Origin of the sequence: Rheinheimera fenheensis (assembly GCF_039871805.1) — a bacterium.
GTDB lineage: Bacteria > Pseudomonadota > Gammaproteobacteria > Enterobacterales > Alteromonadaceae > Alishewanella > Alishewanella fenheensis.
The window spans coordinates 1-115,343 of record NZ_JBDPJM010000004.1 but is presented as its reverse complement, the minus strand read 5'-3'; the positions used below and the strand labels follow the sequence as shown (position 1 = coordinate 115,343).

110 protein-coding genes, 1 tRNA gene and 1 other RNA gene (1 of these 112 running past the window's edge) are annotated in these 115,343 nt (G+C 49.4%); 91 read left to right on the top strand and 21 right to left on the bottom strand.

Annotated elements, in window-relative coordinates; translation table 11 throughout:
* The 18 genes from fliP to ABGI61_RS07760 form a co-directional block, all read left to right on the top strand.
* A protein-coding gene (gene fliP, locus ABGI61_RS07845) for a flagellar type III secretion system pore protein FliP (protein WP_347599430.1) crosses the window boundary here: on the top strand, positions 1-554 show its 3' portion. 193 nt of this gene lie to the left of the window's left edge; only the last 554 of its 747 coding nucleotides appear in the window; the start codon falls outside the window, past its left edge; its stop codon occupies positions 552-554.
* Positions 551-820: a flagellar biosynthesis protein FliQ gene (gene fliQ, locus ABGI61_RS07840; RefSeq protein ID WP_347599427.1), complete on the top strand. Its 270-nt coding sequence runs from the start codon at positions 551-553 to the stop codon at positions 818-820. The genes fliP and fliQ overlap by 4 nt, the downstream gene beginning before the upstream one ends.
* Before the next feature lie 5 nt (positions 821-825).
* Positions 826-1,599 carry a flagellar biosynthetic protein FliR gene (gene fliR / locus ABGI61_RS07835; RefSeq protein ID WP_347599424.1) on the top strand — a complete coding sequence of 258 codons (774 nt, stop codon included), beginning with the start codon at positions 826-828 and terminating at the stop codon, positions 1,597-1,599.
* 15 nt (positions 1,600-1,614) lie between these two features.
* Entirely contained in the window at positions 1,615-2,742 is a 1,128-nt protein-coding gene (gene flhB / locus ABGI61_RS07830) for a flagellar biosynthesis protein FlhB (RefSeq protein ID WP_347599421.1), read from the top strand.
* Positions 2,743-2,848: 106 nt separating this feature from the next.
* Positions 2,849-4,951 (top strand): flagellar biosynthesis protein FlhA, encoded by a 2,103-nt coding sequence (flhA, locus tag ABGI61_RS07825; RefSeq protein ID WP_347599418.1) that lies wholly within the window; start codon positions 2,849-2,851, stop codon positions 4,949-4,951.
* A 10-nt stretch (positions 4,952-4,961) separates the two neighbouring features.
* Positions 4,962-6,353, top strand: coding sequence for a flagellar biosynthesis GTPase FlhF (flhF, locus tag ABGI61_RS07820; protein ID WP_347599415.1), 1,392 nt, complete (start codon positions 4,962-4,964; stop codon positions 6,351-6,353).
* Positions 6,346-7,224: a MinD/ParA family protein gene (locus ABGI61_RS07815; RefSeq protein WP_440590605.1), complete on the top strand. Its 879-nt coding sequence runs from the start codon at positions 6,346-6,348 to the stop codon at positions 7,222-7,224. The genes flhF and ABGI61_RS07815 overlap by 8 nt, the downstream gene beginning before the upstream one ends.
* Entirely contained in the window at positions 7,221-7,940 is a 720-nt protein-coding gene (locus ABGI61_RS07810) for an RNA polymerase sigma factor FliA (protein WP_440590604.1), read from the top strand. Before ABGI61_RS07815 ends, ABGI61_RS07810 begins: the two co-directional genes overlap by 4 nt.
* Positions 7,941-7,992: 52 nt before the next feature.
* Positions 7,993-8,364, top strand: coding sequence for a chemotaxis response regulator CheY (gene cheY, locus ABGI61_RS07805; protein ID WP_206109480.1), 372 nt, complete (start codon positions 7,993-7,995; stop codon positions 8,362-8,364).
* A gap of 25 nt (positions 8,365-8,389) precedes the next feature.
* Positions 8,390-9,142: a protein phosphatase CheZ gene (locus tag ABGI61_RS07800; protein ID WP_347599411.1), complete on the top strand. Its 753-nt coding sequence runs from the start codon at positions 8,390-8,392 to the stop codon at positions 9,140-9,142.
* Positions 9,143-9,157: 15 nt separating this feature from the next.
* Positions 9,158-11,371, top strand: a complete 2,214-nt coding sequence (locus tag ABGI61_RS07795) for a chemotaxis protein CheA (RefSeq protein WP_347599408.1) — start codon at positions 9,158-9,160, stop codon at positions 11,369-11,371.
* A gap of 12 nt (positions 11,372-11,383) precedes the next feature.
* The gene (locus ABGI61_RS07790) at positions 11,384-12,544 is read left to right on the top strand and encodes a protein-glutamate methylesterase/protein-glutamine glutaminase (RefSeq protein ID WP_347599405.1); all 1,161 of its coding nucleotides are present in this window, start codon (positions 11,384-11,386) and stop codon (positions 12,542-12,544) included.
* A complete protein-coding gene (locus ABGI61_RS07785) occupies positions 12,537-13,280 on the top strand; it encodes a flagellar motor protein (protein ID WP_347599402.1) in 744 nt (247 codons plus the stop codon). The genes ABGI61_RS07790 and ABGI61_RS07785 overlap by 8 nt, the downstream gene beginning before the upstream one ends.
* Positions 13,281-13,283: 3 nt before the next feature.
* Positions 13,284-14,267, top strand: coding sequence for a flagellar motor protein MotB (locus ABGI61_RS07780; protein ID WP_347599398.1), 984 nt, complete (start codon positions 13,284-13,286; stop codon positions 14,265-14,267).
* A 1-nt stretch (position 14,268) separates the two neighbouring features.
* Positions 14,269-15,045 carry a ParA family protein gene (locus ABGI61_RS07775; protein ID WP_008220025.1) on the top strand — a complete coding sequence of 259 codons (777 nt, stop codon included), beginning with the start codon at positions 14,269-14,271 and terminating at the stop codon, positions 15,043-15,045.
* 2 nt (positions 15,046-15,047) lie between these two features.
* A complete protein-coding gene (locus tag ABGI61_RS07770; protein ID WP_347599393.1) occupies positions 15,048-15,854 on the top strand; it encodes a chemotaxis protein CheW in 807 nt (268 codons plus the stop codon).
* Positions 15,855-15,898: 44 nt separating this feature from the next.
* Positions 15,899-16,393, top strand: a complete 495-nt coding sequence (locus ABGI61_RS07765) for a chemotaxis protein CheW (RefSeq protein WP_347599390.1) — start codon at positions 15,899-15,901, stop codon at positions 16,391-16,393.
* A gap of 8 nt (positions 16,394-16,401) precedes the next feature.
* Positions 16,402-16,839 carry a DUF2802 domain-containing protein gene (locus ABGI61_RS07760; RefSeq protein ID WP_347599388.1) on the top strand — a complete coding sequence of 146 codons (438 nt, stop codon included), beginning with the start codon at positions 16,402-16,404 and terminating at the stop codon, positions 16,837-16,839.
* A gap of 27 nt (positions 16,840-16,866) precedes the next feature.
* On the opposite strand, the gene ABGI61_RS07755 is transcribed toward ABGI61_RS07760, so the two are convergent.
* Both ABGI61_RS07755 and ABGI61_RS07750 read right to left on the bottom strand, forming a co-directional pair.
* Positions 16,867-17,175, bottom strand: a complete 309-nt coding sequence (locus ABGI61_RS07755) for an EscU/YscU/HrcU family type III secretion system export apparatus switch protein (RefSeq protein WP_347599385.1) — start codon at positions 17,173-17,175, stop codon at positions 16,867-16,869.
* Between the two features lie 10 nt (positions 17,176-17,185).
* Positions 17,186-19,039, bottom strand: a complete 1,854-nt coding sequence (locus ABGI61_RS07750; protein WP_347599382.1) for a flagellar hook-length control protein FliK — start codon at positions 19,037-19,039, stop codon at positions 17,186-17,188.
* A 66-nt stretch (positions 19,040-19,105) separates the two neighbouring features.
* Between ABGI61_RS07750 and ccmA the strand changes: the two genes are divergently transcribed.
* From ccmA to ABGI61_RS07700, 10 genes are read left to right on the top strand one after another with little or no spacing between them, the layout of a single operon-like run.
* The gene (ccmA, locus tag ABGI61_RS07745; protein WP_347599379.1) at positions 19,106-19,804 is read left to right on the top strand and encodes a cytochrome c biogenesis heme-transporting ATPase CcmA; all 699 of its coding nucleotides are present in this window, start codon (positions 19,106-19,108) and stop codon (positions 19,802-19,804) included.
* The gene (gene ccmB, locus ABGI61_RS07740) at positions 19,798-20,463 is read left to right on the top strand and encodes a heme exporter protein CcmB (protein ID WP_347599377.1); all 666 of its coding nucleotides are present in this window, start codon (positions 19,798-19,800) and stop codon (positions 20,461-20,463) included. Before ccmA ends, ccmB begins: the two co-directional genes overlap by 7 nt.
* A gap of 1 nt (position 20,464) precedes the next feature.
* Positions 20,465-21,202 (top strand): heme ABC transporter permease, encoded by a 738-nt coding sequence (locus tag ABGI61_RS07735; RefSeq protein WP_347599374.1) that lies wholly within the window; start codon positions 20,465-20,467, stop codon positions 21,200-21,202.
* 2 nt (positions 21,203-21,204) lie between these two features.
* Positions 21,205-21,405 carry a heme exporter protein CcmD gene (gene ccmD / locus ABGI61_RS07730; protein ID WP_347599371.1) on the top strand — a complete coding sequence of 67 codons (201 nt, stop codon included), beginning with the start codon at positions 21,205-21,207 and terminating at the stop codon, positions 21,403-21,405.
* Complete coding sequence (ccmE, locus tag ABGI61_RS07725) at positions 21,405-21,923, top strand: cytochrome c maturation protein CcmE (protein ID WP_347599369.1); 519 nt, start codon at positions 21,405-21,407, stop codon at positions 21,921-21,923. Before ccmD ends, ccmE begins: the two co-directional genes overlap by 1 nt.
* Positions 21,923-23,881: a heme lyase CcmF/NrfE family subunit gene (locus ABGI61_RS07720; RefSeq protein ID WP_347599366.1), complete on the top strand. Its 1,959-nt coding sequence runs from the start codon at positions 21,923-21,925 to the stop codon at positions 23,879-23,881. The genes ccmE and ABGI61_RS07720 overlap by 1 nt, the downstream gene beginning before the upstream one ends.
* Entirely contained in the window at positions 23,874-24,446 is a 573-nt protein-coding gene (locus ABGI61_RS07715; RefSeq protein ID WP_347599363.1) for a DsbE family thiol:disulfide interchange protein, read from the top strand. The genes ABGI61_RS07720 and ABGI61_RS07715 overlap by 8 nt, the downstream gene beginning before the upstream one ends.
* Entirely contained in the window at positions 24,443-24,898 is a 456-nt protein-coding gene (locus ABGI61_RS07710) for a cytochrome c-type biogenesis protein (RefSeq protein WP_347599359.1), read from the top strand. The genes ABGI61_RS07715 and ABGI61_RS07710 overlap by 4 nt, the downstream gene beginning before the upstream one ends.
* On the top strand, positions 24,895-26,091 hold the full coding sequence (gene ccmI, locus ABGI61_RS07705) for a c-type cytochrome biogenesis protein CcmI (RefSeq protein WP_347599356.1): 1,197 nt from the start codon (positions 24,895-24,897) through the stop codon (positions 26,089-26,091). Before ABGI61_RS07710 ends, ccmI begins: the two co-directional genes overlap by 4 nt.
* Position 26,092: 1 nt before the next feature.
* Positions 26,093-26,893 (top strand): MlaA family lipoprotein, encoded by an 801-nt coding sequence (locus ABGI61_RS07700; RefSeq protein ID WP_347599353.1) that lies wholly within the window; start codon positions 26,093-26,095, stop codon positions 26,891-26,893.
* Positions 26,894-26,896: 3 nt separating this feature from the next.
* Here ABGI61_RS07700 and ABGI61_RS07695 read toward each other — a convergent pair whose 3' ends face one another.
* Entirely contained in the window at positions 26,897-28,435 is a 1,539-nt protein-coding gene (locus ABGI61_RS07695; RefSeq protein ID WP_347599350.1) for a methyl-accepting chemotaxis protein, read from the bottom strand.
* Between the two features lie 219 nt (positions 28,436-28,654).
* On the opposite strand from ABGI61_RS07695, the gene ABGI61_RS07690 reads away from it, so the two are divergent.
* The 6 genes from ABGI61_RS07690 (at position 28,655) to ABGI61_RS07665 (ending at position 36,110) form a co-directional block, all read left to right on the top strand.
* Positions 28,655-29,290 carry a TonB family protein gene (locus tag ABGI61_RS07690; protein WP_347599347.1) on the top strand — a complete coding sequence of 212 codons (636 nt, stop codon included), beginning with the start codon at positions 28,655-28,657 and terminating at the stop codon, positions 29,288-29,290.
* Positions 29,291-29,325: 35 nt separating this feature from the next.
* The gene (locus ABGI61_RS07685; RefSeq protein ID WP_347599344.1) at positions 29,326-29,898 is read left to right on the top strand and encodes an RNA polymerase sigma factor; all 573 of its coding nucleotides are present in this window, start codon (positions 29,326-29,328) and stop codon (positions 29,896-29,898) included.
* Positions 29,888-30,499 carry a hypothetical protein gene (locus ABGI61_RS07680; protein WP_347599341.1) on the top strand — a complete coding sequence of 204 codons (612 nt, stop codon included), beginning with the start codon at positions 29,888-29,890 and terminating at the stop codon, positions 30,497-30,499. Before ABGI61_RS07685 ends, ABGI61_RS07680 begins: the two co-directional genes overlap by 11 nt.
* A 96-nt stretch (positions 30,500-30,595) precedes the next feature.
* Positions 30,596-33,370, top strand: a complete 2,775-nt coding sequence (locus tag ABGI61_RS07675) for a S8 family serine peptidase (RefSeq protein ID WP_347599338.1) — start codon at positions 30,596-30,598, stop codon at positions 33,368-33,370.
* Between the two features lie 9 nt (positions 33,371-33,379).
* A complete protein-coding gene (locus ABGI61_RS07670; RefSeq protein WP_347599335.1) occupies positions 33,380-34,555 on the top strand; it encodes a serine hydrolase domain-containing protein in 1,176 nt (391 codons plus the stop codon).
* A 94-nt stretch (positions 34,556-34,649) separates the two neighbouring features.
* A complete protein-coding gene (locus tag ABGI61_RS07665) occupies positions 34,650-36,110 on the top strand; it encodes an alpha-amylase family glycosyl hydrolase (protein WP_347599332.1) in 1,461 nt (486 codons plus the stop codon).
* Between the two features lie 71 nt (positions 36,111-36,181).
* On the opposite strand, the gene rlmA is transcribed toward ABGI61_RS07665, so the two are convergent.
* On the bottom strand, positions 36,182-36,976 hold the full coding sequence (rlmA, locus tag ABGI61_RS07660; protein ID WP_347599329.1) for a 23S rRNA (guanine(745)-N(1))-methyltransferase: 795 nt from the start codon (positions 36,974-36,976) through the stop codon (positions 36,182-36,184).
* A 274-nt stretch (positions 36,977-37,250) separates the two neighbouring features.
* Between rlmA and ABGI61_RS07655 the strand changes: the two genes are divergently transcribed.
* Positions 37,251-37,574, top strand: a complete 324-nt coding sequence (locus ABGI61_RS07655; protein ID WP_008219979.1) for a DUF440 family protein — start codon at positions 37,251-37,253, stop codon at positions 37,572-37,574.
* A gap of 121 nt (positions 37,575-37,695) precedes the next feature.
* On the opposite strand, the gene ABGI61_RS07650 is transcribed toward ABGI61_RS07655, so the two are convergent.
* Together ABGI61_RS07650 and ABGI61_RS07645 are read right to left on the bottom strand one after the other, a co-directional pair.
* Positions 37,696-39,252 (bottom strand): peptide MFS transporter, encoded by a 1,557-nt coding sequence (locus ABGI61_RS07650; protein ID WP_347599325.1) that lies wholly within the window; start codon positions 39,250-39,252, stop codon positions 37,696-37,698.
* Positions 39,253-39,424: 172 nt separating this feature from the next.
* Entirely contained in the window at positions 39,425-39,724 is a 300-nt protein-coding gene (locus ABGI61_RS07645) for a DUF6170 family protein (protein WP_347599322.1), read from the bottom strand.
* A 100-nt stretch (positions 39,725-39,824) separates the two neighbouring features.
* Here ABGI61_RS07645 and wecB point away from each other — a divergent pair, with 100 nt between their 5' ends.
* The 31 genes from wecB to ABGI61_RS07490 all read left to right on the top strand — a co-directional run bounded on the left by wecB (position 39,825) and on the right by ABGI61_RS07490 (position 73,603).
* Entirely contained in the window at positions 39,825-40,949 is a 1,125-nt protein-coding gene (gene wecB, locus ABGI61_RS07640; RefSeq protein WP_347599319.1) for a non-hydrolyzing UDP-N-acetylglucosamine 2-epimerase, read from the top strand.
* Positions 40,950-41,004: 55 nt separating this feature from the next.
* Positions 41,005-42,009, top strand: a complete 1,005-nt coding sequence (locus ABGI61_RS07635) for an SDR family oxidoreductase (protein WP_347599316.1) — start codon at positions 41,005-41,007, stop codon at positions 42,007-42,009.
* A gap of 46 nt (positions 42,010-42,055) precedes the next feature.
* A complete protein-coding gene (tviB, locus tag ABGI61_RS07630) occupies positions 42,056-43,333 on the top strand; it encodes a Vi polysaccharide biosynthesis UDP-N-acetylglucosamine C-6 dehydrogenase TviB (RefSeq protein WP_347599313.1) in 1,278 nt (425 codons plus the stop codon).
* Between the two features lie 105 nt (positions 43,334-43,438).
* Positions 43,439-43,972, top strand: coding sequence for a dTDP-4-dehydrorhamnose 3,5-epimerase (gene rfbC / locus ABGI61_RS07625; RefSeq protein ID WP_347599310.1), 534 nt, complete (start codon positions 43,439-43,441; stop codon positions 43,970-43,972).
* 10 nt (positions 43,973-43,982) lie between these two features.
* Positions 43,983-44,852 (top strand): dTDP-4-dehydrorhamnose reductase, encoded by an 870-nt coding sequence (rfbD, locus tag ABGI61_RS07620; RefSeq protein WP_347599308.1) that lies wholly within the window; start codon positions 43,983-43,985, stop codon positions 44,850-44,852.
* Positions 44,853-44,942: 90 nt separating this feature from the next.
* The gene (gene rfaH, locus ABGI61_RS07615; RefSeq protein ID WP_347599305.1) at positions 44,943-45,473 is read left to right on the top strand and encodes a transcription/translation regulatory transformer protein RfaH; all 531 of its coding nucleotides are present in this window, start codon (positions 44,943-44,945) and stop codon (positions 45,471-45,473) included.
* 241 nt (positions 45,474-45,714) lie between these two features.
* Positions 45,715-48,444 (top strand): SLBB domain-containing protein, encoded by a 2,730-nt coding sequence (locus tag ABGI61_RS07610; protein WP_347599302.1) that lies wholly within the window; start codon positions 45,715-45,717, stop codon positions 48,442-48,444.
* Between the two features lie 252 nt (positions 48,445-48,696).
* A complete protein-coding gene (locus ABGI61_RS07605; RefSeq protein ID WP_347599298.1) occupies positions 48,697-49,617 on the top strand; it encodes a Wzz/FepE/Etk N-terminal domain-containing protein in 921 nt (306 codons plus the stop codon).
* A gap of 15 nt (positions 49,618-49,632) precedes the next feature.
* Positions 49,633-50,706 carry a dTDP-glucose 4,6-dehydratase gene (rfbB, locus tag ABGI61_RS07600; protein WP_347599295.1) on the top strand — a complete coding sequence of 358 codons (1,074 nt, stop codon included), beginning with the start codon at positions 49,633-49,635 and terminating at the stop codon, positions 50,704-50,706.
* 2 nt (positions 50,707-50,708) lie between these two features.
* Positions 50,709-51,584: a glucose-1-phosphate thymidylyltransferase RfbA gene (gene rfbA, locus ABGI61_RS07595; RefSeq protein ID WP_347599292.1), complete on the top strand. Its 876-nt coding sequence runs from the start codon at positions 50,709-50,711 to the stop codon at positions 51,582-51,584.
* On the top strand, positions 51,575-52,465 hold the full coding sequence (gene rfbD / locus ABGI61_RS07590; protein WP_347599289.1) for a dTDP-4-dehydrorhamnose reductase: 891 nt from the start codon (positions 51,575-51,577) through the stop codon (positions 52,463-52,465). Before rfbA ends, rfbD (ABGI61_RS07590) begins: the two co-directional genes overlap by 10 nt.
* 5 nt (positions 52,466-52,470) lie before the next feature.
* Positions 52,471-53,433, top strand: coding sequence for a dTDP-4-dehydrorhamnose 3,5-epimerase (gene rfbC, locus ABGI61_RS07585; RefSeq protein ID WP_347599286.1), 963 nt, complete (start codon positions 52,471-52,473; stop codon positions 53,431-53,433).
* Positions 53,430-53,891, top strand: a complete 462-nt coding sequence (locus ABGI61_RS07580) for an acyltransferase (RefSeq protein WP_347599282.1) — start codon at positions 53,430-53,432, stop codon at positions 53,889-53,891. The genes rfbC (ABGI61_RS07585) and ABGI61_RS07580 overlap by 4 nt, the downstream gene beginning before the upstream one ends.
* Positions 53,891-54,991, top strand: coding sequence for a DegT/DnrJ/EryC1/StrS family aminotransferase (locus tag ABGI61_RS07575; RefSeq protein ID WP_347599279.1), 1,101 nt, complete (start codon positions 53,891-53,893; stop codon positions 54,989-54,991). Before ABGI61_RS07580 ends, ABGI61_RS07575 begins: the two co-directional genes overlap by 1 nt.
* Positions 54,991-56,244 carry an O-antigen translocase gene (locus tag ABGI61_RS07570; protein ID WP_347599276.1) on the top strand — a complete coding sequence of 418 codons (1,254 nt, stop codon included), beginning with the start codon at positions 54,991-54,993 and terminating at the stop codon, positions 56,242-56,244. Before ABGI61_RS07575 ends, ABGI61_RS07570 begins: the two co-directional genes overlap by 1 nt.
* Before the next feature lie 3 nt (positions 56,245-56,247).
* Positions 56,248-57,192: a glycosyltransferase gene (locus ABGI61_RS07565; protein ID WP_347599273.1), complete on the top strand. Its 945-nt coding sequence runs from the start codon at positions 56,248-56,250 to the stop codon at positions 57,190-57,192.
* The gene (locus tag ABGI61_RS07560) at positions 57,189-58,355 is read left to right on the top strand and encodes a glycosyltransferase (RefSeq protein WP_347599270.1); all 1,167 of its coding nucleotides are present in this window, start codon (positions 57,189-57,191) and stop codon (positions 58,353-58,355) included. Before ABGI61_RS07565 ends, ABGI61_RS07560 begins: the two co-directional genes overlap by 4 nt.
* A gap of 1 nt (position 58,356) precedes the next feature.
* Positions 58,357-59,235, top strand: coding sequence for a glycosyltransferase family 2 protein (locus ABGI61_RS07555; protein WP_347599267.1), 879 nt, complete (start codon positions 58,357-58,359; stop codon positions 59,233-59,235).
* The gene (locus ABGI61_RS07550; RefSeq protein ID WP_347599265.1) at positions 59,232-60,371 is read left to right on the top strand and encodes an O-antigen polymerase; all 1,140 of its coding nucleotides are present in this window, start codon (positions 59,232-59,234) and stop codon (positions 60,369-60,371) included. The genes ABGI61_RS07555 and ABGI61_RS07550 overlap by 4 nt, the downstream gene beginning before the upstream one ends.
* 18 nt (positions 60,372-60,389) lie before the next feature.
* Complete coding sequence (locus tag ABGI61_RS07545) at positions 60,390-61,310, top strand: glycosyltransferase (RefSeq protein ID WP_347599262.1); 921 nt, start codon at positions 60,390-60,392, stop codon at positions 61,308-61,310.
* Positions 61,297-62,271: a UDP-glucose 4-epimerase family protein gene (locus ABGI61_RS07540; protein ID WP_347599259.1), complete on the top strand. Its 975-nt coding sequence runs from the start codon at positions 61,297-61,299 to the stop codon at positions 62,269-62,271. Before ABGI61_RS07545 ends, ABGI61_RS07540 begins: the two co-directional genes overlap by 14 nt.
* Before the next feature lie 83 nt (positions 62,272-62,354).
* Positions 62,355-62,906 (top strand): sugar transferase, encoded by a 552-nt coding sequence (locus tag ABGI61_RS07535; RefSeq protein WP_347599256.1) that lies wholly within the window; start codon positions 62,355-62,357, stop codon positions 62,904-62,906.
* Between the two features lie 138 nt (positions 62,907-63,044).
* Positions 63,045-63,413, top strand: coding sequence for an endonuclease domain-containing protein (locus ABGI61_RS07530; protein ID WP_347599253.1), 369 nt, complete (start codon positions 63,045-63,047; stop codon positions 63,411-63,413).
* Between the two features lie 233 nt (positions 63,414-63,646).
* Complete coding sequence (locus tag ABGI61_RS07525; protein ID WP_347599250.1) at positions 63,647-65,056, top strand: MBL fold metallo-hydrolase RNA specificity domain-containing protein; 1,410 nt, start codon at positions 63,647-63,649, stop codon at positions 65,054-65,056.
* A gap of 79 nt (positions 65,057-65,135) precedes the next feature.
* Complete coding sequence (locus tag ABGI61_RS07520; protein ID WP_347599247.1) at positions 65,136-66,488, top strand: UDP-glucose dehydrogenase family protein; 1,353 nt, start codon at positions 65,136-65,138, stop codon at positions 66,486-66,488.
* Positions 66,475-67,374, top strand: a complete 900-nt coding sequence (gene galU / locus ABGI61_RS07515) for a UTP--glucose-1-phosphate uridylyltransferase GalU (RefSeq protein ID WP_347599244.1) — start codon at positions 66,475-66,477, stop codon at positions 67,372-67,374. The genes ABGI61_RS07520 and galU overlap by 14 nt, the downstream gene beginning before the upstream one ends.
* A gap of 85 nt (positions 67,375-67,459) precedes the next feature.
* Positions 67,460-69,472, top strand: coding sequence for a polysaccharide biosynthesis protein (locus ABGI61_RS07510; RefSeq protein WP_347599241.1), 2,013 nt, complete (start codon positions 67,460-67,462; stop codon positions 69,470-69,472).
* A gap of 139 nt (positions 69,473-69,611) precedes the next feature.
* On the top strand, positions 69,612-69,935 hold the full coding sequence (locus ABGI61_RS07505) for a hypothetical protein (RefSeq protein WP_347599239.1): 324 nt from the start codon (positions 69,612-69,614) through the stop codon (positions 69,933-69,935).
* 122 nt (positions 69,936-70,057) lie between these two features.
* The gene (locus ABGI61_RS07500) at positions 70,058-70,777 is read left to right on the top strand and encodes a YjbF family lipoprotein (RefSeq protein WP_347599236.1); all 720 of its coding nucleotides are present in this window, start codon (positions 70,058-70,060) and stop codon (positions 70,775-70,777) included.
* Positions 70,770-71,501, top strand: a complete 732-nt coding sequence (locus tag ABGI61_RS07495; protein WP_347599233.1) for a capsule biosynthesis GfcC family protein — start codon at positions 70,770-70,772, stop codon at positions 71,499-71,501. The genes ABGI61_RS07500 and ABGI61_RS07495 overlap by 8 nt, the downstream gene beginning before the upstream one ends.
* Positions 71,498-73,603 (top strand): YjbH domain-containing protein, encoded by a 2,106-nt coding sequence (locus ABGI61_RS07490; protein WP_347599230.1) that lies wholly within the window; start codon positions 71,498-71,500, stop codon positions 73,601-73,603. Before ABGI61_RS07495 ends, ABGI61_RS07490 begins: the two co-directional genes overlap by 4 nt.
* A 45-nt stretch (positions 73,604-73,648) precedes the next feature.
* Here ABGI61_RS07490 and ABGI61_RS07485 read toward each other — a convergent pair whose 3' ends face one another.
* The 3 genes from ABGI61_RS07485 to ABGI61_RS07475 form a co-directional block, all read right to left on the bottom strand.
* Positions 73,649-75,175 (bottom strand): GGDEF domain-containing protein, encoded by a 1,527-nt coding sequence (locus tag ABGI61_RS07485; RefSeq protein WP_347599227.1) that lies wholly within the window; start codon positions 75,173-75,175, stop codon positions 73,649-73,651.
* A 67-nt stretch (positions 75,176-75,242) separates the two neighbouring features.
* Complete coding sequence (locus tag ABGI61_RS07480) at positions 75,243-76,259, bottom strand: MJ1255/VC2487 family glycosyltransferase (protein ID WP_347599224.1); 1,017 nt, start codon at positions 76,257-76,259, stop codon at positions 75,243-75,245.
* A 3-nt stretch (positions 76,260-76,262) separates the two neighbouring features.
* On the bottom strand, positions 76,263-76,856 hold the full coding sequence (locus ABGI61_RS07475) for a thymidine kinase (RefSeq protein WP_347599221.1): 594 nt from the start codon (positions 76,854-76,856) through the stop codon (positions 76,263-76,265).
* A gap of 139 nt (positions 76,857-76,995) precedes the next feature.
* On the opposite strand from ABGI61_RS07475, the gene ABGI61_RS07470 reads away from it, so the two are divergent.
* From ABGI61_RS07470 to ABGI61_RS07460, 3 genes are all read left to right on the top strand, one after another.
* Positions 76,996-77,415, top strand: coding sequence for an MAPEG family protein (locus tag ABGI61_RS07470; protein WP_347599218.1), 420 nt, complete (start codon positions 76,996-76,998; stop codon positions 77,413-77,415).
* A 49-nt stretch (positions 77,416-77,464) separates the two neighbouring features.
* Positions 77,465-77,890, top strand: a complete 426-nt coding sequence (locus ABGI61_RS07465; RefSeq protein ID WP_347599215.1) for a YqaA family protein — start codon at positions 77,465-77,467, stop codon at positions 77,888-77,890.
* 71 nt (positions 77,891-77,961) lie between these two features.
* Positions 77,962-78,354 (top strand): DUF2750 domain-containing protein, encoded by a 393-nt coding sequence (locus ABGI61_RS07460; RefSeq protein ID WP_347599212.1) that lies wholly within the window; start codon positions 77,962-77,964, stop codon positions 78,352-78,354.
* A 185-nt stretch (positions 78,355-78,539) separates the two neighbouring features.
* On the opposite strand, the gene serA is transcribed toward ABGI61_RS07460, so the two are convergent.
* The 4 genes from serA to ssrS all read right to left on the bottom strand — a co-directional run bounded on the left by serA (position 78,540) and on the right by ssrS (position 81,610).
* Positions 78,540-79,766 (bottom strand): phosphoglycerate dehydrogenase, encoded by a 1,227-nt coding sequence (gene serA, locus ABGI61_RS07455; RefSeq protein WP_347599209.1) that lies wholly within the window; start codon positions 79,764-79,766, stop codon positions 78,540-78,542.
* Positions 79,767-79,873: 107 nt separating this feature from the next.
* Positions 79,874-80,530 (bottom strand): ribose-5-phosphate isomerase RpiA, encoded by a 657-nt coding sequence (gene rpiA, locus ABGI61_RS07450; protein ID WP_347599206.1) that lies wholly within the window; start codon positions 80,528-80,530, stop codon positions 79,874-79,876.
* A 241-nt stretch (positions 80,531-80,771) separates the two neighbouring features.
* Complete coding sequence (locus ABGI61_RS07445; RefSeq protein ID WP_347599203.1) at positions 80,772-81,365, bottom strand: 5-formyltetrahydrofolate cyclo-ligase; 594 nt, start codon at positions 81,363-81,365, stop codon at positions 80,772-80,774.
* A 60-nt stretch (positions 81,366-81,425) separates the two neighbouring features.
* A non-coding RNA gene (gene ssrS, locus ABGI61_RS07440) (6S RNA) lies at positions 81,426-81,610 on the bottom strand.
* A gap of 195 nt (positions 81,611-81,805) precedes the next feature.
* On the opposite strand from ssrS, the gene ABGI61_RS07435 reads away from it, so the two are divergent.
* The 6 genes from ABGI61_RS07435 to gcvP all read left to right on the top strand — a co-directional run bounded on the left by ABGI61_RS07435 (position 81,806) and on the right by gcvP (position 89,516).
* Positions 81,806-82,387, top strand: coding sequence for a UPF0149 family protein (locus ABGI61_RS07435; protein ID WP_347599200.1), 582 nt, complete (start codon positions 81,806-81,808; stop codon positions 82,385-82,387).
* The gene (gene ubiH / locus ABGI61_RS07430) at positions 82,387-83,601 is read left to right on the top strand and encodes a 2-octaprenyl-6-methoxyphenyl hydroxylase (RefSeq protein ID WP_347599197.1); all 1,215 of its coding nucleotides are present in this window, start codon (positions 82,387-82,389) and stop codon (positions 83,599-83,601) included. The genes ABGI61_RS07435 and ubiH overlap by 1 nt, the downstream gene beginning before the upstream one ends.
* Positions 83,602-84,825 carry an FAD-dependent monooxygenase gene (locus tag ABGI61_RS07425; RefSeq protein WP_347599194.1) on the top strand — a complete coding sequence of 408 codons (1,224 nt, stop codon included), beginning with the start codon at positions 83,602-83,604 and terminating at the stop codon, positions 84,823-84,825.
* A 185-nt stretch (positions 84,826-85,010) separates the two neighbouring features.
* Positions 85,011-86,090, top strand: coding sequence for a glycine cleavage system aminomethyltransferase GcvT (gene gcvT, locus ABGI61_RS07420; RefSeq protein ID WP_347599191.1), 1,080 nt, complete (start codon positions 85,011-85,013; stop codon positions 86,088-86,090).
* Positions 86,091-86,147: 57 nt separating this feature from the next.
* On the top strand, positions 86,148-86,534 hold the full coding sequence (gcvH, locus tag ABGI61_RS07415) for a glycine cleavage system protein GcvH (RefSeq protein ID WP_347599188.1): 387 nt from the start codon (positions 86,148-86,150) through the stop codon (positions 86,532-86,534).
* Positions 86,535-86,624: 90 nt separating this feature from the next.
* A complete protein-coding gene (gcvP, locus tag ABGI61_RS07410) occupies positions 86,625-89,516 on the top strand; it encodes an aminomethyl-transferring glycine dehydrogenase (protein WP_347599185.1) in 2,892 nt (963 codons plus the stop codon).
* A gap of 91 nt (positions 89,517-89,607) precedes the next feature.
* Here gcvP and ABGI61_RS07405 read toward each other — a convergent pair whose 3' ends face one another.
* Both ABGI61_RS07405 and ABGI61_RS07400 read right to left on the bottom strand, forming a co-directional pair.
* Entirely contained in the window at positions 89,608-90,075 is a 468-nt protein-coding gene (locus ABGI61_RS07405; protein ID WP_347599182.1) for a CreA family protein, read from the bottom strand.
* Positions 90,076-90,099: 24 nt separating this feature from the next.
* Entirely contained in the window at positions 90,100-91,398 is a 1,299-nt protein-coding gene (locus ABGI61_RS07400) for an alkaline phosphatase (protein ID WP_347599179.1), read from the bottom strand.
* A gap of 348 nt (positions 91,399-91,746) precedes the next feature.
* Between ABGI61_RS07400 and ABGI61_RS07395 the strand changes: the two genes are divergently transcribed.
* The 6 genes from ABGI61_RS07395 (at position 91,747) to ABGI61_RS07370 (ending at position 100,216) form a co-directional block, all read left to right on the top strand.
* On the top strand, positions 91,747-92,505 hold the full coding sequence (locus ABGI61_RS07395) for a class I SAM-dependent methyltransferase (protein ID WP_347599176.1): 759 nt from the start codon (positions 91,747-91,749) through the stop codon (positions 92,503-92,505).
* A gap of 152 nt (positions 92,506-92,657) precedes the next feature.
* The gene (gene fadD / locus ABGI61_RS07390; RefSeq protein ID WP_347599173.1) at positions 92,658-94,313 is read left to right on the top strand and encodes a long-chain-fatty-acid--CoA ligase FadD; all 1,656 of its coding nucleotides are present in this window, start codon (positions 92,658-92,660) and stop codon (positions 94,311-94,313) included.
* A gap of 69 nt (positions 94,314-94,382) precedes the next feature.
* Positions 94,383-95,516 carry a ribonuclease D gene (gene rnd / locus ABGI61_RS07385; protein ID WP_347599170.1) on the top strand — a complete coding sequence of 378 codons (1,134 nt, stop codon included), beginning with the start codon at positions 94,383-94,385 and terminating at the stop codon, positions 95,514-95,516.
* 145 nt (positions 95,517-95,661) lie between these two features.
* Positions 95,662-97,053: a DUF4397 domain-containing protein gene (locus ABGI61_RS07380; protein ID WP_347599167.1), complete on the top strand. Its 1,392-nt coding sequence runs from the start codon at positions 95,662-95,664 to the stop codon at positions 97,051-97,053.
* Positions 97,054-97,193: 140 nt separating this feature from the next.
* On the top strand, positions 97,194-99,128 hold the full coding sequence (locus ABGI61_RS07375; protein ID WP_347599165.1) for an alpha/beta hydrolase family protein: 1,935 nt from the start codon (positions 97,194-97,196) through the stop codon (positions 99,126-99,128).
* A 584-nt stretch (positions 99,129-99,712) separates the two neighbouring features.
* Positions 99,713-100,216: a hypothetical protein gene (locus tag ABGI61_RS07370; protein WP_347599163.1), complete on the top strand. Its 504-nt coding sequence runs from the start codon at positions 99,713-99,715 to the stop codon at positions 100,214-100,216.
* Positions 100,217-100,295: 79 nt separating this feature from the next.
* On the opposite strand, the gene ABGI61_RS07365 is transcribed toward ABGI61_RS07370, so the two are convergent.
* Genes ABGI61_RS07365 through minC form a run of 4 tightly spaced genes read right to left on the bottom strand, consistent with a single transcriptional unit; the run spans position 100,296 to position 102,566 of the window.
* Complete coding sequence (locus tag ABGI61_RS07365) at positions 100,296-100,727, bottom strand: hypothetical protein (RefSeq protein ID WP_347599160.1); 432 nt, start codon at positions 100,725-100,727, stop codon at positions 100,296-100,298.
* Between the two features lie 38 nt (positions 100,728-100,765).
* Positions 100,766-101,026: a cell division topological specificity factor MinE gene (minE, locus tag ABGI61_RS07360; RefSeq protein ID WP_008218081.1), complete on the bottom strand. Its 261-nt coding sequence runs from the start codon at positions 101,024-101,026 to the stop codon at positions 100,766-100,768.
* A gap of 3 nt (positions 101,027-101,029) precedes the next feature.
* Positions 101,030-101,839, bottom strand: a complete 810-nt coding sequence (minD, locus tag ABGI61_RS07355; protein ID WP_347599156.1) for a septum site-determining protein MinD — start codon at positions 101,837-101,839, stop codon at positions 101,030-101,032.
* A gap of 10 nt (positions 101,840-101,849) precedes the next feature.
* Complete coding sequence (gene minC, locus ABGI61_RS07350) at positions 101,850-102,566, bottom strand: septum site-determining protein MinC (protein WP_347599153.1); 717 nt, start codon at positions 102,564-102,566, stop codon at positions 101,850-101,852.
* 175 nt (positions 102,567-102,741) lie between these two features.
* Here minC and ABGI61_RS07345 point away from each other — a divergent pair, with 175 nt between their 5' ends.
* The 10 genes from ABGI61_RS07345 to ABGI61_RS07300 all read left to right on the top strand — a co-directional run bounded on the left by ABGI61_RS07345 (position 102,742) and on the right by ABGI61_RS07300 (position 113,231).
* The gene (locus ABGI61_RS07345; protein ID WP_347599150.1) at positions 102,742-103,011 is read left to right on the top strand and encodes a YcgL domain-containing protein; all 270 of its coding nucleotides are present in this window, start codon (positions 102,742-102,744) and stop codon (positions 103,009-103,011) included.
* 22 nt (positions 103,012-103,033) lie between these two features.
* Complete coding sequence (locus ABGI61_RS07340) at positions 103,034-104,077, top strand: lytic murein transglycosylase (RefSeq protein ID WP_347599147.1); 1,044 nt, start codon at positions 103,034-103,036, stop codon at positions 104,075-104,077.
* The gene (locus ABGI61_RS07335; protein ID WP_347599144.1) at positions 104,074-104,739 is read left to right on the top strand and encodes a fumarylacetoacetate hydrolase family protein; all 666 of its coding nucleotides are present in this window, start codon (positions 104,074-104,076) and stop codon (positions 104,737-104,739) included. The genes ABGI61_RS07340 and ABGI61_RS07335 overlap by 4 nt, the downstream gene beginning before the upstream one ends.
* Positions 104,740-104,741: 2 nt before the next feature.
* Positions 104,742-105,236, top strand: a complete 495-nt coding sequence (locus tag ABGI61_RS07330) for a YcgN family cysteine cluster protein (protein ID WP_347599141.1) — start codon at positions 104,742-104,744, stop codon at positions 105,234-105,236.
* Between the two features lie 17 nt (positions 105,237-105,253).
* On the top strand, positions 105,254-105,871 hold the full coding sequence (locus ABGI61_RS07325) for a mechanosensitive ion channel domain-containing protein (RefSeq protein WP_347599138.1): 618 nt from the start codon (positions 105,254-105,256) through the stop codon (positions 105,869-105,871).
* A 77-nt stretch (positions 105,872-105,948) separates the two neighbouring features.
* Entirely contained in the window at positions 105,949-109,362 is a 3,414-nt protein-coding gene (gene smc, locus ABGI61_RS07320; protein ID WP_347599135.1) for a chromosome segregation protein SMC, read from the top strand.
* 14 nt (positions 109,363-109,376) lie between these two features.
* Positions 109,377-110,297, top strand: coding sequence for a cell division protein ZipA (gene zipA, locus ABGI61_RS07315; protein WP_347599132.1), 921 nt, complete (start codon positions 109,377-109,379; stop codon positions 110,295-110,297).
* Positions 110,298-110,391: 94 nt separating this feature from the next.
* Positions 110,392-112,425, top strand: coding sequence for an NAD-dependent DNA ligase LigA (ligA, locus tag ABGI61_RS07310; protein WP_347599129.1), 2,034 nt, complete (start codon positions 110,392-110,394; stop codon positions 112,423-112,425).
* Positions 112,426-112,761 carry a DUF3392 family protein gene (locus tag ABGI61_RS07305; protein ID WP_347599126.1) on the top strand — a complete coding sequence of 112 codons (336 nt, stop codon included), beginning with the start codon at positions 112,426-112,428 and terminating at the stop codon, positions 112,759-112,761.
* Complete coding sequence (locus ABGI61_RS07300) at positions 112,758-113,231, top strand: DUF2919 family protein (RefSeq protein WP_347599123.1); 474 nt, start codon at positions 112,758-112,760, stop codon at positions 113,229-113,231. Before ABGI61_RS07305 ends, ABGI61_RS07300 begins: the two co-directional genes overlap by 4 nt.
* On the opposite strand, the gene ABGI61_RS07295 is transcribed toward ABGI61_RS07300, so the two are convergent.
* Both ABGI61_RS07295 and ABGI61_RS07290 read right to left on the bottom strand, forming a co-directional pair.
* Positions 113,228-114,850 (bottom strand): response regulator, encoded by a 1,623-nt coding sequence (locus ABGI61_RS07295; protein WP_347599118.1) that lies wholly within the window; start codon positions 114,848-114,850, stop codon positions 113,228-113,230. The genes ABGI61_RS07300 and ABGI61_RS07295 overlap by 4 nt on opposite strands.
* Positions 114,851-115,093: 243 nt before the next feature.
* A tRNA-Val gene (locus ABGI61_RS07290) sits at positions 115,094-115,169 on the bottom strand.
* Positions 115,170-115,343: the final 174 nt, after the last annotated feature.

Genomic DNA, 115,343 nt, shown 5'->3' with positions numbered 1-115,343 from the left:
TTACCCGGATTATTGTGGTGCTTGCCATCTTGCGTCAGGCCATAGGTTTGCAGCAATCACCGTCTAACCAGGTACTGATTGGTATTACCTTGTTTTTAACCTTTTTTATCATGGCGCCGGTGTTTAAGAACATTAATGACACCGCCATTCAGCCTTATCTGGCCGAAGACATTTCACCGGTGCAGGCGCTCGATGCCGCCATAGTGCCGATTAAAGCCTTTATGCTGCACCAAACGCGCACCAAAGATTTAGACACCTTTGCCCAGATTGCCGGCTTAGAGGTCGCTGCACAGCCGCAGGATTATCCAATAACCGTAGTCATACCGGCCTTTATTACCAGCGAGCTGAAAACCGCCTTTCAGATTGGCTTTATGCTATTTATCCCATTTTTGATTATCGATTTAGTCGTGGCCAGCGTATTGATGGCGATGGGGATGATGATGTTATCGCCAATGATTATCTCGCTGCCATTTAAACTGATGATGTTTGTGCTGGTTGACGGCTGGATTTTAGTGATGGGCACGCTGGCTACCAGTTATGGAGTTGGCACATGAGTCCTGAGGTCTTTGTTGATGTACTGCGTGATGCGCTGTTTCTGGTGATATTACTGGTCAGTGCCATTATTTTGCCGTCGTTGTTTGTCGGCCTTATCGTGGCAGTGTTTCAGGCGGCGACCTCTATTAACGAGCAAACCTTGAGCTTTCTGCCGCGTTTAATTGTCACCTTGCTGGCACTTATTTTTGGTGGCCATTGGTTTACCCGGGTCATTATGGAATATACCAACGAGCTGTTTTTAAGCATTCCAACGGTGGTGGGGTAGTACAGGTGGAATTTCCACTGAGTATACTGATGCAGGCGCTGGCCGATTATCTGCTGCCGCTGTGCCGTGTTACCGGTATGTTTTTAATTATGGCCGGTATAGGGGTGCGCAATATTCCGATGCGCATTAAAACCGGCCTGGTAATATTTATTTCGCTGATCATTATGCCCACCTTGCCACCGGTAACGAATCCGAACCTGATGTCCGGCCAGATGTTTCTGGAAGTGTTATTGCAGCTGCTGATTGGTTTTGCGCTGGGTTTTATATCGCTGATGTTTATTACCACCTTTGTGCTGGCTGGCCAGTTACTGGCTACCCAAACTGGCCTTGGTTTTGCGTCTATGGTCGACCCGGCCAGTGGTGTAAACGTGGCCGCTATCGGTCAGTTTTATCTTATTTTGGCCACTTTGCTGTTTTGGGTGTTTGATGGCCACCTAATTATGATCCAGATGTTGGTGTTCAGCTTTGACACCCTGCCGATTAACGGCCAATGGTGGGAAGTAACCAGTTACTGGACCGTCATTGAGTTTGGTGGCTGGATGTTCGCAACCGCGCTGGCCATTGCGCTGGCGCCTATTGTTTCTATGCTGGTGGTCAATTTGTCGTTTGGCATTATGACGCGCGCCGCGCCACAGCTAAATATTTTCTCGATTGGTTTTCCAATTACTATGCTCGCCGGCTTGCTGATTTTATGGCTAACGCTGGATACCTTTTTATTTCATTACGACAAACAGTGGCAGCACGCGATTGATTACAGCTGCCGGCTGATTGGTTGCTAGGCGGAGGGCACTGCAATGGCAGATGAAAGCGCCGAAAAGACCGAACAGCCCACGCCCAAGAAGCTGCAAGACGCAGCCAAAAAGGGCCAGATAGCCCGCTCTAAAGATATGGGGACAGCGTTTGTGCTGATTGGCAGCGCCGCAGCCATCCTGGTATTTGGTAAAATGCTAGCGGTGGCCATGCTGGATATCACCCAGCGCATGCTACGGCTGACACCCAAAGACATCTTTGAACCCAATTCGATGTTTACCGCCTGGGGAGCTGCCGGTGAGCGTTTAGCTGCGCCGCTGGCCGGTATTTTCCTTATTATTCTTATCGCTGCCTTTGTTGGTAACTGCTTACTGGGGGGCTTTAATTTCAGCTGGGAGGCCGCTGGCCCTAAGCTGAGCAAAATGAGCCCCCTGCAGGGCTTTAAGCGCATGTTTGGCTTGCAGGCGCTGGTAGAACTTTTAAAAAGTATCCTTAAAGTTATCGTGGTAGTGGGTATTGCCTATCTGCTGTTAAAGCTGTTTTTCTTCGACATTATGGCGCTGTCGCTAATGAGTGAGCCGAACAATATCGAGTCGGCCATGTACTTTCTGGCCTGGTTGTTTTTGGGCCTGTGCGCCAGTGTTTCGGTAATCGCCATTGTCGATGCGCCCTATCAGAAGTGGCATCACATCGAGCAACTGAAAATGTCGCTTCAGGAGATTAAAGACGAGTACAAAAACTCCGAGGGTGACCCGCAAATAAAAGCCCGTATTCGCCGCACCCAAATGCAAATGTCGATGAAACGTATGATGCAGGAAGTGCCTAAAGCCGATGTTATCGTAACCAACCCGACGCACTATGCTGTGGCGCTTAAATATGATCAGGGTAAATTCCGCGCGCCGGTTGTGGTGGCTAAGGGTGTAGATGAAGTGGCACTGCATATCCGTAAAATTGCCAAAGAACATAAGGTACCGGTTATTGAGTCTCCAGCGCTGGCACGTTCAATTTTCCACACCACTGAGCTGGACCACCCGATCCCGGAGCAGCTGTTTGCCGCCGTAGCGCAAGTACTGGCTTATGTGTATCAGCTGAATATGTACAAAAAAGGCAAAGGCAGCCGGCCGAAAACCCTGGCCAAAGAGCTGCCAATCCCAGAGGGCTACCGCCACTAAGTACCGTTGGCTACCGTCAATATCAACGCCACTACCAGCACTATGCTGGTATTGGAACACTTCTTGCTGAACAGCTGCATAGCGCCAATTTACTGTCAGGGTTGTCATGCAGTTAGCCAGTTACTTTACTAAGTTCGATCGCTCAAAGTTCGCCTTTGCTAAGGGCCTGGGCACGCCGTTGTTTATTCTGGCGGCGCTGGCCATGGTGGTGCTGCCACTGCCACCCATGCTGCTCGATATCCTGTTCTCGTTTAATATCGCTCTGGCACTGGTGGTGTTGCTGGTGACCATTTACACCCTGCGGCCACTGGATTTTGCGATTTTCCCGGCGATTTTGCTGGTCGCCACCATTATGCGGCTGGCACTGAACGTCGCCAGTACCCGGGTGGTGTTACTGGAAGGTCATAACGGCCCCGATGCTGCCGGTAAAGTAATCGAGGCCTTCGGCTCAGTGGTCATCGGCGGTAACTACGCCGTCGGTATCGTTGTGTTCTTAATTCTGATCATTATTAACTTTGTGGTAGTAACCAAAGGTGCCGGCCGTATTGCCGAGGTAACTGCCCGTTTTACCTTAGATGCGATGCCGGGCAAGCAAATGGCAATAGATGCCGATTTAAACTCGGGCTTAATTACCCAGGAAGATGCACGTAAACGGCGTGAAGAAGTGACCAGTGAAGCCGACTTTTACGGCTCGATGGACGGTGCCAGTAAATTTGTTAAAGGCGATGCTATCGCCGGTATCGTTATTCTGGTGATTAACCTGGTCGGTGGTTTGTTTATCGGCATGATGCAACACGACCTGTCGTTTGGCGAGGCGATGGAAATTTATACCCTGCTGACCATCGGGGACGGCCTGGTGGCACAAATCCCCGGTCTGCTGTTGTCGATTGGCACTGCCATTATTGTTACCCGGCAGAACAAGTCGGAAAACATGGGTGAACAGATGAGTGCCCAGTTGGGCAATGTGCAGGTGTTGTATGTCGCTACCGGTGTGTTAACCCTGATGGGGATAGTGCCTGGTATGCCGCACTTTGCCTTTCTATCATTGGCCGCGGTGGTGGGCGCCAGTGCCTATTTTATTCATAAACGGCAAAAAGAAGTGAGCGCCGAGCTAGTTAGCCGCAATGCAAACCCGGTCGCGCCGGTAGAATCTAATGTGGTTAAAGAGATTGGTTGGGACGATGTACAGGGCGTTGACACCATAGGGCTGGAAGTCGGGTACCGTTTAATTCCGCTGGTGGATAAATCCCAGGGGGGCGAGCTGTTAAGCCGCATTAAAGGCGTGCGTAAAAAGCTGTCACAAGAGCTGGGCTTTCTGATCCCCGCCGTGCATATCCGCGACAACCTGGATTTAGAGCCTAACAGCTATCGCATGACGTTAATGGGAGTGACCAGTGGCGAGGGCGAGCTGCGCCATGACAACGAGCTGGCGATTAACCCGGGCCAGGTGTTTGGTACGGTAAAAGGCATAGCGACCAAAGATCCGGCCTTTGGCCTGGATGCGGTGTGGATAGCCAAAGATCAGCGCGAACATGCACAAACCCTGGGCTACACCGTGGTAGACGCGGCAACGGTAGTAGCAACCCATTTAAGCCAGATTTTAACCAATCATGCTGCCAGTTTACTCGGCCATGAAGAGGTACAGAACCTGTTGGATATGCTGGCTAAGCACTCGCCCAAATTGGTTGAAGGGCTGGTGCCAGATACGCTGCCGCTCACTGCAGTGGTAAAAGTGCTGCAAAACCTGCTCAATGAAGGTGTGCCCATTCGTGATATGCGCACCATAGTGCAAACGCTGGTGGAATACGGTGCCAAGAGCCAGGACGTTGAAGTATTAACTGCCGCTTGTCGTATCGCGCTGCGCCGTCTAATCGTGCAGGAAGTGGGGGGCAGCCGCAAAGAAATTCCGGTGATTACCTTTGCGCCAGAATTAGAGCAGATGCTGCACCAGTCGATGCAGGCTGCCGGTAACGATGGCGCCGGCATAGAGCCTGGCCTTGCCGACCGTATTCAGCAATCGCTGCAACAGGCACATCAGGAGCAGGAGTTAAATGGCGACAGCGCTGTGTTACTGACGTCAGGAATTTTACGCTCGGTAATGGCACGATTCGTGAAGTACACCATTCCAGGGCTTAGGGTATTGTCCTATCAGGAAATACCGGACGATAAACAAATTCGTATTGTCAGCGTTATTGGCCAGGCAAGCTAGGAGTTAACCGATGAAAATTAAACGCTTTGTAGCAAAAGATATGCGCACTGCTTTGCAGGAAGTAAAAGACTTCCTCGGGCCAGATGCCATTATTCTGTCCAATAAGAAAGTCGCTGAAGGTGTTGAAATTGTTGCGGCGATTGACCAGGAAGCACAAACCAGTGCCAAGGCTCCGATTGCGGCTGTCAAGCCTGCGCAACCACGTTTTGTGGCGACTGTCGCTGATAATGATACCGATATGGCTGAGCCGGCCGCTGCGCCTGCCGACTCGTTAAAGGCCCTGCTGGCACGGCAAATGATTAAACAACAGGTTAGCCAAGGGGCTGCGGTCAAACCCGCAGCGGCGCAGCCGGCCCGAGCGGCTACCTTTGAGCGTCAAACTTCTGGCACTACGTCAGTGCAGGCCATTAACCCGCTGCAATTGACCGAGCTGAGCAAGCTGCAGGAGCAGCAAGCGAAGCTGGTGCAACAGCAAATGGACGCGATGCGCAATGAAATGCTGTCCATGCGCCAACTGTTGCAACATCAGGTATCCGGTTTAATGTGGCAGGATTTGGCACGGCGTGAGCCGGTGCGTGCGCTGGTGATTGAAAACTTGCAGCAACTCGGGTTGTCCGAGCAGGTAGCTGATCAGCTGGCGTGCTTTATGCCTGAAGACTTAAACACTGCCGATGCCTGGCAGGCAGCGCTGGAGCTGTTAAGCGGCCAGTTAAGCACCACTAACGATGATATTTTGCGACGGGGTGGCGTAGTAGCGCTGGTCGGCCCTACAGGGGTAGGTAAAACCACTACTGTAGCGAAACTGGCCGCTGAATTTGCCAAGCGGCATGGCGCTGATCAGGTTGCGCTTATTACCACCGACAGCTATCGGATAGGCGCTTTTGAACAGCTGGCTACCTTTGGCCGCATTATCGGCTGTCCGGTAAAACAGGCTAAAGACAGCGATGAGCTATCCTTGTTAATTAATCAGTTACAACAGCGCAAACTTATTCTTATTGACACCGCGGGAATGAGTCAGCGCGATGTGCGGTTGGCGGAAAAACTTGCCACGCTGGTGCATAATAGTCGTGTCAAAATAAAAAGTTATCTGGTATTGTCTGCCACAGCACAATCAAGGGTAATGCAGGAAAGCGTCGCGCATTTTAAACGCATTCCCCTGTCTGGTTGTATTTTCACCAAACTTGATGAATGCTTAAGTTTGGGTGAAGTGATCAATGTCGCTATAGCTAATGCACTGCCGGTCAGTTACTTGACCAACGGGCAACGTGTGCCGGAAGATATAGCGGTTGCCGATGCCCACACCTTGGTGCAGCAGGCAGAGAAATTACGAATCGCACAGAGTAGTACGGCACATCAGTGGTACAACGACGGGATGAGCCGCGCGGACGGAACCTATGCATAGTCATGTAAATATTGATGATCAAGCCAGTGGCCTGAGAAAAATGAATAAGCAGATGGTAAAAGTAATATCAGTAACAGGCGGTAAAGGCGGCGTGGGTAAAACCAACGTCACGCTAAACCTTGCCATGTCGCTGGCCCAACTGGGTAAGCGGGTACTGGTGCTGGATGCTGATCTGGGCCTGGCCAATTGTGATGTCATGCTGGGCCTGAGAGTTGAAAAAAACCTGTCACACGTGTTGGCTGGTGAAGTCGAGCTGGATGACATCATTATCGACGGCCCCTTTGGTATTAAAATTATCCCTGCCACTTCTGGCTCACAAAATATGACCGAATTGGCGCCAGCTGAACATGCTGGCCTGATCCGAGCCTTCAGTGAACTGAAAACCCCCGTTGATGTGCTGCTGGTAGATACGGCCGCCGGTATTTCCGACATGGTGCTGAGCTTTTCCCGCGCCTCGCAGGATGTGATGGTGGTGGTATGTGATGAACCATCATCGATAACCGATGCTTATGCGCTGATGAAAATTTTAAGCCGGGATCATGGCGTAGAAAAGTTTAAAATTGTTGCCAATATGGTACGCAGTTTAAAAGAAGGCCAGGAGCTGTTTGCCAAGTTAACCCGGGTCACAGACCGTTTTTTAGACGTCAATCTGGAGCTGGTTGCGACTATTCCCTATGATGAAAATGTGCGTAAAGCCGCACGTAAGCAAAAAGCCTTTGTTGATGCTTTTCCAAAAACGGCTGCCAGTATGGCGATCAAAAGCCTGGCACTGAAAGCTGCCAAATGGCCGTTGCCGGCGACTGCCTCCGGCCATCTGGAATTCTTTCTTGAGCAACTGGTTCAACCACAGGCAGACAGGGGGCTGGCGTGAACAGCAAAATTGCAGCCTATGGCGGAGTCGACCATATGCAGCAACTGGTCGAGCGCCACGCACCTTTAGTAAAACGTATTGCCTATCATTTGATGGCACGTTTACCGGCCAGCGTACTGGTAGATGATTTAATTCAGTCTGGCATGATTGGCCTGATTGAAGCGGCAAAAAATTTCGACGGCAGTAAAGGCGCCAGTTTTGAAACCTTCGCCGGCATCCGTATCCGGGGCGCTATGCTGGATGAAATGCGCCGTGGCGACTGGACACCACGCTCCGTACATCGTAATGCCCGCCTGATAGCAGAGACCATCGCAGAACTTGAAGCTATACACGGCCGTGATGTTAAAGACATTGAAGTTGCTGAAAAACTTGATATATCTTTAGATGAATACCATCATATGTTAAGTGATATCAGCAGTGGCCGCATTATCGGTATTGAAGATCTGGGCGTGTCAGAAGATGTGTTGGTTACCTCAGGTGATTCAGATTGCGACCACTTATATGAAACACAGGCAAATGATAGCTTCCACCAGGATTTAGCAAAAACAATCAGTAGTTTACCTGAGCGTGAAGCATTAGTGCTTTCGCTGTATTATAATGACGAGCTAAACTTGAAAGAGATTGGGGCTGTGCTGAATGTCAGTGAGTCCCGGATCAGTCAAATACATAGTCAGGCATTGGTCAGATTAAAAGCCAGAATGCAGGATTGGTTGTAACCTATTCTGAGATAACAGTAATATCTCGCCGGAGGGGATTTTGGATAAAAATATGAAAATTCTGGTGGTAGACGATTTCTCTACCATGAGACGCATAATAAAAAACCTATTGCGTGACCTTGGCTTTACCAATGTATCTGAAGCAGATGATGGCAGCACAGCCTTGCCCATGCTACAAAACGGCGACTTCGATTTTGTCGTAACTGACTGGAACATGCCAGGCATGCAAGGCATCGACTTGCTGCGCGCCATCCGGGCGGACGCCAAGTTAAAACATATTCCGGTGCTGATGGTAACGGCAGAGGCGAAGAAAGAGCAGATCATTGCTGCGGCGCAGGCCGGGGTAAATGGCTATATTGTAAAACCCTTTACCGCAGCCACGCTGCAAGAGAAGTTAGCTAAAGTGTTTGAACGGATAGGCTAACCGTAACTGACAAAGGAGCGTTGCCATGTCCGTAAGTACGGCGCCTATAATTTCACTAGAGCAAGCCAGAGAGCTGGTACAGCTGCTGGAAATGGGAGAGCACGACAGCGCTAATCAGCTGGTACAGCAGCTTGCTGTACCAGGTTCGTCAGAACTCTTTGCAGAAGTCGGTAAGTTAACCCGTCAGCTGCATGACTCATTGAAAAACTTCCAGATAGATCCCTCGCTGAACAACCTGTTGGAAGAAGATATTCCTGATGCAAAAAAGCGGCTTAATCATGTTATTGACATGACCGAGCAGGCCGCTAATCGCACTATGGATGCGGTGGAGTCCTGTCTGCCTATTGCTGATCAAATTTCACAACAGCTGGCAAAAATTCAACCGCAGTGGCAAAAGCTTATGCGGCGACAGTTGCAGCTGGGTGAATTTAAGGCACTTGTGCATCAGCTGGATGATTTCTTTCAGCAAGCCAACGGTGATTCCAATACCCTCAATTCGCTGTTAACCGATGTACTGATGGCGCAGGATTATCAGGATTTAACCGGCCAGATTCTGCGCCGGGTAATAGAGTTAGTGCGTGAAGTTGAAGAAAGCCTGATTGGTTTGTTAACGGCTTTTGGCCAGTCCAACATGATGATGCAGGCTGAAGCTAAGCCCGCCAGAGCCAAACCCAAAGCCCACGAAGCGGAAGGCCCGATTATCGATGCGGCTGAGCGTGATGATGTGGTAAGCGGTCAGGATGATGTTGACGATTTATTGTCCAGTTTAGGTTTTTAACAGAGGTGTCTTTGCATGAGCTTTGATATGGATGAAGATATACTGCAGGACTTCCTGGTTGAAGCCGGCGAAATCCTCGAGTTATTGCAGGAGCAGCTGGTAGAACTGGAAAATAATCCCGACGATGCCAACCTGCTTAATGCCATTTTCCGTGGTTTCCACACGGTAAAAGGCGGTGCCGGCTTTTTGTCACTGACCGAACTGGTTGACGCCTGCCACGGCGCCGAAAACGTATTCGACATATTGCGCACCGGTAAACGACGCGTAACACCTGAGCTGATGGACGTGATTTTGCAATCACTAGACAGCATCAATGCGATGTTTGTTGAAGTGCAAAACCGTCAACCGTTGACGCCGGCTTCGCAGGCCATTCTTGATGCACTGCATTATTATAGTGAGCCCGAGTCCAGCACTGCTGCTCCGGCACCTAGCGTCACTCAGGCACCAGTGGCGCCCTCACCGGCACCCGCACCAGCGGCCGAGGTTAAACCGGCAGCAGAGCAAGCGGCATCAGGGGATATCGATGAGATCACCGAAGAAGAATTTGACCGTTTGATGGATGAGCTTCACGGCAAAAAAGCAGCACCCAGTGCTTCATCAGCTGCAGTCACCCCCCCTGTTAGTGAAGTCAGTGCTGGCGGTGACGATATTACCGATGATGAGTTTGAGGCCATCCTCGATCAACTGCATGGTAAAGGCTCTTTCATACCAGACTCTGTTGCTAAGGCTGAGGGCAAAGCTGCGCCGGCAGAAAAAGCAACACCGACAAAAAATGCAAACAGCCAGGCCAGCAGTGGCAAAGCCGATGATGAAATTGACGATGCCGAGTTTGAGGCCTTACTTGACCAATTACATGGCAAAGGTAAAGCTCCCGCAGCAGTTACCCCCTCTGCCGCTGTGACGCCTGCTAAAGCAGAACCTGCAGCCGCGCCGAAAGCGGCCGCACCGGCACCTGCACCTAGTGCTGCCCCTGCAGCGCCGGTTGCTGCAGATAAAGCCGCCGCTGCTCAGCAAGCGGCACAGGCTGAGACCACAGTGCGGGTTGACACCAAGCGGCTGGACCAAATTATGAATATGGTCGGCGAGCTGGTGTTGGTGCGTAACCGTTTGGTGAGCTTGTCCGGTACCGTACAAAACGAAGAGATGAGCAAAGCCATCTCTAATCTGGATGTGGTGACTGCTGATATTCAGGGCGCGGTGATGAAAACCCGCATGCAGCCGATTAAAAAGGTATTTGGCCGCTTCCCCCGTGTGGTACGTGATTTAGCCCGTTCACTGCAAAAAGACATTGAACTGGTACTGGAAGGCGAAGAAACCGATTTAGACAAAAACCTGGTCGAGGCCTTAGCCGATCCTTTGGTGCACTTAGTGCGCAACTCTGTCGACCACGGTATTGAAATGCCGGAAGTGCGGCAAAAAGCCGGTAAAAAGCGCACGGGTACGGTTAAGCTCGCTGCGGCGCAGGCCGGTGACCATATATTGCTGACCATCCACGATGATGGTGCGGGTATGGACCCGGAAAAGCTAAAAGGCATCGCTATTAAGCGGGGCATTCTGGATACTGATGCTGCTGCACGGATGTCGGATACGGAAGCCTTTAACCTCATTTTTGCGCCAGGCTTTTCCACCAAGGAGCAAATCTCCGATATATCCGGCCGCGGTGTCGGCATGGATGTGGTGAAAACCAAAATTACCCAGCTTAACGGTACTGTGCATATTCACTCGAAAATGGGTGAGGGCACTTTACTGGAGATTAAGGTGCCGCTGACGCTGGCAATACTGCCAACCTTAATGGTGGTAGTCGGCAAACAAACCTTTGCCCTGCCGCTGGCGGGTGTCAGTGAAATATTCCATCTGGACCTAAATAAAACCAACGTGGTGGATGGTCAGTTAACAGTGGTGGTGCGCAACAAAGCCATACCGCTGTTTTTCCTCGAGCACTGGCTGGTCAAAGGCTCAGATAAAAAACGCCGTCGTGAGCAGGGCCATGTGGTAATTGTGCAGATTGGCACCCAGCAAGTTGGCTTTGTCGTTGACTCGCTGATTGGCCAGGAAGAGGTGGTAATTAAACCGTTGGACGCCCTGCTGCAAGGCACGCCGGGTATGGCGGGCGCCACTATTACCTCTGACGGTGGTATAGCGCTGATACTGGATGTACCTAACCTGCTGAAGCATTATGCGAAGAAATCAAAAATTAAGTTTGATCGCTTCAATAAAATGCACGCCTAAAGAGAGAGCATTATGGCGATTAGGGTGTTAGTGGTTGATGATTCGAGTTTTTTTCGCCGCCGGTTAACGGAAATATTGGCGAAGGATGGCGATATCAGCATTATCGACACGGCGATAAACGGTCGTGAGGCGGTAGATAAAGCCCTGGCATTAAAACCCGATGTCATCACCATGGATGTGGAGATGCCGGTGTTAGATGGCATCTCTGCAGTGCGCGAAATCATGGCGCAGCAACGTGTTCCTATTCTGATGTTTTCCTCGTTAACGCATGAAGGTGCCAAGGCAACGCTGGACGCGCTGGAAGCGGGCGCGGTCGATTTTTTACCGAAAAAATTTGAAGACATTGCCCGTGATAAAGACGAAGCCGGCACCCTACTGCGCGAGCGGGTGCGGGCGGTCGCACGTAAACGGCAGCTGGGCCGGCCTACTTTTAGCAGCACCTTTAGCAACAACACCTTACCCCATACTGATAGCAGCCTCAGTAGCAAATCTGCCGAGCGCCCGGCGCTGAGCCGCAGTAGCCTGGAGCGGCCACGTTTGACTGAACGCGTGGCACCGGCTGCCAGTGCTGGGCGTTACAGTGCCAGCGGCAAAAGTTACAAACTGGTGGCTATTGGCACCTCCACCGGCGGACCAGTCGCGCTGCAGCGTATTATTACCAGCTTACCGGCTGATTTTCCGCTGCCAATAGTGCTTATTCAGCATATGCCGGCAGCCTTCACCGGTGCTTTTGCCCAGCGGCTAAATACGCTGGCCAAGATTGAAGTACGCGAAGCGCAAGATAACGATGTGCTGCGACCCGGAGTGGCTTACCTGGCACCGGGTGGTAAACAAATGTTGATCGAAGGCAATGAGCGCGATGCCCGTTTGCGGATCAAAGAAGATGACTCGCCACGCATCACCTTTAAACCCAGTGTAGACATTACCTTTGCCACTGCTGCCAAAGCCTTTACTGACAAAGTGCTGGCGATAGTACTCACCGGTATGGGTTCGGATGGCCGCGAGGGGGCACGGTTATTAAAACAAGCTGGCTCAAGAATTTGGGCGCAGGATGAAGCCAGTTGTGTGGTGTATGGCATGCCACAGGCCATAGCAGCCGCCGGCTTGATGGATATGGAAGTGGCGCTGAATGATGTCGCAAGCCGGCTGATAACGGAAGTGACCAATGGATAAATTGGCGATAAGTGGCTTTGTGTTAGCGCTGCTGGCGGTAGCGGGTGGCTTTGTCATTGAAGGTGGCAGTTTAAGCACCTTAATCCACTTTCCCGCTTTTTTAATAGTGTTTGGTGGTACCTTGGGCGCGGTAATGCTGCAAACGCCGCTAAATCAGTTTGTGCTGGGGCTGAAAATGTTACCCTGGGTGTTTCGTCCATCAACCTTACCGTTACACCACACTGCCGAGCGTATTGTGCACTGGGGCAGTGCCGCCCGCGGCAGCGGATTTCTGGCGCTGGAAAATGATGCATTGGCTGAGCAGGACCCGTTTTTACACCGAGGGCTTAATTTACTGGTTGATGGTGTTGAGCCACAGGTGCTACAAGACACTCTGGATGCAGAGCTGACGCTGGAACGCGAGCGTTTACTGCGTGGGGCGCGTATTTTTGATGCCATGGGTGGCTACAGCCCCACCATCGGTATAGTAGGTGCCGTGCTTGGGTTAATTCAAGCCATGGCCAATATTTCGGAACCGCAACTCTTGGGTATGGGCATTGCTACGGCCTTTGTTGCTACTATTTACGGCGTCGGTTTTGCCAACCTTATCTACATCCCTGTGGGCAACAAGTTAAAAAGTCTGGTGCAACAACGCACCTTGTATCATGAGCTGATTGTCGAAGGTCTGGTGTCCATTGCTCATGGTGAAAACCCGCGCAACATAGAGCGTAAGCTGGCCGCTTACCACCCGGGTTAAGCTATGTACCGGCACAAGCAGCAGCATCAACAGATAGAGCAAGAGCAGCTGGATCGCTGGCTGGTGTCTTACGCTGATTATATGACCCTGATGTTTGCACTTTTTGTCGTGTTGTATGCCATGTCAATTATCAAGGAAGAAGAATATAGCGTACTGGCCGACAGCCTGACCAAGTTGTTTGAAAAGCCCGCTCAATCCGGAACCGGCCTGCCGGGCAACTCCGTGCTGACGGTGCCTGCCCCACAAAGCGAATTAGACTTACACGGCAGTTCGTTAGACAGTGCTAAAGGCCCAACCTTAGTTGCTGATGCGACCCGCTTGTCAGAGGTGTCAGAGCGGCAACTGGGTAGCCCGTTACAATCAGTTGAACAACAGCTTAGAAAAGCGCTGGCTAATCTATTGGAACAGGGGTTAGCCAAGGTACAGCAAGATGATAACTGGCTCAGTATTGAGCTTAGCAGCGGTTTGTTGTTCGCCAGTGGCAGCGCCACTACCACTTCGTCAGCGCAAACACTGCTGGCAGAAATTACCCGCATTATTAACCCGATTAATAACTACATTCGCGTGCGCGGTTACACCGACGATCAACCGATAAACAACGAGCTATTCGCGTCTAACTGGGAGTTGTCGGTGAGCCGTGCTACCTCGGTATTACGTCTACTGGAACGGCTGGGCACTGCCCCACAGCGCATGGCAATAGAAGGTTATGGCCAGTACTACCCCTTTACGCCTAACGACAGTCCTCAGGGCCGTGCGGCTAACCGTAAGGTGGTAATTGCTATCTCGCGTTATGGCTATATAGCGCAAGATGCTGCAGCCGTTAGCCAGGACGATGCCGCAGCCAGCGAAGCCTTGCAACAGCAATTAGAGCAAGTGTCACAGCAAGATGGTAGTATCAGGGTTATTGCGCTGCCGGGCGGGGGTATTCGTATTACTACCCGTGAAGACAACCCCGATGCCGAGCCAGAAAAACAACAGGAACCCTAACGTGGTTATTTGGACCGTTGCTAATCAAAAAGGTGGGGTAGGCAAAACCACTACCACTGTTACGCTGGGTGGCCTGCTGGCACAGCGTGGGTATAAAGTGCTGCTGGTCGACACTGATCCGCACGCATCGCTGACCTATTATTTTGGCATAGACGCTGAAGAGCTTGAAGTGAGCGTGTACGACATTTTTATCCGTGGCAAAGATATTCGCAGCGAAGAAATTCTACAGGCACTGTGTCCAAGCGGTATGGCAAACCTGGATATACTGCCATCCTCCATGTCATTAGCAACCCTGGACCGCACTTTAGGCAATAAAGGTGGTATGGGATTGATGCTGAAAAAAGCGTTGCAAAAAATCAGCAAAGAATATGACTATGTCCTGATCGACTGCCCGCCGGTAATGGGCGTGTTGATGGTCAATGCCATAGCAGCGTGCGACCGCATTTTGATCCCGGTACAAACGGAGTTTTTGGCATTAAAAGGCTTAGAACGCATGATAGCGACTATGGCTCTGATGCGCACTTCGCAGCAAAAAGACTATGCCTATACTATTATTCCAACCATGTACGACAAACGTACCAAGGCCTCACTTGAAGCTTACAAAGAATTAAAAGCGAAATATCAGGACAAGGTGTGGTCGGCAGTGATCCCGGTTGATACCAAGTTTCGTGATGCCAGCTTGGCGCAAACACCACCGAGTGAGTTTGCCAATTCATCGCGTGGGGTCTTTGCTTACAATACCTTGTTAACCTATTTACTGCAGTTGTCGGCGGAGTAGGCATGAGTAATTTAATCGCCAGTCAAAAAGTGATGCAGCATTATTTGTCGGCGTTATTAACCGAAGAGGATACGCCGGAAGCTGCGCCGCTGGCCGACGAGAAAAAGCAGCAACTAAACCAGTTACTGGCGCAGGCGGCAGTGTCAGCGCCGCCAGTTGAAACTACTGCAGCTAAAGTGGTGGTGCAGGAAAAGCAAGCCCTAACAGATAACACTGCTGTTGCACTAGACACGCTAAAAGCAAAATTTGCCGCCGCAGAGCAGGCACAGCAGCTTCAACAGCGCCAGGTGCCGGTCGCCGAGCGGCTTGCGCCTGTCGCGCCTGTTAAACCCGTGGAGGCCAAGCCAACAGAGAAAGCTTACCGTCAGGGCCGTTTTCAGGCATTGTTTTTTGATGTGGCGGGTTTAAAAGTCGCCGTGCCGTTAAAAGAGTTAGGCGGTATCCATCAGCTGTCAACGATTAACAGCCTGATTGGTAAACCGCAGTGGTTCAAAGGCGTGATGCTGTACCGGGAGCAAAAAATTAATGTGGTGGACACCGCGCGCTGGGTGATGCCAGAAAAATATGACCAAACTATGCAGCAAACGCTAAACTATCAATATGTTATTATGCTGGGTAACAGTAATTGGGGGCTTTGTTGCGAAAATCTGGTAAATACCTACATGCTGGAACAAGATGATGTGAAATGGCGTGAAGCCGAGGGAAAAAGGCCCTGGATGGCTGGCGTCATTAAAAAGCATATGTGTGTATTGATCGACATCGAAGCCATGATCGAATTGTTAAACCGTGGTCAGGATATCAGTGCGTAAAGCGCCAGGCCTAAAGCGCCATGGCATGAAGACAGGAGCTGTACATGAGTGAATTAACTAAGCAATCGGTAAAAAAGGCTGAAGCCGCCGATGTAGTGTTACAGTGGGTTACGTTTAAGCTGCAGGAAGAAACCTACGGCATAAACGTCATGCAAGTGCAGGAGGTACTGCGCTATACCGAAATTGCGCCGGTACCGGGCTCGCCCGATTATGTGCTGGGCATTATTAACCTGCGCGGTAATGTGGTTACCGTCATCGATACCCGTTCCCGCTTCGGTCTGGAACCGGCAGATGTCACAGACAACAGCCGGATAGTGATCATCGAAGCGGATAAGCAGGTGATCGGTATTTTGGTCGATAGCGTGGCCGAAGTGGTGTACCTAAAAGCCTCTGAAATTGATACGGCACCTAATGTCGGTACCGACGAAAGTGCCCGCTTTATTCAGGGCGTATCAAACCGCGAAGGCGAATTGCTGATCCTGGTTGATTTAAACAAACTACTCAGTGATGAAGAGTGGGATGAGATTAGCTCAATTTAAGGCAACCTATGTGGCTTAGTCTGACAATCCATACCACGCTGCTACTGGTCGTTGCTGCGGGTATTTTCTGGTGGGTAAGAGTACAGCAGCGACAATCGCAGCAACAACAGTCACAGTTGGAGCAGCGACTGGAGTACAGTGCACAGCAATTAGCGCAAAGCCAGTTAGAACTGCAGGAATTACGCTCAGGCCTTATTGGTGTTGGGCAGCGGGTGCTTCAGCTGGAAGCGGCGCTGGGGCAGGTGAGTGATAACTTAAGCCTGAGCGTGAAACAACTGGAAGAAAAGCAGCAGGCGATGGAGCTGACCGATCCCGAGTCAAAAATATACAGCAGGGCGATGAAAATGGTGCAGCTGGGCGCAGATCTTGACGAGATCATGCGTGAGTGTGAGCTGCCGCGGGCTGAAGCGGAACTGCTGTTTAATTTGCATCAGGCAAAAAGTTAATACAGTGTATTAATGGCGTGGCATGTCTCAGGTTTTAAAATCGACACGCTGGTGGATATTGTGCCAGTTTTCCGGAAACTTCCCCTGCAACACATACGAAAACGCAATAAGCTCAGCAATCACCACATATAACGCCGGCGGGATCTGATCCCCAAGCTCCAATTGGCTGAGGAGTTTATTCAGCTCTTCGTCCTGATGTACCAAAATGCCATGTTGTTGTGCCATGGCAATCATTTCCTCTGCCAACTTGCCATGACCGCGCGCGGTAACGGTAGGTGCTGCTTTACCCTGATATTGCAGCGCGGTAGCGCTTTTCTCTTTAGTATTCTCTGTCATGCTGCCTGCCTCATACTTTGATGGCCAGTAAACTGTTGGCACGCGGTAATAGCGACTCGGGAATTTTACCCAGTACACATTCGGCTTGCTTTACTTCCAGCCCCTGCATTTTACAGCGATCTTTTAATATCGGTAAAAACTGCTCTGTCAGTGCCAGGGCCTGGGGTTGTTCGGTGTAAAACTGCAGCTGTAATTGCTGCTGTTGTAAGCGGGCTATTACCAGCATTGCGCCTAATTGCTGCAAATTAAAGCGCATCGTCAGCTGCCACATCTTCTGTTTGCTGCCGTCTTGTTTGCCATCAGCGTCACGCTGCTCTATCTGCAGCTGGCTAAACACGCTTTGACCGCCTTGGTTAAGCGGCAGCTGCAGGATCAGCTGCTGCTGCACCTGGGTGCTGCTATCCAGAGTGGCTAATTGGCTTTGCTGCAGTGTGCTGCTGTGGCTGGCCAGCTGGCGTAATAAGTTACTGGCTTGTTGTGGCTCCAGCGTGTTAACTAGCTGCGACAGCCGTTGGTTAGCCGGTGTTTGTGCTGCCGGCACCGGTTTTTGCAGCAGATGACCCAACAACAGCTGAATGGCAACCGCCAGTGTGCCGCCGCTGGTTTGCAGACTGGGTTGGCTTTGCAGTGGCTGAAACTGCAGCAGGCTAAGCAGCTGCGGTAGTAGCTGCTGCGCGTTGGTAACTTTAGCGCCATCGAGCTGGCTATGGCGTATTGTCTGTAATAGCTGCTGCACAGGCTCAGGCAGATCCGACAAACTGGCCAGCGGATCAATACTGGAAGGCAAAACCGGCATTAAATGGCGCCATGCCTGACTCAGTGCAGTGCTGCTCAGTTGCGCTGTGCTGGCCACCGTATTGCTTGAGGCCATCGCTGGCGGGCCAACTAATTGCAACGGTCGGTTAAACTGGCCGGCATCTACCGATAAACTGGTTTTGACACTGGCGGGCTGTAGCACTAACTGCCAGTTTGAGCCTTGCTGCTGCAGTTGCAATTGTTGTACTTGATGCGCGCTGCCGGGCGGCAGCTTTAATGTGCTAAGCAACGGCAGTTGGCTTAAGGTGGCTGGCCGCTGTTGGTTAAACAGCTGTACCAACTGTTGTAATAACTGTTGTTGCTGCGGTTTGTCCAGTAAAGAGAGTGGTGTGCCACTGCTGTTACCGGGTAGTAGTAAGCGGGCACGTAGTTCGCTGTTGCTACTGTGTAACTGTAACAGCACCGTCAGTTGATTAGATTGGCTGTGTTGTAACAGCTGGTTCAGCTGCTGCTGAGTTTCTTTGGCGATGCTAAGCGGCGCCAGCATGGGTAGCTGAATACTGCCGGCTTTCACCGGAGCCACTGCAGAGCCGGCCGTGGATGACAAAGCAGCAACAGGCAGCCTGGCACTGACCAAGACTGCACTTTGCTGCGCTGTTTCAGCCTGGGCGCTGTTCGTACCGGGCGTTTGTACCGGTGAAGCACCACTGGCACTTTGGAAAAACTGCAATAGCAGCTGGCGCACCTGTGCGGCCGATAATGTCAGGGTCTGTGTCGTCTGGCTGTTTTGCAGGTTAAGCCGGATCTGGTTATCGGCAGTTAACGTAAATTGCACCTGTACCGGCAACTGCAACCCTGCGCTGCTGGCAGGTAGTCGGCCTGGCATGGCAGCCGGTTGCAACAGCGGCTGTAACCGTGCAGCCTCAGCAGTGCTAAGTGTTAGCTGCAGCGGCGCCTTGCCAGCACCGAGTTGTAATCGGGCGCCACCATCCGGCAGCTGCTGCAATTGTGCTTGATACACCTGCGCCAGCACCAGCTTTACGGTGCCACTGTCAGCTTTACCGCCGGCAGACAGCCTGAGCAAGTTGTCCAGATTGATCTGGTTCATAGTTTTACCCGTTTTCGCCTGGTCTGACGCCCTGTTACATTCGTATTATGCCGGCATTATGGTAATATGCGCGCAATTTTTACCGTCGTCGATAGCTTAGGTGCAGTGAATATACCACAACCATTTTCCGTATCGCCCGGCGAGATTTTGCTTGAAGCCAAAAGCTTAAGCTGTATCCGCCAGGACAGAGTGTTGTTTGAGCAGCTAAGCCTTACAGTGCATGGCGGTGAGCTGTTGCAAATTGCCGGTAAAAACGGTGCCGGTAAAAGCTCTTTACTACGCTTGCTAGCTGGCCTGGCACATCCCGACGAGGGCGACATTTATTACCGTCAGCAGCCGTTGGCCCAACAAGCTGCCGACTACGCCACCGACTTATGTTATATCGGCCACCAAAGCGGTATTCATGAACAATTAACCGCGCTGGAGAATCTACGTTTCTGGCGTGCCGCGGTCCAGGCAGCAGCAGGCGATGATTATGCGTTGCTCGGCCAGCTGGGGCTGGCCGGGCTTGAAGATATTCCCTGTAGAATGTTGTCGGCGGGTCAGCAGCGGCGGGTGTCATTGGCGCGTTTATGGTTTAGTCAGGGCCAACTTTGGATTTTAGATGAGCCTTTTACCGCACTGGACCAAACTGCTATTGCCTTGTTACAGCAACATTTTTTACAGCATTTACAGCACGGGGGCAGTATTGTGCTGACCACGCACCAAAGCCTGAGTCTGCAGTATGCGCAGCTTAGTAAACTGGAGCTGGCCTACCGATGGTAAAACTGGGTGTGTTTATTCAGCGCGAGCTGCGCCTACTGGCCAGGCAAAAAGCAGACTGGTTAAACCCGGTGCTGTTTTTCATTATAGTGCTGTGTTTATTTCCGCTGGGCGTCGGGCCAGAGCCTAACCTGTTGCGGCTGATGGCGCCGGGTATTGTCTGGATAGCCGCACTATTAAGTGTGCTGCTGGCTGCTGAGCGGTTGTTTAAAGATGATTATCGCAATGGCGTCATCGAGCAGCTGGTCGCTGCGCGTCAACCGCTGCTGAGCTTTGTATTGGCGAAACTGGTTACTAACTGGCTGAGCACCGGCCTGCCACTGGTGCTGTTATCACCCCTGGTAGCGTTATTGCTGAATTTAGAAATGCCAGCCTTTGTCGCGCTGCTGCTTACGTTGCTATTGGGGACGCCGCTGTTAAGTCTGCTGAGTGTGTTAGGCGCAGCCCTTACGGTATCGGCCGATAAAGGTGGTATTTTACTGGCACTGCTGATTTTGCCGCTGTATATTCCGCTACTCATTTTTGCCAGCGCAGCAATGGAAGCGGCCACGATGGCGCTGCCTTATCACGGTCAGCTGGCGATTATGCTGGCCATGTTGTTATTTGCACTGGCGCTGGTGCCGCTGGCGGTGCTCAGTGCCCTTAAATTAAATGTGAGCTGATATGTTTAAATGGTTACATCCTTTAGCGAAGCCTGAAACCGTTTATCACCTGTGTGGCCGGCTTTACCCCTGGTTAATGCTGCTGGCCATTACGCTGCTGCTGCTGGGTAATATCTGGGGCCTGGCATTTACCCCGCCCGATTATCAGCAGGGCGACAGCTACCGTATTATTCATATTCACGTACCTTCTGCCATCATGTCGATGGGTACCTATTCTGCTATGGCCATAGCGGCGTTTATTGCGCTGGTATGGCAGGTAAAAGTAGCGCAGTGGTCAGTGCTGGCCATAGCGCCTATCGGTGCGGTATACACCGCTATTGCACTTATCACCGGTATGGCTTGGGGCAAGCCAATGTGGGGCACCTGGTGGGTGTGGGACGCACGCTTAACCTCAGAGCTTATCCTGTTATTTTTATACCTGGGCGTGATTGCCTTAAGCGGTGCTTTTTCTGACCGGCAAACCGGTGCTAAAGCATCGTCATTACTTGCTGTGGTGGGCGTAATTAACCTGCCAATTATTCATTTTTCGGTCGAGTGGTGGAACACTTTGCATCAGGGCGCGTCTATTACCAAGTTTGCCAAACCGTCAATCGATCCCAGCATGTTGTGGCCGCTACTGATCAGCATACTGGCGTTTAAGGTATTGATGTTGGCACTGTTATGCCTGCGCTTGCGTACTGCTATTTTGCAGCACGAACAGCACAGGCCATGGGTTAAAGCTTTGGCCGGAGCAAAATAACGATGCATTTTCAGTCTTTCAGTGAGTTTTTGGCTATGGGTGGTTATGGTTTTTTCGTCTGGTTGTCCTTTGGCGCGACCTATGCGTTGTTAGTGGCGTTGGTGGCCTACAGCCATTTTCAGCAGCGTCAGAGTTTAAAACAACTGGCGGACAAGCTGGCCCGCGAGCAACGTATTAAGCAGTATCAGGAGTCCTCATCATAATGCAAACCCGACGTCAGAAACGCTTGTGGGCGGTGCTATTGGTCATCGGCCTGCTGGCAGGTGCAGTAGGCGCCATGCTGTACGCGTTGCAGCAAAATATTGACTTATTTTATACGCCCTCACAGCTGGTTGAGGGGTTGGGCAAAGATAAAGTAAAACCCGTGGTGGGCCAGCGCCTGCGCATTGGTGGCATGGTGGTAGAAGGTTCGGTAAAACGTGACCCTCAGTCGCTAAAAGTCAGTTTCGACTTAGTGGACACCGGCCCCATCGTCACCGTCACTTATGAAGGCATCTTGCCCGACTTGTTCCGCGAAGGGCAGGGCATAGTGGCGCAAGGTATTTTAGTGGATGAAACCACTATTGCTGCCACAGAAGTGCTGGCTAAGCATGACGAAGAGTACATGCCACCTGAAGTAGCAGAGGCATTAAAGGGTATCCGTCATGTGCCTCCGTCAAAACAAGACTTTCCCGCTGCAAGCAGCGAGACGAATAGCAGCAGTACAGAAGGGCGCTACTAATGATTGCTGAAGCCGGTCAGCTGGCGCTGACATTTGCTTTTGCGCTGGCTCTGTTGCTGGCGCTGGTGCCTTTGTATGGCAGTTTTGTTGCCAATCAGCGCATGTTGCTGCTGGCCAAACCGTTGGCATTCGGACAGTTTATCTTTTGTTTGCTGGCAATGTCGGCACTCATTTACGCCTTTCGCACCAGCGACTTTACCGTCATTAACGTGGCACAAAACTCCAGCTCTACCTTACCCTGGTATTATCAAATTACCGCCAGCTTTGGCTCGCATGAAGGTTCAATGTTGTTATGGGTGCTGATGCTGGCGGGCTGGACAGCCCTGGTGGCGCAATACTCTAAAGCACTGCCATTACTGCTGCAGGGCCGTATTCTGGGTATTTTGGGCATTATTTGCGTTGGCTTTGTCGCCTTCTCGCTGTTTATGTCTAACCCGTTTGAGCGCAGCCTGCCATTCTTCCCCGTTGAAGGGCGTGATTTAAACCCTTTGCTACAAGACTTTGGCATGATAATGCACCCGCCCACGCTGTATATGGGCTATGTCGGTTTTGCCGTGGCCTTTGCCTTTGCGCTGGCGGCGTTGATCAGCGGCCGCTTTGACAGTGTCTGGGCGCGCTGGGTTCGGCCTTGGGCGCTGTCTGCCTGGCTGTTCTTAACCCTGGGCATTATGCTGGGCAGCTGGTGGGCCTACAAAGAACTTGGCTGGGGTGGCTGGTGGTTCTGGGACCCGGTGGAAAATGCCTCCTTTATGCCCTGGCTGGCCGGCACGGCACTTATTCATAGCTTAGCGGTAACAGAGAAGCGCGGCACTTTTAAAAGCTGGACGGTGCTGTTGGCACTGGCGGCCTTTGCCCTGAGTTTAGTGGGGGCTTTTTTAGTGCGCTCCGGTGTGCTGGTGTCGGTACACTCTTTTGCCACCGATCCGGGCCGCGGCATGTATTTATTGGTGTTTTTACTGCTGGTAGTCGGCGGCTCCTTGTTGTTGTACGGCAGCCGGATGAACTCGGTACGCTCGCAGGCGCGCTATCAGCTGTTCTCGCGTGAAATGATGCTGTGGGGCAACAACGTATTTTTGTTAACGGCCTGTTTGATTGTCTTTTTGGGCACGCTGTTTCCGTTGTTTCATAAAGAGTTGGGCCTGGGGTCTATCTCGATTGGCGAGCCGTTTTTTAACCAGATGTTTTACTACCTGACCATTCCGTTTGCGCTCATGTTGGGCTTAGGCCCCTGGGTGCGCTGGAAGCAGCAACAGGTTGTGCCGCTGATTAAACCGCTTGGCCTGGTAGCCATTGCAACACTGATGTTGGCCTTGGGCACCCTTGCGCTTATGCAAAGTGTACAAGCCAATTTAGCCCTGCTCGGCTTGTTGCTGGGAGCCTGGGTGGGCGTCTCTGCTCTGGCTGAAGTCATGCTGCGCCTAAAGCAGTTTGGCTCAGTAACGGCCGGAATTGGTAAGCTTAACGCCAGCCATTATGGTATGACACTGGCGCATATCGGTTTTGCTGTACTGGTGATAGGCGTTGCAATGACCAAAACCTACACCGTAGAGCGTGATGTGCGCATGCAGGCCGGCGATACGGTAACAGTCTCAGGCTATGATTTTACCTTGCAGGAAGTGTATGCGCTTAATGGCCCCAACTATGGCGGCGAAGCGGCAGAGCTCGATGTGCATAAAGACGGTAACTTTGTCACGCATTTACACGCCGAAAAACGCTTTTACCGTATTCAAAGCACCATCATGACCGAAGCCGCTATTCATGCCCGTTTAAGTCGTGACCTTTTTGTCTCACTGGGCGAAGCACTGCCTGGTGATGCCTGGGCGCTGCGTATTCATGTAAAACCCTTTGTCCGCTGGATTTGGCTCGGTGGCTTGTTGATGTCTCTGGGCGCGCTGGTGGCGTTATGTGACAAAAAATACCGGCGTAAACTTACCGGTCACGGAGAAGCGCATGCGTAAGGTATTATTTTATGCGCCACTGTTGGCCTTTCTGGCATTGGCGCTGTTTTTACTCAGTGGTTTGTTTTCTGATCCACGTGAGCGCGCTTCGGCCATTGTTGATAAGCCGCTGCCAGAATTTGCGCTGGCCGATTTAATGCAGCCAGACAAAATCTGGACCGCTGAGGCATTAAAAGGCGAAACATTTTTATTGAATGTCTGGGGCGTCTGGTGCCCCACCTGTAATGCTGAACTGGATTACTTAACGGAGCTGCGTGAACAGGGCGTGAAAATTGTTGGCCTGTATTACGAACTGCCACGCGATCCGGCATTTGATGCGCCCTTTGATTTGAGCGTGCTGCAGCGCGAAGTCAGCGAAAAATTACAGCAAAACGGTAACCCTTATCAGTTTAATATCCTCGATTTAGACCGCAGCCTGTCGTTGGATTTAGGCGTAAGCGGCGCACCGGAAACCTTTATTATTGACGCCAGCGGCACCGTACGGGCGCATCACATCGGTGATATTAACCCTCAGGTGTGGCGCGCTAAGCTGGCACCCTTGTACCAGCAGTGGAGTCAGCCATGAGAATCACGGTTATCATGCTGTTTGTTAGCTTTTGCACATTGGCGCAAGACATACGCCCGTTTGACAACGAGCAGCAGCGCCAGTTATTTAACCAGCTCACCGAAGAGCTGCGCTGCCCGCAATGTCAAAACCAGAATATCGCTGACTCTAATGCCATAGTCGCAGTAGATATGCGTGAGAAAACGTATCAATTGGTGCGCGAAGGCAAAGACCGTGCTCAGGTACTGGATTATATGATTGGCCGCTATGGCGACTTTGTGCACTATCAGCCGCCGGTTAACCGTTTCACGCTGTGGTTGTGGCTGGCGCCACTGTTAATGTTGGTGCTGTTGTTGGCGGTAGGAGCTTATCGCCGTGCCAGCAAAAACAACGATGACGAACTGGCAGCCAATACACCGTCAGCTTCAGAGTTAGATACCTTGATTGATCGTTACCGGAGTAAAAAACCATGATGGCGCCGTTGTTGTTAACTGCCCTGGCGATGTTGCTTGTTACGGCGCTGTGTTTGTTCTGGCCCAGGCGTGCATACAAGCAACACACGCAAACGCCGGCGCAATTATTTGAAGAACGCCTGCAACTGCTGGCGCTGGCGCGTGATAGTGGCGAGTTGGCAGAGCAGGATTTTGACGCGGCTGCACAAGAGCTGAAAACACAGTTTTTATCGCAGCAACAACAAGCGCAGTTAAGTCAACCCGGTACAGGTTGGCGTTTACCGCTGGCGTTATTGCTGGTGGTGACATTGTTAGTCGGTGGTATTTATGCCGTGACAGGCCACTACCGGCAGCTTGATGATTGGCAGCAGGCGCAGCAGCAGTTACAGCAGTTTGGCGAGCGGGCGCTATTGGGGCAGGGTGAGCCGTTATCTGAGCAGGAAATGGAGCTGTTTGCGCTGGGGCTGCGCACCCGGCTGGCTAATGAAGGTGATGACGCTGTCGCCTGGATGTTGCTTGGACGTATTCGTCTGTCGCAGGGTGCGGCAGAGCAAGCGGTAGCCGCTTTTGAGCGCGCGCTTAAGCTGTCGCCCGAGCGGGTACCACTACTGCTAAGCTATGCCCAGGCGCTGATTTTACTCGGTGATGATAACAGCCTGGCACGCGCTGGTCGTGCGGTTGCTCAGGTGTTAACGCGCGAGGCCAGCAACACTGATGCGCTGTCACTAATGGCACTTATCGCTTACGAAAAGGGCGATATGGCCGAGGCTACCAGTGCCTGGCAGTTACTATTAAAACAGTTACCAAAAGAAGATCCGCGTTACGCGGCGGTGCAGCAGCGCTTAACCGAGCTGGGTGTTGATATTCAAGCCCCAGGGCGGCAGATCACGGTAAACCTGTTTGTCGACCCAAAATTAAAGCAAGCCAACCCGGATGCCAGCCTGTTTTTATTTGCCCGTGCTACAGAAGGCCCCGGTTTGCCATTGGCAGTGCAGCGCATTCCCCTGCCTGAAGGACAGCTGCAACTGGTGTTAAACGAGCAAATGGCAATGCAAAGCCAGTGGACGCTGGCCAGCGCCGATAAGGTGCAGGTGGTGGCGCGATTGTCACAAAGTGGCACAGTAGAGCTGCGCCCCGGTGATATTCAGGTAGAATCCGGTGTGCTGGATCTTACTGCTAATGTCCTGACTATTTCTTTAACCCTGGAACCCTGATATGGCTGATCCTTTACTGTTGCGCTGTGTGCTGGTTAGCACAGCCTTACTACTGTCGGCCTGCGCGTCAAAACCGGCACCGGATGCGCAGATCCAAAACCAGACTCAACATCAAAGCCCTGCTGTCTATACCGACAGCCGCGATCCGCTGGAAACCATCAACCGGCCGTTGTGGGACTTTAACTACGATATTCTGGATAAATACCTGTTGCGCCCCGCCACTGTGGGGTATATGACAGTGGTACCCAAACCGGCGCGCAAAGGTCTGGTAAATGTGACGGACAACCTCAGTGAGCCGGCCAGTTTTGTCAATGGCGCCTTGCAAGCGAAACCCGACCGCGCTGCTATCAGTGCCGGCCGCTTTCTGGTGAACAGCACGCTGGGTTTGTTTGGTTTGTTTGACGTGGCCAGCGCTATCGGTCTGCAAGAGCAAGATGAAGATTTCAATCAAACGTTGGCGGTATGGGGGGTAGGTGATGGTGCTTACCTGATGTTACCCGCACTTGGGCCGACTACAGTGCGCGGGACTGCCGGTGGCGTAGTGGATAACCTATATTTTCCGTTGGGACTACTCAATACACCCTTATCAATTACCCGTGCACTGATAGGTGCACTGGATAGCCGCGAACAGTTAATGTCGATGGAAAGCTTACTGGAAGAATCCCTAGACCCTTATGCCTTTGTTAAAGAGTCTTACTTTCAGCGCCAGGAGTTTGAAATATACGATGGCAATCCACCTAAGCCAGAAGAGCCAGAGGTGGACGAAAGTGTCTTTGACGATCTGCTAGATGATCTGGAATAGCGCCTAGCGCTTAAAGCCAATACGAAAGCCCCCCCAGTGCCGGCCGTCAACATAGATCGGCACTGACAGGTCATGCAAAATTTCACCGGTATCACGCTTATAGGTTTGCAACAACATGCTCTGAGTATGGCTGCCGCAGCGGCTACCGGTGCGATCGCTAAAAATGCGCTTACTGCGATTTTGCAGTAAATCCTTGTCGTAATTACCCGTCAGCGGCTGGCTGAATTTATTATTGTGGGTTGGCGCATAGCCTTTGCGATCGACGGTAATGGCGTACTGCACCTGTTTATGCCGGGCTAAAATAGGCTCCTGAATAGCAGGCAAACACTGGTCGGTAAAACGATCATAAGCGGTGTGGTATTTCACCGGGTTAGTGCCGCTAATTTGCTCATAGCGTTCTGCGAAAAGCGCATCCTTATTAAGCTTACCCTGCGCAATAGCATCGCTAAATACCTGACCAATTTTAGTTGCAGCTTGCTCGGCTTCAGCCAAAATAGCGCTGTAGAAACTATGATCGCTAAGACTGTTCAGTTCGCGGTAAATACTTTCAGTCTCTTCTGACAAACCAATAGCCTGCCCTGCGACCGAGCTGCCTTTCTGGCTAATGTTGGCAAGCGTCTTACTAATGCTGTCAACCGATTGCGCCAGGGCAATACTGGTTTGGTTTAGCTCACTACTGGCTTGCTCTATCTGGGCGAAGGTGCCAGACGCTTCGGCAATTTGCTGGTTTATTGCGGCAAAGCCCGCTGCAACCTGGCTTAGTTCCTGTTGCACCTGGGCGCCACCTTGCTCCAGTTGCTGCATTTGCTCAGCGGTGTGCTGGCTTTGCTGGCGAATATCGCCCAGCATCTTAGCAATATCTTGAGTGGCGCCGGCGGTTTTGCCGGCCAGCGTGCGCACTTCGTCGGCTACCACGGCAAAACCACGGCCTTGTTCGCCAGCACGAGCCGCTTCAATAGCGGCGTTTAATGCCAGCAGGTTGGTTTGCTCGGCTACGGTATTAATCACATCAGTAATACGCTGAATATTTTCGCTGCTGCTACGTAACTGCTGTAAGTCGGCGGCAGCCTGGCTTACCGCCTGCACCAGACTGTTAATGCTCTCTACCGCCGTCTGCAGCCTGGCGTCGGCGTCATCCGATGCACCGGCAGTTTGCTGCAAGGTGGCGCCGATAGACTGCAACGAATGGCTAAGCTCTGTGCTGGTGCTGGCCAGCGTATTGCTGACATCGGCTATTTTGCCGCTGTCTTCACTGCTATGGCCGATATCTTTCATCAGGCTGTCGATATAAAACGACACTTCAGCGGCGCCTATTGCCATTTTTGACGTGGCGCCGGTAATGTTATCGGCGGTGGCAGCCAGCTGCTCTTTTAGCGTGTTATCGTTAACAACCGGTGCAGGCTTTGGCCAGTACAAATAAACCACTAAGATTACAGCACCCGCCGATAAGGCCCAGATCATGCCGCCCACAAAGAACAGCACCGCCTGCAGCACAATAAATACAGCAACCAGTGCTGCTGGCCGAAAAGTGTGGTTAAGCATAAATTCCTCTTTTTTACAACAATGTGCAAACAAGTAACACTATAGCGAACTTTGCAGTTTTCGCAGTTATTCGTCTTAAGTCAATTAGCCAAAACTAAAACAAGACCAAAGTCTTAGTGATATATTTGACCTTGAAAATCAGGTAAAAAAGTTTAACCCCTTTGCCGGCGCTGGTGCGTCTAATTACTGCAACCAGCTAAATTACATTAAGGGGACTGTATGATAACCACCGTTAATCAACTTCAGCCGACACCACCGCAGCTTCGTTATATCAGCGCAACGGTAATGGCGCTGCTGGTTACCTTCGCTTTATTTGCAGCGATGCAGCAGCTGATTAAAACCCGAGCAGTAGCGCGTGTCGAACCTGCGGCGCACAATCCGGTAGAGCTGTATAACCCGCCAAACGAAACAGAACCGATTAATCGCCAACCGCCCCCGGTAATGACGCCGCCGCAGCCGTTACCCAAAATGCAACCTATAGTGGACCCAACGCCCAATATTACGCCTGGTCCGATAACACTGACGAAAGTAGAGATACCAACACAGGGTGGGCCTAATCACAGTTGGACCCAAGCCGATCGCGGTGCCACCCCTTTGGTGCGTGTAGAGCCGCGTTACCCAACCGAGGCGGCGCGTGATGGTATCAGTGGTTGGGTACAACTGGCCTTTACCATTGACACCACCGGCGCGGTTATCGATGTACGTGTTATTGCAGCAGAGCCAGCCAGGGTATTTGAGCGCGAGGCAATAAGAGCGCTGCGCCGCTGGAAATATCAACCCAAGGTGGTGGAGGGTGTTGCGGTTTTGCAACCCAATATGCAAGTACAGCTCGATTTTAACCTGCAGGCAGACTAGGCTCAGGTTATGGGGTAAGCACAAGGAGCAGTCGCATGGCATTATCCTTTTTACTTAATCAGTTTGGTTACACCGAGCACAGTAGCGAAAAACTGTATGCGCTGTACTGTGACACCGCGGATCCTGCTTATTTACAGCAGCTTATTGCTCGCTATGGTGATGCCCTGTACTACTTTTTGCTGCGCCAGACCGATGCAGCGCTGGCTGACGATATCAGCCAGCAATGCTGGTTAAAGCTGCTGGAGCAGCCGGGTAATTTTGCCAGCCGCAGTAGTTTTAAAACCTGGTTGTTTACGCTGGCGCGTCACTGCCTGATTGATGAGTTGCGCCGGCAAAAGTGCGGTGTTAGCGATGATGTTATCGATGTCATGCTGGTGGGAGAAACCTGTCCGCTTGCGCGGTTGCAACAGCATCAGCAGCAGCGGCAAGTCAAATTGCAGTTAGACCAACTGCCTTTTTTGCAGCGCGAGGCGCTGATGCTGCAGCTGGAGGGCTTTTCTTTGGCACAAATCAGCCAAATCACTCAGCAGGGCGAAGAAACGGTAAAAAGCCGGCTGCGTTATGCCCGTCAACAGCTACATAGGTTAAGCGGAGAGCATGATGAATAAGCCGGACCCGTTTGAACAACACCTTAAGCAGCAGTTTCAGCATGACAAAGCCTGTCATCCACTGCCGCGGCCTATCGTTAACCGGGTGCTGGCTGAGGCGCGTCGTCAGCAACAGCGTAAAGGCCTTAAGCGTATCGGCTGGCCGCAGCTTTGGCGTAATACCCAACTGGCACTCAGTTGTGCCTTACTTGTGCTACTGGGTTACTTTCTGTTGCCTGTGGCACAACAGCCAAAGTGGCATTATCAAATAAGCTACGCTCAGGATGCGCAGTATCGTCAAATACAGCATCATACTGCCGGCAGTGCACCGGGCAACGCCACAGCCCTGGCGCAAGCACAGCAGCAATACCGCGAGGCCGGGGCAAACAGCAACGCTTTTTACGCCCAAACCGGACTGCTGAGACAAGAGCAGCAACAGTGGCATATTCAGATCTGTGATGAGCTGCTCTTGACCATCGACAAACAGCTGCTCAGTCAAATTGATCTAACTATTGACCGCAGTGCATTAACGCCGCAATGGGTTGAGTTTACGCTGAGCTCTGATGGCACACTGCTTGCTATAAAGCCGGCGCAGCAGGCGCTGCAATGCCCACACAGCTAAACAACCGCCCTGTAATCGCTGTAAAAAAGCATTGCACCTTTTGCCTTTGGCTGGCGTACTATTAACCAATGCAAATAGCAGCTGTGGAGCTTCGTTATGCTAAAACCGGTAGTAATATCCTTATGTGCGCTTCTGGCAACAGTGGCAACAGCAGCAGAGCGCGACTCAGCGGGCGCACCCAACCGGCTCATTATTACGTTGGAGCAGGGCATATCGGCACAGGCAATACAGCACGATTTGCACCGACTATCAGCAGTGAGCACTGGCAGCGATAGCCCTGCTGACAAGGTTAATAACCCGCGTGCGGTTAAGCGGTTTACTCATCTGCCGCAACTTGCCCTGGTCACATTAACGCCCGGCGCCAATATGGCCGACGCGATTGCGCAATACGCCAAGCTTCCCGGGGTAAAAGCCGTCGAGCCTGATTATCGGCTGCGCACCACTCAGAGCAGTAATGATCCGTTGTTTAACCAGCAGTGGCATTTGCAAAACAGTCCGGGTATTAATGCGCAAGCCGCCTGGGATAGCACTACCGGCGATGCCCAGGTCATAGTGGCGGTAATCGATACCGGAGTCGATTACATGCATCCGGATCTGAGCGCCAATATGTGGCAGAACACAGCGGAAATTCCCGGTGATGGTATCGATAACGACGGCAATGGCTATATTGATGATATTTACGGCATTAATCCTGCTGATGATAACGTTGACCCGATGGACGAGGATGGCCACGGCACCTTAGTTGCCGGCATTATTGGTGCAGTGGGTGACAATAGCACCGGGGTTGCCGGCGTCAACTGGTCAGTGAGTTTGTTACCTTGTCGGTTTATGGACGTTAACGGCGAGGGTTTTATTAGTGATGCCATCGCCTGCCTGGATTACATACTGGCGCTGAAACAGCGCGGCGAAAATATTGTTTCCACCAACAACTCCTGGGGCGGGCCACAGTTTTCTCAGGCACTGTACAATGCGGTAGAAGCACATTATGACGCCGGCATTTTGTTTGTTGCCAGCGCCGGTAACGACAATACCCAGGCGCCGTTTTATCCGGCTGCATTCGACTTACCCAACGTTATCAGCGTGAGTGCGCATAGTGACGATGGCAGTAAAGCAGATTTTGCTAATTTTGGTCGCAACTGGGTCGATTTATCCGCACCGGGCGTCGGCATTTACACCACAGATCTGGATAATCAGTACAGTTTGGCATCCGGCACCTCTATGGCGGCACCTGTGGTAACGGGCGTTGCTGCGTTGCTAAAAGCTGCTGAGCCCGGCCTGAACGCCAGTCAATTGCGTGGTCGGTTGTTAGTGTCCGGCGTGGCGGCAACCGATGCGACCTTACTTAATCAAACCGCCACCGGGCAGTTGCTGCTGGCCAGCGGTGCAGATCAAAGTGGGGCGTTAGAGTGCGCAGATAAGCAGCTTAGCCGCCGGTTGTTACCCCTTACCGATACGGTCTTTCTCAGTGCCGGTGATACCTTATCTATCGAAGTGTTAAGTCTGGACTGTGGCGGCAACAGCATCAACACCACAGTCAGCATTGTGCAGAACGGCGCGCCGGGCGGTGCAGTCGCCCTGAATGACAACGCGCAGCAGCAGGACAAGTTTGCCAACGATGGTATTTACAGCGGTAGCTTTACCTTTGATGGTACTGCCACTGAGCTGCAATTTGCTGATGGCTCAGTGCAGGTGCTACTGCGTGACGATAACTTTTGTGCCGCGAACAATGTCAGCGAAATCCCTTTGGCCGAATGTGAGGCGCTGGTACAGCTGTATTACGATACCGGCGGGCAAAGCTGGTTAAATAGCACTAACTGGCTACAAAACAATACGCCGTGTAACTGGTTTGGCGTAGCGTGCAGCAGTGGCCGGGTGGCAAGTTTAAATCTGTCAGACAACGGCCTGGTAGGTCAGCTGCCCACGAATTTTAATCAATTATCGGCACTAACTGAGCTTGACGTCAGTTTTAATGCGCTGCAGGGTAACTTCCCCGCGGCTATTTTGCAGCTGACGCAGCTTAGCCGGTTACAACTATGGAATAATGCTTTTGAAGGCAGTATTCCGTTAGGCCTTGCTAACTTAACGGCCCTGACCGAGCTCGACTTATCCTTTAACCGCTTTAACGGCAGTTTACCCTCTGGTCTTGGCAATTTGCCGCTATTGCGCGAGCTGTTTGTGGAAAACAATTATTTAAGCGGTACTGTGCCCTCTACGTTGGGTCAGCTTAGTCAGCTACAAATATTGTGGCTGGAAAATAATGACTTCAGTGGCACCTTGCCGACAACGCTGACCAATTTGAACCAGCTGCGCGCTTTTAGTTTCGCCGGTACTGAGCTGTGTGCACCGGCAACGGCTGATTTTGGCAACTGGCTGGCACAAATAGAGCAGCTGTTTATTAACACCGATTGTGCCAATACGGCGCCACAAGTGTCGGCCGGCAGTGCACAAACCGTGAGCAGTGGCAGTGTGGTCACGCTTTCGGGCAGTGCCAGCGACAGCGACTTTAATGTGCTCAGCTATCAATGGCAGCAGCTATCCGGCCCATCGGTTAGCCTGAACCAGGCCGATTCGCTCACCAGCAATTTTACTGCGCCAGCAGTAACAAGTAGCACCAGTTTGCGCTTTCGCTTAACGGTGGACGATGGTATTGCCCAAAGCAGTGCTGAAGTCACTATCACCGTGCAGCCCGCGTCGGGAGGCGGCAGCGGTGGTGGCGGTAGCTCCGGTGGAGGTGAGTCTGGTGGTGGCAGTTTAGGCGTTATCAGCCTGTTGTTACTGGGGCTAATATTGCTAACAAGGCTTGGCAACAAGGGCCTGACTGCCTACAATGCCAGGCCGGTTGCAGCGCTAGCAACGACAAAACACGGATAACTACACAGTGTGAAACAGTTTTTTTATGCCGTAGCAGGCTGTTTACTCTTAACCAAACCCGTGCTGGCCAGCAGCGAGGTAACCCCGCAATTGTTGGCACCACTGGTGGCTGATTTTGATCAGTATTACGCCGCCAAACTGGCAGAGCACGATATTCCCGGTGCTGCTTATGCCATAGTGCACGGCAATAAAATTATAGCTACCGCGGGTTTTGGTGTGCGTCAGCGCGGTGGCAAAGAGCCGGTTGATCCCTACACCGTATTTCGTATTGCTTCGGTGTCAAAAACCTTTGCCGGTGGTCTAAGTAGCATGCTCGAAGCTGAAGGCCACTTCAGCTGGGACGATAAGCTGGTGCAGTATCTGCCGGGCTTTTCGTTTAAAAGCAAAAAATATAATCAACAACTTAAACTTAAGCATTTGCTGTCACAAAGCACCGGTGTAATGGCAAACGCTTACGATAACCTGATTGAAGCCAATGTACCGCTGGAACGGATCCTGGCGCAGTTTAATAAAATTGACCCACTGTGCGCTCCGGGTAAGTGCTACGGTTATCAAAATGTGCTGTTTAGTTTAATTGAACCGGTAATGCAGCAGGCTACCGGAAAAACCTATGCGCAGCTGTTGCAAGAGCGTATTTTTACCCCATTGCAGTTGCCCACCGCCTCGGTTGGACTGGATGGCTTTTTCGCTACCGCAAACCGGGCGATGCCCCATGTAAGAGCCCGGGGTAAATGGCATGAAACCAAGGTAGCTGAAAGCTATTATCGTTTTGCCCCGGCTGCGGGGGTTAATGCCAGTGCCATAGACTTAGGCTACTGGCTCATTGCCCACCTGGGACATAACCCGCAAGTGATGCCTGACCAGTTGTTGGCCACCATTAGCAGTAAACGGATAAAAACCCGGCGTGACTTGCGCCGGCGGGAGTGGCGCCGCTACCTCACCGACGCGCACTATGCGCTGGGCTGGCGCGTATATCAGTTTGGCCAGGACACCCTGATGTACCACGGTGGCTGGGTACAGGGCTACCGCGCTGAGATTGCTTACTCTCGCGAGCATCAGTTAGGGCTGGTTATGTTGATGAACGCCGAGTCTAACGTGATTAATGAAATGGGCACCTACTTTTGGTCAGGCATGCTCACCGCCATCCATCAACAGCGACAGGAAGCCAAAGCGCTGGCAGAGTGAATACGTATTCAACTTGTTCGTTCCCCAAATAACAGCTATTAATCTTAATCGATAAAGATTAAAACTACAGTAACGGCAACAGGGGGGGATAACAATGAATATGACATCAACGAATAAACAATACTTGCGACAGTTGGCTTTGCTGGCTGTGGCATTGGGTTTGCTGGCCGCTTGTGGCCAGGCAACAAACAATAACGTCACCACACAAGCCACAGCGGGCAGCGCAGTAGCAGATCCCTACCAGCCACAGCCCTACGTTAAGGTTAAGCACCCCGAGTGGAGCAAAAACGCGGTTATTTACCAGATAAACACCCGCCAGTTTACCCCGGAAGGCACCTTTGCCGCCGCGCAGCAACAGCTGCCACGCTTAAAAGCGCTCGGCGTTGATATTCTCTGGCTGATGCCTATTCAGCCCATTGGTGAGGTCAATCGTAAAGGCAGTCTGGGCAGCCCTTATTCGGTGAAAGACTATTACGGCGTTAACCCCGAGTTTGGCACGCTGGATGATATTAAAGCCTTTATCCGCGCGGCGCATGCGCAGGGGATGTATGTAATTCTGGACTGGGTGGCAAACCACAGCGCCTGGGATAACCATTTAGTCACCGAGCAGCCAGACTGGTATATCCGTGACTGGAAAGGTGATTTTCGCCCTACACCCTGGTGGGATTGGAGCGATATTATCGAGCTGGATTATGACAAGCCCGGCCTGCGTAAATACATTACAGAGGCGATGAAGTACTGGGTAAAAGAGGTGGGTTTTGATGGTTTTCGTGCCGACGTTGCCGGCTTTGTGCCACTGGACTTCTGGCAACAGGTTCGCAAAGAGCTTGATGAGATAAAGCCGGTGTTTATGCTGGCTGAATTTGAAGGCCGGGACTTTCACGCTGAAGCTTTTGATATGACCTATGCCTGGACCTGGCATCAGGCGGTACACGCCATCGCGAGTGGCCATGCTGACGTCAATAAACTCTATGTATATTACTCGTGGAATGAAAAATACTACCCGCAAAACATTATGCGTATGCTGGGCGTAAGTAACCATGACCAAAATGCCTGGGAGGGCACTGAGTTTGAAATGTTTGGTGATGCTTTGCCGGCGGTCATTGCACTGTCTGTGGTCAGTGAGGGCATGCCAATGATCTACAACGGTCAGGAAGTTGGTAACCCGCGCCGGCTGGCGTTTTTCGAGCGCGACCCCATTACCTGGCATGATGAAAACGGCGACTTTATTCAGCACGAAAATGGCAAACTGTATCAGCGACTGTTCGCGCTGAAAAAAGCCAATACAGCGCTGTGGAATGCGGATTGGGGCGCCCGGATGATCCCAGTGCATAACAGCCAGGCGGCACAGGTGCTGAGTTTTGTCCGGCAAAACGACAAGGACAAAGTGTTTGCCGTATTTAACTTTAGCGACAGTGAACAACAGGTGAGCTTTAAGGCGCATCTGCATCATGGTAAGTACACAGAGTACCTAAGTGCAGAAACCGCCGAATTTGGCACCGACACCCGCCTGACTTTACCTGCCTGGGGCTACCGGATTTACGTCAAAAATTAAAGGTTAAGTTTTAACGGGCGCAGCAATGCGCCCCCTCTCTACAAACTCAACACTAACAACGCAACCCTCATTCAGCTGCGCTGATACAGATCCAGTAAAAAATCCACGCTGATGGCCGGCAGACCGTCAGCAAACTGTTGTTTTTGTGCGGCGGTAAACTTCCACGCCAGTGGCACCATTTGCACTAACGCCAGCACATCTTCGCTGCGGTTAAAGTTAATCTCAAAGGTAAGGCGCTGGCGCTTCTGGTGTGCAAAACCCTCCAGGCTGGCAATAGTATCGTCATGTAGTCGCACCTGTTCATACACCGCTTGCTTAATTTGTACTAAATGCGCAGGGCCCGGCGTTACGGTAAGCAAATGGCCAACAGGGCTTAACAGCCGTTGCAGCTCTTCAACTTTAGACGGGGCATAAATACGCACTATGGCATCAAAGCTGTTAGCGGCAAAAGGCAGCTGATAAGCGCTGGCCACACTAAAGGCAATATTGGGCTGGGCTTTAGCAGCAAATTTTATCGCGCTTTTGGAGATATCCACTCCCCACACCGCCGTGTTGGCCAGTTGCTGTTTAATAATGCCGGTGTAATAACCCTCGCCGCAGCCTAAATCCAGTAAGCGTTGTGGCGCAACTTCAGCTAGCGTTGTTGCCACTGCCTGCGCCAAAGGTGCATACCAGCCAGCGTGCAAAAATTGCCGCCGCGCCTGCATCATCTCTTTGTTGTCGCCGGGGTCTTTAGAGTTTTTTTGTTGTACCGGTAACAGGTTAACATAGCCTTCGCGCGCCACATCAAAGCTGTGGCGGTTTTGGCATTGGTACTGTTTTGCATTTAGGGTTAGCGGTTGCTGGCAAAGCGGGCACAGGTACATAGCGGTGTCTATCTGAAAAATTGGCGCTCAGTGTAGCAGCACAGCAGTGTTTTGGCCAAAGCCTTGCTATACTGGCGGGCAAAATTAAAAGTCAGGATTAATAGGTAGTTGAAACGCTGGCCTTGCGTTACAACGCTGCAGTGCTCGCCGGAGCAACTCGCTCGCACAAGGCTCGCTCAGACACTCTCCGGCTGTGCGCTGCAGGTTCTAACCGGCCAGCTGCGCTTGCTGAATCACTCAGCCTGCGAGTATTTACAGATAATACGGAGCAACAATGCAAGATTTAGAATTATGGACGCTGGACGAGTTATGTGACCACGCCTTTGATATTTTTGAAGAGCTGGCCAGCGAAAACCTGTCAGCAGAAGACTACGCACAGTACCAACAACATTATGAAAGCCGTGGTTATGTCGACCTGGCTATTCCTGGTGAAGACTGGGTAGAGATCATGATGCAAGACCTCGAGCCCGAGCTGCACTATGAAGCACAAATTGGCCTGACCGGCGAAAATGGCGAGCCAGACAAAGTGCTGGCGCGTATATTACTCAGCCGCGAAAAACACGAATCACTCTGTCATGCCCAGTGGCGAAGCCACTAAAATAGACAGAAAGTGGCGTAGCCACTAGATTAAACTGAAGGTGGCATAGCCACTGAGTCAGTAAAGAGTGGCGTAGCCAGTGGACTAAATAAAAAAGGGTCTGCAAGCAGACCCTTTTTCGTTAGTGCACGCCGTGCATGCGCTTTTTCAGCCAGGGGCTAATCAGCAGCATAAACACACCCACACCCACACCAAAATACATTAGGAAGCTAAACAACTCGGTGTAAGCATTTAACGCCTGGCTGACATCGGCCACTTCACCGGCATCGGTTTCAATTGCCGCCAGTTTTGCCAATTGTGTCGCCAGAAGTTCGGAGTAAGCGGTCGCCAAAAACCAGGCGCCCATCATCACACCTACTACTTTATGCACGGCTAACTTGGTAACGGCCGACAGACCAACCGGCGATAGACACAGCTCACCCATGGTGTGCAGCATGTACGCCAATATTAGCCACCAGGCGGCGACTAAGCCGGCCTCGTTCGGATGCTGCGCACCATACACCAGGGCGCCAAAGCCTAAACCAGCCTGAATAATGCCTAAAGCAAATTTAACCGGAGTGCTGGGTTCTAAGCCTTTTTTCGCCAGGAAAATCCACAGCATGGCAAAAATAGGTGCCAGGGTAATAATAAAGAACGCATTTAGCGAGCCAAACTGGCCAGCGGTAGCGTCATAACCCAACACGTTACGGTCAAGAACCCGGTCAGCATACAAGGTCATTGATGACGCGCTTTGCTCAAACAAGGCCCAGAACACCACAGTAGAGAAGGTGAGCACAATCAGTACCAGCATGCGGTCACGTTCCACCTTGTTACACTGGGTGACCATAAACCAGATTATGCCGACTAGCACCACCAGCGATAACCCTAGCAGCGTGTTATGCACGATAGGGTTGTACTGCACTAACTGCCACACCACAAACAGCGCAGGAATAGTCGCCAGATAAATTAGCCACTCTTTATTAATGCCGGCGAATACTTTTTCTTTTAACAGCGCTGGGTTTGCTGGCTCAGCATAACCAAACAGGTATTTTTGCCCGGTTAAAAACACAATTAAGCCCAGCACCATACCAATACCGGCTAAGCCAAAGCCGTAGCCCCAACCATAGGTTTCACCCAGGTAGGTTACGGTAATAGTGGCAATAAAAGAGCCCAGGTTAATGCCCATGTAAAAGATGGTAAAACCCGAATCGCGTCGTGCGTCTTCTTTACCGTATAACTGACCAACAATGGTCGAGATATTTGGCTTTAAAAAGCCCACGCCCATAATGATCAGCGCCAGCGAGAAGTAAAACACCTGAATCGCGCCGGTATCCTGCACCACCACACCGTTTTCGACATAGGCCTGAAAGCCTTCATAGGCTAACCCTAGGTGGCCCAAACACAGCAAAATGGCACCAAAGGTCACCGCCTTACGCATGCCCAGGTAACGGTCGGCCAGCATGCCACCAATCACGGGCATCGCGTAAACTAAACCGGCATAACTGCCCAGTACGTCTAAACCGCCGGCATCGCTGAATAAGTGATACTTTGTTAAATACAACAACAGCAGGTATTTCATGCCGTAAAAAGAAAAGCGCTCCCACATTTCAGTGAGAAAGCAGACATAAAGCCCGACCGGATGGCCGAGAAATTGCGGCTGATTGGCCAGCGTCTGCTCAGCGTTAGTAGAATCTGTCATCGTAACCCCAGAGTTAATAGACTTAATTATTAGAATTATTGGCTTCGTAACAAAGCAGAAGCTGTCAGGGATTATGCAGATGTCGGCCGGTGTTGTCATCACCGGCCCTTATAAGATCAGATAAAAAGCGCCAATTTACCGGTTCAACTCCCGGCACTTGCGGCAAACAACACTAAGATGGGAACAGTTGCGCCCGAAGCCGCGCCATATCTTTACGACACAGTGCAAAGGTAATAGGCCGGGTAATCATGGGGTAAGCCACCACCAGCAATAGTGCATAACCGGCAATGGCCCAGCCGTCGGCGCGCGCAATTAACATAAACAGCGGAAACAGCACCAACAACTTAATAATATTAAGCGTAATTTTAGTCGGCACCGGCAAGTTGTCAGACGCTTTGCGGATCACCGCCATGCGCTGAGCAAAATTTAGCCCGTTAAGTTCAGGGATACTTTGGCTATTAAAATACAGCATGGTTAATTCCTCTTGATCAGGCGCTAGTTTAGCGGCTTGAGCTATCGCTTTAAAAGGGCTTTTGGTAAGCTTTACGCCATAAGTGGAATAAGGATCTGTGATGATTAAAGTTCTTAGTGTGTTTGGCACCCGGCCTGAAGCCATCAAAATGGCGCCGCTGGTAAATTTGCTTAAGCAGCAAAGTGATATCGACAGCCGGGTCTGTGTTACCGGTCAGCACAGAGAAATGCTCGACCAGGTATTGCAGCTGTTTGCCATTAAACCTGAGTACGATCTGGCGATTATGAAAGCCGGTCAGGATCTGTATGACGTAACCACCAGTATTTTGCTGAATATTAAGCCGGTGCTACGCGACTTTAAACCCGACGTGGTATTAGTGCACGGCGACACCAGCACCACCTTTGCTGCCGCACTGGCCTGCTACTACGAAAAAATTGCCGTTGGCCATGTTGAGGCCGGCCTGCGTACTGGTAATATTTACAGCCCCTGGCCGGAAGAAGCCAATCGTAAACTTACCGGTGCTTTAACCCGTTACCACTTTGCGCCCACTGAAACGTCGAAGCAAAACCTGTTAAACGAGCAGGTGAATCCGGCGCATATTTATGTGACTGGCAATACGGTGATCGACGCACTGCTGCAGGTGGTGGCGAAAATAGACAGCGATTCTGCACTTAATCAGGCGTTTGCCGAAAAATTCCCTTACGGCCAAAACGGCCGCAAGCTTATTTTGGTTACCGGCCATCGTCGTGAAAGCTTTGGTGCCGGCTTTGACAATATTTGCGCGGCACTTAAACAATTGGCAACCAATTTCCCTGATTGCGATATTGTCTACCCGGTGCATTTAAACCCCAATGTGCGCGAGCCGGTATATCGCCTGTTATCAGGTTCCGCTAATGTGCATTTAATTGAACCGCAAGATTATCTGCCGTTCGTTTATTTAATGAGCCGCGCCACCTTAGTGCTGACCGACTCGGGCGGGATTCAGGAAGAAGCGCCATCTTTAGGTAAACCGGTACTGGTGATGCGTGACACCACCGAGCGGCCAGAAGCCGTGGCTGCCGGTACCGTAAAACTGGTCGGGACTGACAAAGCCAAAATAGTGACCGAGGCCAGCCGCCTACTAACAGATCAGGCGTATTACGACAGCATGAGCTTTGCCCACAACCCCTATGGCGATGGCAAGGCCTGTCAGCGTATAATCGACGCCATTAAAGCGGGTGTTTAGCATAGCAAGGTGCGCCTTGGGCGTACAAAAAAGCTAATACAAGGAGAGTAACAATATGGATATTAATGCCGCCTTAGCTAAGGCATCACACACCTGGCTGGTTACCGGCTGCGCCGGTTTTATCGGCTCAAATCTGCTTGAGGTGCTGTTAAAAGCTAACCAAAAAGTGATAGGCCTGGATAACTTTGCCACCGGCCATCAGCGCAATCTGGACGAAGTGCAAGGCCTGGTAAGCAGCGCGCAGTGGGCCAATTTTCGCTTTATCAACGGCGATATTCGTAAACTGGCCGACTGTCAGCAGGCCTGTCAGGGGGTGGACTATGTGCTGCATCAGGCCGCGCTTGGCTCTGTGCCACGCTCAATTAACGACCCCATCACCACTAACGACACCAACATCAGCGGTTTTTTAAATATGCTGGTTGCATCGCGTGATGCCGGGGTTAAACGCTTTGTGTATGCCGCCTCAAGTTCTACCTATGGTGACCATCCTGCGCTGCCCAAGGTAGAAGAGGTTATCGGCAAACCGCTGTCACCTTATGCCATTACAAAATATGTCAACGAGTTATACGCTGATGTGTTCTCCCGTACTTATGGCTTTCACAGCATTGGCCTGCGCTACTTTAATGTGTTTGGCCCGCGGCAAGACCCTAACGGCGCTTATGCCGCGGTGATCCCGAAATGGACAGCAGCGATGATCGCAGGCGATGACGTAGTCATTAACGGCGATGGTGAAACCAGCCGCGATTTCTGCTTTGTCGCAAATGCCGTGCAGGCTAATATCCGCGCTGCACTGGCGACAATAAGCCAGAGTGAAGTGGTAAACGTGGCGCTTGGGGATAGAACCACACTAAACGAATTATTTGCGGCCATTCGCCAAAGCTTGGCCGACAACGGCATTGTATACAGCAAAGCGGCGAAATACGGCGAGTTTCGCCCAGGCGATGTGCGCCATTCGCAGGCGGATATTAGTAAAGCCAAAACGCTGCTGGGCTACGCGCCAGAGTATCGCATTCTCGATGGCATAAAGCGGGCGATGCCATGGTATATTCAGCAGCAATAAGTAACAAAATACATTACAGCTAAAAGGACTTACACAGGAATACAGCATGAGAACACTTGCAGACAGCCAGATTGCCATTATCGGCCTGGGCTACGTTGGCCTGCCATTGGCGGTCGAGTTTGGTAAACACTACGCTACCTTGGGTTTTGACATTAACCAGTCGCGCATCAGTGAGTTACAGCGTGGCGAAGACCATACGTTGGAAGTCAGCGCAGAAGAGCTGTCAGAGGCCACTAAGCTTAGCTACAGCGCAGATATAAACGACTTACGCCGCGCCAACGTGTTTATTGTTACCGTGCCCACACCGATAGACGAGCACCGCCAGCCGGATTTAACGCCACTGGTAAAGGCATCAGAAACCTTAGGCAAAGTGATTAAAGCCGGTGATGTAGTCATTTACGAGTCTACCGTGTACCCGGGCGCCACCGAAGAAGACTGTATTCCGGTGATTGAGCGCGTATCTGGCCTTAAATACAACGTCGATTTTTTTGCCGGCTATAGCCCGGAGCGGATAAACCCGGGTGACAAAGAGCATCGGGTCACTACCATTAAAAAAGTCACCTCAGGCTCAACGCCAGACATCGCTGAGTTTGTCGACAGCTTATACCGTAGCATTATTACCGCAGGCACCTATAAAGCCAGCTCAATCCGCGTGGCTGAGGCCGCTAAGGTGATTGAAAACACCCAGCGCGATTTAAACATTGCGCTAATTAACGAGCTGGCAGTCATTTTCAATAAACTCGGTATCGATACCGAAGAAGTGCTGTTAGCTGCCGGTACCAAGTGGAATTTTTTACCGTTTCGCCCTGGCTTAGTGGGCGGCCACTGCATCGGCGTAGACCCATACTACTTAACGCATAAAGCCCAAGCCATTGGCTATCACCCAGAAGTGATTCTGGCCGGCCGGCGAATTAACGACAGCATGGGCCGTTATGTGGTAAGCGAGCTGGTAAAAGCTATGATAAAGCGCCGCATTCATGTCGCTGGCGCCAAAGTGCTGGTCATGGGGTTAACCTTTAAAGAAAACTGCCCGGATATTCGCAACACCAAGGTGGTGGATATTTTAACCGAGCTAAAAGAATACGGTGTACAGGCTGATGTGTTCGACCCCTGGGTGAATAGCGAAGAAGCGCAGCACGAATATGGTATTACGCCGCTCACAAAGCCAGAGCAGGGCACGTATGATGCGGTGATACTGGCGGTGGGGCATAAAGAATTTCGCACCCTGGGCGCAGCAGGCATTCGCGCGCTAATGAAACCCGACAGCATTTTGTACGACTTAAAATATGTGCTTGATAGCCGTGATAGCGATTTACGCCTCTAATGCTTTGACTGTTGGACCGCGTTGCGGGTTAGTGCTTACTGACCCGCTAGCGCATACGCCTAAGCTAGCGCATACGCTTAAGCTAGCGCCAAAGCAGCATTATTCATGAAAATTATTCACACACCTCTGGCTGGCTGTGTGCTGCTTGAGCCAAAACGCTTTAGCGATAACCGCGGCTTTTTTCAGGAAATATTCCGCGCCACCGATTACAGTTCTGCCGGTATTACTACGCCATTGGTGCAGGATAACTGGTCACGCTCGGTTAAAGGCGTGCTGCGTGGCATGCACTTTCAGCGCAATCATGCACAGGGCAAGTTAATTAGTGTGCTGCGCGGTGAAATTTTCGATGTCGCCGTCGATATCCGCCCCGGTTCGCCTACTTTTGGCCAGTGGCATGGCGAGGTATTATCGGAGCATCAACCAAAGCAGTTATGGCTGGCGCCGGGCTTTGCGCACGGTTTCTTAGTGCTGTCTGACGTGGCCGATGTGTTGTATAAAACCAGCCGGTATTACAACGCCAATGACGAGGGAAGCTTTATCTGGAATGATGCGGACCTCGCAATAGCCTGGCCTGCGATACCTAAGCTGTTATCTGACAAAGATGCTACAGCACCGGGTTTTAAACAGGCACTTAGATGAACCTACTGCCATGAAGCTATTGCTATTAGGCGCGGGCGGTCAGTTAGGCCAGGCGTTTTGCCAAAGCCCATTTTGGCGGGGCAATAATAGCCTGGCGCTAAACCATACCCAGCATGATATCACCGACAGCAAAGCGCTTAAGCAGCTTATTACCGAGTATCAGCCCGATGCGGTGATTAATTGCGCCGCCTACACCAAAGTCGCGCTGGCCGAGCAACAAGCCGAGCGATGCATGCACATTAATGCCGATGCGGTTGCGCAGTTGGCACAGCTTTGCGCCAAAGCACAGTGTTTGCTGGTGCAGTTTTCTACCGACTATGTGTTTAACGGCGAAAAAGGCAGTGCTTATGTTGAAGCCGACAGCACCGCACCATTTAATGCTTATGGCCAGAGTAAGCTGTTAGCAGAGCAGGCGATACAGCAGCACTGCCAGCGCTACCTTATTTTTCGCACCAGTTGGCTGTTTAGCCAATACGGCCATAACTTTTACCGCACTATGCTGGCTTTGGCGCAAAAAGGCAGCGGCATTAGCGTGGTGAATGACGAAACAGGCTGCCCAACCTATGCCGGCGATGTTGCCAATGCCGTGCTTCAGGTGCTGGCGCAGTATAACCAAAGCGACAAAGCGCAATTTTCTTATGGCATCTATCATTTAGCCTCAGCACCTGCTGTAAGTTGGCATCAGTTTGCCTGTGCCATTTTTGCCGCACACCAGCTTACACCCGTGCTTACGGCAGTGAGCAGCAAAAAATGGGCCGACAGTGTAAAACGGCCGGCGTATTCCGCACTTAACAGTCAGCTGTTTAGTACAACCTTTGGTGTAAGCTTGCTGTCCTGGCAGCAAGCGTTAATGTGTTTGGCTGATGCGAGCAACAACTGAAATTGATTAGCGTTGACAGGTCATGCCACGCGTCTTAAGCTTGCCGCCAACAATGAAACAGTCAGTATCGTTTCAGCAAAGGACATGCATATGACACAAAAGCCAGCCGCCTTATGGTATTTGCTGTATTGCAAGCCGCGTCAGGAATTACGGGCGCAGCAGCATTTAGCCAACCAGGGCTTTCATACGTTTGTGCCGCAAATTACGCTACAAAAGCTGCGTGCCAACCGCTGGTGCGAAGTTACCGAGCCCTTATTCCCGCGTTATCTGTTTTTACATGTGCCAACAGGCCAAGAGCTTAATACGCGCGCTATTCGCGCTACCCGCGGCATTACCGATTTTGTCCGTTTTGGCACCCAGTTAGCTACCGTGCCACAGCAATTAGTCGCGTTGTTAACCGAGCAACAAATCAGCCAAAAACAACAAGTTGTACCACCGGTATTAAATGCTGGTGATGCGGTAGATATTTTAACCGGCCCATTTGCCGGCCTTAATGCCGTATTTAATACCCAGGACGGTGAAAAGCGCAGCATAGTGTTGGTGAGTTTATTGGGGCAGTGGCTAGAAACCTCAGTAGACAATAGCGCAATAAAAGCCAAGAGTGCTGAAAATAACAGCTAATACCTTTTTACCGGCCAACAAAGGGTAATAACATTCGATTAATCGGTAAAAAAACGCTAAAATTCTGCAGTTTTTTACCAGAGCCGTGGTCATAGTACATGCATTTACCACGGCGCTAAAAGCAAAGTGTACAACCAGACGGGTACTGTCAGGCATTAGGATGCTGTAACCTAATGGCGGTAGCGTGTCTGCAACAAGCTAATTAAGCCGTCAGGATCAATAACAACACTGGAGTTTACGGGTGCTTAAATTTGTTCAGTTTGTCTGCTTAGCGCTAGCGTTAAGTATAGGTGCCGCTTCAGCTCAGGCGCTATCTCCATCGCCAGCCATGCTGGAGCAGTTCAAGCAACTGCCACGGGCCGAACAAGAAAGGCTAGCGAAACAATATGGTTTTGATGTGTCGATGCTGCGCCAATCGGGCAACACTGCTGCGACAAATAGCAATCAGGTTGAGCCACTTACTCAACCGCGGCGGCTGCAAAAACAAGAACAAGAGCTTGAACCTAATCAGGCGCAGCGCAAATCGGACGAGCCTACCCGCTTTGGTCTTAACTTATTTGATGCCGACATCAGTACCTTTGCACCGGTGTCTGCCATGCCAGTGCCAGATAACTATATTTTAGGCGCTGATGATCAGCTGTTATTACAGTTGTATGGCAAGCAAAGCAGTACCCTAACACTTGCGGTTAGCCGCGATGGCCAGGTATTTGTGCCAGATGTTGGTCCCATAGCAGTGGGCGGGTTAAATTTTGCTACTGCCAGCAAGCTGATTGCCGACCGGGTTAAACAAGCCAGCATTGGCGTAGAGGCGGCTATTAGTATGGGGCAACTGCGCACTATTAATGTGTTTGTTGCCGGCGAAGCTAAGTACCCCGGTGCCTATGCAGTATCAGCCTTAACCACAGTAACCCAGGCGTTGTTTGTCGCTGGTGGCGTGTCTGATATTGGTAGCCTGCGCGAAATAACGGTAAAACGAGCCGGTAAAACGGTCAGCCAGTTCGATTTGTATGACTTGCTGCTTAAAGGTGACAATAAAAACGACGTCCACCTGCAGCACGGTGATGTGGTGTTTGTTGCACCCGTCAGCACGCTGGCCGAAGTACGTGGCGAAGTAAAACGGCCAGCCATTTACGAAGTTAAAGCCGGTGAAACCTTAGGCGATCTGCTGGCAATGGCCGGCGGTGCCAAAGCCGGCGCTTACCCGCAGACAGCGGTGTTAGAGCGCTTTACAAACAATGTACTGGCGCTGCAAAACCTCGACTTAACTCAAAACGTTAACCGCCAACAAGCAGTAAAAAATGGTGATGTACTGCGTTTAGACGCCGCATCGCGCCAAGCTGGCAACCAAATTGTTATTGCCGGTGCTTCGGCACGGCCGGGCTTTTATGCCTGGCGCAGCGGTATTAAAGTTAGCAATTTAATTAATAACCACTGGACAGATTTACTGCCCAGCGCCGATCTGGACTACGCCCTGATCGTGCGTGAAGCCAAACCCGGCACCATAAGCAGCTTTCTACACTTTAGCCCATCAGAGGTTATTGCTAACCCTGGTTCAGCAGCCGACTTAGCACTGCAACCCCGCGATCGCATTTTACTGTTTCATTACGCCAACCAAAGTTATCAGCGTGACGAGCTAAATAAACTTATCCGCGACAATATCAGTGACAAACTGATGTTAAATAGCGAGCAGCGCTGGTTAATGGCCGATCTTGCAAGCAACGCTTTCGCGCAATTAACACAACAGGTTGGTCCGGAGACTGTCGATGAGGTAACTACTGCTCAATCAAATGTACTAATGCTAACGACAGAAGAGCAGCAAGCTCTGCTAACGGCCGAGCTTAACCAGCTATACAGCACGTTATTCACAGATGCTGCAAGCGTAAAATTAAGCCAGCATTTAACCCGTACAGAATTGTTATACCCCATTATTCAGCAGCTTAAGCTACAAGCCCGTAACGATAACGAGCTAGCACTGGTGTCAGTGGCCGGCGCGGTGCGGGTACCGGGTGAGTATCCGCTAACCGCTGGCGCTAAAGTAGCCGATCTTATTGCAGCCGCGGGCGGCTTAACCGAATCGGCTTATATCAGCCGCGCTGAACTGAGCCGGGTGGTAAAACAGGCCGATAACCGTAATGGTGTAGAAGTAAGCCATCAGCAACTGAACCTGCAGCAACTGGCTGATGGTAGTAGCAACCTGCTGCTACAAAACCGTGACCGGTTAAATATCTTCAGCGTGCCAGCCTGGGAGCAACTACGTGAAATCACACTGGAAGGCGAAGTGCGCTTCCCCGGTAAATACCTTATTCAGCAAGGCGAAAGCCTGTCACAGGTATTAGCCCGTGCCGGCGGTGTTACCGACAACGCCTTTGTGTTCGGTGCCATTTTTACCCGTGAACAGGTGAAAGAGCGTGAAACTGTGCAATACGCCAAGTTGTTAGAGCAGCTGCGCTCAGATGTAGCGACCCGCGCACTGGCGGCGCAAGACAGTCAAATTACGCCTGCAGACGCCATGTTAATGTTAAGAGAGATTGAAAAAATAAAGCCAGTCGGCCGTTTAGTGGTCGACTTAGAGCAGGCCATGGCAGGTAACCCGGCGTTTGATATCACGGTAGAGCACGGCGATGTGCTGCGTATACCGCGCATCAACCGCTCTATCAGTGTAGTGGGCGAAGTACAACATACCAGTACTCACAGGTTTGATGCCGGTAAAAGTGTGCAGCAGTATTTGGAGTTGGCTGGCGGTTTGCGTAAACGCGCCGACGACGAGCGGATTTATGTTATCCGCGCCGACGGTTCGGTTATGTTGCCGCAAAACAGCTGGTTTAGCGTATCGCGCAGCCAGCTAATGCCGGGTGACACCATTATTGTACCGCTGGATACCGAATATAAAGACAATTTAAGTTTGTGGGCAACCGTTACCCAGATCTTCTATCAATCTGCAGTAGCACTGGCAGCACTTAATTCGTTTTAATTGAAAGGCAGTGACCCGCAGTATGACTGCTGGTGACCAGCTCCTAACGCAGCAGTGACAGGTTGCCTGTAGGCAACAGTGACCGTCGGCAAGGCCGACTAGTGACCGCTGGCAAAGCCAGCTAGTTACCGCTCGCAATGCGAGCTTGTCACTGCAGTTAAAAGTTACCGCTTCCGCAGGAAGTTCGTTACCGTTCGCACAGCGAACTAGTCACTGCTGGCAAAGCCAGCTAGTCACTACTAAAGGAAAACCATGACTGAAAACGTTAAACCCCATACCGCCGACGACGAAATCGACTTGCGCGAGTTATTTGCCGTTATCTGGCAGGGCAAGTGGATTATTATCACAGTAACTGCTGTATTTGCCGTTGCGTCGGTATTTTATGCGTTAAGCTTGCCCAACGTTTATAAAAGTGAAGTGCTACTGTCGCCTGTAACTGATGACGGTAGCCTAAAAATACCAGGCCAGCTAGGCGGTTTGGCCGCATTAGCGGGTGTCAACTTGGGTGGGGCTGGGGGCGGTGATAAGACGGCGCTTGCATTGGAGATCTTAAAGTCACGCGAGTTTATCGGGCGTTTTATCGAACAAAACGATTTATTCGTGCCAATAATGGCTGCAAAGGGCTGGAGCCGACCGGATAATCAACTTGTAATTGACAAAGACACCTTCGATACAACCTCGCAGCAATGGCTACGCGAAGTAAAGCCGCCCTTTGAGGCAAAGCCAAGCATTCAGGAAACCTTTGAAGAGTTTAAAAAGCTATTTACCGTTAATCAGGACAAAGCTTCAGGCATGGTAAAGCTAAGTATTGAACACTATTCACCATTCCTTGCTAAACAATGGGTTGATAAATTAGTTGTCGCTATAAATGAAGAAATGCGCGAGCGCGAGTTAGCTGAAGCTGAACGCAGTATTGCCTATCTTAATAACCAAATCGCACAAACCAACATCGCTGATATAAGAACCATGCTGTTCTCATTGATAGAGGAACAAACCAAAACAGTAATGTTAGCCAATGTGCGTGATGAATATGTTTTTAAAACCGTTGACCCTGCAGTTGTCGCCGAGAGAAAAGCAAAACCTGCCAGAGCATTAATGTGCATTCTAGCGGTTATGCTTGGTGGCATCTTGTCAGTGTTAGTGGTATTAGCCAGATATTTTTTCAGAAAATAAACCGGAAACATTAAAATGAAAGTGTTAGTAACAGGTGGGGCGGGCTTTATTGGTTCGGCTGTGGTACGCCACATTATAAATAATACCGACAACTCGGTAGTTAATGTCGATAAACTGACCTATGCCGGCAACTTAAATTCAGTTGCTGATGTAGCACAAAACAGCCGATATGTGTTTGAACAAGCCGATATATGCAATGCAGAGGCGATGAAAGCCTTGTTTGAAAAGTATCAGCCAGATGCGGTGATGCATTTAGCGGCTGAAAGCCACGTCGACCGTTCAATCGATGGCCCGGCGGCCTTTATTGAAACTAACATCATTGGCACTTACACCTTGCTTGAAGCTGCGCGTAATTATTGGAAAGCCTTACCGGAAGGCCGTAAAACCGCCTTTCGCTTTCATCATATCTCTACCGATGAAGTATACGGCGATTTGCACGGTACGGATGATTTATTCACTGAAACGACGCCTTATGCCCCCAGCAGCCCTTACTCAGCCAGTAAAGCCAGTTCAGACCATTTAGTGCGTGCCTGGCAGCGTACTTATGGTTTGCCGGTAATCGTCACTAACTGTTCGAATAACTATGGCCCTTATCATTTCCCGGAAAAACTCATACCACTAATGATTTTAAATGCCCTGTCGGGTAAACCGTTGCCGGTATATGGCAAAGGCAACCAGATCCGCGATTGGCTGTATGTAGAAGACCATGCCCGCGCTTTGTATAAGGTAGTCACCGAAGGTGTTGTCGGTGAAACCTACAATATTGGTGGCCATAACGAAAAGCAAAATATCGAGGTGGTGCATGCCATTTGCGAGCTGATGGACGAATTAGCGCCAATGCATGAACGTGGCTACCCACTCAACACTAAACATTCATCTCTCATAACTCACGTAACCGATAGGCCAGGCCATGACCTGCGCTACGCCATTGACGCAAGCAAAATAGAACGGGAATTAGGCTGGAAGCCAGAAGAAACCTTTGAAACCGGTTTACGCAAAACTGTGCAGTGGTATTTAGCGAACAAAGACTGGTGGCAAGCCGTACTGGACGGCAGCTATAAATTGGAACGTTTAGGGCAGGGAGCTTAAGTATGGCATATAAAGGTATTGTATTGGCAGGTGGCTCGGGTACACGGTTGTACCCCATTACTCGCGGTGTTTCTAAGCAACTGCTGCCTATTTACGACAAACCCATGGTTTATTACCCGATCTCAACATTAATGCTGGCGGGTATTCGCGACATTTTAATTATCTCTACTCCAGACGATATAGATGGCTTTAAGCGGTTATTGGGTGACGGTAGTGCTTTTGGCGTTAACTTTAGCTACGCCGTGCAGCCAAGCCCAGACGGCCTGGCGCAAGCATTTTTAATTGGCGAAGAATTCATTGGTAATGACAATGCCTGTTTGGTGCTTGGCGACAATATTTACTATGGCCAGTCATTTTCAAAAACACTTAAAAATGCGGCGGCACGTGATAGTGGTGCAACAGTATTTGGTTATATGGTTAAAGACCCCGAGCGCTTTGGTGTGGTCGAGTTTGATAAAGACATGAAGGCTGTATCAATCGAAGAAAAACCCGCCAAGCCTAAGTCTAATTATGCCGTTACCGGCTTGTATTTTTATGACAACAGCGTGGTAGAGATGGCTAAGCAGGTTAAACCCTCGGCCCGTGGCGAGTTGGAAATAACCACACTAAACCAAATGTACCTGGAGGCCGGCAAGCTAAATGTCGAAATTTTGGGCCGTGGTTTTGCCTGGCTAGATACCGGCACCCATGAAAGCTTGCATGAGGCCTCGTCTTTTGTACAAACCATAGAGCATGTACAAGGCCTTAAAATTGCTTGCCTGGAAGAAATTGCCTGGCGCAATGGTTGGTTAACCACCGAGCAGGTGATGCAGTTAGCCAAACCGATGCTAAAGAACGAATACGGTCAGTATTTAACCCGGTTAGTATCATGCAGCTAACACCACAGTTAAAAGTTGCGTTAACAGGCGCTAATGGCCAGTTGGGGTATCAGTTAGCTAAAAAGCTTGCTAATAAGGTTACCTTACTGGCCTTAGACCGTGCCGCGCTTGATATTGCCAATAATGCACAGGTTGAACAAACCCTGTTAGCTTTTGCCCCTGATGTCATAATCAATGCTGCCGCCTATACCGCGGTAGATAAAGCTGAGCAAGAGCAAGAACTCGCCAAAGCGATAAACGAGACCGGGCCGCAAAATCTGGCAAAAGTCGCTGTTAAATTAGATGCAGTGTTAATACATGTGTCTACCGACTACGTGTTCGATGGCCAAAGCGATAAACCCTATGTAGAAACTGACGCTACTAACCCGCAAAGCGTGTATGGCCAAACCAAGTTAAATGGCGAGCAAGAAGTTGTAAAATATTGTGCAAAACACCTTATTCTGCGCACCGCCTGGGTATTTGCCGAGCATGGCAACAACTTTGTCAAAACCATGCTGCGCCTGGCACAAAGCCGGCCAGAGTTAGGCGTGGTGGCCGACCAAATAGGCGGCCCAACTTACGCAGGTGATATTGCTGATGCGATTATCAGTATCGTGTCTCAACTGAGTACTGAAAATGAGCAGCGCTATGGCATTTACCACTATAGTGGTGCGCCTTACGTTAGCTGGCATCAGTTTGCCTGCAGTATTTTTCAGCATGCAGTACAGCAGCAGTTTATAGCTCAAGCGCCAAAGGTGAATGCGATAACCACAGCCCAATACCCGACGCCTGCTAAGCGCCCGGCATTTTCTATGCTTGATTGCAGCAAAATTCAGCACGCGTTTGCTGTTTCGCCATCGAATTGGCAAGCTGCGTTAAACAACTTAACCTTATACAAGTGAATGCTATGAAAGTAATAGATACAGAAATTGCAGAGGTCAAAATAATTGAGCCTGCAATTTTCAGCGACGAACGAGGTTGGTTTACCGAGTCTTGGCAACAACAAAAATTTAGTCAACTCGTTGCAGATGTAACTTTTGTCCAGGATAATCATTCTGTTTCTGAAAAAGGCGTACTTAGAGGATTACATTACCAGGTCGCTCCCTACGAACAAGGTAAGTTAGTTCGCGTGGTTCGTGGCAGTGCTTTTGATGTCGCTGTAGATATCAGGCCCCATTCACCTACCTATGGTAAACATGTTGCAGTAGAGCTTTCTGAGAAAAATAAAAAGATGTTGTGGGTGCCGCCAGGTTTTGCTCATGGTTTCATGGCATTAGAAGATAATACTCACTTTCTATATAAAACCACTAATTTTTATAATAAAAATTCAGAGCGTTCATTAAAGTGGTCGTCTCCCTTGTTAAACATAAAATGGCCATCTGTTTCGCAAATTAAAATTAATGAAAAAGATCAGTTGGCGCCCAATTTTGAGTTTGAGGAATTTATAGAAAATAAAGAAAATGATAACAATACTATTGTCAAACTTGTTCAATTTAAATGTCTAGGTGATGACAGAGGAAGCCTTGTATCATTGGAGGGTATGAAAAATATTCCATTTGATGTTAAGCGAATTTATTATATTTTTAATACAAAAGACGGTGTTGCGAGGGGCTTTCATGCTCACAAGGCATTAAAGCAAGTTGCTATTGCAGTGAAGGGAAGTTGTAGATTCCTGTTAGATAACGGCAAAAAGCAAGAGTCTGTAATTTTAAATTCTCCAACAAAGGGCCTTCTCATCGATTCATGCGTCTGGCGCGAAATGCATGATTTTTCACATGATTGCGTGCTAATGGTGCTAGCCAGCGAGCACTATGATGAAAGTGACTATTTAAGAGACTATGATGCTTTTTTAAAGGCAGTAAATGTATGAGTTATATCCATCCCAAAGCTGATGTAGCATCTGATACAATCGGCGAAGGCACAAGAATTTGGCAGTTTGTTGTTGTACTAAATGGAGCGAAAATAGGTAAAGACTGCAATATTTGTGCAAATGTATTGATAGAGGGCGACGTCATTATCGCCGATAACGTAACTGTAAAATCAGGTGTTCAGTTGTGGGACGGTACTCGAATAGAGCACAATGTTTTCATTGGTCCAAATGTAACACTTACGAATGATCTATTTCCTAGGTCTAAGGAATATCCAGAGTCATTTTCTGGAATAACGGTTAAGAAGCACGCAAGCATTGGTGCGAACGCAACAATTCTACCAGGCATTACGATTGGTGAGTATGCCATGGTTGGTGCTGGTGCAGTAGTAACAAAAGATGTTCCGGACAACGCCGTTGTTGTAGGAAACCCCGCAAAAGTTATTAGGTATATAAAGTAATGATCCCATTTCTTGATTTGAAAACCTTAAATGCTCAGTATGCAGATCAACTAAAAGCAGCCGCCTCCAGGGTAATAGACTCTGGCTGGTACATAATGGGCGAAGAGCTCAAAGCATTTGAGCAAGAGTTTGCAGCATACTGTGGCACTAAGCATGCAATAGGTGTAGCGAATGGCCTTGATGCGTTAGTGCTAGTACTTCGTGCTTGGAAAGAGCTTGGCAAACTTCAAGATGGTGATGAGGTTATAGTACCGGCTAATACTTATATTGCGTCTGTTTTAGCCATTAGTGAGAATAGGCTTACACCTGTTTTTGTCGAGCCTGACGAGCAAACGTATAATCTATGTCCTTTGAAAGTTGAAGCCGCAATTACGGATAAAACTAAAGCTATTCTTCCTGTGCATCTTTATGGCCTTATTTCGCCTATGCCAGAGTTAATGGCATTAGCTGCGAAGCATAATCTATTGGTTTTAGAAGACTGTGCACAAGCTCATGGTGCGAGTATTGATGGAAAGAAAGCCGGAAATTGGGGCCATGCTGCGGGTTTTAGTTTTTATCCAGGAAAAAATCTTGGAGCATTAGGCGATGCTGGTGCAATCACTACTAACGATGACGAATTAGCTCATGTAATATCAGCTATCCGTAATTACGGTAGCCATAAAAAATACGAAAACTTATATTTGGGTGTGAATAGCCGTTTAGATGAAATTCAAGCTGCTATGCTGCGTGTGAAATTAAAATTCCTCGACAAAGAAATTGAAATTCGACGTGATATAGCTGAGCACTATTTAGCCAATTTAAATCTGGCCGATTTGGTAACGCCCTATGTCAAACATCGCGAAAACCATGTGTGGCATTTATTTGTAGTTCAACATGAAAATCGTGAAGCCGTAACCACTTATTTGTCTGAACGTGGCGTTCAAACATTAATTCATTACCCTATTCCACCTCATAAGCAACAAGCTTATAAAAATTACGAGCATTTATCTTTACCTGTTACAGAAAATATTCATAAAAGAGTTTTTTCTATTCCTATCAGCCCAACGTTAAATAAAGTTAGTGTTGATGAAGTGATAGAAATAATAAATAACTTTAAATAATGAAGCTGCTTCTAAAAGTATCATTCTTAACAGCACTGTTGACGCTGTTAAGAATGGGCTTTGGTTTTGTCATCGCTAAAATAGTAGCGATATATAGCGGCCCTACCGGGTTAGCTATGATGGGGCAAATCCAAAGCTTTATAAGCGGATTAAATGGCGTTGTGAATGCTGCAGCCGGGAACGCAGTAGTGCGATATACAGCAGAATGCGGAAGCAATGGCAATATTGAGGCGTGCAAGCCCTGGTGGGTTGCTTCTGCGCAATGGGTGGCGTTTTCCATTTCACTTTCTATTGTTGCTTGTCTTATTTTCATTGATGAGTTGTCACTATGGTTATTTCATACCAGTGATTATAATTGGTTGCTTATTCTCGTTATCTGCTCTTTGCCTTTAACAGCAGCTGGTACATTTTTTTCCTCTATTATTAATGGGTTAAGGCAATACAAGCGCTTTATACTTGTTAGTATGTTTGCAGTAGTTGTGTCTAATGGTTGCATGATTGCCCTTATTCATTATCAAAAAATTAATGGCGCGCTAATTGCTGCATCAATTCAGGCAATGTTAGTAGGTCTTATTGTATGCCTTAGCTGCTTAACCCAACCTTGGTTAAAGTTAAAGTTTTTTTTGGGTGCTGTTGACGCCTTTTACTTAAAAAAAATATCAGGTTACGTGTTAATGGCGGTTACAAGTGCAGTTACGTTGCCTATGACGATCATAATAGTCCGTAATTTGATAGTTTCACATGTAGGCTGGGAAGGTGCTGGAAATTGGCAAGCAGTTTATAAGATATCTGAGGTATACCTAAGTGTTGTGACTATTGCGCTTTCAACTTATTATTTACCGGCTCTTGCAAGTTTGGTTGGTATTGACGCTATAAAAAAAGAGATTGGTAGTGTAACTAAAGTGATAATGCCGCTTGTTGTTTTGATGGCTGCATTTATTTATTTGACCCGTGATTTCGCTATATCTGTGCTATTTACAGAAGAATTCTCCGATGCCAGAAATTTGTTTGCTATCCAGCTATCTGGTGATGTAATAAAAATACTTAGCTGGTTATATGCTTATCCTATGATATCTCGTGGCGCGACTAAGTGGTACGTTGGCACTGAAATTGGCTTTGCTGCGTTATATGTTTTATTGGCATCTTTGCTTATACCAATTTGGGGCGTGCAAGGCGCTGTGTTTGCTTATCTAACAAATTATTTGATATACCTTCCATTTATGTATTTTAATTTTAACCGGTATGCGGCGTAGTTAATGAACGAATTTAAAAATATCGTTTCAGTTGTTGTCGTTAGCTATAACTCAAGCTCAACAATAGAGGAGACCTTGAATAGTGTTTTGTCGCAAAGCTATGGTGCTGAGAATATAGACCTTGTTGTGTCTGATGACCATTCTACTGATATGACATGTGAGATCGTGAATGACTGGTTTCTAAAGCATAGTAAGTCGTTCCATCGTACTGTTTTAGTGACATCTGACATAAACAAAGGTGTAACTGCGAACATAAATCGAGGATGGCGTGCAGCTTGTGGACCATGGGTAAAAGCAATTGCTGCTGACGATATACTTTTGCCTGACTGCCTATCTGGCAACAAAGCTTTTGTTGAAATAGAAAAAAGCGCAAGAATTGTTTTTTCAGACTTACTCGTTTTTACAGACAGCTCTAAAATAAGCAGTGGTATAGTAAAACGTCATGATGCTAATTTCTTTAAGATGTCTCATGAAGAACAATTACATACATTGCTTTATGAAAATATGTTAATTGCTCCCTCAGCTTTCATTTCAAAAGACTTGCTTGAAGAGTTTGGCTATGCCGATGAAAAGTACAAAATGATTGAAGATTATCCATTGTGGTTGAAACTTTGCAAAGAAAAGGTAGTTTTTTTCTACATGCCATTGGTAACAGTTGCATATCGCTTTACTGATTCCCTCACTAACAGTCAATCAAGAATTGGTAGTATTTTATATGCAGCGTCATTTTACGAGTTTCGAAAAGAGATGGTATGGCCATATTGGAAAGCCAAAGACATTTTTAGAAAGTTTGATGAGGTATTCGATTTTTACGAATTAAAAATAGCGGTGAGAGTTTTTAATAATCAAAGAACTAAAGTTTTTTTGTGTCTGCACTATGCTTTGTTTCTCTTCAGGCCATATAGAGTGCTTAAGCTGTTAAATCGTTACGTTGGTGGGAAAAATTGATTTCTTATTTAAAAAGAGTAATTAAGAGTAATAAAAAACTATTAAGTGCTTACGAGTTTTTTTTCGCGAGGGATATAGTTAACTTGTATGGTGAAAAACACCAGCGCAAGGTGTTGCTGTCTTATAGTACTTATCATTTTAGTAAAAAAAATTACACTGCACACTCTAATTACCAAGAGTCTTGGGTTATTGCTGATATATTCAGACGTTTAGGATTTCAGATTGATGTCGTAAACAATAATAGATTCAGCAAGTTAAATTTTTCGGAATACGATGTTATATTCGGTGAAGGCTTTCCGATGTATCAAGCTGTAAGTTCATCGGTAAAAGCAATAAAGATATATTATGGAACAGGTTCACATCCTGCTCACTGTACAGAGCAGTCACTAAAGCGCGTAATAGATTTTTATCAGAATTACAAGTTTCTGGCTGTAGGTTCAACGAGAACCAGTGATTTTCGATGGGGGCTTGCAGCATCTATGAGTGATGCTGTTATCTGTATTGGTAATAAACAAACAGCAGACACTTTTACGGCAAGGAGTTGCAGCAGGGTATTTACAGTCGATCCAAGTTTTCATTCTAGAGCTGATGCGATAGAGCTTGGGAATGTAAAAGACTACGCAATATGTCGAAAATCACTATTATGGTTTGGTAGCTACGGGTTATTACATAAAGGGCTAGATTTGGCGGTAGAGGCTGTAAGGCATAAGCCAGACTGGACGTTGCACGTCTGTGGATATACACCAGCAGAAGCAGATTTCCTTAAAACATTAAACCTTCCAGGTAACGTTGTTGTTCATGGCTTTATCAATGTTCATTCGCCGCAATTTAAAGAACTAGCACTAAAGTGTGGATTCGTTATTTTACCTTCCTGTTCTGAGGGTACTGCGACAGCGGTAATAACGGCTGTAGCTAATGGAGCAATGATTCCTTTGGTTTCAAAAGAATGCGGTTACGATGTTGATAAAGCGGGTTTTCTGATAGAGCTCAATGCTACAGATATCGAAAGGCAGTTGGAGATATTAGATGCTTATGATCAGGAAACGCTTAAAGATACATCTATTATGGCTCAAAAACTGGCTTTAAGTCGGTACACTATTGATAACTACACAACCCAGATAGAGCAACATCTTAACACCATTATTAACGGCGAGGTCAGTTAATATGCAGCCGTTGGTTAGTATTTTAATACCTGTTTATAATCATGCGCAATATATAGAAGAGTGTCTTAATGCCATACCTGGCTTGAGCTATCCGAACATAGAAGTTTTAATTTGTGACGACGGATCAAAAGATAGTTCGTATATCATCGCTGAAAACTGGGTTAAACGAAACCCTCAGATCAGGGCTAAGTTATTCAGCCAAGAGAATCAGGGGGTTTGTAAAACACTTAATCGTTTGATTAGTGAATCATCAGGTCAGTATATTACCCTTTGTGCCAGTGATGATGTGCTGGCAAAAGATGGAATAGCGCAACGGGTTAAACTGTTAGAGGCTGATAGCACTAAACTAGCGTGTATAGGCGATGCGACAGTTATTAATGAGCATTCTGTCGTAACTGCACAAAGTGCAATGAAAACCCTATATAGCGCTAGTTACGATTTGTTGCAAACTGACATTGTTCGTGAGTTAGTTCTGCGTTGGTCAGTTGTTGGGCCAACACTTTTGATCCGTAAGTCGGCATACTTTAATTTGGGTTTCTATGATAGTGACTTATTAGTCGAAGATCGTGAATTTTTTTTGAGATTACTTAGCAAAGAATCTCTGCTTTTTTATCCGTGCAGCGTTGCCGCTTATAGGATTCATTCAAATAACGCAAGTAGAAAAAGCTATTCTTCTAGATTGAAAATTCTTCAGCAAGTAGCTATTTCTAATTTAAAGCATTACCAATCATTCAATGGTTTTCTTAGATTTTTTCTCATGTCTCATAAGGTAGACATGCTTTTTTTTAGATTGCCCCCATTGCCGGCTTTTGTTTGTACTCTTCCTTGGCGGCTTTTTAGAAAGATGCTTGTAAAGGTTTGGTTAAGAGCTGGTTTATGAGATATTTGATAATAAACCCACTGTCTGTTTTTACACTCACCTGGCTTTCTGTTGTATTGCTATATTCTGCTCGTTGGTCAGATGTATTAATTATAGACAGTTGGTTTATCGTATTTTTTGTTATCAGCTTTGTGTTGTCGCCTTTTATGGCTGGATTTAGTATTTCATATTTTATACCTGTGAAGAAAGGTAAGGATCACGGACTAACCAGAGAGACTATAATTTCATCCAAAAGGCTTAAGCTATTTGCAGTGAGCTTTGTTGTTGTAACCTTTATTGAAATCGCGATTTTTAAAGGATTTCCAGTGTTATGGTTTTTAGTCGGTGACAGTAGAGGCTATGCTGACTATGGAATTCCAACGGTTCACGGCTTAGTCAACGCAATGCATTTGTCACTTATAACTATAAGTTTTTATCTTGCTATTAAACGTAGGGTTAGTTGGGTTTATTTTTTCATTCTAATCATATGGTGCGTTTTAATGTTTAGTCGGTTTTTGATTATGGTTTCTATTGTCCAATGTTTGTTTTTGTACTTTTTAACCTCTAATGTGAGGTTTTCAAGGGTTTTGATTACGATTTTTTTTGGTTTTGCTTTTATCTATTTATTTGGTCTTATTGGTGGAATGAGAAGTGGTATTGAGGACACGGCGCAGTTTTTTGGTGTGAATGAAAATTTCCCAGATTTCCTTCCAGTTGTTTTTATATGGGTTTACATTTATTTGTTGTCCCCTATAAACAACCTTGCTAGTTGGTACGGTTATGTTTCATATGATTTTACATTTCCATCTGTTTTTGCGACGTTATTGCCATCTGTGATAAGAGATTTTTTGTATAGTAAAAAAGCAGATGACAGTTCTTTGCCGCTTGTACATGAAGCGTTTAATATGAGTACTGGGCTAGCACCAGCCTTTGCAGATGCCGGAATAATTGGTATGTTAATTTTTCTACTCTTTTTTGGATTTGCCAGTGGTATTTTATGGAGGTTATCGAAGGGCTTAACCAACTATTTTTCCCTGGCTGTTATGTTGCAATGCGTATTTTATTTGGTGTTTTTTAATCCACTCTTTACATTGCCGATACTGTTTCAGTTTTTTATTTTTCGTTTTCTCATAAGTTACAAAGTTATAAACCATTAGATTTGGCGAGCTTTTGAAATGATAAAAGAATCGGTTTGCGTGTTGTTGGCAGCATACAATGGCTCTGGATATATAAAGGAACAGTTTTCAAGCTTAATAAGCCAGAGTCTGCTTAGTGATATTTTTGTAAGTGTTGATTTTAGTTTCGATGATACCTATGGAATCTTTAAAGAGTATTCGAAATTCCATGCTAGGCTGAACATCCTACCTTATGGTGCTTCCTTTCGAAGTGCTGGACAAAATTTCTTTAGACTATTGTTAGACGTAGATTTTTCTTTGTACGATTATGTTGCTTTTTCTGATCAAGATGATATTTGGTTTGATTTTAAGTTACAACGAGCCATTGATCAGCTTAAAGAAAAAAACGCCGATGGCTATTCCTCAAACGTAACTGCGTTTTGGCCTAATGGCCGCGAAAAGTTAGTAAAAAAAGATTATCCACAGACTGATTATGACCATATATTTGAATCTGCCGGCCCCGGTTGTACATTTGTTATGACTAGAAAGCTAGCCTTAGAGATAAAAAAGTCGCTGATTGACAACAGAAATGAAATTAAAAAGATTTGGTTACATGATTGGTACTGCTATGCGTTTGCTCGAAGCCGAGGCTTTAAATGGTTTATTGATAGTAAATCTACAATGGCCTATCGGCAGCATGGTGGTAACGAAGTTGGTGCTAACTCTGGCTGGAAATCCTTTAAGGCTCGTGTTGTGAGCATTTTGTCTGGCGATGGCATAGTTAAAGCGGTTAATCAGGCAATATTTTTAGGTTTGCAAGAGACTGCACCGATAAAGCTACTGTGCTCTGGCAAGAGAATTGATTTGCTTAGGTTGGCTTTTCTGGCGCCTAAGTGCAGGCGTAAGCCAATAGATAAAGTTATGTTTTTTATTATCTTTCTTTGGTTTTCCGTTCGGGGGTTGCCACTTGCCAAGCGATAAAAAAATACTTGTAACGGGGGCCTCGGGTTTTATAGGTAAAGCTTTAGTATCGAACCTTATCAATAGAGGCATTAAGTTGACTACACCGGTGAGAAAACCCATACCGGGCTTAGCTGATGTTGTTGAAATGCCGTTTTTAAGTGATTTATGTGATTTTCCATTAGATAGTAATTGGTTTAATAGTCGCGATGCGGTGGTGCATATTGCTGCAAAAGCACACTCCAGTAATGTCACGTTGGCCGATTTCGTCAAAGTAAATACACACGCAGCTCTGAATGTTGCAAGATTGGCTAGCAAAGCTGGAGTAAAACGCTTTATCTTTTTAAGCTCTATAGGCGTTAATGGTATTAGCAACACCAGGCCTTTTAACGTCGCAGATGACCCTGCCCCGGTAGAGGACTATGCAGTATCTAAGCTTGAAGCTGAAATTGGCTTAAAGCAAATAGCAGCAGAAACCGGTATGGAAGTAGTTATTATTCGCCCGCCACTGGTTTATGGCGCCAACGCGCCGGGCAATTTCGGTAAGCTTGCCAAGCTGGCACAGAAGAACCTGCCGCTGCCATTAGGGGCTATTCATAATAAACGCAGCCTGGTGGCGCTGGATAACCTGGTTGATTTAATTGTTACCTGCATTGATCACCCAAATGCGGCTAACCAGACTTTTCTGGTCAGTGATGATAGGGATGTATCTACAACTGAGCTGTTAAAGTTAATGACCCGCGCCGCGGGCAAAAAGCCCTGGTTATTACCCGTACCGATGAGTTGGTTAAAACTGGCCGGTAAGTTAACCGGGAAGCAAGCCGTTGTAGACCGGCTTTGTGGTAATTTACAGGTAGATATTACTCATACAAAACAAACACTAGGCTGGACGCCGCTGGTGACGGTGGAAGAGGGGATTGCGAGGTGTTTTAATCTCCCCCCAACCCCCTCTTCGCCAAAGAGGGGGAGTAAAAGCAGTTAAGCTTGTTAACAAGTCCCACTTTCTAAAAGGGGGATTTAGGGGGATTTGTAGTCACTTGTCACTATTTTTAATTCTGAGGTTCTATGTTAATTCGCTTATTGGACATTATTTTTGCTTTTTGTGGCCTCGTGTTTGGTTTTCCGGTGCTGTTGATCCTAACTATTATTGGTTTGTTTGATACTGGTTCGCCAATATTCCGTCAGGTTAGGGTGGGGCGTAATAAAAAGCCGTTTACGCTGGTTAAGTTTCGTACCATGAAGCCCGATACTGCTCATGTGGCTAGCCATTTGGCCAGCGCCAGTGCCATAACCCCTTTCGGTGGGTTTTTACGCAAAACTAAATTAGACGAACTGCCGCAACTGTGGAATGTGCTATGGGGCGACATGAGCCTGGTCGGCCCAAGACCTTGCCTGTTTAACCAGGAAGAGCTTATCAATGAGCGCGAACAGCGCGGTGTACTCAACGCACGCCCCGGCATTACCGGCCTGGCGCAGGTAAACGAGATTGATATGTCTACCCCGGTGCTATTGGCAGAAACTGATGCCAAAATGCTGCAAAGCCTGACCCTGGCGGATTATTTTAAGTATATTTTTATGACAGTGGCCGGGAAGGGCAGTGGGGATAGGGTTAAATAATCTCCCCCAGCCCATCAAATCTCCCCCCAGCCCCCTCTTTACCAAAGAGGGGGAGAAATGTACCTTAAGCCTGCCTTTGTTAAAGGGAGGTTTGGAGGGATTGGGGGATTTAAAGGGATTTAAAGTTGGAGGGATTTAATGCTGCCCTATAACAAAGCGCTTAAGCCGTTTTCCCGCCAGTTACGTTCTAACCAAACGGCTACAGAGCAATTGCTTTGGCAGGCGATAAGAAAAAAGCAACTGCTCGGGGCTCAGTTTTACCGGCAAAAGCCTATTGCAGGCTACATCGCAGATTTCTACTGTGCAAAAGCTAAACTGGTAATTGAGCTGGATGGTGGAGTGCATAATGCTTCGGATGCTCAGGAATATGATGCGATTCGAGACAGCGCTATGGTTTCGCTGGGTTTAACTGTCTTGCGATTTAGCAACGCTGAAGTTGAGAATAGCTTACCCTATGTGTTGGAGCAGATATCCAAAGCAGTGCTAAATTGCCACCCCGCTCCTTAAATCTTGCTCCGGTGCCACTACCCCCCCCACCGGCCCATCAAATCTCCCCCAGCCCCCTCTTTACTAAAGAGGGGGGGGGAGGAATGTACCTTAAGCCTCCCTTTAACAAAGGGAGGTTTGGAGGGATTTGGGAGGTTTGGAGGGATTTGGGAGGTTTGGAGGGATTGAGGGATTTAGGAGGATTGAGAATTCGCAGTAGGAAGGATTCCGAATTTGATTTAAAAAGGATTTTTATGCAACCATATGAGAAACCCCACTTCATTCACCATGGCGCCGTTGATGGCGTTACCGGCTCTTGCCATGAATACCGCTTAAGTGATGACTACGGCTTGCTGATTGACTGCGGTTTGTTTCAGGGCGCTGAGGTATCGAACAGCGGCTCGGCGGGCAAGCCGCAGATTGATTTTGCTATCGAGCATATTCGTGCGCTTATTGTTACCCATGTGCATATTGATCATGTCGGCCGCATTCCCTACTTATTGGCTGCAGGCTTTAATGGGCCTATTTATTGCACTCGGGCGTCGGCGGTATTGTTGCCGCTGGTGCTTGAAGATGCGGTAAAAATGGGTATTAGCCGCGACCCAGCGCTAATAAGTGGTGTGTTAGCCCGGCTGCGCCGCCAGTTAGTGCCTTGTGATTTTAACCGCTGGGTGACGTTACCTGAACTTGCTAGCGCGGCACCTATGCTGCGCTTTCAACATGCTGGCCATATTTTAGGCTCGGCTTATGTAGAGCTTAAACATAATACGCCATTGAAAAAAGGCTATAAAACCGTGTTCTCGGGGGATTTGGGCGCGCCCTATGCGCCGCTGCTGCCAGCACCGAAGGCGCCCTATGCGGCGGATGAAGTGGTAATTGAGAGCACCTATGGTGACAGGCAGCATGATGACAGACGTAGCCGTATCAAAAGGTTAGAGCAGGTACTGCTACATTCACTTAAAGATAACGGTACTGTGCTATTCCCTGCCTTCAGTATTGGTCGCACCCAGGAGCTGCTATACGAGCTTGAGGCCATTATTCACCGCCTAAGAGGCCAAAAAATTCACCAGCAGCTGAAATGGGATGAGCTGCAAATTATTGTCGACTCGCCATTAGCTGCGCGTTTTAACCAGGCTTACCGCCAATTAAAGCCTTACTGGGACAGCGAGGCGAAAAGCCGGTTAAAGCAGGGGCGCCACCCGCTAAGCTTTGAGCAGTTACATACCATAGATGATCACGCCCGGCACCAGGCTTTAGTGCAGTTTTTAGCCCAAAGCCGCCAGCCCGCTATTGTTATTGCCGCCAGCGGTATGTGCGAGGGCGGCCGGGTAGTAAATTACCTAAAAGCTCTATTACCAGATAAAGCGCATCAGGTGGTGTTTGTTGGTTACCAGGCGCGCGGTACCCTTGGCGCCGCGATACAGCAATATGGCCCTAAAGGTGGCTATGTCGATATTGACGGCGAGCGCATTGGCATCGCAGCGGAAATTATCACGTTAAGTGGCTATTCAGCCCATGCTGATAAAACGGGTTTAGTGCGCTTTATCAGTGCCATGCGCAAAAAGCCTGCAAAGGTGCGCATAGTGCATGGGGATGATGCGGCCAAGCAGGCACTGCAGCAGGCGCTTTCGGCTTATGTTAAAGAAGTCATTATTAGTGTTTAGGTGTAAGTTGTGAGTGTTTGGTGTTGGGTGGTGAGTTAAACTCACAAGTCACAACTCATTAGCGTGTTAAGGAATTTCAATGAAGGTCACGGTTTTTGGTATCGGGTACGTTGGGCTGGTGCAGGCGGCAGTATTAGCCGAGGTTGGCCATCATGTAGTCTGTGTTGATATTGATGAACATAAAGTAGCCCAGTTACAACAGGGTGTTATTCCTATTTATGAGCCAGGCTTAACCCCTTTGGTAGAGGAGAATATCAAAGCCGGCCGTTTGGAGTTTACTACTGATGCCGCTGTGGGTGTTGCGCATGGTGAGGTGCAGTTTATTGCCGTAGGCACACCGCCAGATGAAGATGGCTCGGCAGATTTGAAATATGTGTTAGCCGTGGCAAAAACCATCGCGCAGCATTTAAATCAGCCAACTGTTGTTATTGATAAATCCACAGTGCCAGTGGGTACAGCTGATAAAGTGAGAGCAATGATACAAGCTGAGCTTAATCAGCGCGGTGTGGCTATAACCTTTGACGTGGTTTCAAACCCTGAGTTTTTAAAAGAAGGTGCAGCAGTTGCCGACTGTATGCGACCCGATCGAATTATTGTCGGCACTTATGACGATAACCCCAAAGATGTGATACGTGAGTTGTACGAGCCTTTTAACCGCAACCATGAAAAATTAATTTTTATGGATGTGCGCTCGGCCGAGCTGACGAAATATGCAGCTAACTGCATGTTGGCCACCAAAATTTCGTTTATGAATGAAATGGCCAATTTAGCAGAGCTGTTAGGGGCAGACATTGAAGCCGTGCGTAAAGGTATCGGCTCAGATCCGCGCATCGGCTATCACTTTATTTACCCGGGCTGCGGTTATGGCGGTTCGTGTTTTCCCAAAGATGTACAGGCGCTTATTCGCACCGCGGAGCAAAATGGCTATCAGCCAAATATTTTACATGCTGTAGAGAGTGTAAATAACAAACAGAAGTTACGTTTGCCGCAGTTGGTGCGACAGCATTTTGGTAGTGATTTATCCGGCAAAACCTTTGCGCTGTGGGGGCTGAGCTTTAAACCTAAAACCAATGATGTGCGAGAAGCCAGTAGCAGGGTACTGATGGAGCAGTTATGGCAGGCCGGTGCAGCAGTACAGGCATTTGACCCTGAAGCGATGGAAGAGATCCAACGTATTTATGGCGTCAGAGATAATCTGACGTTAGTGGGTACTAAAGAGGCTGCGCTAAAGAATGCAGACGCGCTGATCATTTGCACCGAGTGGCAACAATTTAAAGCGCCTGATTTTGATATGATTAAACAGCAACTAAAACAGCCTGTGATATTTGATGGCCGCAATCTGTATGAGCCGGAGCGCATGGCGAGAAAAGGCTTCAGCTATTACGCTATAGGCCGTGGTGAAAGTGTAAGGAAACCTGATGTCAATAACTAAGGCTGTAATTCCAGTGGCTGGATTGGGTACGCGTATGTTGCCCGCGACCAAAGCCATTCCCAAAGAGATGCTGCCGGTGGTAGATAAGCCACTGATTCAGTATGTGGTACAAGAATGTATTGCTGCAGGTATTAAAGAAATTGTGCTGGTAACCCATTCGTCGAAAAACAGCATTGAAAACCATTTTGATAAAAGCTTTGAGCTTGAATCTATGCTGGAAAAACGGGTGAAGCGTCAGTTGCTGGACGAGGTGCAAGCCATTTGTCCGAAAGACGTCACCATTATGCATGTGCGCCAAGGCGAAGCTAAGGGCCTGGGGCATGCTGTGCTTTGCGCCCTACCATTGGTAGGGGAGGCACCTTTTGCGGTGGTGCTGCCAGACGTGCTAATAGACAGCTATGACAGCGATTTAAGTAAGGATAACCTGGCGGCTATGGTGAATTTGTATCAGCAAACCGGCACCAGCCAGGTGATGGTAGAGCCTGTGCCTATGGAAATAGTGAGTAGTTATGGTGTCGCTGATTTAAAAGGCTCGACGCTTAAAGCAGGTGATAGCTGTAAAATGACAGCAATTGTAGAAAAGCCCGATGTGGCGCATGCACCGTCTAATCTGGCAGTGGTGGGACGTTATGTCTTTAGTGCGCATATTTGGCGCCAACTGAAACGAACGCCTGTTGGTGCCGGAGATGAAGTGCAGCTGACCGATGCTATTGCTTTACTAATGGAGCAAGAGCCTGTTAATGCTTACCAGATAGTGGGCAGAAGCCATGATTGCGGCAATAAACAAGGCTATATGCAGGCTTTTGTCGAGTACGGCCTGCGCGATAAACAATTGGGCCCCGCGTTCAAGCGGTGGCTTGAACAGCTGCTGCGTAAAACTAACTAAAAAACTGTTGCTAAAAGTGCTATACTTGCGCCAATTTTGTGTAAGCGTGATACCGCTGAGGCGGTTTTAATAAGTGGAGTTGCAGATGCTGGCATGGTTGCTGGGCTTGCCCCGTGCAGTTAAGCGATTAATTTCGGTAACGGCTGATATGTTCTTTTTGATCAGCTCGCTGTTTGCGGCATATTTTTTAACACAACAAAGCCAGAGCGTTGATATACCGCAGATAGCGTTAGCCTTTGCTATTACTTTGCCGGTAACCTTGTTTATTTTTACAAAGTTGGGCTTATACCGCGCCGTTATTCGCTATATTGGCCAACATGCACTGGGTGCGGTATTAAGCGGTATTGTCAGCAGTGCCTTTATTTTGGCGCTGTTGTTTGGCTTATTACAGGTACATGATAAAGGCAACCTGATTTTTGTGTATGCCATTTTAGCGCTGGTGACCTCGGGCGGTTTACGCTTACTAGCCAGAATGTTTTTGGTGCAGCGCAATAACGGCCATAAAGAGCGCGTACTTATTTATGGTGCCGGTTCATCTGGCCGTCAGTTAGCGCAGGCATTGATTAACGGTGAGCAATATCACCCGGTGGTGTTTGTTGACGATGATACAACCTTGCATCGCTCGACTATTCTAGGGGTGCCTGTGGGGGCGCCAGCACAGATTACCAGCCTGATAAAGTCACACAACATTAGCCGTATTTTGCTTGCGTTGCCTTCTGTAAGCCGCGCCCGGCGGCGTGAGGTGTTAGACGCTTTAGAAGAGCTGCCAATTCCTGTACAGTCGATACCCGGCATGAGCGACCTGGTCGATGGCTCTATGCGCATAGATGAGTTGCAGGACGTGAAAATTGAAGACTTGCTAGGGCGCGACCCAGTAGCGCCCAAAGCCAAGTTGATGCAGGCGAATATTAAAGGCAAAGTGGTAATGGTGACCGGTGCCGGCGGCTCTATTGGCTCTGAGCTTTGCCGGCAAATACTGCACTGCGAACCGAAAGTGCTGGTCCTGTTTGAACTGTCGGAATTTGGCCTTTACAGCATAGAGCATGAATTAAGCAGCCTGATAAAGCAGCAAGAGCTTGATATTAAATTGATCCCCGTAATGGGCACAGTGCAGCGCCGTAGCCGTTTGGAAACGGTGATGAAAGCCTTTAACGTACAAACGGTGTATCATGCCGCGGCCTACAAGCATGTGCCATTGGTGGAATACAACGTAGTTGAAGGTGTGCGCAATAATGTGTTTGGCACCTGGTATGCCGCGGAAGCGGCGATAAGTGCCGGTGTGGAAACCTTTGTGCTGATATCTACCGATAAAGCCGTAAGACCAACCAATGTCATGGGCGCCTCTAAACGCTTAGCCGAATTGGTACTGCAGGCGTTAGCACAGCGCCAAAGCACTACCCGTTTTTGTATGGTGCGTTTTGGCAATGTGCTCGGTTCTAGCGGCTCAGTGGTGCCGCTATTTCGGGAGCAGATACGCAAAGGCGGCCCGATAACGGTAACCCATAAAGACATTATCCGTTACTTTATGACCATACCTGAGGCGGCGCAGCTGGTGTTGCAGGCTGGTGCCATGGGTAAAGGTGGTGATGTGTATGTACTGGATATGGGCGAGCCGGTAAAAATTGCCGATTTAGCCAAGCGCATGATCCACTTGATGGGGCTTGAGGTGAAAGATGAAATTCACCCCAATGGTGATATAGAAATTAAGTTTACTGGCCTGCGCCCGGGTGAAAAGCTGTACGAAGAGCTGTTAATTGGTGAGAACGTGCGGGAAACTGCCCACCCGCGTATTATGGCTGCTGACGAAGTGCGATTAACCTGGCCGGAGATGCATAGCCTGCTGCTGCAATTAGATAGCCTGTGTGACAGCTTTAATGTAGAGAGTATTATTGATGCAATGCGCTGTGCGCCAACCGGCTTTAATTACAGCTGTGCCAGCAGTGATTTGGTGGTTAAAGCCGGCTGTGATGCAGAACTGGGCGTGCCCGGTGCGGTAATATTGAATGTGGTGGGCTCGAATGATGGCGCCTTAGCGGCACAAAGCGCTGTGGCGCCCGAGGCGGTAGTGGCAAAAGCTGCCGGGCAGAAATACTGTTAATGCAAAGATGTGCCAGCCCTGACTGCAAGATGTTACGTAAAAAAAATGGTAAAAACGCGATTTATAGGTTGAGTAAGGCTTTGCTTTAGTTTAATCTTCGACTACTTGGAAACCTAAGTTTTTAATTGAGGGAATTGTTATGAAAAAGTTAGTTATTGCTGCATTAGCATTCGCTGTATCTGTTGGTGTTAATGCACAAGAGAAAGAAGGTGGCGCAGGTACTATTGGTGGTGTTGCGACGACTACTGTTGCTGCTGGTGTTGTGGGTGTAGCTGTTGCTGCTGCTGTTATTTCTAATAACCGTGGTTCATCTGTTATTCCTGGCCCTGGCCCACAGCCAACCCCAACTTGTAACGAAGGTGACGGTTCGCCTGTTAATGGCGTTTGTACTGGTACTACTGTTACTGGCACTGGCACCATGACCTCTACTACCACCTTTACTTATGCTCCAACTGCTAACTAAGTATTAGGTTGAAATTAAGCCGCCTACTGGCGGCTTTTTTATTGCTGCATGCTTTCTCAGCGCTGTTAAGAGTGCAGCCGGTGCTAGAAATTAGTTATCTGATATAACGTGAGCCTGAATTTGTGAACACAGCGATAAAACAGCTTTTAGCTGCCACTGTTTTGCTTGCGCTAAGCGCTTGCTCCGGCACGTATAATTCTTACCTTGATTCTCTTAAACTGGCTTTTAATACGCCTGAAGATGTCAATTTGACATTGCAGCAGGTAAGGGAAGCTCGCTCTGATTTGATGTATGTGCGCCATGGTGAACGAAGTTTGGCTGCAATGGCATTATTACGTTTAGAAGGCGGTCAGCATAAGTGGGTGTCTGCCGATAATGCTTTGCTGATCATTGAGCATGGCCGTATTGTGAGAACAGTTGGCTTCAGCAATGACTTGCTCTACTTAACAAATATTCAATCCGATCAGATACGTGATATACGCAGAATTAACCCTGCTACAGATTGGTTACGCCTGGCTGATTGGCAAAGTGGTGAATATGGGTATGCAATTCGATCACGGTTCAGTCTACCAACAGATGAAACATTAGAGTTTTTTGGTCGAAGTTTTAACACTATTCGTATCACTGAGAACGTAAGTTACACTAGCCCGGCTAACTTTTTCCGACCTGATGACAGCTGGCAGAATATGTTTTGGTATGAAGCTAACAGTGGCACTCTGATAAAGAGTTTGCAGCAGCTGTCACCTTTTACTGAGCGCCTTGAAATGACTTATATCAGCCGCATTGCTCGGCTGATGCCAGCAGAAAGCCTCGCGACGTTGCCAGGAGGTTCAGGTGAATAGAAACTGGATTGTCAGCGTTACTATGCTGGTTTTAAGCAGCATAAGCCACGCTAAAGTAACCGTTAAAGTAAATGGCGAGCAGCACAATTACGAAGAGCGACCACGTCTTACCGAGGTACTGCAACCTTATGCATTACAGCAACGTTGGTACTGGCCTGCAGCAGCACTGTATCGTATTGATAGCCAGCGTGCCGAACATATACGGCGTGATCTGGTTGTGCTTGGTGAAGAGATTTTGCAACAAACTGATGATACTGCCCTGCAAGATGCTTTGAAGCTATTACTTTTACAGGTGAACCAGTGGCAACTGGCAGAGCGCATTTTTATTCCACTGGATTACGATGCTGCATCAGTACAGGTATCACTTAATCCGCTTTTTGATGCTGGCAGCTATAGCGTAATGTTAAAACGTCGACCGACGATGGTTCATATTGCCGGCGCTGTTAGTCGCAGCGTTAGTGTGCCGCATAATAGTGCAAGTCACGTGAAAGTATATTTGCAGGAAGAGCAGTTTAGCCATGGTGCTGACCGCAGCCGTGTTGCCGTCGTGCAGCCGGATGGACGTGTTATTATCGCTGGAACTGAGAGCTGGAATAGTGAGCATGTTGAGGCTATGCCGGGTGCTCAGCTGCTGGTATTGTTTGCAGAACCGTTGCTGGATAAACGATTTGCGACACTTAACAACTTGCTGCAACAACTGGCTGTACACAGGATTTTCCCATGACGCTGTCTCGTGTTCCTTTTTCGTTATCTCTTATTACACTGGTGTTAGCTCCGTTAGTGACGGCTGCAGCTGAAAATAAAAGCTGGCAGCTGCAAGCTGCCGGTGTGTCTCAAATGGCACATGGTGGAGTTGGCCTTATTCAGACCCCGACCGCGAGGATGGCGCCTGCTGGTGATTTGAGCATGAATTATACCGACAATGAAGAATACCGTTTGTGGTCGGTGAGTATTCAGCTGTTTGATTGGATGGAATCCACCATTCGTTATACTGATGTGCGCACTCGTTTGTATAGTGATGACCCTAACTTTAGTGGCGACCAGACATACAAAGACAAAGGTATTGATGTTAAGTTCCGGTTGCTGCAGGAGAGTAGTTACTTACCGCAGGTGTCATTAGGCATACGTGATTTTGGTGGTACAGGTTTATTTGAAAGCGAATACCTGGTACTAAGCAAAAAATGGCATAACGTAGATTTCCATTTGGGCATGGGCTGGGGCTATTTAGGTAATGGCAGTAATGTGAGTAATCCATTTTGCGAGATTAAAGACAGTTTTTGTCAGCGTCCCGGTGAATTTGGTGGGCAAGGTGGCAAAATAGATTACGATCAATTCTTTAAAGGTACTGCCTCACTGTTTGGTGGTATTGAATACCAAACGCCCTGGCAACCGTTGCGTTTGAAATTGGAGTATGAGGGTAATAATTACCAGCAGGACTTTGCTGGTGATCTGATACAGGATTCGAGCTGGAATATAGGTGCGGTATACCGCTGGGGGAATTTTAATTTCGACCTGAACTATCAGCGTGGTAATACGCTGGGCTTTGGTGTTCATTACGCGCTGAACCTGCACGATGTTCGCCAGTACAAAGTAAAGCCAGCGCTGAGGCCGCTGCCAGAGCAGTTAAACCGTTCTGAAATTACCGACCGTGATGCGTTGCCCAAAGCCTTATTACAGGAGGCTGGTTTTGCTTTAAGAACTGCCCATATCATCGATGATGAGTTTATTATTTATGGTGAGCAATTAGCTTATCGCGATCATGATGAGGCGGTAGAGCGTATTGGTCGTATACTGGCGAACGAAGTGCCATCACATATCAAGCGCTATCGCATTGTTAACTATGCTGGCAACCTGGCAGCGGTTGAAACGGTAATAAAGGCTGATGATTTTATAGCAGCGGCGCGTTACGAGTCGCTTTATAGTGACATTAAATCAACCTACGTGCGGCAACAGCCAGAAGCTAAAACGTTAGGTTACAAAACGCAACCATCACAAAAAGGCTTTTTTGCTGGTTCAGAAACCTTTTTTATTCAGACTTTTGGCAGCCCGGAAGAGTTTTATATGTATCAAGGCGGTATTTTTGCCAATGCCGGGTACCGCTTGAGTAATAATTTAATGTTAAATAGCACAGCCAAAATTACACTGCTAGAAAACTTCGATAAGTTTAATTTTAAAGTAGATAACCAGCAAACCGCCTTACCTCGTGTAAGGACCTTTGTGCGCGAGTATGTATCGGGCGATGCGCTTTCGATGGAAAACCTATATTTTCAGTGGCAGGATCAGATAGTACCCGATGTGTTTGCTCAGGCTTATGGCGGCTATCTGGAAACTATGTTTGGCGGTGTAGGGGGAGAGGTTTTATACCGGCCTGTTGACTCGAACTTTGCCATAGGTTTTGATATCAACTATGTGCAGCAGCGCTCGTACGAAAACGACTTTGACTTTTTCGATTACAAGACCTTGACCGGCCATGTGAACGTGTACTGGAAACCGGAATTTTTACCTGATACTCAGCTTACGTTTAACATTGGCCAGTTTTTGGCTAAAGACAAAGGCGTTAATATTGATTTTGCTAAACGGTTTGACAGTGGCATAGTGGTGGGTGCTTATGCAGCCATTACCAATGTTTCTGCGGAGGAGTACGGCGAGGGGAGCTTTACCAAAGGTTTTTATCTGTCTATTCCATTTGATTTATTCTCTTTGAGACCATCAAAGGGTCGAGGTCGGTTACCTTGGATCCCAATTGCAAGAGACGGCGGACAACCACTCAACCGCCCCGCCACGTTAATCGATGCAACTGAGCAGCGTTCACCGTTCTACGATTAATCATGTCTTTGAAAAGGCAGCTATGGCTGCCTTTTTTATTGCTACTTATTGTGCCGGGCAGGCTTGATCGCGGCCGGATTTTTTCGCCAGGTATAAGGCAGCGTCGACCCGTTTTAGTAGTTGCAGGGCATCGCACTGTTTTGTTGGTACACTGCTACAATAGCCCAGGCTAACCGTCAGGTAGGGTTTAATGTCACTATGCTGGTGGCTGATAGCAAGCTGGGCCAGTTGTTGCCGGATATTGTTTGCCACCTGCTGGCAGGCAGAAAGGTTGCTACCCGGCAAAATAATGGCAAACTCTTCGCCACCGTAGCGGGCTGCCAACTCGCCCTCGCGTTTTACCTGCTGTTGTAATACCGTCGCCAGCTGTTTAAGTGCTGCGTCGCCGGCCTGATGACCATAATGATCGTTATAGCGCTTAAAGTGGTCTATATCTAACAGAATAAGCCCCAGCGGTTGTTTACTGCGGCTACAACGTTTTAGCTCGCTGGCAAGGCATTGGTCAAACTGACGGCGGTTGGCGATACCGGTCAGGCCATCCTGATTGGCCAGCTGGGTGAGCTCGTTGTTGGCAGCCAGCAGTTGTTGTTGCATCTGTTGTAGCGATTGACGATAGCGCACATTTTGCAACGTTTTGGCCAGCATATCGCCAACCAGTTTCATCCGGCGCAGATCGGTATTTGTCCAGTCGCGGCGGCGTGACACCATGTCGCAGCCGACGAAACCCAGCAATTGCTCGTCAGAGCGCATGGCGCAGCACAGTACCGACTGTATGTCTTCAGCGACGAATTCTTGCTGCTCTGCAGCGGCCTCTGCTGGCATCTTACTGACATCACTTACCGCAAATACATAATCTTGCTGCATTTTTTCAAAAAAATAAGGTAAAGCGGCCTGTGGAACCTGCTGTAACTGGGTCTGGTGGCTGCTAATGCCCTGTCGCACCCATTCGTGGGTGTTGCTCATTTCGCTGCAGTCTGCGGTAAATTGAAACACATAGCTGCGGTCACTGTGGCAAAACTCACCCAGCGCGGCCAGTGCATCCTGAATATGCTGGTCTAGCTGTTGATCCTGTACATTAATCAGTTCTGTGGAAATAAGCGAAATAAGCTTGTCAAACGCCAGCGCTTCTTCCAGCTCGGCGATATCAGTAGCGGGTAACTGACTGCTTATTACGTGTGAATGGTCTGCCGTCGGCAGCAGGCTGATTAGCACGCTGCTGTGCAGAATAAAAGACAGTGCAACCAATTTACTGTGTAGCTGATAGCAGCGGCGGCTGTCGGGATTGACACTGTTACCGACTAACAGATTAAGTTGCAGTTCAGTGCCGCTAAGTGCCAGTAGTAGCGGGTTGTGCAGTAAATCATAACGTTTACTATTGTCGGCGTTATACAGCGGTAACTGCTGAATATCTGCCAGTGACAGTTCTTTCTGCCCGGGGTCGCGCTGTAGCAGTGTCAGCGCAGCCTGGTTCGCCCAAATACGACTATGACTGTGCTCTTTGTACAGCAAAGGGGTGGGGATGGCGTCTAGCACCGGCCAGAAATGCGGTAAAGCATCAGAGGTAGCTGCCATAGTATGCTCAATAAACAATCAGCTTTTACTATAACGGATTTGGCTATTTTGGCCAAAATTGCCCCCACTAACCCCAGAGTTGTTGGCTTAGGTGGGCAACAGGGCTTGTTGCACCCTGCAACAGCCATTCGCTGATTGCTTTGGCGACATTAGGGTAGTGCACCTTGTTGTAATGCTGGCGGCTGCTTAACCAGTTGGCGATGTGCTGGCTGTTTAAGCTATCAGCGGTGGCGGCTAGATTAAGCTGCTTTAACGCCAGCGCATTAGAGTGCTGCTCCATCTGGCCGTTAAGCGGTTTTACCATAATGCGCTTATTCAGCTGCAGTGCTTCGCTTATTAACTCGAAGCCAGCGTTACTGAGTACAAAACGGCAGCTGGCTAAGTCGTGTTTAAACGGTTGCAGCGCCGGTGGATGGGTGTGAATATGGCCGAGACTTTCTGCTGTTAACCCCGGGCCGTACAGGTAAAACTGATAGTCTGTCAGCGGTGTTAGCATGCTTATAACCTGCTGTTGCTGCTCAAACGGCAGATACACCAGCACTTTGTTCTCTGTAACCTCGGCGCTGTGTGGTGCATCGTCAATAATCGGCGGCAATATCGGCTGGTTAAAATGATGCCAGTGCAGCCCCAGCTGGGTTTGCGCCGGGGCAAAGTGTTTAAACACCCGTTGCGTCATCATATTGGCATGCTGCATGGGGATTTTGTGTAAAAACGCATATTGATGGCCAAGCGCGATACTGTGTTTGCCGGCGCGACACGCAGCATGGGCGGTGATGGGCTCAAAGTCGGTAATGATCAGATCGTAACTGCTGACGTCCAGCTGGGTAATGTCTTGCCATAGTTGGCGCAGCGAGGCCTGCTTAATACTTTGCCAGTAATTTACCCGCCCGGCTTGGGTGATAAAGGTGAGGCCGCGTTTGACGCTGTAGTGGCCAAACTGCTGCATATCAAAAAACTGCGACGGCTCGCGGCCAGAGAACAGATAATCTACCTGTGCGCCGGCCTTTGTCAGATAAGGCTCCATGGCGCGGGCTCTGCTGATATGACCATTACCGGTTGCCTGCACGCCATAGAGAATTTTCATCTGTTACTCCGTTTGTTTGTCTTGCCATACCAGGGCTTTAAAGTGCGCCCGGCACATTGATACATAGCTTTCGTTACCGCCAATTTGAACCTGCGAGCCGGCGGTAGCGGCGTTGCCGTGTTCGTCCAGCCGCACCACAAAGTTGGCTTTACGGCCACAGTGACAAATGGTTTTCAGCTCGATCAGTTTATCGGCCCAGGCCAGTAGCGCTTCGCTGCCGGCAAAGGTTTCACCTAAAAAGTCGGTACGCAGGCCAAAGGCCAGCACCGGTATGTTCAGTGTATCTACCACATCGGTCAGCTGGCGCACCTGAGCTTTAGATAAAAACTGTGCCTCGTCTATCAGCACGCAATCTAACCGGCCTTGCTGCTTTAACTGCTGTACATGCGCGACAAAATCAAACTCGCCGTCAAAAATATACGCATCCATTGCCAGACCAATCCGTGAGCTGACCTTGCCCAGACCGAAGCGGTTATCCAGCGCCGCGGTGTAAATAGCCACTGTCATACCTCTTTCCTGATAGTTATAAGCACTTTGCAGTAAAGAGGTCGACTTACCGGCGTTCATTGCCGAGTAGTAAAAATATAATTGCGCCATAGCGTCACCTAACCAAAAAGACGACGCAGTATAACCCTATCTTTAAGCAAAATATAAAGGCTGAAGATGTCAGTTTTAAGACGCTGGCTTCTTTTGATGCGCTGCATTAAGCTCTGCACAACTTTTTAAGGAGAACAACATGGAAAAATTAGTGTTAATACCGGTATTTGTGCAGGTATTGCTGACCAGCGTAGTGATGATTTTAATGGGGCGGCGACGCATTAGGGCGGCAAAAAACAAAGAAATCAGTGTGGCGGCGTTTAAAACCATGAACCTGACCGGCGCGAATGAGCAGGTGATTGCCACCAGCCGTAACTTTGATAACCAGTTTCAAATGCCGATGCTGTACTTATTCAGCGTGCTGTTTGTGCTGCAATTGGGCCTGGCGGACGCAGCCTATGCTGCCTTAGGCGCGGCCTTTGTTTTGCTGCGTATTGTGCATACCGTTATTCATATTGGTACTAACCATGTGCGTAGCCGCTTTAATGTGTTTTTGCTGGGTTGTGCGGTGCTATGGGCGATTTGGCTGCGCTTGGCCTGGCAAGTGCTGTTTAGCTAACCCCCAAAAAAATGGGGTCAGAGAGTTCTGAGCCCGTTATTTGCTGTTGATGGCGTACTTCAGTTTATTTTTTAGCGGCTTTGTTGCTGCTACTTTGTTCCCCGCGTCTAGCGAGGTATTGCTGCTGGCCTTGCAGGCGCAGGGATACAATCTTATCTGGTTGTTTATCGCCGCCACAGCCGGCAATACGCTGGGCTCGTGTGTTAACTGGTATCTGGGCTGGCGTTTGCTGGATTTTCAGCACAAGCGCTGGTTTCCGGTGTCGCCAGCTGCACTTCGCCGTGCACAGCAGCAGTTTCAGCGCTACGGTAGCTGGAGCCTGTTACTGGCCTGGCTGCCGGTGGTGGGTGATCCGCTTACGCTAGTGGCAGGTGTGCTTAAAGTGCGTTTTAGCGTGTTTCTGCTGTTAGTGCTGCTTGGCAAAGCGACACGTTATGCCTTGCTGCTGGCCGCAGGCAGTGTCTGGTTTACGTAATTTTATTGGTAAAACAGCCTCAGATCCGTCATCATTAGCGCCATTCTTGCTGCCACTTTAGGAACCTGATTATGGAATACCAATTAACTGCCGACGAACTTAACCGTATTACTGCGCTGGATGCTGAACAGCGTTACGCTTACTTTATTCAGGCAGTCGCTGATCTGGAGAAGATCTGGATTTTAGTTGATGACGATGGTTTTGTGCTGGTGAGCGCCGAAGATGAACGTTGTATTCCGGTGTGGCCACATGCTGAGCTGGCCGAGCAGTGGATTGAAGGTGAGTGGTCGCACTGTACTGCGCAGGCGGTAGATGTAGATACCTGGCTGGATAAGTGGACATCGGGCTTAAATGGTGACGAGTTGGCCATTGCGGTGCTGCCGGATACTGACGGCCCGGGCGTAGTGGTGCTGCCTGATGAGCTGGCTGAGACGCTGCTTAGCGAAATGCAGGATGATGAGTAAGTAGCAAACCGGCAGCTTGCAATCGATTTACCCACACCAACACGCCGTAAACCCATCCCTGGGGGCTCGATTCGACCATCCTGGTCTGCAACGGTTGGCTTAGGGCAAAGCGATTCGCAGCCGGTGTCCTGACTAAGTGAATAAAAAAGCCCGCAGTTGCGGGCTTTTACTTTAGTGGTAATAGCTTAGTGCAGTACGCGGGCGCGCAATGTACCCGGAATGGCTTTTAACTCGTTAAGCGCCTGCTCTACATCGTCTGAGTCGATATCAATCACCACATAACCAATATCGGCATTGGTTTGCAGGTACTGACCGGCGATGTTGATATTGTGCTTGGCAAAGGCTTCGTTAATCTTGGTCAGCACACCCGGCTGGTTTTTATGAATATGCAGCAAGCGTGAGCGGCCTTTATGCTCTGGCAGAGACACTTCCGGGAAGTTAACCGCCGACAGGGTAGAGCCGTTGTCGCTGTATTTTACCAGCTTGCCGGCCACTTCAAAGCCGATATTTTCCTGTGCTTCCTGGGTTGAGCCGCCAATGTGTGGCGTTAAGATCACATTGTCGAACTCACGCAGTGGCGAGATAAATTCTTCATCGTTACCTTTAGGCTCAACCGGGAACACGTCTATCGCCGCACCGGCCAGCTTTTTACTGCGCAGTGCTTCGGTTAACGCATCGATATCGACCACGGTGCCGCGCGAGGCATTAATTAAAATGCTGCCGGGCTTCATCAGCTCAAGTTCGGCCTCGCCAATCATATTTTTGGTTTGTGGCGTTTCCGGCACATGCAAGGTGATGACATCAGACGTTTTGAGTAGGGTGCCAAAGTCGACCTGGGTGGCGTTACCCAGCACCAGCTTGTCTTCAATATCGTAAAACTGCACACGCATGCCAATGTTTTCGGCCATGATGCTAAGCTGGGTGCCGATATGACCATAACCGATAATACCCAGGGTTTTACCGCGCGCTTCAAACGAGTTATTGGCGGTTTTTTGCCACTCGCCACGATGTGCGGCGGCAGAGCGCTGCGGAATACCGCGCAGCAGCATAATAATTTCGCCCAATACCAGCTCGGCTACCGAGCGGGTGTTAGAAAACGGCGCATTAAACACCGGTATCGCCCGTTTTAACGCAGCGTCTAAGTCGACCTGATTAGTGCCGATACAAAAACAGCCAATAGCTACTAATTTGCCGGCGGCATCCAACACTTTTTCGGTTAATTGGGTGCGTGAACGAATACCGATAAAGTGCACATCTTTAATGCGCTCGATTAGTTCGTCTTCTGGCAGTGAGGTTTTTAAATACTCGATATTGCTGTAGCCCTGGTTTTTAAAGCTTTGTACTGCACTTTGGTGCAGGCCTTCCAGCAGCAATATTTTTATTTTGTCTTTGGCCAGCGAAAATTTTTCCATGTCACTCTCTTCATTAAATTAAAAATAAATTCAGTTAGGTTTTATTATTCTTGTTGTATTTTCGTGGGCCCTGCTGTTACTGCTTCACGTTTTGCGGTTATCCGACTTTATTCAATGACTTTGGTGCCTTCAACGCTGCCTACCAGCACCATATCGGCGCCGCGATGCGCAAAAATGCCGTTACACACCACACCAACGATATTGTTGATCTGCTGCTCCAGCTTAAGTGGCTCGGTAATGGCCAAATCGTGCACATCTAAAATTACGTTGCCGTTGTCGGTAGTCACGCCCTGGCGCAGCACCGGCCTGCCGCCTAATTTTGTTAGCTCACGTGATACATATGCTGACGCCATCGGGATAACTTCAACCGGCAGAGCAAACTTGCCCAGCACCTCCACCTGTTTGCTCTGATCGACAATACAAATAAACCGGTCGGCAACAGCAGCAACAATTTTCTCGCGGGTAAGGGCAGCGCCACCGCCTTTGATCATGTGCTTTTGGCCATTAATTTCGTCAGCACCGTCTACGTAAACACTAAAGCTGTCGATGCTGTTGAGATCCAGTACATCAATACCCAAAGCTTTAAGCTTCTCGGTAGATTGCACCGAGCTGGATACTGCGCCTTTAATTTCATGCTTAATGCTGGCCAGGGCATCGATAAAATGATTTACCGTTGAGCCGGTACCAACGCCTACTACGGTATTACGCGGTACATACTGCAAAGCTGCCCAGGCGGCATTTTTTTTCATTTCATCTTGTGTCATTACTGATCCAAATCGGTTTAGCCATACAGATGGATATTATATCGAAAGGGGTTGCCGACAAAAGGGCAAAAGCAGAAAAAGGTGAAAACAGTTGCACGAATGCTCGGCGGTGAAATTGCCGGCCACAATACGCCCTCTGGCTCGTCACAGCAACTCGCCCTTGTGCCTACGGCAGGGCTCAGACACTCTGTGACGACCAGATTGCGTTTCTGGCCTGCTTTTGCGCATCAGGCAGGTAGCATCAAAAGAATGAGAACCGCTGCTCGGGTGTAATAATTTGCTTTAGCGGTATATCCCAGGCTTCGGTGGGCACCGCCTCCACCTGTTGGCAACTATGTGCCAAACCAATCACCTCACATGGGCTATTTTGGGGCAGTTGCGCCAGGGTTCGGTCATAAAAGCCGCCGCCCATACCCAACCGGTTGCCGGCTTTATCAAAGGCCACCAGCGGGGTAAAAATAAGCTCAAGTTGATTTAGCGGAAGTATGCGGTGACATTCTGGCAAGGGCTCGGGTATACCAAAGCGGTTGGGGTAAAGCAGGGTGTCTGGCGTGTAGTGTATAAATAGCAGATAACCGGCAGTAAAGGGGTGCAATACCGGCAAGTACAACTGTTTTCCCTGCTGCCACAACGCTTGCATCAGCGGGTAGGGATCTAGCTCACCGTCGTTGGCTAAATACAGCGCTATGTGTTGTTTGTGCTGCAACTGTGGCAATGCCAATACCTGCTGCACTAATTGTGTTGCTGCGAGTTGCTGCTGATTTGGCGTTAATTGTTTGCGCCGTTGGCGTATCAGCACCCGTAGTTGCTGACGATTATTAAGCGATAAAGTCATAAGCTGGTGCTGTTAACCGGAAACAGGCCACAGTATGCCGCATTGACGGGTAAATAAAAGAGGTTCTCCAAATTGCCGTGTCTGGTGTTAGCCCTTGAACCATAGGTTCAAGGCGGGAGTCAGATGGCTGCCTAAGGCTTCCCGGTACGGGCCGGGCTTGCACACTGGCAGCGCAGAAGAAACCCTTTTTTAAAACAAGTATCGGCTCAGGGACATCCACCTGATCACCAACAACTCAGAGAACGGCACTAAGTATAACACTGCGTGCGGCGCTGTATAGGGCTGGCGGCACTGCTTTTGCCGCAAGCTTTGCTAGTTGCATGGTTTTGCAGCAACTTTTGTTTACGCTTTGCGCTGGCGCAGTTTTTCTGCGGCTAAAGTTGGCGCTTTTTCGCTGCGGTGGTAGCATAAAGCCAGTTAAACACAGCACGAATGGTTATATGAGCAGCCCTTTTTTACTGAGCTACGATGAGTGGATGTACAAACTGGATCAGGCCTATGTGATGGCCTCTGCTGCAGAGGTGCACGGCCTGATTGCCGGGCTGTTAAGTGCTGGTGTCGAACCAGACGCACAGCAGCTACTGCCGGTATTGCATGATTTTCTCAATGATGGCCAGGCCCTGCCTGTCGAATTAAAGCAACAGGTCACCAGTCTGATTGACAGTACCGCAGCGGCGCTGGCGAAAAATGATTTTAGTTTTTCCTTGTTGCTACCCAGTGACGATGACAGCTTGCCAGAGCGCTTAGATGCGATGGTGGAGTGGACGCAGGCATTTTTGGTGGGTTTTGCTGTGCAGCAAACCGATTTGTCGCTGGTGTCGGCAGACGTGCGCGAAGCACTTGATCAGCTAACCGAAGTCACGCGTATTGATATTCATACCACCGACGATGGCAGTGCAGAAGAAAATGATGAAGCCTACTTTTTGGTGCTGGAGCACATTCGTATGATGGTACTGGCCTGTTACACCGAGGTGGGGCAGAAATTCAGTGCCCGTCCGGTCAGTAATAAGACACTGCATTGATGACACTAGCTGCAAGCCCTTCAACCGACGCTGAGCTGTTCGACTCAGCGCTATTCGATATTGTTATCACCGGCGGTGGTATGGCCGGTAGCACCCTGGCATATGCCTTGAGTCAGACGATGCCCACATTGAAACTAGCCATTATCGAGCAGCAAGCCAATACGATTAGCCCGGTTAGCTTTGATAGCCGCAGCATAGCATTGGCTGCCGGTAGCGCTGAGTTGCTAAATAGTTGGGGGCTGTGGCGTGAGCTTAGCGCACATAGCTGCGCTATCGGGCAGATTAAGGTGTCAGACCGCGGCCATTTTGGGAAAACCCACTTAAGTGCCGACGAGTATCAGCAACCGGCACTGGGCTATGTGGTTGAGGTGGAACATTTAGGCGCGCTGCTAGCTAACAAGCTTAGTGCGCTGAAAAATATCAGTTATTTCGCGCCTGCCTCCATTAGTGCTATTACGCCGGGCTTGCACCAGCAGCAATTGCAATTAAGTGACGGCCGCACGTTGAGTACCCATCTGCTGGTGATTGCCGAGGGTGGTTTGTCACCCAGCCGCCAGCTAGCCGGTTTTAGCGTAACGCAGCAGATGTACGGCCAGCATGCCATTATTGCCAACCTGGCACTTGAAGGAGCGCATCAGCACACCGCGTACGAGCGCTTTACCGAGCATGGCCCAATAGCTTTGCTACCACTGCCGAAACAGCGCTATTCGTTGGTGTATACCGCAGAGGATGCCGATGTCGACCGCTTAATGCAGCTGGACGATGCCGCGTTTTTACAACACGTCCAGCAGGCTTTTGGCTATCGTGCCGGTGTGTTCAGCGCTGTGGGTAAGCGCGCCTGTTATCCGCTGAGTTTACGTTTAACCGGCGATATAGTGCGTCATCGGGTGGCGCTACTGGGTAATAGTCTGCATAACCTACACCCTATCGCAGGCCAGGGCTTTAACCTGGCGCTTAGGGATATTGCAGAGTTATTGCGGCAGGTTCAGCACTATCCAGAGGATATTGGTGGCTATGCTATGCTGCGCGGTTATCAGCAAGCCAGGCAACAGGACATTAAGCGGGTGAGCACCGGTACCGATGCCCTGGTGCGGCTGTTTTCTAACCGTTCACGTGCAGTCGCATTGGGGCGGAACCTGGGCCTTCTGGCCATGACATTATGTGATGAATTAAAACGGCCCTTGGCCGAGCAGGCAATGGGGTTTCGCAGCTAAATGCACAATGTAGATATTACTATAGTGGGTGCTGGCAGTGCCGGTTTAACTCTGGCACTCTTGCTGGCGCCTAGCGGCCTTAACATTATGCTGCTGGAGCAAGGTGCAGCACCGGAGCCGCGCAGCGCAGACTATCAGCGGGTAAGTGCGCTTAATTTAGCCTCGGTGCGGCTACTGCAAACCCTGGGTGCCTGGCCGGCCCTTGCGCAAAGTGCCCAGCCTTACGATGCGATGCACGTTTGGGATGCTGACAGCTTTGCCCGCATTGAGTTTGATGCCGCCACCGAGCTTCAGGCGCAGCTGGGTTTTATTTGTGATAACGAGCAAATTCGTCATGCGCTTTATCAGCAGCTTAAGACGCATAGCAATGTACACTGTGTGTTTAATTGCACCATTAACAGCCTGGTGCAAAGCGAGCGCGATGTGCTGGTAAATATAAACCAGCAGCAACTGATTTTAAGCCGCCTTTTGGTCGGTGCAGATGGCGTAAACTCGCGAGTGCGTCGTGATGCCCAGTTACCACTTACGCACTGGGATTACGAGCAGCAAGCTATAGTGACCACTATTACCACAGAGCATGCGCATAACAATTGTGCCCGCCAGGTGTTTTTACCTACAGGTCCGTTAGCACTGCTACCACTGCCGGGGCAGCATAAATGCTCTATTGTCTGGAGCTGCACGCCAGAACGCGCCACTGAGCTATTAGCATTGGACGCGGGCGCCTTTAGCCAGGCGCTCACTGCGGCCAGCAACAGTGTGCTGGGGCTGCTTAAACTTGATAACACCCCCAATGCCTTTGCACTTCGTATGCGCTATGCCACAAGCTGGCTGCGTGGTCGTATTGTACTGGTGGCGGATGCGGCGCACAGCATACATCCGCTGGCCGGGCAGGGGATGAATTTAGGCCTGATGGATGTTGCTGCATTAGCAGAACTAATCTCAGAGGCGTTGGCGCAGGGCCACGACATAGCCGAGCCGCGGCTGCTTAGGCGTTACGAGCGCTGGCGCAAAGCTGAGGCGCAAACACTGATCGTGACAATGGAAGCTTTTAAACGTGGTTTCAGTAATGCCCAGCCGCTGCTGAAACTGGTACGAGCTGTCGGCATGAGTGGTGTTAACGAATTACCCTGGTTAAAAAGTAAAATCATCGCTGCAGCCCTTGGGAACAGTGGTGACCTGCCGAAAATAGCCCGGCCGGCTGGTAAAAGCGCCCGTTTAGCTTAGGTTAGTTTTTTTAGTAATAGACGTTGTCGCATTACAAAAACTAATTAATCAGGGGCTGTTTGCCAGCACAGCCTTGCGTTATAATCCGGTTGCCTTTTTATCCGCTTTAACTGTATGGATATTCAGAATGTTCAGCAGTAACGCTTTACAGCGCAAGCGGGCCTTACATTAAGCAGGACATAACAATGGCTAATCAAACTGCGTTACATGGCAAACACCTGGAAGCCGGTGCCAAAATGGTCGACTTCTTCGGCTGGGATATGCCTATCAATTACGGCTCTCAAATTGAAGAACATCACGCGGTACGCCGCGACGCCGGCATGTTCGACGTTTCTCACATGACGATTGTAGATTTAAAAGGCGCCAATACCCGCGCCTTTTTGCGTTATTTGCTGGCTAACGATGTTGCTAAACTGACTGTGCCGGGCAAGGCGCTGTACAGTGGCATGTTGAATGAAGCTGGCGGTGTGATTGACGACTTGATTGTTTATTTTCTGCAGGAAGACTTCTTCCGTCTGGTGGTTAACTCGGCCACCCGTGAAAAAGATTTAGCCCATATCAGCAAAGAAGCTGCAGCCTTTAACGTTACTGTCGCTGAGCGGCCTGAGTTTGCCATGATTGCGGTGCAAGGCCCCAATGCCAAAGCCAAAGTGGCGACCTTATTAACGGCAGAGCAGCAAGCCGCCGTTGCCGGTATGAAGCCGTTCTTTGGTGTGCAAGCCGGTGAACTGTTTATCGCTACCACAGGTTACACCGGTGAAGATGGTTATGAAATTGCCTTGCCAAACGAGCAAGCCGCCGCTTTCTGGCAAAAATTATTAGATGCTGGCGTAGCGCCGGCCGGTTTAGGTGCGCGGGATACGCTGCGTTTAGAAGCAGGTATGAACCTGTATGGTCAGGATATGGACGAAACCGTATCACCGCTGGCGGCAAATATGGGCTGGACTATTGCCTGGGCACCGGAAGACCGTAATTTTATTGGCCGCAGCGCGCTGGAGCAGCAAAAAGTGGCAGGTACTGACAAACTGGTCGGCCTGGTAATGGAGGCCAAGGGCGTACTGCGCCATGGCCAGCGCGTCGTGGTTGAAGGTGGTGAGGGGGTTATTACCTCTGGCACGTTCTCGCCCACACTGGGCTTTAGCATTGCCATGGCACGGGTGCCCGCCAGCACCGGCGACAGCGCCGAGGTAGATATTCGCGGTAAGATGGTGCCGGTAAAGGTGGTTAAGCCTGCCTTTGTGCGCATGGGCAAAAAAGTCATCTAAACTGATTAATTAACGTACAACTAAACTAACAAGAACACGCCAGCTAAGGATTAAACAATGAGCTCAATTCCTAACAATTTAAAATACGCCAGCAGCCACGAGTGGGCCCGTGATGAGGGTAACGGTGTTTATACCGTTGGTATTACCGAACACGCCCAGGGTTTATTGGGTGACATGGTGTTTGTTGAACTGCCGGAAGTTGGTGACAGTGTGAATCAGGGCGATGACTGTGCGGTTGCAGAGTCAGTTAAAGCCGCTTCAGATATTTATGCACCATTGTCGGGCGAAATTGTTGAAGTTAACGAGGCGCTGGTTGATTCGCCAGAGCTGGTAAATAACAGCCCATACGAAGATGGCTGGATGTTTAAAATTAAAATTGCTGATGAAGCCGAGCTGTCAGCGCTGTTAGACGCCGAAGGCTACAAAAACTCTATCGACGAGTAATAAATAGTCACCCGCTGTGTAAGCCCCGTGCCAACTAAATCACGGGGCTTAACGTTAGTAGCAACCAAACATTACCAGGACATTCAAGGCATGACCAACTCCGCTGTGAAAACCCTGTCGCAACTTGCGAACCACGAAGAATTTATTCAGCGCCACATCGGCCCGGATGCAGCCGAAACTGCCGCTATGTTAAGCGAGCTGGGCGTAGACAGCATGGAAACGCTGATTGCACAAACAGTGCCGGCTGGCATTCGTTTACCTAAGCCTTTGGCCACTGGCCCGGCGATGACGGAAGCCGATGCGCTGGCTAAGTTAAAGCGCGTGGCCAGCAAAAATAAGATGTTTAAATCTTACATTGGTATGGGTTATCACCCGACGTTAACGCCGAATGTGATCCTGCGTAATGTGCTGGAAAACCCGGGTTGGTACACGGCTTACACGCCATACCAGCCGGAAATTGCTCAGGGCCGGTTAGAATCGCTGTTAAACTTTCAGCAGTTAACGCTGGATTTAACCGGTATGGAGCTGGCCAGCGCGTCATTACTGGATGAAGCAACAGCAGCTGCTGAAGCCATGGCATTGGCAAAACGGGTCACCAAGAGCAAGTCTAATCTGTATTTCATCAGCGACGATGTACATCCGCAAACCATCGACGTGGTAAAAACCCGCGCCGAAATGTTTGGTTTTGACATTGTAGTGGGCAAAGCGGCAGAAGCTGACACGCACGATGTGTTTGGTGCCTTATTGCAATACCCGTCAACTAATGGCGATATTCGTAACGACAGCGCCTTAATTGCCGCGTTGCAGGCGAAAAAAGCCATAGTTGCCGTAGCCACTGATCCTATGGCGCTGATGCTGTTAAAAGCGCCTGGCCAGTTAGGTGCCGACGTAGTGTTGGGCAGCGCCCAGCGTTTTGGTGTGCCTATGGCCTACGGTGGCCCACACGCGGCATTCTTTGCTACCCGCGATGCTTACAAACGCTCTATGCCGGGTCGCATTATTGGTGTGTCGAAAGACCGCCGTGGCAATAGCGCGCTGCGTATGGCGATGCAAACCCGCGAGCAGCATATCCGCCGCGAGAAAGCCAACTCAAACATTTGTACCGCCCAGGTACTGCTGGCCAATATCGCCTCGTTCTACGCCGTTTACCACGGCCCGCAGGGTCTGAAGAATATCGCCGAGCGCATTCACCGCAATGCTGATATTTTTGCTGCCGGCTTAAAAGCCAAAAATGTCGCTGTAGTGAACAGCCACTGGTTCGATACCATTACTTTTAAAGTGACTAACCGCGCTGAGGTGATAAACCGTGCCTTAGCGGCCGGTGTTAACCTGCGTACCGACATGGCTGAAGTGTTGGCGGTAAGTTTCCATGAAGCGACCAGCAAAGCCGATATCGCTGAGCTGTTTGATATTGTGCTTGGCGCTGGCCACGGTTTAACCGTTGATGCACTGGACAGTGTTATCGTCAGCGAAGGCAGCCAGTCTATTCCAGCCGATTTAGCCCGTACCGACAGCGTGCTGGGCCACCCGGTGTTTAACCAGTATCACAGCGAGACTGAGATGCTGCGTTATATCAAAAAGCTGGAAAACAAAGACTTAGCACTTAACCATTCGATGATCTCATTAGGCTCGTGCACCATGAAGCTAAACGCGACGGCTGAGATGATCCCGATCACCTGGCCGGAATTTGCGTCATTGCACCCCTTTGTACCACGCGATCAGGCCGATGGTTACTACGAAATGATTAACGAGCTGGGCGACTGGCTAATTAACATCACCGGCTATGACAATATCTCTATGCAGCCTAACTCGGGCGCACAGGGCGAATACGCTGGTATGGTTGCCATTCGTAAGTACCACGAAAGCCGTGGCGAAGGCCATCGTAACATCTGTTTAATTCCGGTATCGGCGCACGGTACTAACCCGGCCACGGCTGCTATGACCAGCTACGACGTGGTATTGGTAGACTGTGACAAGTCGGGCAATATCGACATGGCCGACTTAAAAGCCAAAGCAGCTGAAGTAGGCGATCGCTTAGCGGCCATCATGGTCACTTACCCGTCGACGCACGGCGTATTTGAAGAGAGCATCCAGGAGCTGTGTGACATTATTCACAGCTACGGCGGCCAGGTGTATATGGACGGTGCCAACATGAACGCTCAGGTGGGGTTAACCTCGCCAGGCTTTATCGGCTCAGACGTATCGCACTTAAACCTGCACAAAACCTTCTGTATTCCACACGGTGGCGGCGGCCCGGGCATGGGCCCAATTGGCGTGAAAAGCCATTTAGCGCCATTCCTGCCAAACCATGCGGTGGTGGGTATTGAAGGCACTGGCCGTACTAACGGTGCGGTAGCCGCAGCACCCTTTGGCAGCGCGGGTATACTGCCTATCAGCTGGATGTATATTGCCATGATGGGTGGTGAAGGCTTAAAGCAAGCTACCGAGTATGCCATTTTGAATGCGAACTATATGGCGAAAAAACTCGACCCGTTATTCCCGGTACTGTACCGCGGCACCAACGGCCGGGTAGCACACGAATGTATTATCGACATTCGCCCGCTAAAAGAAGCCAGCGGCATTACCGAGATGGACATTGCCAAGCGTTTAATGGACTTTGGTTACCACTCGCCCACGATGAGCTTCCCGGTAGCCGGCACGCTAATGATTGAGCCAACAGAATCTGAAAGCAAAGCCGAGCTGGACAAGTTTATCGAAGCAATGAGCACCATCCGCGCTGAAATTGCTAAGGTAGAAGCTGGCGAGTGGACAGTGGACAACAACCCACTGGCCTATGCTCCACACACGATGGAAGATATTTTCGATCCGGCGTGGGATCGCGCCTACGAGCGTCAGTACGCGGCTTTCCCAGCAAAATTTGTGGCAGAAAACAAGTTCTGGCCAACGGTAACCCGTATTGATGATGTATACGGCGACCGTAACCTAATCTGTTCCTGCCCAAGCCCGGAAGCATATCGCTAAGCGGTTTGACACTATAAAAAGGGCTAGCCGTAAGGCTAGCCCTTTTTCTTTTCTATCACAGAGCAGTAGCTTTAGTAGCCAGCGTTATATGCTAATTATCTTGTGCTTTTGCTACGCTGTACGCCTCTGTTCCCCATAGCGGCACGGTAGACAGGCTGTGTTTAAAGCTGCCGGAGGTTTCTTTGGTAGCGTAAGACAAATACATCAGCGTCTGGTTTTGTGCATCATAAATGCGGCGTATCTTCATGCTTTTAAAGAAGATGCTTTTGGACTTGGTAAACAACACTTCACCATTTTTGCTCTTATCGATTTGCGCAATCATCTCAGCGGTAATAGGGCCGGTTTGCCGGCAAGCAATGGAGCTGTCTGACGGATCGGCCAGGTCGAGGTTGGCCTCAACACTGGATACATGGCACGTCACGCCGGTAACAATAGGATCGCTAAAGGCATCAATTTTAATGTCTTTGGTGGTAAAAACGCCTAACGACACATCACCTACTTCATTGCGGTTACAACCCACCAGCGTCAGTAGCATCAAAACGCAGCAAATCAGGCGCATAGTCAAACCTCTTACATTAAAGCGTTATTTGGTTTGCTGAATCATCTGCATCAGCTTTTTCGCGATCTGGGTATTGTCCTGAAAGCCAGCAAAATCTTTAGCCCCTTTACCGTATGCCAGTACTGCTACATCAGCAGCAGTGTGGCCGCCGGTGGTCCAGCCGGTGTAGGAATATTTTGCCACTAACTGATTAGACAGCTTGCGCAGTGCCGTTTCGTCTTGCTGACGGGTGGCCAGTAGGCTGGCTTGCTCTTCTTCGGTCAGACTGATGGAAGTGAGTTCTGTCCACAGCGCTAATGCCGCGTTATCTGATTCAGCTTGTTTAAGTTGTTTGGCAATACTTCTGCCGGTGGCTTTTACTTTGCGTACTACGTCGGGTAACCATTGGTATTCACCTGCGGCGCCTAAGGATAAGCCGCCGGTTTCGTGGTCGGCGGTAATGACCAGTAAAGTGTCAGGATGTGTATCGACATAAGCTTTGGCGACGGCTATGGCTTTAGCGAAGTCGTCCATTTCTGCCATAGCGCAGGCGATATCGTTATCGTGGCCGCACCAGTCAATCTGGCTGCCTTCTACCATTAATACAAAGCCTTTCTTGGCAGGCGATAACAGCGCCAAAGCTTTTTCAGTCAGCGGGGCCAGCATGGCATCAAAGCCGCTGTTCAATTTAGCCGGTAACGCGGTTTCAGCCAGTAACATCATGGCCGGTGCTTTGGTAATAGTGTCAAGCTGGGTATAGTCGTCGGTGTACTGATACCCTAATTGCCTAAACTCGTTAACCAGGTTTCTGTCTTCACGGACAAAATACTTAGTGCCGCCGCCAATCATCACGTCGGCTACTGGTTTGCCATTAATGCGATAATCCAGATACATATCGGCAATGGCATCGTAGTTACGCCGGCTTTTGTTATGCGCCAAAAACGACGCTGGCGTAGCGTGGTTTATTTGTGAGCTGGCGACAATGCCATTAGCTTTGCCCAGCGTTTTGGCCAGTTGCATCATGGTGCCAATGGGTACATGTTGGCGGTTTACAGCAATAGCACCGTTATAGCTTTTTACTCCGGTTGCCAGCGCCGTAGCGCCTGCGGCAGAGTCGGTTACATAAGTATCGTCATCCGGGTATGTTGTCGCCATACCCAGCCAAAGCTGGTCGAAAATGGAGTTTTCTACTTCGGTTGTGGTTTTGTCATCACTGTAATAACGGTAGGCCGACAGGTAAGACGGGCCCATGCCATCGCCAATCATATAAATAATATTTTTCGGTGCAGCCAGCGCTAAAGCCGGGGCGATAAATAATGACAGGGATAACAAATGACGGCGCATAAAGCCTTACCTCAAATTTGCTTGATGTTCTGGTGAGCTAGTGTACTTTATAGCCTGAACTAAACAAACCGCTGTCGATGGAAAACTAAATTCTCAGGCTTAATATCACCAGAAGTCGTTTATTTAACCGCGGCACATGGAACTGAATGAAATCTGAACAATCGAAAAGGTCGGAATAAGGATGAAAAAATTGCCGCTGTCAGCGTACCGGCAAGCGCAAGACAATCGTAAGTAATCAGTAAGGTGTATTTTATGTCACTAATAACGAAAACAAAGACAGTTATCTCAGCCATTTTATTAACATGCTTCTGCCTAAGTGGCGTGAGCGTAGCAGCAGAGCCGGATACTATGCTTTTGCAACAACTGGCTGACAGCGAGCAACGTAGTACTCAGAACAGAGCACGTAATGTTTACCGTAATCCGGTTGCGACCTTACAGTTTTTTGGTATCACCCCACAGATGTCTGTACTGGAAGTGTGGCCTGCTCACGGCTGGTACACTGAAATACTCGCCCCCTATTTAAAGGACCAGGGCCAGTTAACACTGGCACAGTTTCGTCATAATGATGGTACCTTAAAAGATGAACGCAGTATTTTTTGGGCAAGAGTCAGTGAACGTTTGGCGCAGCGGCTGGCCGATAACAGTGACTATTTTGGTTCCCCTGCACTTATAGAACTTGAACCGCCTTTATTTTCACCGGCCGTGACAGAGCAGTTTGATATGGTACTGACTTTTCGTAATGCCCATATATGGAATGAAAGCGGCCATTTATTTGCCACGCTGCAAAGCCTGTTTCAGGCGTTAAAACCTGGTGGCGTTCTGGGCATGGTGGAGCACAGAGCTGCCAGGTTGTCTGATATCTCCAGCTCTGCCGTAGAAGGCTATCTGGATGAAGCCTATGTTATTGCAGCGGCAGAACGCGCGGGATTTCAACTGCTACAAAGCAGTGAGATAAACGCCAACCCGAAAGACACAAAAGATTATCCCAAAGGCGTTTATGCACTGCCGCCAACATTGGCGATGGGGCAAGAGGATCGTCAGAAGTATCTGTCTATCGGTGAGAGCGACAGAATGACGCTGAAGTTTATCAAACCGCAGCAGCATTGAGCGCAATTGTGTTAACAAAGCAATTGTGGGATGATTAGCCGTTAGAGTAATAACTCAAATAGAACCCGCTGTAAAATATAAGCGCAGCAGCAGATTGCGCCGGCATGGTTTTATATCTATAAAATAATAACCTTAGACAAGAGGAGAGGACGGTGGATAGAGTTTGGTTAAAACGTTACCCGTCAGGCGTACCTGCAGAAATAAATGCCGATCATTACCCGTCATTATTAGATATTTTTGAACAAAGCATTGCGCAGTATCCGGATAAAACCGCTTTTATCAATATGGGTAAAAGTATCAGCTACCGCGAACTGGACCAGCAAAGTACCGCTTTTGCCGCTTACCTGCAAAGCACACTGGGGCTGAAAAAAGGCGATGCAGTTGCCATTATGATGCCAAACCTGCTGCAATACCCTATCGCATTAATGGGGGTGCTGCGTGCCGGCTGTGTGGTGGTGAATGTGAACCCGCTATATACGCCGCGTGAGCTGGAACATCAGCTTAATGACTCTAAAGCCAAAGCTATTGTTATTGTGGAAAACTTCGCGCACACTTTGCAGGCTATTGAAAGTAAAGTGAAGCTTGAGCATGTTATCTTAACCACCATGGGCGACAGGCTGGGCTTTGTTAAAGGCAGCATTGTCAATTTGGTGGTACGGCACGTTAAGAAGCTGGTACCGGCTTATACATTGCGTAAGTTTGTTCGCTTTAATGACGCAGTAAAGCAGGGCGCAGGCCAGTCTTACACTAAGCCACAGCTGCAGGGCAGTGATATCGCCTTTTTACAATATACCGGCGGCACGACCGGGGTGTCGAAGGGCGCCATGTTAACGCACCGCAATATGGTGGGTAACCTGGAGCAAGTTACGGGCTGTTTAGACAGCTTTTTTGTCAAAGGCTGTGAGTATGTGGTCACCGCGCTGCCGCTGTATCATATCTTCGCCTTAACAGCGAACTTCTTTACCTTCTTTAAATACGGCGGTACCAACCTGCTGATTACTAATCCGCGCGATATGCCCGGTTTTGTTAAAGAGCTGGCGAAATTCCCGTTTACTGCCATTACCGGTGTTAATACGCTGTTTAACGGCTTACTGAATACCCCAGGCTTTAGCGAATTGAACTTTAGTACGCTAAAGTTATCCTTAGGCGGTGGTATGGCAGTACAACGGCCGGTTGCCGAGCGCTGGCAAAAAGTGACTGGCACCAGATTGGTTGAAGGTTACGGCTTAACTGAGTGCTGCCCACTGGTTACGGTAAGCCCCTATGATTTGGATAGCTTTAACGGCAGCATTGGCTTACCTGCACCGTCAACTGATATTCGTCTGGTTGATGAAGAGGGCAATGATGTGCCCGCAGGTGAACCCGGCGAAATGCTGGTAAAGGGCCCACAAGTGATGTTGGGCTACTTAAACCGGCCGGAAGAAACCGACAAGGTGCTAAAAGATGGCTGGCTATACACTGGCGATATTGCCCGTATGGACGAGGAAGGCTTTTTCTATATTGTAGACCGGAAAAAAGACATGATTTTAGTGTCGGGTTTTAATGTCTATCCGAACGAAATAGAAGAAGTCGTGGCCATGAGCGACAAAGTACTGGAAGTGGCAGCCGTGGGTGTGCCAAACGAGGCTACCGGCGAGGCCGTGAAAGTATTTGTGGTGAAGAAGGACGCCAGCCTGACCGAGCAGGAAGTGATCCAGCATTGCCGGCAACATTTAACGGGCTATAAAGTGCCTAAACTGGTAGAATTCCGCACAGAATTACCCAAAACCAATGTGGGTAAGATTTTACGCCGAGAGCTACGCGGCTAACGCTGAGTAAGACGAAAACCGGCTTTAATGCCGGTTTTTTTATTTCAGCCAGGGTATTACAGGTAAGGCATGACTTCGTTAATCACAGATAATCAGGCACTGGCGGCATATTGCCAACAAGTGGTAGGCAGTAAACTGTTGGCGCTGGACACTGAGTTTATTCGCCAAAGCACCTTTTTGCCAAAGCTTGGCTTAATTCAATTGTTTGATGGTAAGACACTGGCATTAGTTGATCCAATTATGATCACCGACTGGCAGCCATTACAGAAGTTGTGTGCCAATACGGCGGTAGTGAAATTATTACATTCTTGCAGTGAAGATTTAGATGCCCTGGCCACTATTGGCATTAATCAGATCAGCCCGTTGTTTGACACCCAGCTCGCCGCAGAGCTATTGGGCTGGGGCGCCAGTGTGGGCTACGCAAGGCTGGTAGAGCAGTTAAGTGGTGAAGTGCTGGATAAAAGTGAGTCGCGCACGGACTGGTTGGCGCGGCCACTGAGCGAAACCCAATTACGCTATGCGGCCAACGACGTACACTTTTTGTACCCGTTGTATGACAAACTGTGCCAGTTGCTGCCAGCAGAGCATCAGGTGTTGCTGCTGCAAGAAGGTGAGCAGCTGATTAGTCGTCGAAGCCAGCAACTACCACTGGCATTTAAATATCTGGAAATTAAAAACAGCTGGCAGCTTAGCCCGCGCGAGCTGGCAGTGCTGAGAGAATTAACCGCCTGGCGCTATAACTACGCGGTAGAGAAAGACTTAGCGCTGGGGCTGATATTAAAAGACATCCAGCTGGTTGAGCTGGCAAAACGCCGCCCGGCAACGGCCGAAAGTTTATTAAATGTGCCTGGCTTACCGCCACGGGAAATCCGCCGGCATGCCAAAACCCTGGTAGAGCTTATCAGTGAGGCCAAGGCCTTACCGATAGAGCAATGTCCACAGCGCTTTTATCATCAGCACGACTTTGCCGGCTATAAGGAAACCACAGAGCAGCTAAGCAAAGCCATTAAAACGGCGGCAGCGGCGCAGCAGATCCCGGCCGAGTTTATGGCGGTGAAAAGACAGCTAAATGAATACTTAAACTGGTGTTGGCGGGTGTCTGACCAGCAGCGTGCCCTGCTGCCGGTGCCAGAGTTTATGCAAGGCTGGCGCGCGTCGTTATTATTGCCCTTTTTACCTAAACCGGCACATGTTGTTAGTTAAACTTTGCATAAACGTCAGTCTGTGCAATATGGATCAGTCTAATTTTTGCAGTAATTTCTCCACTTTTTAGCAAGTTATTTTCCTGATCCGGCATAATTTCATTGTCGTAACACTTCAGCAATCCACAAACTGAAGGGTTTCAACAATGAAAGGAATAAAAATCTTTGCTTTACCTGCAGTACTGTCGCTGTCATTGGCCGGCTGTTTTTTGGATGATGACTCAGATCCATTGCCGTCACCACCACCGCCACCTCCGCCACCAACGGTAGTGAATGCCAGCGTGCAAGTGGTGCATACCTCTCTTGACGCACCTGACGTAAACGTATTAGCTAACGGCGAAGCGGTCATTGAAGGCCTGCCATTTGGTGAGGCGTCTGATGTACTGTCACTGCCGCCTGCTACCTACAGTGTAGCGGTTGACGCCATACTGCCTGCTGACGAAACTGCCACTGTAATAGGCCCATTAGATTTAACGCTGGAAGAAGCGGTTCGCTACACGGTATTTGCCGTGGGTAAAGTAGCTGAAGAAACCTTAGAGCCAATCGTAGTAACAGGTACTGTTGATGATGTGGCAGAAGGTAAAATCCGCTTGCAGGTAGTACATGCTGCCTCGACTGCACCGGAAGTGGATATTCACGTCACAGCGCCTGACGCAGAGCTCGGCACGCCATTGGCAACGCTGATGTATAAAGACTCAACAGAGTACGTTGAAGTCGACCCGGGTGAATATCAGGTAAGGGTAGCCCTGCCAGGTACAGATACTGTGGTGTTTGATAGTGGTACACTTGACCTGTCAACCGCCGGTACTGATTTAGTCGTTGCGGCAGTAGATACCCGTTACTCGGGCGAGTCGCCAATTTATTTGCTAGCAGTAGGGCAGGATGGCAGTGAGCTGAACATTCTGGATGTTAATGCTACTTCGTCAGTGCGTGTAGTACATAACGTGTCAGACGCGCCAGCGGTCGATGTGATTGTTAACGATGCCATTACACTGGTAGATGCGTTGGCTTTCCCAGACTTTACCGATTACGCTGAAGTGGCTCCAGACACTTACAACGTTAAAGTTGCAGCTGACGCTGATAACAGCGTAGTAGTAATAGATGCCGACTTAACACTGGAAGCCGGTGCCTTCTACAGCGTGTTGGCCGTGGGTTCGTTAGGTGAAGATACCGTCGAGCCGCTGGTGTTAGCTGATATGCCACGCCGCATTGCCACCGAAGCACAGGTGCGTATCGTGCACGGCTCTACGCTGGCCGGTAACGTAGACATCTACGTCACAGCAACCGAGGACATCAGCGAAGCTACACCAGCTTTTGCCGATGTACCGTTTAAAGCTGAGACCGGTTATGTATCATTAGCTGCCGGTGATTATGTAGTAACGGTAACTCCTGCAGGTAGCAAAACTGCCGCCATTGGCCCGGTAACACTAACACTGGAAGCCAACAGCATTTACACTGCGATAGCGCGTGATGGCGAAGGCCTTACAGCTGATGTTGGCTTAATTTTAATGGACGATTTTGTCCAGCCGCAAAGCTAAATAACAGAAGGTCCTGTTATGTTAAAGCCCGCCTCGTGCGGGCTTTGTTTTTACTGTTAACAGCTGTGAAATATTTTGCCAGTATGCAAGCATTTTGCTACCTTGCTGCGGTGAAAATACTTATAACAGGAACGTTAACTTTGAACTCACTTTTTGTGCGGGCGTTATTAATTGGCGCCTTGTTAAGTAGCACTGTTTACGCTGGACAGTTGCCGGTCGAAGCTTTTGCCAGTGCACCCGCCATTGACATGCTTAAACTGTCTCCTGATGGCAATAAACTGTCGATGATCCAACGGCTGGAAACCGACAAAGAGCAGCTGGTGTTGCTAAAACTGGTTGATCTTGAAAGCGGCGAACAGAAGTTTTTGATGAAAGCCGATACCCGTGAACTGAATATTTTCTCGGTTGTATGGGCTAATAACCGCCAGCTGTTGGTTAAAGCGGCTTATGCATCACACCGCTATGGCACTCCGGTTACGGAAACAAGGCTGGTGGTGGTCGATGTTAACACCGGCAAAAACTATAATGCTGTAAGAGGTCAGTTACAACGCAAGTTAGTGCGCACGCCTCAGTTTCAATCCGAAATTGTTGCTTTAATGCCTGAAGATGAAGAGCATTTTTTGCTGGCGCTGGACGGGTTGAATTATGGCATGGGCACCAGTGTGGTGAAAATTAACCTGGCCGGTGAAATTGCTGAAGTCGTTGCGCATAGCCGGGAAAACCTGATTGATTGGGTGGCGGACCGCAGCCATACCCCACGCATCGCGGTATTTCGAGAAGACAAACAGTTTCAAATCAAGCAACGGCTGGCTGAAAGTAATGAGTTTCGGCTGCTGTGGCAGTTCGAAGTATTTTCCGAGCAGGCTATCTGGCCGATTGGTTTTGATACCGATCCGAATATGCTTTATGTTTCTGCCTACCATGATGGTCGCAAAGCTATTTTTAAAGTTGACCTGAGTAGTACCGACTTAGCGTTACAATTAGTCAAGGCTGATGCCAATTATGACGTGCCGGCTGACATCAGCTACTCCTGGCAAGATAACAAGATCATCGCTATTGCCGATGAGTATATTGACGAAAAGTATCGCGCCTTTCAGCGCGCTTTGGATAAGGCATTACCAGACGCTGAAAACAGCATAATCAGCATGAGCCAAGATCAAAACCGCTATATCGTGTTAAGCAGCAGCCAAACCAATGCCGGCATTTACTTGCTCGGCGATCGCAAAGCCAAAAGCCTGGAATACTTAACCGCCAAGTTTGCCCAGTTACCGCCTGAGCAGATGGTAGCTAAACAGACTATCAGCTATCAAGCCCGCGATGGCCTGACGATCGAGGGCTTTTTAACCACGCCGCTCGGGTACACGCAAGGCCCGCTGCCAACAATTATTTTCCCGCACGGCGGCCCTATTTCATTTGACGATGATGGTTTTGATTACTGGACGCAGTTTTTTGCCAATCGTGGTTACGCCGTGTTGCAAATGAACTTTCGCGGCTCATACGGTTATGGTTTCGATTTTATGCAAATGGGCTTACAGGGCTGGGGCGCACAAATGCAGGATGACGTCGAAGATGGCACCCGTTGGCTAATCAGTAAAGGTATTGCCGATGCTAAACGTATTTGTATTGTCGGTGCCAGTTATGGTGGCTATGCCGCGCTGATGGGCGCAATAAAAACGCCAGAGCTATACCAGTGTGCTGTAAGCTTTGCCGGAGTCAGCGATCTGGAAGCCTTAGTGAAAGCCCAACGTGGCTTTACCAACTATGAAATTGTAAAAAAACAAATAGGCGATGATTTTGACGTGTTAGAGCAGCGCTCGCCATTAACCTTTGCCCGCCAATTTAACCTGCCGGTGTTGTTAATTCATGGCACGGATGATCGTAGTGTGCGGGTCAATCAAAGTCGTGATCTGTACAAAGCGTTACGCAAGCATGATAAAGACGTGCAGTATATTGAACTCGAAGACGGCGATCATTACCTCAGCACCAACAGCCACCGGCTGGAAACATTTCAGGCGATGGATAGTTTTTTAAGGCAACATTTAACTGCACCAATACAACAAGCGGCAACTGAGTAGCAAGTTAATCGCTAAGACAAAGCCCGCATTTCGCAGGCTTTGTTTTTTGCAGTCTAAAATAAAAAACTTTGTTATTTATTAATGTTTTTGTTACTTTCCTGCCGCCAGTCCAAAACACGAAATTGGCTTGAAAAAAGTGTTCAGCAATAAATTGACATCGATAGCGATGGCGAACAAAAGCTGTTGCTTCCGCACTGTGAAGCGGATTGCAAGGGTATGGCTTTAGTTGGTAATAATGAGGCAGAACGAAAAACTTCACTAGTTGAAAATTCCAGAAAATGGAGGTCTTTTAATGATGATGAAAAATGTTCTTCTGCCGAGCAGTACTGTTGGTTGAACGCAGTCTATTTGCAGAAATATGGTACGTATAACTCAGTCCGATCTGGGCAGTTACTTGTGTTTGATGATATTCATGTAGTTCTAAGTCAAAGTAGCATGGTTAATATTATTTCTTGTAGACGTAAAGAAAGAATTTCACTTTCCATTGTGCCTAAGGCGCCGGAAGTGAATTATGGTTGGGAAGGCTCTGAAATATGTAGCTATCGGTATAACTATTAATTTTTTAGTTTTTTGTGGGTGTTGTTGTGATTTCATTGAATCTTAATCGCTGGATTTACTTGCTTTTTGCCGTAGCGCTTTTGTTAGTAGAGTTTCATTTCAACCTTGATTATTACACTGCAGATCCCGGTGAAGAACAATGTGATCAAGGTTATATAGTCAGAAATATGTCTCCTAGAAGCGGAAGTGTTAGGTTTAGACTAATTGACTATAATTTGGAGTTTGAATCTAATGCAATAAACAGAAATGTAGGTGAGAAATATAGTCTATTTGTTGATGGGGAGTTCAAGCCCAATCATGAGGTTAATCTTGTTTGCTACTTTACTCTGAGGGGTTTTATTTTCTTTGAAAAGAAGCATGTTTTTTACTTCGGTAATGACCGTTCTTTCGCTTTAAATGAAAAATTTTTAATTGATTCTGCGTCTGATGTCAACTCGTCAGTTATCCAAGATTTTTTGTTCTATTTATGTTTGTTTGTTTTGTTTTTTATTATGCTTTTTAAATTTATCTTAGTTAAGAAAATTGAATAATTTTTATGGCTGAATTTGACAGGGTTGGTTATTTTTAAATCTACAGGTTCAAAGTCAATGACCCGCTGATTCCATAGAGTCACCGCCTTAATCGGCCGGCACTAACGATGGCTGTGCCCATTACCATAAACAACAGAAACGGATAAACCGCCTCTAAGATTTTTTCAGCAGTGTAAGTAGAAGCCCGGTACATCAGAATGACAGTTAGCAAGGCGAGGGTGCCGAAAACAATCGCTATGAGTCCAGCTAACCGTTGCACCCATTTGTGCAGCCGCATTATGTTAAAGTGTTGGAACCGGCGCAAGCCCCAATTGCTGTATTGCCAGTAGCTAAACAGTACAGATAAAAATGCGCCAACAAGGTAGCCAAATGGTGTTGCTAAAGTAAAAGAAGCCAGTTTGGTCGACACCGCCGTGGCCAGTATCACCACGACTAAAATGCCAACACTATAGAGCGTTGAAAATATGAATTGAGGCATAGAGTTGAATTTAAGGTCGTTATCTGGGGCCAAGAATAACAAACCCGCTGCAGCGGGTTTGTTGGCTTAGCTTAACGCTTATCATCCGGGAAGGTGACGTTAAGCTCGAGTACCGAGAGCTCATCGTCGCGCTTTTCCAGCGAGACCGCAATTTGCTCGGGTGAAATGTCCACGTACTTGCGGATCACTTCTAAAATATCGCGCTCTAACTGCGGCAGGTAATCTGGGCTGTTGCGCTTTCTGCGCTCGTGCGCCACGATGATCTGCAACCGCTCTTTAGCGGTGCTGGCCGTGTTTTTCTTACTTGAGCGAAAATAATCCAGTAACGACATGCGTTAACCTCCAAAAATCCGTTTTAACAGGCCTTTTTTCTCCACAGTTAAAAAGCGGAAAGGCACCTTCTCGCCCAGCAGGCGGTCTACCGTGTCCAGGTAGGCTTGCCCAGCGTCGCTGTCTTTATCCAGAATCACCGGCTGGCCTGAGTTAGAGGCGTTGAGTACGGCTTGTGACTCAGGAATTACACCAATTAAATCGATAGACAGAATTTCTTTTACATCTTCTACGCTTAACATCTCGCCTTTTTCGACCCGCTCCGGGTTATAGCGGGTCAGTAGCAGGTGTTCTTTAATCGAATCCATACCTTGTTCGGCGCGGCGTGACTTGCTGGATAACATGCCCAGAATACGGTCTGAGTCGCGTACCGATGACACTTCCGGGTTAGTTACCACCACAGCTTCATCAGCAAAATACAGGGCCATCATGGCGCCGCTTTCAATACCAGCGGGTGAGTCACAGATAATAAAATCGAAATCTTTGCTCAGCTCGTTCAGTACGCGTTCTACGCCGTCTTTGGTCAGGGCGTCTTTGTCGCGGGTTTGTGACGCAGGCAGAATAAACAGGTTGTCGATGCGCTTATCTTTGATCAGCGTTTGCTTTAAGTTGGCTTCGCCGTTTATCACATTAACAAAGTCATATACCACCCGGCGCTCGCAGCCCATAATTAAATCCAGGTTACGCAGGCCAATGTCGAAGTCGATAATCACCGTTTTGTGGCCTTTTAATGCCAGGCCGGTGCCAATGGCGGCGCTGGAGGTGGTTTTGCCTACGCCGCCTTTACCTGAGGTGACAACAATAATTTTTGCCATCAAAAATTCCTTATACTAAATCCGCTAACACCAATTGATCGTCCTGCAACCTGACACTGGCAGGTTTGCCCCAAAAATTGCCCTGTAGGCTCTCACTTAGCCAGTAATTACCAGCTATTGATACCAGTTCGGCCTGCAGGTTGTAACAAAAAATCCGTTTGCTGCTATCGCCCGCTGCGCCGGCGATGGCTTTGCCTCTTAAGGTACCATAAATGTGAATGTTGCCATCGGCAATCACTTCAGCACCGGCACCTACGGTGCCTTTAATCACTAAGTCGGCGCCTTTGGCATAAATTTGCTGGCCTGAGCGTACCGTTTGTTCAACAATTTTGCTGTCCATCGGCACCGGCACATTATTAGTCACGACCGAGGTTTGTCGTGAAGGCGCTGCTGCCGGCTCAGCGTTTTGGCTGGTTTTAGCGGTTTTCCCCAGTTGTAATACCGCCAGGCCTGCCTGCTGCGCCAGTTGTTTGTGTTCGCTGCTGGCGCCACACACGCCCACCAACACCAGGTTAAGCTGGGTAAATAACTGCTTAATGGCGCTAAAATCCGGTGTTTGCTGGCTGTCGCTCATATTAAGCACGATCGGCGCTTGATAAAAAAACGCCGGAGCTTGCGCCAGCTTGTGTTCAAGTTGTGATTTAAGTACCGCAAGGCTGAGGTCGGTGCACGACAGCACCGATAAAGGAAATAAACTGCCTTTTAATTCCAGAGACTGATCTGACATAAGGGTAAGGTGCGCACTGTTATGGTTTGTTACAGCCTGGCTGCCATCAGGCGCCGGCGCTGCGATTTATTTGCGTTGCTACCTTGTTGACGGTACGCAACACCTGGCGGTCATGTTATAGTTTAGCCCTTAGTTAAGCAAGGTTGGGGCGTGGTTTTCTTCGATGTTATGTGCCGTGTATAAAAGTCTGAAAAAAGACAGTACCTATTTGTTTATTGAACGCCGGGATGATTTTTCTGCCGTGCCTGAGCCGCTGCTGGCCGCCTTTGGCACACCTGTGCTGGTTACCCTGATAAATTTAGCCAACCGGGAACATCTGGCGCAAGCCGACATCAATAAGGTGCGGCAGCAGTTAACTGCTCAGGGGTATTACCTGCAACTGCCACCGCCAGAAGAGAACCTGCTTGCACAGCATAAAGCCAGCCAGCAGGGGCTGTCGTCTTAATAATTTACAGGCCTTTTTAATTATGATTAGAGCAATATTTCGCGCCACCTGTAGTCGTCTGTTTCTTAGTGTCAGCTTATGTGCTGTTAGCCCTTATGCGATGGCCGAGCAAGCTAAGCCTGCCTTTGCTGATTACATCGCTGCGTTAAAACAAGAGGCGCAAAGCAAAGGCTATAACGCCGAGCTGCTTGATACGGTGTTTAGCTCACTTGAATACCATGAGCGGGTGGTGTCGGCCGATAAAAGCCAGCCCGAGTTTGTTGAAACCTTAAATACGTATCTGCCAAAACGCGTTAGCGAAACACGGATAAAAATGGCGCGTGAGCGTTATCAGCAGCACTTGCCGGAGCTGGCTAAAATTGGCCAGAAATACGGTGTGCAGCCGCGCTTTATTGTTGCGCTGTGGGGGCTGGAAAGTAGCTTTGGCCGCTTTATGGGGACTTATTCTGTACCCTCTGCCTTAGTGACACTGGCGTATGATGGCCGGCGCGAAAGCTTTTTTAAACAAGAGTTTTTTCATGCGCTGGACATACTGGCGCAAGGCCATATTAGCCTGGATGACATGAAAGGCTCCTGGGCCGGCGCTATGGGGCAAAGCCAGTTTATGCCCAGCTCTTTTATGGCCTATGCACAAGACGGTGATGGCGACGGTAAAAAAGATATCTGGACCAATCAGTTGGATGTGTTCGCCTCTATTGCCAATTATTTAAAACAGCAGGGCTGGGATAACAGCAAAACCTGGGGCCGTGAAGTTAAGCTGCCGCCGGGTTTTGATGCCAGCCACGCTATTGCCCGCGGCAGCTTACAGCGCAGTGAATGGCTGGGCCGCTGGGCGCAGTCTGAGCGCAGCTTAGCGCAGTGGAATAAACTGGGCGTACAACGGCTGAATAATACTGCCTTACCGGCACGGGATATTAATGCCGCCCTGGTACTGCCCGACGGCGAAGGCGGACGGGCCTTTTTAGCCTATGATAACTACAAGGTGCTGATGCACTGGAACCGGTCTTATTATTTTGTCACCAGCGTGGGCTATTTAGCCGACCTTATTGTAGCAGAGCAGTCATGACGCCTTATCAGCACCTCGCACAAGATGGCAGTACTATCGCTTTTCCGGTTGGCAAAGTGGTGTGTATTGGCCAGAACTATCAGGACCACATCGCCGAGATGCAAAGCAAAACGGCGCCGCAGGCTCTGTTTTTTATTAAGCCATCTACCGCTTTGTGTTCGCTGACGCCCGGCTTTAGCATTCCGGCGCAGCAAGGTGAGGTGCATAACGAAACTGAGCTGGCGGTACTCATTGGCAAGCCGCTAAAGCAAGCTGATTATTCTCAGGTGCATGACGCCATTTGGGGTTACAGCCTGGCGCTGGATCTCACTTTGCGCGATGTGCAGGCCGAACTGAAAAAACTCGGCCGGCCGTGGGAGATTGCCAAAGGCTTTGATGGCGCCTGTCCGGTGGGGCCTTTTATCAGCAAAGAGCAAGTGCAGCATCCGCAGCAACTGGAGTTTCGCTTAACAGTGAATGGTCAGCTGCGCCAGGATGGTAATACCGCCAATATGATCCGCGGTATTCACCAGCTGATCAGTGAAATGAGTCAGCATTTTACCCTGTTGCCAGGCGATGTGGTGCTAACCGGTACACCAGCCGGTGTGGGCCCGCTGCACAGCGGTGATGCGCTGGAGTTACAACTGGCGGACCAGCTTCGCCTCAGCACTAAGGTAAATTAGTTATGGCGCTAACCGAGCGGTTCTGGGAGCACAAAAGCCTGGATCAGATGAACAGGGAAGAGTGGGAGGCGCTCTGCGACGGCTGCGCCAAATGCTGCCTGAACAAGTTTATTGACGACGATGAAGAAGAAGGCCCGACGGCGGTGCTGCATAACGACGAGCAAGTGCACTACACCAATATCGCCTGTCGTTATTTGAACAGCCATAAGTGTGAATGCACGCAGTACAGCCAGCGCACTGTGTTAGTGCCTGATTGTATTGCGCTAACCAAAGACAACTTAAAAGACATCTTTTTTATGCCCACCAGCTGCGCATACCGCCGGTTGCATGAGGGCCGTGGCTTGCCACATTGGCACCCGCTATTAAATGACGGCAAAAAAAGCCTGATGCACAAAAAACAAATGTCGGTACGCAATAAAACCATCTCAGAGTTAGACGTAAATATGGATGACTTTGAAGACTTTATTGTGCGCTGGCCGTTAAATGATCTGGATTAATTTGTAGGAACACCATCTTGTCCTGGTTCGATTATAGCCAACAACTGCTTACGCATTTAAGCCCGGTGGCGGTGCAGCTGATTATCAGCGTCTGCGCGGTGCTGCTGTATTTTATTATCAGCCGTCGGGTGATGCCGCTGCTGTATCAGGTTATTGCCCACAGCCGGTTAAAAGCCGAAATGAACAAACGCGCAGCGGCGGTGTTTCATATTTTACTGGTGCTGCTACTTATTGTGGTGCTAAGCATTGTCTGGGGCGTGGATATCCGCGGCCTGTTGGTGCTGGCATCGTCAATGATAGCTGTGGTCGGTGTTGCCTTGTTTGCGGCCTGGAGCTTGCTGAGTAACATTACTGCCTTTTTTATTCTGCTGGGGCAAAAAGCCTTTGCCGAGGGCATGGAAGTGCGGGTGATAGACGGCGGTAATTATCTTGAGGGGCGCATTGTGGAAATAAACCTGTTTAGTACCGTGCTGCGCACCAAAGATAACGAGCAGGTGGTGTACCCGAACAACCTGCTTATTTCGCGCCCGGTGGTGGTGTTTCCAAAGAAAAGTAGACAGATCAGAAAAAACAGCGTTACCGAGAAAGCGCTGCGCTGGCGCAGTAAAACCGGTATCAGTGCCAAGGTGGACTGATTTTTCCGTGACAGCCTTTTAGCCTGCTGCTACATTGCGCACAACGCCATGATAACTATAAGAACTGTATTGCTTAAATGCGCTTAAAACAGATCAAACTGTCGGGCTTTAAATCTTTTGTCGACAGTACCAGCGTACCTTTTCCACAGCAAATGACGGCAGTGGTGGGCCCCAATGGCTGCGGTAAATCTAATGTGATTGATGCAGTACGCTGGGTGCTGGGTGAAAGCTCGGCAAAAAACCTGCGTGGCGATGCGATGACCGACGTTATTTTTAACGGCTCGGCGCAGCGCAAGCCGGTATCGCAAGCCTCGGTTGAGCTTGTGTTTGAAAACACCGAGGGCCGTTTGGCCGGCGGTTTGGCCGATCGCAGTGAAATTTCGATTAAACGTATCGTCACCCGTGACGCCCAGTCATTATATTTTTTAAATGGCAGTAAATGCCGCCGTCGTGACATCACCGATATTTTCCTCGGTACCGGCCTTGGTCCGCGCAGCTATGCCATTATTGAGCAGGGCATGATTTCGCGCCTGATAGAGTCTAAGCCGCAGGAGCTTAGGGTTTTTATCGAAGAAGCGGCCGGTATTTCCAAATATAAAGAGCGGCGGCGTGAAACAGAAAACCGCATTAAGCACACGCGTGAAAACCTAGACCGATTGGCCGACGTGCGCGAAGAGTTGGGTAAAAACATTGATAAACTTAAACGTCAGGCCAGCGCGGCGCAGCGTTATAAAGAATTAAAAGCCCAGGAGCGCAAACTTAAAGCCGAAGTTACTGCCATTAAATGGCTGCAGTTTAACAGCCGCTACACTGAGCTGGAGCAGCAGCTGAGCAAACAACAGACTGAGCTGGAAAAATACCAATCGCAGGAGCTGGGCGATCAGCGGGTGTTGTTAGAGCTTAAGCAGCAGGCTCAGGAGACCCGCGCGCAGTTAGAGCAAGCGCAAAGCCGGTTTTATCAGCTAGGCGCCACCATCAGCCGGTTGGAGCAACAAATACTGCATCAACGGCAACAGCAGCACACACTGAGCGCGCAATTGGCACAGGCAGAGCAAAGCTTGAGTCAGGCGCAGGACTATATTGCTGCCGAGCAGGCGCAGCAGCAAGAGCTTGAGCAACAGCTGGCCGAAGATGAGCCAAGGCTTGAGATTATGCAGCAGCAGGTTGATGAGCTGGCCTTTACCTTACAGCAACTGGAAGACGAGCAGCAGCAACAGCAGCAGGCACTGATGCAGTGGCAACAGCAGCAGTTCCGCCTGCAGCAGCAACAACAGCAATATCAGTTGCAGTTGCAGCATGAGCAGCAGCAAGACGTGCAGCAGCAGGCCGCGTTTGTGCAGTTACAGCAGGAAGTCGACCAGCTGGCGCTTCAGCCGCTGGGGCAAAAGCTGCAGCATTTAACGGCCGAATTAGCACAGTGCAGTGCTAAGGTAGATACGCAGCAGCAATTCTTGGCAGAGCTGCAGCAGCAACTGACAGCGCAAGAGCAGCAGACAAAGGCAGCATTGAGCCAATCGCAGCAGGCCAGTACCGAGCTGCAATTACTTGAGCGCGAGCAGACGCAGTTAGCGCGGCAGCAACAGCAGCAAGCCACCGAGCAGCAACAATTATTACACCAATTACGGGTTAAGCCGGGCTGGGCAACCAGTGTTGCCCTGGTGCTGGGCCAGTTGCAGCATGCCAGCGTGAATAGCACCCTAAGTAATACCGCGACCAGCGAAGTATTTGCCAGGCCGCAGCCGCGTCAGCCTGGTAGCCTGGCGGAGCAAATTGCAGATGGGCTTTATCCGGATTATTTTAATCAGATTTTATGTGCGCAAAGCGTGGCGGATGCGCGTGAGCGATGCAGCAACCTGAGTGTCGGCCAATCGGTTATTACCCCTGACGGCTACTGGCTTGGTAGCAACTGGGCGGTGCTGGCAGGTAGTAGCAGCGCCGACAGCTATTTACTGCGCGCTGAACGCTTACAGGCATTGGCAACCGAGCTTGAAAGCGCCCGCCAACATCTGGCAGAACTTGATAGCGTCTGTCAGACGCAGCAACAGCAACTTGAGGCATTGCAACAGCAACAACGCGAGCAGCAAGCGGTTTTACAGCAGCTGCAGCAGCAACAGCAGCAGGCTCAAACGGCTAAGCTGTTGTCAGAGCAAGAGCTGCAGCAGGCGCAAAAACTGCTGCAAAAATTACAGGCCGAGCTTGATGAAAAAGCCCTACAGCAAGCGCAGCGCCAGGAGCGTATCGAGCAGTTGCAACTAGCCTTAGAGCAAAGTGTTGAGCAGCTACTTAACCATGAAGCGACACAGCAGGATTTAACCAGCTATAACAGCGCCGCGCAGCAGCAGTTACAGCAGGTTAAACAGCGTTTCGAGCAGCAGCGAAGCAGCCAGCAGCATTTAATTATGCAGCATAAAATGGCGCAGCAGCAGCTGCAAACGCTGAGTCAAAACCTTAGCCGCAGCCGTCAGCAACAGCAGCAGTTGCAAGAGCAGGTCAGCCAGTTACAAAGCAAGCTGCAGCAAGATGACGAGCCCGAGCTGCTATTGCAAGAGCAGTTGCAGGACAGTTTATTACAACGCGAAGAGGCTGAGCAGGCGTTAATTAGCCAGCAAGACCTGCTGGCTAATCTGGAGCAGCAGATCCGTCAGTTAGAGCAAGGCCAACAGGGTATTATGCAGCTGCTGAACAAAAAGCGTAATGAGTTGTCAGAGCTGCGATTAGATGCTGAAGGGTACCGAGTGCGTGCGAACAATATGCTGGAGCTGCTGCGTGAACAGCAAGCCAGCATGAAAGAGTTACTTGAGAGCTTGCCGGCCGATGCCGACGAGACAATATGGCAGCAGCAACTGGATAAAACCACCGAGGCTATAGCCCGGCTTGGGCCGATTAACCTGGCGGCGATTGAAGAATACGAGCAGCAAGCTGAGCGCAAGCTGTACTTAGACGCACAGAATGATGATTTAATGGCGGCGATGGACACTCTGGAAACCGCCATTCGTAAAATTGATAAAGAAACCCGGCAGAAATTTAAAGACACCTTTGAGCAGGTAAACGATGGCTTAAAAACCCTGTTTCCGAAAGTGTTTGGTGGCGGTAGTGCTTATTTGGATCTGACTGAGGATGATTTGCTGGAAACCGGCGTCACCATCATGGCCAGACCGCCGGGCAAAAAAAACAGCACAATACATTTATTATCGGGTGGTGAAAAAGCGCTGACGGCCTTATCATTGGTGTTTTCGATATTCCGCTTGAATCCAGCGCCGTTTTGTATGTTGGATGAAGTGGATGCACCGCTGGATGATGCTAACGTCGGGCGTTTTTGTAATCTGGTACGGGAAATGTCAGAAACGGTGCAATTTATATATATCAGTCATAATAAGATAGCCATGGAAATGGCCGCACAGCTGATGGGTGTGACCATGCAGGAACCGGGTGTGTCACGGGTCGTCGCTGTCGATGTAGACGATGCTGTTAAAATGGCAGCAGCCTCTTAATTTAGGGTAGCCTTATGGTAGATGAATTACGTTTGGTATTAATTATTTTAGGTGCACTGGTGTTAGGTGGCCTGTTGTTGCATGGCCTGTGGACAGTGCGTAAAAATGCCGGGCAGCCGCGCCACCGTTACCTGGACGACACTAACGATAGCACAGAAGAAAAAGCCGAGGGCTTTGACGAGCTGGGTGTTGGGCCGGTGCGGGTGGTTAAAAAGGCCGGTAGCGACAGCAGCACGGCTGAGAAACCTGCCTCGCCACTGCAGCCGAAGAAGCCACAGTTTAAATACAATACTCAGGCAAAGCCTGCTGTAAGCCCCAAGCCTGTTGCCGAAGTACAAAACGAGCTGCCGTTTGACGAGCCAAAAGAGCCGCAGTTGAATTTTAGTGCCTTAAGCGATGATGAGCTGCAGCAAGATGCTTTTGCTGAACCCTCTGCAGAGCCCGTAGCAGAGTCTTCAGCACATGACAGCTATGAAACAGACAACGAAGCCGCAACGACGCCTGAGCCTACAGAAGTACTGATCCTGTACGTGCTGCTGGCTGAAAACAAAGAAATGAAAGGGCCGGAGCTGTTATCAGCGCTACTCACATTGGGCTTTAAGTATGGTGATATGGATATTTTCCACCGCCACCAGGACAGTGCCGGCTCAGGCGCGGTGCTGTTTAGCCTGGCCAATATGTTTAACCCCGGCACCTTTGATCTGGAAAACATCGACAAGCTAAGCACCCGAGGTGTCAGCCTGTTTATGACGCTGCCAGGGCCGGGTGAGCCGCTGCAAAACTTTAACTTAATGCACAATGCGGCGAAAAAGCTGGCAGAAGAGTTTGGTGGTCAGGTATTGGATGGCCAACGTAGTGTATTAACAGTGCAAACCGTGCGCCATTACGTGGATAAGATCCGCGAGTTTCAGCGCCAGCAGCTGATCCACGGTTAACGGCGAAATTCTCGGCAGACACAACGGCAGGCAGTAGTCCTGCCGTTTTTGTTATGGCAAACTCAGGCGTTATTTTGCTACAGGCTTAGGTGCTATGGATCAGGTTTTAATGCAACAAGTGCAGCAGCTGCGTCAGCAGTTGGAAGATTACAGTTATCAGTATTATGTGCTGGATAACCCCACAGTACCCGACGCCGAGTACGACCGGCTTTATCGCGAATTACAACAGCTTGAACAGTTGCACCCTGAACTGATAAGCCCGGACTCGCCGACGCAGCGGGTAGGGGCAGCGCCGCTGACAAAATTTGGCCAGGTAAGCCACAGCATACCTATGCTGTCACTGGATAACGCTTTTGATGATGCCGAGTTTGCCGCTTTTTGCAAACGTATGGCCGACCGGCTCGATAGTAGCCAGCAGTTCAGTTTTTGCTGTGAACCTAAATTAGATGGCCTGGCGGTCAGTATCCGCTATGAAAATGGTGTGCTGGTGCAGGCCGCCACCCGTGGCGATGGTTATACCGGTGAAGACATAACCAGCAATATTAAAACCATTCGCGCCGTGCCGTTAAAATTAAAAGGTGATGCGCTGCCTGTGGTACTTGAAGTGCGCGGTGAGGTATTTATGCCGCTGGCCGGTTTTAATGCCATGAACGACAAAGCGCGGGCCGCCGGTGAAAAAGTGTTTGCCAACCCGCGTAATGCCGCGGCCGGCAGCTTGCGTCAGCTGGATCCGAAAATTACTGCCCAGCGCCCGCTGATGTTTTATGCCTATGCAGTGGGCGCAGTTGAAGACCCTGCCAACTTACTGGATAGCCGTAGCCATTATCAGCGGCTAATGCAGTTAAAAACCTGGGGGCTGCCGGTATGTCCGGAAATTCGTTTGGTGGAAGGTGTACAGGCAGCACTGGATTACTATCAGGACATTCTTAAACGCCGTAGCCAACTGGCCTATGAAATTGACGGTGTGGTGATAAAGGTGTCGGATTTAGCCCAGCAGCAGGCATTGGGCTTTGTCGCGCGGGCGCCGCGTTGGGCGATCGCCTTTAAATTTCCGGCGCAGGAAATGTTAACTACCCTGTTAGATGTCGAGTTTCAGGTGGGCCGTACCGGTGCTATTACGCCGGTTGCAAGGCTTGAGCCGGTGGTCGTGGGCGGGGTAACGGTGAGTAACGCCACCTTGCATAACCAGGATGAGATAGACCGGCTGGGCATTAAAATAGGTGACAGCGTTATCGTGCGCCGCGCCGGTGATGTGATCCCGCAGATTGTCTCAGTGGTAGTAGAGCCGCGCCCAGATAGCGCGCGTGATATTGTGTTTCCGTCACAGTGCCCGGTGTGTGGCTCGGCGGTTGAGCGGGTAACAGGTGAGGCCGTGGCCCGTTGTAGCGGGGGCTTGTTCTGCGCTGCCCAGCTAAAAGAGTCGATAAAACACTTTGTTTCGCGCAAAGCCATGGATATAGAAGGCCTTGGCGACAAGCTGGTAGAGCAGCTGGTTGAGCAGCAACTGGTAAAAAATCCGGCTGACATTTATCAGCTGGATATGGCGGCATTGGTGGGGCTGGAGCGCATGGCAGAGAAGTCAGCACTAAAGCTTCTTAACGCTATTGTACAGTCAAAAAACACCACATTGGCACGCTTTATTTATGCGCTCGGTATTCGTGAAGTGGGCGAGGCTACCGCGCTCAACCTGGCTAATCATTTTGCGTCATTAGAGGCATTACAGCTGGCAACACTGGAGCAACTGTTGGACGTTGCCGACGTTGGCGCTGTGGTGGCAGAGCATGTTAGCGGCTTTTTTGCCGAAGCGCATAATCAAGATGTGATCAGCGCGCTGCTGGGCGCCGGTATTCACTGGCCTGACATTGTAAAACAAGCGGAGACGGAGCAGCCACTGGCCGGGCAAACACTGGTGCTTACCGGCACCTTAACCAGCATGGGGCGCGATGAGGCTAAAGCCGGCCTACAGCGGCTGGGCGCCAAAGTGTCTGGCTCAGTGTCAGCGAAAACCCATGCGGTGATTGCCGGAGATAATGCCGGCTCTAAGCTGGCTAAAGCCACTGAGCTTAATGTGCCGGTGTGGAGTGAGCAGCACATGCTGGATCTGTTTACGCAGTATGGAGTGCGCTAAATGCCAGATTTTCTTTATCAGCTGTTATTGGACTGGGGCGCGTTGTTTCGCCCTTATGTGCGTGATATTGCGCTGGCGCTGGTCGCTACAGCGTTGGTGGTGTTTGGCGATAACATTAACGCCTTTGTACGCCGCCAGACGCTGACGCTGCATTTTTTCTGGCGCACGCTGATATTTATCCTGCTGTGTGCTTTTGGTTATGGTGCATTAACCATTTTCTTAACGCCGCTGGTCGCGGCACAGCTGGCAAAGCTAACCAACCTGTGGCTGCCCTGGATCACGCTGGCTATTTTTATTGCTCTTGCACTTTTGGCACAGCGTAAGCGCCAGTTATGAGCCGTCCGCCATTGTGGCCGGTGCTGGATGACTACGGCCTGCACAAGGTACCGCTGCGTTTGTACTGGTTATTGCTGTTATTGCTAAGACCTTATATTTGTTGGGTGTTAGTGCTGACGATGCCACAGGGCAAGCAGGATCTGCTGGCGTTGTTTTATCCAAAACAGGCTGATTTTATTCTGGCCTGTTTGGTGGCTGCACCGCTCTTGCTGCTCCTGGCAGCGCTTAGCCAGCGCAAACCCAAGGGCTACCAACCCTGGCGTTATATCTGGCGTCTTGCGCTGCCGCTGTTGTTTTTGGTTACTGCAGCTGATTTAGTCATCACACTTAGCCACCTGCCGCCCGATGTGATGCTGGATGCGCCCTGGCGAATTATTACGCCCTTATTGTTACTGGTAAGTTTGCTGTGGTTGCTACGCTCGCGCACCTTACGCCAGGTGTTTGCTGAATGGCCTGACAGTAACCCTTAAGCTAGCTTAGTTAGGTACTTTTGCTTTAGCTGCTGGTAGCGTTGTAGTTGTTCTGTTTTTAGTTTGCTGTTCTCAATCAGCTGTCGGCATTTGTCTAACAGCTGTTGCTGCTGCGCTGCCGGACACAGTGGCCTGGGTGAGGTGAGCAGCGTTTGCCACAGGTTAAGCGCTATACCGGCATTTTTTGGCATGACTTGCCATGCCAGCATAAAAGCAGAGAAAGCTTCCTGCCAGTTACCATGCTGGTATAGATGTACGGCGTTGTTATTTAACTCACGTGGCCCATGCACCATCGCTGCGCGTTCTTGCTGCTCCTGTTGTAAGTATTGCGCCAGCATCGGCTCGGGGTGTTGGGCAGCGCAATAGCTGCTGATCCGGCTAAACAGGGTTTTTGACGCCTCGGTTAGCCCCACTTCGTGTAGCGCTTTGGCTTTATCCAGCGCATCTTCTAAAGAGTGAATATCGTCATCACCGCTAAGTTCGGCCAGCAACTGCCGGGCCTTTTCCCGTTGATCCTGTAAATACAATAATCTGGCCTGTAGTACCTGCAGTGCCTGCTCTGACACCGATGGCGAGAATTGGCGCTGGGCAGTATTAAGTGACAAGGTTGCCTGACGGTTTAAGCGGATCTGCTGCTCGTTATCTTCGCTACTTAGCGCAAAGTCGATACTGGCACGGGCCAGGTTCAGGTAGAGATCGCTTTGCTCATAAATAGAGTGGCGGGCAAATTTCACCATGTCACGGGCTGCACGGTACTGGGTTTCGTAATCGTGGTTTAACCGCGATAGCTGCAGCAGCTTTTGTTGCCGCAGCAAATTGCGTGGCGCTATGTTGGCCGCGGTTAGAATGTGCTGCTGAGCCTGTTGATAATGCTGCTGACGAAATTCCAGATCAGTTAAGCAGTCCAGCGCAAATAAGCGCGTTTCGCTGCGCGCTAACATCTGCTCCAGTTCACTAAAGGCGTCCTGCTCTTGCTGCAGCGCCAGTAAACAACGTACCTTACCAATCCGCGCCCAGCCAAATGGCTGAATATGCAGCATAGCGCGAAAGAAGGTCAGGCTGGCGTTGTAGTCTTGTTGCTGCAGCAAAATATCGCCTTTTACCTTCAGTAGCATTGGATAAAGCTTATGTAGCTCTGGCTGTGCCAGTTGTTGATCCAGCAGTTGTAGCGCTTTGTCGTAATGTTGTAGTTCCAGTAAGTCGTAAACTGGCCTTAAGTGTTGTTTGCGGCTAAGCACCCGTTCAATACGTTGTTGTAAATCACGGATCACGAACGGCTTGGCTAAAAATTCATCCGGTTGTAGCTCCAAGACACTGTGCACCAAAGCTGGGTCGGTATCGGCGCTGATAAAAATTAACCCGCAGCTGAGCTTTTGCAGGCCGGTACTTTTAAGCTCGGCAAATAACTGATAACCGTCTTTACCCTGCGGCAGGTTATAGGCACAGATGATTAAGTCAAAATAGTTTTGTTTACACAGGTTTAATGCGGTCTGAGCACGGTCAGCATAGCTGATATTCTGATAATTTAGCTGCTCCAGCGCATAGCGCAAATAGCTTTGGCTCAGGCTTTGATCATCAATAATTAGAATACGTTCATCACGTTTAACAGCGGGATCCATAATAGCAAAGCAAACCGGCAAGCAAAGTCTGGTTTTACTATAGCAACTTTATCGCAACAAGTAAGGGGGAAAGAGATTTGGTGGATTGTACTAGGTTAGCGCCAATGACAACCGTCTCGTCGTAAAGAGTGGGCGATGCTTTCTTATGGTAATCAGGGATATGGTGGATTGTACTGGGTTGAAGCAGTGGCAACCGAGTCGTAGCAAAGAGTGGGCGGTGCTTTTATTTGATAATCAGAGAAGTGGTGGATTGTACTGGGTTCGAACCAGTGACCCCCGCCTTGTAAGGGCGGTGCTCTCCCAGCTGAGCTAACAATCCATGGGAATATCAAGTTTTTAGTGGATTGCACTAAGTTTGAACCAGTTACAACCGTTTTGTCATGAAGAGCGGGCTGTGCTTCTCATGATTAACCCCAATTGGTGGATTGTACTGGGTTCGAACCAGTGACCCCCGCCTTGTAAGGGCGGTGCTCTCCCAGCTGAGCTAACAATC

Coding starts and splice junctions, on each gene's coding strand:
- wecB (WP_347599319.1), top strand. CDS start 39,825: ATGATTAAAGTTCTTAGTGTGTTTGGCACCCGGCCTGAAGCCATCAAA.
- flhF (WP_347599415.1), top strand. CDS start 4,962: ATGAAAATTAAACGCTTTGTAGCAAAAGATATGCGCACTGCTTTGCAG.
- ABGI61_RS07675 (WP_347599338.1), top strand. CDS start 30,596: ATGCTAAAACCGGTAGTAATATCCTTATGTGCGCTTCTGGCAACAGTG.
- ccmB (WP_347599377.1), top strand. CDS start 19,798: ATGGTAAAACTGGGTGTGTTTATTCAGCGCGAGCTGCGCCTACTGGCC.
- ABGI61_RS07480 (WP_347599224.1), bottom strand. CDS start 76,259: ATGAAAATTCTCTATGGCGTGCAGGCAACCGGTAATGGTCATATCAGC.
- ABGI61_RS07485 (WP_347599227.1), bottom strand. CDS start 75,175: ATGGCAGCTACCTCTGATGCTTTACCGCATTTCTGGCCGGTGCTAGAC.
- ABGI61_RS07470 (WP_347599218.1), top strand. CDS start 76,996: ATGGAAAAATTAGTGTTAATACCGGTATTTGTGCAGGTATTGCTGACC.
- ABGI61_RS07815 (WP_440590605.1), top strand. CDS start 6,346: ATGCATAGTCATGTAAATATTGATGATCAAGCCAGTGGCCTGAGAAAA.
- rfbD (WP_347599308.1), top strand. CDS start 43,983: ATGAAGCTATTGCTATTAGGCGCGGGCGGTCAGTTAGGCCAGGCGTTT.
- ABGI61_RS07780 (WP_347599398.1), top strand. CDS start 13,284: ATGTACCGGCACAAGCAGCAGCATCAACAGATAGAGCAAGAGCAGCTG.
- ABGI61_RS07690 (WP_347599347.1), top strand. CDS start 28,655: ATGATAACCACCGTTAATCAACTTCAGCCGACACCACCGCAGCTTCGT.
- rfaH (WP_347599305.1), top strand. CDS start 44,943: ATGACACAAAAGCCAGCCGCCTTATGGTATTTGCTGTATTGCAAGCCG.
- ABGI61_RS07680 (WP_347599341.1), top strand. CDS start 29,888: ATGATGAATAAGCCGGACCCGTTTGAACAACACCTTAAGCAGCAGTTT.
- ABGI61_RS07300 (WP_347599123.1), top strand. CDS start 112,758: ATGAGCCGTCCGCCATTGTGGCCGGTGCTGGATGACTACGGCCTGCAC.
- tviB (WP_347599313.1), top strand. CDS start 42,056: ATGAGAACACTTGCAGACAGCCAGATTGCCATTATCGGCCTGGGCTAC.
- ABGI61_RS07405 (WP_347599182.1), bottom strand. CDS start 90,075: ATGCGCCTGATTTGCTGCGTTTTGATGCTACTGACGCTGGTGGGTTGT.
- ABGI61_RS07530 (WP_347599253.1), top strand. CDS start 63,045: ATGCTGCCCTATAACAAAGCGCTTAAGCCGTTTTCCCGCCAGTTACGT.
- ABGI61_RS07735 (WP_347599374.1), top strand. CDS start 20,465: ATGTTTAAATGGTTACATCCTTTAGCGAAGCCTGAAACCGTTTATCAC.
- ABGI61_RS07335 (WP_347599144.1), top strand. CDS start 104,074: ATGACGCCTTATCAGCACCTCGCACAAGATGGCAGTACTATCGCTTTT.
- ABGI61_RS07505 (WP_347599239.1), top strand. CDS start 69,612: ATGAAAAAGTTAGTTATTGCTGCATTAGCATTCGCTGTATCTGTTGGT.
- ccmE (WP_347599369.1), top strand. CDS start 21,405: ATGCAAACCCGACGTCAGAAACGCTTGTGGGCGGTGCTATTGGTCATC.
- zipA (WP_347599132.1), top strand. CDS start 109,377: ATGGTAGATGAATTACGTTTGGTATTAATTATTTTAGGTGCACTGGTG.
- ccmD (WP_347599371.1), top strand. CDS start 21,205: ATGCATTTTCAGTCTTTCAGTGAGTTTTTGGCTATGGGTGGTTATGGT.
- ABGI61_RS07750 (WP_347599382.1), bottom strand. CDS start 19,039: ATGAACCAGATCAATCTGGACAACTTGCTCAGGCTGTCTGCCGGCGGT.
- ABGI61_RS07550 (WP_347599265.1), top strand. CDS start 59,232: ATGAGATATTTGATAATAAACCCACTGTCTGTTTTTACACTCACCTGG.
- flhB (WP_347599421.1), top strand. CDS start 1,615: ATGGCAGATGAAAGCGCCGAAAAGACCGAACAGCCCACGCCCAAGAAG.
- rnd (WP_347599170.1), top strand. CDS start 94,383: ATGACTTCGTTAATCACAGATAATCAGGCACTGGCGGCATATTGCCAA.
- ABGI61_RS07555 (WP_347599267.1), top strand. CDS start 58,357: ATGCAGCCGTTGGTTAGTATTTTAATACCTGTTTATAATCATGCGCAA.
- ABGI61_RS07330 (WP_347599141.1), top strand. CDS start 104,742: ATGGCGCTAACCGAGCGGTTCTGGGAGCACAAAAGCCTGGATCAGATG.
- ABGI61_RS07445 (WP_347599203.1), bottom strand. CDS start 81,365: ATGACTTTATCGCTTAATAATCGTCAGCAACTACGGGTGCTGATACGC.
- ABGI61_RS07715 (WP_347599363.1), top strand. CDS start 23,874: ATGCGTAAGGTATTATTTTATGCGCCACTGTTGGCCTTTCTGGCATTG.
- ABGI61_RS07650 (WP_347599325.1), bottom strand. CDS start 39,252: ATGACAGATTCTACTAACGCTGAGCAGACGCTGGCCAATCAGCCGCAA.
- ABGI61_RS07465 (WP_347599215.1), top strand. CDS start 77,465: ATGGCGTACTTCAGTTTATTTTTTAGCGGCTTTGTTGCTGCTACTTTG.
- ABGI61_RS07510 (WP_347599241.1), top strand. CDS start 67,460: ATGCTGGCATGGTTGCTGGGCTTGCCCCGTGCAGTTAAGCGATTAATT.
- ABGI61_RS07655 (WP_008219979.1), top strand. CDS start 37,251: ATGCAAGATTTAGAATTATGGACGCTGGACGAGTTATGTGACCACGCC.
- smc (WP_347599135.1), top strand. CDS start 105,949: ATGCGCTTAAAACAGATCAAACTGTCGGGCTTTAAATCTTTTGTCGAC.
- flhA (WP_347599418.1), top strand. CDS start 2,849: ATGCAGTTAGCCAGTTACTTTACTAAGTTCGATCGCTCAAAGTTCGCC.
- ABGI61_RS07475 (WP_347599221.1), bottom strand. CDS start 76,856: ATGGCGCAATTATATTTTTACTACTCGGCAATGAACGCCGGTAAGTCG.
- ABGI61_RS07605 (WP_347599298.1), top strand. CDS start 48,697: ATGACTGAAAACGTTAAACCCCATACCGCCGACGACGAAATCGACTTG.
- minE (WP_008218081.1), bottom strand. CDS start 101,026: ATGTCGTTACTGGATTATTTTCGCTCAAGTAAGAAAAACACGGCCAGC.
- ABGI61_RS07340 (WP_347599147.1), top strand. CDS start 103,034: ATGATTAGAGCAATATTTCGCGCCACCTGTAGTCGTCTGTTTCTTAGT.
- ubiH (WP_347599197.1), top strand. CDS start 82,387: ATGACACTAGCTGCAAGCCCTTCAACCGACGCTGAGCTGTTCGACTCA.
- ABGI61_RS07525 (WP_347599250.1), top strand. CDS start 63,647: ATGCAACCATATGAGAAACCCCACTTCATTCACCATGGCGCCGTTGAT.
- ABGI61_RS07295 (WP_347599118.1), bottom strand. CDS start 114,850: ATGGATCCCGCTGTTAAACGTGATGAACGTATTCTAATTATTGATGAT.
- ABGI61_RS07575 (WP_347599279.1), top strand. CDS start 53,891: ATGATCCCATTTCTTGATTTGAAAACCTTAAATGCTCAGTATGCAGAT.
- ABGI61_RS07425 (WP_347599194.1), top strand. CDS start 83,602: ATGCACAATGTAGATATTACTATAGTGGGTGCTGGCAGTGCCGGTTTA.
- ABGI61_RS07695 (WP_347599350.1), bottom strand. CDS start 28,435: ATGCTTAACCACACTTTTCGGCCAGCAGCACTGGTTGCTGTATTTATT.
- ABGI61_RS07565 (WP_347599273.1), top strand. CDS start 56,248: ATGAACGAATTTAAAAATATCGTTTCAGTTGTTGTCGTTAGCTATAAC.
- ABGI61_RS07790 (WP_347599405.1), top strand. CDS start 11,384: ATGGCGATTAGGGTGTTAGTGGTTGATGATTCGAGTTTTTTTCGCCGC.
- rpiA (WP_347599206.1), bottom strand. CDS start 80,530: ATGACACAAGATGAAATGAAAAAAAATGCCGCCTGGGCAGCTTTGCAG.
- ABGI61_RS07435 (WP_347599200.1), top strand. CDS start 81,806: ATGAGCAGCCCTTTTTTACTGAGCTACGATGAGTGGATGTACAAACTG.
- gcvT (WP_347599191.1), top strand. CDS start 85,011: ATGGCTAATCAAACTGCGTTACATGGCAAACACCTGGAAGCCGGTGCC.
- ABGI61_RS07665 (WP_347599332.1), top strand. CDS start 34,650: ATGAATATGACATCAACGAATAAACAATACTTGCGACAGTTGGCTTTG.
- ABGI61_RS07380 (WP_347599167.1), top strand. CDS start 95,662: ATGAAAGGAATAAAAATCTTTGCTTTACCTGCAGTACTGTCGCTGTCA.
- ABGI61_RS07710 (WP_347599359.1), top strand. CDS start 24,443: ATGAGAATCACGGTTATCATGCTGTTTGTTAGCTTTTGCACATTGGCG.
- cheY (WP_206109480.1), top strand. CDS start 7,993: ATGAAAATTCTGGTGGTAGACGATTTCTCTACCATGAGACGCATAATA.
- galU (WP_347599244.1), top strand. CDS start 66,475: ATGTCAATAACTAAGGCTGTAATTCCAGTGGCTGGATTGGGTACGCGT.
- ABGI61_RS07400 (WP_347599179.1), bottom strand. CDS start 91,398: ATGCGCCGTCATTTGTTATCCCTGTCATTATTTATCGCCCCGGCTTTA.
- ABGI61_RS07685 (WP_347599344.1), top strand. CDS start 29,326: ATGGCATTATCCTTTTTACTTAATCAGTTTGGTTACACCGAGCACAGT.
- ABGI61_RS07645 (WP_347599322.1), bottom strand. CDS start 39,724: ATGCTGTATTTTAATAGCCAAAGTATCCCTGAACTTAACGGGCTAAAT.
- rfbC (WP_347599310.1), top strand. CDS start 43,439: ATGAAAATTATTCACACACCTCTGGCTGGCTGTGTGCTGCTTGAGCCA.
- ccmI (WP_347599356.1), top strand. CDS start 24,895: ATGATGGCGCCGTTGTTGTTAACTGCCCTGGCGATGTTGCTTGTTACG.
- ABGI61_RS07490 (WP_347599230.1), top strand. CDS start 71,498: ATGACGCTGTCTCGTGTTCCTTTTTCGTTATCTCTTATTACACTGGTG.
- ABGI61_RS07765 (WP_347599390.1), top strand. CDS start 15,899: ATGAGTGAATTAACTAAGCAATCGGTAAAAAAGGCTGAAGCCGCCGAT.
- ABGI61_RS07520 (WP_347599247.1), top strand. CDS start 65,136: ATGAAGGTCACGGTTTTTGGTATCGGGTACGTTGGGCTGGTGCAGGCG.
- rfbD (WP_347599289.1), top strand. CDS start 51,575: ATGCAGCTAACACCACAGTTAAAAGTTGCGTTAACAGGCGCTAATGGC.
- ABGI61_RS07700 (WP_347599353.1), top strand. CDS start 26,093: ATGGCTGATCCTTTACTGTTGCGCTGTGTGCTGGTTAGCACAGCCTTA.
- ABGI61_RS07635 (WP_347599316.1), top strand. CDS start 41,005: ATGGATATTAATGCCGCCTTAGCTAAGGCATCACACACCTGGCTGGTT.
- ABGI61_RS07760 (WP_347599388.1), top strand. CDS start 16,402: ATGTGGCTTAGTCTGACAATCCATACCACGCTGCTACTGGTCGTTGCT.
- minC (WP_347599153.1), bottom strand. CDS start 102,566: ATGTCAGATCAGTCTCTGGAATTAAAAGGCAGTTTATTTCCTTTATCG.
- ligA (WP_347599129.1), top strand. CDS start 110,392: ATGGATCAGGTTTTAATGCAACAAGTGCAGCAGCTGCGTCAGCAGTTG.
- serA (WP_347599209.1), bottom strand. CDS start 79,766: ATGGAAAAATTTTCGCTGGCCAAAGACAAAATAAAAATATTGCTGCTG.
- rlmA (WP_347599329.1), bottom strand. CDS start 36,976: ATGTACCTGTGCCCGCTTTGCCAGCAACCGCTAACCCTAAATGCAAAA.
- ABGI61_RS07720 (WP_347599366.1), top strand. CDS start 21,923: ATGATTGCTGAAGCCGGTCAGCTGGCGCTGACATTTGCTTTTGCGCTG.
- ABGI61_RS07800 (WP_347599411.1), top strand. CDS start 8,390: ATGTCCGTAAGTACGGCGCCTATAATTTCACTAGAGCAAGCCAGAGAG.
- gcvP (WP_347599185.1), top strand. CDS start 86,625: ATGACCAACTCCGCTGTGAAAACCCTGTCGCAACTTGCGAACCACGAA.
- ABGI61_RS07535 (WP_347599256.1), top strand. CDS start 62,355: ATGTTAATTCGCTTATTGGACATTATTTTTGCTTTTTGTGGCCTCGTG.
- ABGI61_RS07755 (WP_347599385.1), bottom strand. CDS start 17,175: ATGACAGAGAATACTAAAGAGAAAAGCGCTACCGCGCTGCAATATCAG.
- ABGI61_RS07545 (WP_347599262.1), top strand. CDS start 60,390: ATGATAAAAGAATCGGTTTGCGTGTTGTTGGCAGCATACAATGGCTCT.
- ABGI61_RS07770 (WP_347599393.1), top strand. CDS start 15,048: ATGAGTAATTTAATCGCCAGTCAAAAAGTGATGCAGCATTATTTGTCG.
- minD (WP_347599156.1), bottom strand. CDS start 101,839: ATGGCAAAAATTATTGTTGTCACCTCAGGTAAAGGCGGCGTAGGCAAA.
- ABGI61_RS07305 (WP_347599126.1), top strand. CDS start 112,426: ATGCCAGATTTTCTTTATCAGCTGTTATTGGACTGGGGCGCGTTGTTT.
- ABGI61_RS07395 (WP_347599176.1), top strand. CDS start 91,747: ATGCTTTTGCAACAACTGGCTGACAGCGAGCAACGTAGTACTCAGAAC.
- ABGI61_RS07785 (WP_347599402.1), top strand. CDS start 12,537: ATGGATAAATTGGCGATAAGTGGCTTTGTGTTAGCGCTGCTGGCGGTA.
- rfbC (WP_347599286.1), top strand. CDS start 52,471: ATGAAAGTAATAGATACAGAAATTGCAGAGGTCAAAATAATTGAGCCT.
- fliQ (WP_347599427.1), top strand. CDS start 551: ATGAGTCCTGAGGTCTTTGTTGATGTACTGCGTGATGCGCTGTTTCTG.
- ccmA (WP_347599379.1), top strand. CDS start 19,106: ATGCGCGCAATTTTTACCGTCGTCGATAGCTTAGGTGCAGTGAATATA.
- rfbB (WP_347599295.1), top strand. CDS start 49,633: ATGAAAGTGTTAGTAACAGGTGGGGCGGGCTTTATTGGTTCGGCTGTG.
- ABGI61_RS07580 (WP_347599282.1), top strand. CDS start 53,430: ATGAGTTATATCCATCCCAAAGCTGATGTAGCATCTGATACAATCGGC.
- rfbA (WP_347599292.1), top strand. CDS start 50,709: ATGGCATATAAAGGTATTGTATTGGCAGGTGGCTCGGGTACACGGTTG.
- ABGI61_RS07795 (WP_347599408.1), top strand. CDS start 9,158: ATGAGCTTTGATATGGATGAAGATATACTGCAGGACTTCCTGGTTGAA.
- ABGI61_RS07460 (WP_347599212.1), top strand. CDS start 77,962: ATGGAATACCAATTAACTGCCGACGAACTTAACCGTATTACTGCGCTG.
- ABGI61_RS07570 (WP_347599276.1), top strand. CDS start 54,991: ATGAAGCTGCTTCTAAAAGTATCATTCTTAACAGCACTGTTGACGCTG.
- gcvH (WP_347599188.1), top strand. CDS start 86,148: ATGAGCTCAATTCCTAACAATTTAAAATACGCCAGCAGCCACGAGTGG.